At 60.7% G+C, this 115343-nt stretch carries 103 protein-coding genes, 2 pseudogenes and 1 riboswitch (1 of these 106 only partly in view); of the genes and pseudogenes, 18 read left to right on the top strand and 87 right to left on the bottom strand.

Annotation, left to right across the window (positions count from 1 at the left end; translation table 11 throughout):
* Positions 1–573: 573 nt before the first annotated feature.
* The 43 genes from ACFSR7_RS28215 to ACFSR7_RS28005 all read right to left on the bottom strand — a co-directional run bounded on the left by ACFSR7_RS28215 (position 574) and on the right by ACFSR7_RS28005 (position 48974).
* Positions 574–1821, bottom strand: coding sequence for a pyridoxal-phosphate-dependent aminotransferase family protein (locus ACFSR7_RS28215; RefSeq protein ID WP_378167427.1), 1248 nt, complete (start codon positions 1819–1821; stop codon positions 574–576).
* 6 nt (positions 1822–1827) lie between these two features.
* Positions 1828–3084: a Zn-dependent hydrolase gene (locus tag ACFSR7_RS28210; protein WP_378167425.1), complete on the bottom strand. Its 1257-nt coding sequence runs from the start codon at positions 3082–3084 to the stop codon at positions 1828–1830.
* Between the two features lie 2 nt (positions 3085–3086).
* Entirely contained in the window at positions 3087–4481 is a 1395-nt protein-coding gene (allB, locus tag ACFSR7_RS28205) for an allantoinase AllB (protein ID WP_378167423.1), read from the bottom strand.
* Positions 4482–4519: 38 nt separating this feature from the next.
* Entirely contained in the window at positions 4520–4870 is a 351-nt protein-coding gene (uraH, locus tag ACFSR7_RS28200; protein ID WP_378167421.1) for a hydroxyisourate hydrolase, read from the bottom strand.
* A 16-nt stretch (positions 4871–4886) separates the two neighbouring features.
* The gene (gene uraD, locus ACFSR7_RS28195; RefSeq protein WP_378167419.1) at positions 4887–5408 is read right to left on the bottom strand and encodes a 2-oxo-4-hydroxy-4-carboxy-5-ureidoimidazoline decarboxylase; all 522 of its coding nucleotides are present in this window, start codon (positions 5406–5408) and stop codon (positions 4887–4889) included.
* Positions 5405–5896 (bottom strand): nucleoside deaminase, encoded by a 492-nt coding sequence (locus tag ACFSR7_RS28190; RefSeq protein WP_378167417.1) that lies wholly within the window; start codon positions 5894–5896, stop codon positions 5405–5407. Before ACFSR7_RS28190 ends, uraD begins: the two co-directional genes overlap by 4 nt.
* On the bottom strand, positions 5893–6399 hold the full coding sequence (locus ACFSR7_RS28185; RefSeq protein WP_378167415.1) for a (2Fe-2S)-binding protein: 507 nt from the start codon (positions 6397–6399) through the stop codon (positions 5893–5895). Before ACFSR7_RS28185 ends, ACFSR7_RS28190 begins: the two co-directional genes overlap by 4 nt.
* A gap of 25 nt (positions 6400–6424) precedes the next feature.
* On the bottom strand, positions 6425–8695 hold the full coding sequence (pucD, locus tag ACFSR7_RS28180; RefSeq protein WP_378167413.1) for a xanthine dehydrogenase subunit D: 2271 nt from the start codon (positions 8693–8695) through the stop codon (positions 6425–6427).
* Positions 8686–9639: an FAD binding domain-containing protein gene (locus ACFSR7_RS28175; protein WP_378167411.1), complete on the bottom strand. Its 954-nt coding sequence runs from the start codon at positions 9637–9639 to the stop codon at positions 8686–8688. Before ACFSR7_RS28175 ends, pucD begins: the two co-directional genes overlap by 10 nt.
* A 24-nt stretch (positions 9640–9663) precedes the next feature.
* Positions 9664–10593, bottom strand: a complete 930-nt coding sequence (locus ACFSR7_RS28170) for an ABC transporter permease (RefSeq protein ID WP_378167409.1) — start codon at positions 10591–10593, stop codon at positions 9664–9666.
* A 17-nt stretch (positions 10594–10610) separates the two neighbouring features.
* A complete protein-coding gene (locus tag ACFSR7_RS28165; protein WP_378167407.1) occupies positions 10611–11726 on the bottom strand; it encodes an ABC transporter permease in 1116 nt (371 codons plus the stop codon).
* Positions 11723–13252, bottom strand: coding sequence for an ABC transporter ATP-binding protein (locus ACFSR7_RS28160; protein WP_378167405.1), 1530 nt, complete (start codon positions 13250–13252; stop codon positions 11723–11725). Before ACFSR7_RS28160 ends, ACFSR7_RS28165 begins: the two co-directional genes overlap by 4 nt.
* 136 nt (positions 13253–13388) lie before the next feature.
* Complete coding sequence (locus tag ACFSR7_RS28155) at positions 13389–14588, bottom strand: BMP family ABC transporter substrate-binding protein (RefSeq protein ID WP_378167403.1); 1200 nt, start codon at positions 14586–14588, stop codon at positions 13389–13391.
* Between the two features lie 194 nt (positions 14589–14782).
* Positions 14783–15358, bottom strand: a complete 576-nt coding sequence (locus ACFSR7_RS28150) for a nucleotidyltransferase family protein (protein ID WP_378168176.1) — start codon at positions 15356–15358, stop codon at positions 14783–14785.
* Complete coding sequence (locus ACFSR7_RS28145; RefSeq protein WP_378167401.1) at positions 15318–16364, bottom strand: XdhC family protein; 1047 nt, start codon at positions 16362–16364, stop codon at positions 15318–15320. Before ACFSR7_RS28145 ends, ACFSR7_RS28150 begins: the two co-directional genes overlap by 41 nt.
* 19 nt (positions 16365–16383) lie before the next feature.
* The gene (locus ACFSR7_RS28140; protein ID WP_378167399.1) at positions 16384–17727 is read right to left on the bottom strand and encodes a 5'-deoxyadenosine deaminase; all 1344 of its coding nucleotides are present in this window, start codon (positions 17725–17727) and stop codon (positions 16384–16386) included.
* Between the two features lie 98 nt (positions 17728–17825).
* A complete protein-coding gene (locus ACFSR7_RS28135; protein WP_378167397.1) occupies positions 17826–19439 on the bottom strand; it encodes a PucR family transcriptional regulator in 1614 nt (537 codons plus the stop codon).
* Positions 19440–19730: 291 nt separating this feature from the next.
* Positions 19731–20945: an amidohydrolase family protein gene (locus ACFSR7_RS28130; RefSeq protein ID WP_378167395.1), complete on the bottom strand. Its 1215-nt coding sequence runs from the start codon at positions 20943–20945 to the stop codon at positions 19731–19733.
* A gap of 26 nt (positions 20946–20971) precedes the next feature.
* Positions 20972–21739 carry a maleate cis-trans isomerase family protein gene (locus ACFSR7_RS28125; protein ID WP_378167393.1) on the bottom strand — a complete coding sequence of 256 codons (768 nt, stop codon included), beginning with the start codon at positions 21737–21739 and terminating at the stop codon, positions 20972–20974.
* Positions 21736–23094, bottom strand: coding sequence for a RidA family protein (locus ACFSR7_RS28120; RefSeq protein ID WP_378167391.1), 1359 nt, complete (start codon positions 23092–23094; stop codon positions 21736–21738). The genes ACFSR7_RS28125 and ACFSR7_RS28120 overlap by 4 nt, the downstream gene beginning before the upstream one ends.
* An 84-nt stretch (positions 23095–23178) precedes the next feature.
* The gene (locus ACFSR7_RS28115; RefSeq protein WP_378167389.1) at positions 23179–24009 is read right to left on the bottom strand and encodes an alpha/beta fold hydrolase; all 831 of its coding nucleotides are present in this window, start codon (positions 24007–24009) and stop codon (positions 23179–23181) included.
* Positions 24010–24023: 14 nt separating this feature from the next.
* Positions 24024–25229, bottom strand: a complete 1206-nt coding sequence (locus ACFSR7_RS28110) for an aromatic ring-hydroxylating oxygenase subunit alpha (protein WP_378167387.1) — start codon at positions 25227–25229, stop codon at positions 24024–24026.
* Positions 25230–25282: 53 nt separating this feature from the next.
* Complete coding sequence (locus ACFSR7_RS28105; protein WP_378167385.1) at positions 25283–26620, bottom strand: amidohydrolase family protein; 1338 nt, start codon at positions 26618–26620, stop codon at positions 25283–25285.
* 21 nt (positions 26621–26641) lie between these two features.
* Entirely contained in the window at positions 26642–27379 is a 738-nt protein-coding gene (locus ACFSR7_RS28100) for an SDR family NAD(P)-dependent oxidoreductase (protein WP_378167383.1), read from the bottom strand.
* Positions 27376–28239, bottom strand: a complete 864-nt coding sequence (locus ACFSR7_RS28095; protein ID WP_378167381.1) for a C45 family peptidase — start codon at positions 28237–28239, stop codon at positions 27376–27378. Before ACFSR7_RS28095 ends, ACFSR7_RS28100 begins: the two co-directional genes overlap by 4 nt.
* Before the next feature lie 29 nt (positions 28240–28268).
* Complete coding sequence (locus ACFSR7_RS28090) at positions 28269–29696, bottom strand: 8-oxoguanine deaminase (protein ID WP_378167380.1); 1428 nt, start codon at positions 29694–29696, stop codon at positions 28269–28271.
* Positions 29697–30074: 378 nt separating this feature from the next.
* Positions 30075–31712: a helix-turn-helix domain-containing protein gene (locus ACFSR7_RS28085; protein WP_378167378.1), complete on the bottom strand. Its 1638-nt coding sequence runs from the start codon at positions 31710–31712 to the stop codon at positions 30075–30077.
* Positions 31705–32718: an ABC transporter substrate-binding protein gene (locus ACFSR7_RS28080; protein WP_378167376.1), complete on the bottom strand. Its 1014-nt coding sequence runs from the start codon at positions 32716–32718 to the stop codon at positions 31705–31707. The genes ACFSR7_RS28085 and ACFSR7_RS28080 overlap by 8 nt, the downstream gene beginning before the upstream one ends.
* A gap of 204 nt (positions 32719–32922) precedes the next feature.
* Positions 32923–33786, bottom strand: a complete 864-nt coding sequence (locus ACFSR7_RS28075) for a hypothetical protein (protein WP_378167374.1) — start codon at positions 33784–33786, stop codon at positions 32923–32925.
* Positions 33787–34027: 241 nt separating this feature from the next.
* The gene (locus ACFSR7_RS28070) at positions 34028–35551 is read right to left on the bottom strand and encodes a DHA2 family efflux MFS transporter permease subunit (protein WP_378167372.1); all 1524 of its coding nucleotides are present in this window, start codon (positions 35549–35551) and stop codon (positions 34028–34030) included.
* Complete coding sequence (locus tag ACFSR7_RS28065) at positions 35544–35996, bottom strand: MarR family winged helix-turn-helix transcriptional regulator (protein WP_378167370.1); 453 nt, start codon at positions 35994–35996, stop codon at positions 35544–35546. Before ACFSR7_RS28065 ends, ACFSR7_RS28070 begins: the two co-directional genes overlap by 8 nt.
* A gap of 218 nt (positions 35997–36214) precedes the next feature.
* Positions 36215–37213 carry a signal recognition particle-docking protein FtsY gene (gene ftsY / locus ACFSR7_RS28060; protein WP_378167368.1) on the bottom strand — a complete coding sequence of 333 codons (999 nt, stop codon included), beginning with the start codon at positions 37211–37213 and terminating at the stop codon, positions 36215–36217.
* A gap of 110 nt (positions 37214–37323) precedes the next feature.
* On the bottom strand, positions 37324–40899 hold the full coding sequence (smc, locus tag ACFSR7_RS28055; protein WP_378167366.1) for a chromosome segregation protein SMC: 3576 nt from the start codon (positions 40897–40899) through the stop codon (positions 37324–37326).
* Positions 40880–41647 (bottom strand): ribonuclease III, encoded by a 768-nt coding sequence (gene rnc / locus ACFSR7_RS28050; RefSeq protein WP_378114932.1) that lies wholly within the window; start codon positions 41645–41647, stop codon positions 40880–40882. The genes smc and rnc overlap by 20 nt, the downstream gene beginning before the upstream one ends.
* 132 nt (positions 41648–41779) lie before the next feature.
* Positions 41780–43021, bottom strand: coding sequence for a beta-ketoacyl-ACP synthase II (gene fabF, locus ACFSR7_RS28045; protein ID WP_378167364.1), 1242 nt, complete (start codon positions 43019–43021; stop codon positions 41780–41782).
* A gap of 372 nt (positions 43022–43393) precedes the next feature.
* Positions 43394–43627: an acyl carrier protein gene (acpP, locus tag ACFSR7_RS28040; RefSeq protein WP_090117455.1), complete on the bottom strand. Its 234-nt coding sequence runs from the start codon at positions 43625–43627 to the stop codon at positions 43394–43396.
* Positions 43628–43759: 132 nt separating this feature from the next.
* Positions 43760–44512: a 3-oxoacyl-[acyl-carrier-protein] reductase gene (fabG, locus tag ACFSR7_RS28035; protein WP_378167362.1), complete on the bottom strand. Its 753-nt coding sequence runs from the start codon at positions 44510–44512 to the stop codon at positions 43760–43762.
* A 64-nt stretch (positions 44513–44576) separates the two neighbouring features.
* On the bottom strand, positions 44577–45506 hold the full coding sequence (gene fabD, locus ACFSR7_RS28030) for an ACP S-malonyltransferase (protein WP_378167360.1): 930 nt from the start codon (positions 45504–45506) through the stop codon (positions 44577–44579).
* A 26-nt stretch (positions 45507–45532) separates the two neighbouring features.
* Positions 45533–46519, bottom strand: coding sequence for a beta-ketoacyl-ACP synthase III (locus tag ACFSR7_RS28025; RefSeq protein WP_378167358.1), 987 nt, complete (start codon positions 46517–46519; stop codon positions 45533–45535).
* A gap of 11 nt (positions 46520–46530) precedes the next feature.
* The gene (gene plsX, locus ACFSR7_RS28020; protein ID WP_378167357.1) at positions 46531–47520 is read right to left on the bottom strand and encodes a phosphate acyltransferase PlsX; all 990 of its coding nucleotides are present in this window, start codon (positions 47518–47520) and stop codon (positions 46531–46533) included.
* Positions 47517–48110: a transcription factor FapR gene (gene fapR, locus ACFSR7_RS28015; RefSeq protein ID WP_378114944.1), complete on the bottom strand. Its 594-nt coding sequence runs from the start codon at positions 48108–48110 to the stop codon at positions 47517–47519. The genes plsX and fapR overlap by 4 nt, the downstream gene beginning before the upstream one ends.
* 99 nt (positions 48111–48209) lie before the next feature.
* On the bottom strand, positions 48210–48383 hold the full coding sequence (gene rpmF, locus ACFSR7_RS28010) for a 50S ribosomal protein L32 (protein WP_090117460.1): 174 nt from the start codon (positions 48381–48383) through the stop codon (positions 48210–48212).
* A 66-nt stretch (positions 48384–48449) separates the two neighbouring features.
* The gene (locus ACFSR7_RS28005) at positions 48450–48974 is read right to left on the bottom strand and encodes a YceD family protein (protein ID WP_378167355.1); all 525 of its coding nucleotides are present in this window, start codon (positions 48972–48974) and stop codon (positions 48450–48452) included.
* A 154-nt stretch (positions 48975–49128) separates the two neighbouring features.
* Here ACFSR7_RS28005 and ACFSR7_RS28000 point away from each other — a divergent pair, with 154 nt between their 5' ends.
* The gene (locus ACFSR7_RS28000; RefSeq protein ID WP_378167354.1) at positions 49129–50364 is read left to right on the top strand and encodes a nucleotidyltransferase; all 1236 of its coding nucleotides are present in this window, start codon (positions 49129–49131) and stop codon (positions 50362–50364) included.
* Positions 50365–50683: 319 nt separating this feature from the next.
* Here ACFSR7_RS28000 and ACFSR7_RS27995 read toward each other — a convergent pair whose 3' ends face one another.
* Complete coding sequence (locus ACFSR7_RS27995; protein ID WP_378167352.1) at positions 50684–51139, bottom strand: GNAT family N-acetyltransferase; 456 nt, start codon at positions 51137–51139, stop codon at positions 50684–50686.
* A gap of 192 nt (positions 51140–51331) precedes the next feature.
* Here ACFSR7_RS27995 and ACFSR7_RS27990 point away from each other — a divergent pair, with 192 nt between their 5' ends.
* Positions 51332–52606: a hypothetical protein gene (locus ACFSR7_RS27990; protein ID WP_378167350.1), complete on the top strand. Its 1275-nt coding sequence runs from the start codon at positions 51332–51334 to the stop codon at positions 52604–52606.
* 73 nt (positions 52607–52679) lie between these two features.
* Here the strand turns inward: ACFSR7_RS27990 and coaD are convergent, their stop codons facing one another.
* Both coaD and rsmD read right to left on the bottom strand, forming a co-directional pair.
* Positions 52680–53198 (bottom strand): pantetheine-phosphate adenylyltransferase, encoded by a 519-nt coding sequence (gene coaD, locus ACFSR7_RS27985; protein ID WP_378114954.1) that lies wholly within the window; start codon positions 53196–53198, stop codon positions 52680–52682.
* Positions 53199–53762, bottom strand: coding sequence for a 16S rRNA (guanine(966)-N(2))-methyltransferase RsmD (gene rsmD / locus ACFSR7_RS27980; protein WP_378167348.1), 564 nt, complete (start codon positions 53760–53762; stop codon positions 53199–53201). It lies immediately after the preceding gene.
* 436 nt (positions 53763–54198) lie between these two features.
* Between rsmD and ACFSR7_RS27975 the strand changes: the two genes are divergently transcribed.
* From ACFSR7_RS27975 to ACFSR7_RS27960, 4 genes are all read left to right on the top strand, one after another.
* Positions 54199–54816 (top strand): hypothetical protein, encoded by a 618-nt coding sequence (locus ACFSR7_RS27975; protein WP_378167346.1) that lies wholly within the window; start codon positions 54199–54201, stop codon positions 54814–54816.
* Between the two features lie 217 nt (positions 54817–55033).
* A complete protein-coding gene (locus ACFSR7_RS27970; protein WP_378167344.1) occupies positions 55034–55639 on the top strand; it encodes a pentapeptide repeat-containing protein in 606 nt (201 codons plus the stop codon).
* Positions 55640–56360: 721 nt separating this feature from the next.
* Positions 56361–56876, top strand: a complete 516-nt coding sequence (locus ACFSR7_RS27965) for a CcdC protein domain-containing protein (RefSeq protein WP_378167342.1) — start codon at positions 56361–56363, stop codon at positions 56874–56876.
* A 52-nt stretch (positions 56877–56928) separates the two neighbouring features.
* Positions 56929–57120 carry a hypothetical protein gene (locus ACFSR7_RS27960; RefSeq protein ID WP_378115067.1) on the top strand — a complete coding sequence of 64 codons (192 nt, stop codon included), beginning with the start codon at positions 56929–56931 and terminating at the stop codon, positions 57118–57120.
* A gap of 108 nt (positions 57121–57228) precedes the next feature.
* Here ACFSR7_RS27960 and ACFSR7_RS27955 read toward each other — a convergent pair whose 3' ends face one another.
* The 6 genes from ACFSR7_RS27955 to ACFSR7_RS27930 form a co-directional block, all read right to left on the bottom strand.
* Positions 57229–58020 carry a TatD family hydrolase gene (locus ACFSR7_RS27955; RefSeq protein ID WP_378167340.1) on the bottom strand — a complete coding sequence of 264 codons (792 nt, stop codon included), beginning with the start codon at positions 58018–58020 and terminating at the stop codon, positions 57229–57231.
* Positions 58010–58792, bottom strand: coding sequence for an ABC transporter ATP-binding protein (locus ACFSR7_RS27950; RefSeq protein ID WP_378167339.1), 783 nt, complete (start codon positions 58790–58792; stop codon positions 58010–58012). The genes ACFSR7_RS27955 and ACFSR7_RS27950 overlap by 11 nt, the downstream gene beginning before the upstream one ends.
* On the bottom strand, positions 58789–59562 hold the full coding sequence (locus ACFSR7_RS27945; protein WP_378167337.1) for an ABC transporter permease: 774 nt from the start codon (positions 59560–59562) through the stop codon (positions 58789–58791). The genes ACFSR7_RS27950 and ACFSR7_RS27945 overlap by 4 nt, the downstream gene beginning before the upstream one ends.
* On the bottom strand, positions 59552–59857 hold the full coding sequence (locus tag ACFSR7_RS27940; RefSeq protein ID WP_378167335.1) for a thiamine-binding protein: 306 nt from the start codon (positions 59855–59857) through the stop codon (positions 59552–59554). The genes ACFSR7_RS27945 and ACFSR7_RS27940 overlap by 11 nt, the downstream gene beginning before the upstream one ends.
* Positions 59858–59904: 47 nt before the next feature.
* Positions 59905–60987, bottom strand: coding sequence for an ABC transporter substrate-binding protein (locus ACFSR7_RS27935; RefSeq protein ID WP_378167333.1), 1083 nt, complete (start codon positions 60985–60987; stop codon positions 59905–59907).
* 102 nt (positions 60988–61089) lie between these two features.
* A riboswitch (TPP riboswitch) is annotated at positions 61090–61204 on the bottom strand.
* 103 nt (positions 61205–61307) lie between these two features.
* The gene (locus ACFSR7_RS27930) at positions 61308–62117 is read right to left on the bottom strand and encodes a phytanoyl-CoA dioxygenase family protein (protein WP_378167332.1); all 810 of its coding nucleotides are present in this window, start codon (positions 62115–62117) and stop codon (positions 61308–61310) included.
* Positions 62118–62302: 185 nt separating this feature from the next.
* Between ACFSR7_RS27930 and ACFSR7_RS27925 the strand changes: the two genes are divergently transcribed.
* On the top strand, positions 62303–63118 hold the full coding sequence (locus ACFSR7_RS27925; RefSeq protein WP_378167330.1) for a helix-turn-helix domain-containing protein: 816 nt from the start codon (positions 62303–62305) through the stop codon (positions 63116–63118).
* A 94-nt stretch (positions 63119–63212) separates the two neighbouring features.
* On the opposite strand, the gene ACFSR7_RS27920 is transcribed toward ACFSR7_RS27925, so the two are convergent.
* Positions 63213–66548: a DUF5107 domain-containing protein gene (locus ACFSR7_RS27920; RefSeq protein WP_378168174.1), complete on the bottom strand. Its 3336-nt coding sequence runs from the start codon at positions 66546–66548 to the stop codon at positions 63213–63215.
* Between the two features lie 152 nt (positions 66549–66700).
* On the opposite strand from ACFSR7_RS27920, the gene ACFSR7_RS27915 reads away from it, so the two are divergent.
* The 3 genes and pseudogenes from ACFSR7_RS27915 to ACFSR7_RS27905 all read left to right on the top strand — a co-directional run bounded on the left by ACFSR7_RS27915 (position 66701) and on the right by ACFSR7_RS27905 (position 68812).
* Positions 66701–67588, top strand: a complete 888-nt coding sequence (locus tag ACFSR7_RS27915) for a helix-turn-helix domain-containing protein (protein ID WP_378167328.1) — start codon at positions 66701–66703, stop codon at positions 67586–67588.
* A 309-nt stretch (positions 67589–67897) separates the two neighbouring features.
* A pseudogene (locus ACFSR7_RS27910) lies at positions 67898–68038 on the top strand (transposase); the annotation flags it as partial.
* A 36-nt stretch (positions 68039–68074) separates the two neighbouring features.
* Positions 68075–68812 (top strand): hypothetical protein, encoded by a 738-nt coding sequence (locus ACFSR7_RS27905; protein ID WP_378168223.1) that lies wholly within the window; start codon positions 68075–68077, stop codon positions 68810–68812.
* A 434-nt stretch (positions 68813–69246) separates the two neighbouring features.
* Here the strand turns inward: ACFSR7_RS27905 and ACFSR7_RS27900 are convergent, their stop codons facing one another.
* From ACFSR7_RS27900 to ACFSR7_RS27860, 9 genes are all read right to left on the bottom strand, one after another.
* On the bottom strand, positions 69247–72066 hold the full coding sequence (locus ACFSR7_RS27900) for a golvesin C-terminal-like domain-containing protein (RefSeq protein WP_378167326.1): 2820 nt from the start codon (positions 72064–72066) through the stop codon (positions 69247–69249).
* A 106-nt stretch (positions 72067–72172) separates the two neighbouring features.
* Positions 72173–72988, bottom strand: a complete 816-nt coding sequence (locus ACFSR7_RS27895; RefSeq protein WP_378167324.1) for a phytanoyl-CoA dioxygenase family protein — start codon at positions 72986–72988, stop codon at positions 72173–72175.
* 23 nt (positions 72989–73011) lie between these two features.
* A complete protein-coding gene (locus tag ACFSR7_RS27890) occupies positions 73012–74592 on the bottom strand; it encodes an extracellular solute-binding protein (protein ID WP_378167322.1) in 1581 nt (526 codons plus the stop codon).
* 71 nt (positions 74593–74663) lie between these two features.
* Positions 74664–75524: a carbohydrate ABC transporter permease gene (locus tag ACFSR7_RS27885; protein WP_378167320.1), complete on the bottom strand. Its 861-nt coding sequence runs from the start codon at positions 75522–75524 to the stop codon at positions 74664–74666.
* Positions 75518–76420 carry an ABC transporter permease gene (locus ACFSR7_RS27880; protein WP_378167318.1) on the bottom strand — a complete coding sequence of 301 codons (903 nt, stop codon included), beginning with the start codon at positions 76418–76420 and terminating at the stop codon, positions 75518–75520. Before ACFSR7_RS27880 ends, ACFSR7_RS27885 begins: the two co-directional genes overlap by 7 nt.
* 127 nt (positions 76421–76547) lie before the next feature.
* Positions 76548–78293, bottom strand: coding sequence for a cache domain-containing sensor histidine kinase (locus tag ACFSR7_RS27875; RefSeq protein ID WP_378167316.1), 1746 nt, complete (start codon positions 78291–78293; stop codon positions 76548–76550).
* On the bottom strand, positions 78290–79909 hold the full coding sequence (locus ACFSR7_RS27870) for a response regulator (protein WP_378167314.1): 1620 nt from the start codon (positions 79907–79909) through the stop codon (positions 78290–78292). Before ACFSR7_RS27870 ends, ACFSR7_RS27875 begins: the two co-directional genes overlap by 4 nt.
* Before the next feature lie 134 nt (positions 79910–80043).
* Entirely contained in the window at positions 80044–81738 is a 1695-nt protein-coding gene (locus tag ACFSR7_RS27865; RefSeq protein WP_378167312.1) for a beta-L-arabinofuranosidase domain-containing protein, read from the bottom strand.
* Positions 81704–81922: a hypothetical protein gene (locus ACFSR7_RS27860; RefSeq protein WP_378167310.1), complete on the bottom strand. Its 219-nt coding sequence runs from the start codon at positions 81920–81922 to the stop codon at positions 81704–81706. Before ACFSR7_RS27860 ends, ACFSR7_RS27865 begins: the two co-directional genes overlap by 35 nt.
* 213 nt (positions 81923–82135) lie before the next feature.
* Here ACFSR7_RS27860 and ACFSR7_RS27855 point away from each other — a divergent pair, with 213 nt between their 5' ends.
* Both ACFSR7_RS27855 and ACFSR7_RS27850 read left to right on the top strand, forming a co-directional pair.
* The gene (locus ACFSR7_RS27855) at positions 82136–82993 is read left to right on the top strand and encodes a helix-turn-helix transcriptional regulator (RefSeq protein WP_378167308.1); all 858 of its coding nucleotides are present in this window, start codon (positions 82136–82138) and stop codon (positions 82991–82993) included.
* Between the two features lie 309 nt (positions 82994–83302).
* Positions 83303–83467 carry a hypothetical protein gene (locus ACFSR7_RS27850; protein WP_378167306.1) on the top strand — a complete coding sequence of 55 codons (165 nt, stop codon included), beginning with the start codon at positions 83303–83305 and terminating at the stop codon, positions 83465–83467.
* A gap of 62 nt (positions 83468–83529) precedes the next feature.
* Here ACFSR7_RS27850 and ACFSR7_RS27845 read toward each other — a convergent pair whose 3' ends face one another.
* The 3 genes from ACFSR7_RS27845 to ACFSR7_RS27835 form a co-directional block, all read right to left on the bottom strand.
* Complete coding sequence (locus ACFSR7_RS27845; RefSeq protein ID WP_378167304.1) at positions 83530–84261, bottom strand: YheC/YheD family protein; 732 nt, start codon at positions 84259–84261, stop codon at positions 83530–83532.
* A gap of 139 nt (positions 84262–84400) precedes the next feature.
* Positions 84401–85096: a response regulator transcription factor gene (locus tag ACFSR7_RS27840; protein WP_378167303.1), complete on the bottom strand. Its 696-nt coding sequence runs from the start codon at positions 85094–85096 to the stop codon at positions 84401–84403.
* On the bottom strand, positions 85083–86555 hold the full coding sequence (locus ACFSR7_RS27835) for a sensor histidine kinase (RefSeq protein WP_378167301.1): 1473 nt from the start codon (positions 86553–86555) through the stop codon (positions 85083–85085). Before ACFSR7_RS27835 ends, ACFSR7_RS27840 begins: the two co-directional genes overlap by 14 nt.
* A 371-nt stretch (positions 86556–86926) precedes the next feature.
* Here ACFSR7_RS27835 and ACFSR7_RS27830 point away from each other — a divergent pair, with 371 nt between their 5' ends.
* Entirely contained in the window at positions 86927–87604 is a 678-nt protein-coding gene (locus ACFSR7_RS27830) for a helix-turn-helix domain-containing protein (RefSeq protein ID WP_378167299.1), read from the top strand.
* Positions 87605–87695: 91 nt separating this feature from the next.
* Here the strand turns inward: ACFSR7_RS27830 and ACFSR7_RS27825 are convergent, their stop codons facing one another.
* The 4 genes and pseudogenes from ACFSR7_RS27825 to ACFSR7_RS27810 all read right to left on the bottom strand — a co-directional run bounded on the left by ACFSR7_RS27825 (position 87696) and on the right by ACFSR7_RS27810 (position 90954).
* Positions 87696–88028: a DUF6176 family protein gene (locus ACFSR7_RS27825; RefSeq protein ID WP_378167297.1), complete on the bottom strand. Its 333-nt coding sequence runs from the start codon at positions 88026–88028 to the stop codon at positions 87696–87698.
* 406 nt (positions 88029–88434) lie between these two features.
* The gene (locus ACFSR7_RS27820) at positions 88435–89988 is read right to left on the bottom strand and encodes a hybrid sensor histidine kinase/response regulator (RefSeq protein WP_378167295.1); all 1554 of its coding nucleotides are present in this window, start codon (positions 89986–89988) and stop codon (positions 88435–88437) included.
* 457 nt (positions 89989–90445) lie between these two features.
* Positions 90446–90716 (bottom strand): annotated as a pseudogene (locus ACFSR7_RS27815) (sugar isomerase); the annotation flags it as partial.
* A gap of 43 nt (positions 90717–90759) precedes the next feature.
* The gene (locus ACFSR7_RS27810) at positions 90760–90954 is read right to left on the bottom strand and encodes a hypothetical protein (RefSeq protein WP_378167293.1); all 195 of its coding nucleotides are present in this window, start codon (positions 90952–90954) and stop codon (positions 90760–90762) included.
* A gap of 193 nt (positions 90955–91147) precedes the next feature.
* Between ACFSR7_RS27810 and ACFSR7_RS27805 the strand changes: the two genes are divergently transcribed.
* The 4 genes from ACFSR7_RS27805 (at position 91148) to ACFSR7_RS27790 (ending at position 94047) form a co-directional block, all read left to right on the top strand.
* The gene (locus ACFSR7_RS27805) at positions 91148–91354 is read left to right on the top strand and encodes a hypothetical protein (RefSeq protein ID WP_090117551.1); all 207 of its coding nucleotides are present in this window, start codon (positions 91148–91150) and stop codon (positions 91352–91354) included.
* Positions 91344–92603: a DNA polymerase IV gene (locus tag ACFSR7_RS27800; RefSeq protein WP_378167291.1), complete on the top strand. Its 1260-nt coding sequence runs from the start codon at positions 91344–91346 to the stop codon at positions 92601–92603. Before ACFSR7_RS27805 ends, ACFSR7_RS27800 begins: the two co-directional genes overlap by 11 nt.
* Complete coding sequence (locus ACFSR7_RS27795) at positions 92600–93133, top strand: YhjD family protein (protein ID WP_378167290.1); 534 nt, start codon at positions 92600–92602, stop codon at positions 93131–93133. The genes ACFSR7_RS27800 and ACFSR7_RS27795 overlap by 4 nt, the downstream gene beginning before the upstream one ends.
* Before the next feature lie 197 nt (positions 93134–93330).
* Entirely contained in the window at positions 93331–94047 is a 717-nt protein-coding gene (locus ACFSR7_RS27790) for an SOS response-associated peptidase (protein WP_378167288.1), read from the top strand.
* Positions 94048–94533: 486 nt separating this feature from the next.
* Here ACFSR7_RS27790 and ACFSR7_RS27785 read toward each other — a convergent pair whose 3' ends face one another.
* The 5 genes from ACFSR7_RS27785 to ACFSR7_RS27765 all read right to left on the bottom strand — a co-directional run bounded on the left by ACFSR7_RS27785 (position 94534) and on the right by ACFSR7_RS27765 (position 100207).
* The gene (locus tag ACFSR7_RS27785; RefSeq protein WP_378167286.1) at positions 94534–94821 is read right to left on the bottom strand and encodes a stage VI sporulation protein F; all 288 of its coding nucleotides are present in this window, start codon (positions 94819–94821) and stop codon (positions 94534–94536) included.
* 91 nt (positions 94822–94912) lie between these two features.
* Positions 94913–96982: an ATP-dependent DNA helicase RecG gene (gene recG / locus ACFSR7_RS27780; protein WP_378167284.1), complete on the bottom strand. Its 2070-nt coding sequence runs from the start codon at positions 96980–96982 to the stop codon at positions 94913–94915.
* Between the two features lie 42 nt (positions 96983–97024).
* The gene (locus ACFSR7_RS27775; protein ID WP_378167282.1) at positions 97025–97897 is read right to left on the bottom strand and encodes a DegV family protein; all 873 of its coding nucleotides are present in this window, start codon (positions 97895–97897) and stop codon (positions 97025–97027) included.
* Between the two features lie 18 nt (positions 97898–97915).
* Positions 97916–99739: a DAK2 domain-containing protein gene (locus ACFSR7_RS27770; RefSeq protein WP_378167281.1), complete on the bottom strand. Its 1824-nt coding sequence runs from the start codon at positions 99737–99739 to the stop codon at positions 97916–97918.
* Positions 99740–99847: 108 nt separating this feature from the next.
* On the bottom strand, positions 99848–100207 hold the full coding sequence (locus ACFSR7_RS27765; protein WP_090115427.1) for an Asp23/Gls24 family envelope stress response protein: 360 nt from the start codon (positions 100205–100207) through the stop codon (positions 99848–99850).
* Between the two features lie 183 nt (positions 100208–100390).
* Between ACFSR7_RS27765 and rpmB the strand changes: the two genes are divergently transcribed.
* The gene (gene rpmB / locus ACFSR7_RS27760; RefSeq protein WP_378167279.1) at positions 100391–100579 is read left to right on the top strand and encodes a 50S ribosomal protein L28; all 189 of its coding nucleotides are present in this window, start codon (positions 100391–100393) and stop codon (positions 100577–100579) included.
* A gap of 277 nt (positions 100580–100856) precedes the next feature.
* Here the strand turns inward: rpmB and spoVM are convergent, their stop codons facing one another.
* The 13 genes from spoVM to gmk form a co-directional block, all read right to left on the bottom strand.
* Positions 100857–100937, bottom strand: coding sequence for a stage V sporulation protein SpoVM (gene spoVM / locus ACFSR7_RS27755; protein ID WP_040711006.1), 81 nt, complete (start codon positions 100935–100937; stop codon positions 100857–100859).
* Between the two features lie 155 nt (positions 100938–101092).
* The gene (gene rpe, locus ACFSR7_RS27750; protein ID WP_378167277.1) at positions 101093–101740 is read right to left on the bottom strand and encodes a ribulose-phosphate 3-epimerase; all 648 of its coding nucleotides are present in this window, start codon (positions 101738–101740) and stop codon (positions 101093–101095) included.
* A 3-nt stretch (positions 101741–101743) separates the two neighbouring features.
* Positions 101744–102691, bottom strand: a complete 948-nt coding sequence (rsgA, locus tag ACFSR7_RS27745) for a ribosome small subunit-dependent GTPase A (protein ID WP_378167275.1) — start codon at positions 102689–102691, stop codon at positions 101744–101746.
* 3 nt (positions 102692–102694) lie between these two features.
* A complete protein-coding gene (gene pknB, locus ACFSR7_RS27740; RefSeq protein ID WP_378167273.1) occupies positions 102695–104929 on the bottom strand; it encodes a Stk1 family PASTA domain-containing Ser/Thr kinase in 2235 nt (744 codons plus the stop codon).
* Positions 104926–105693 carry a Stp1/IreP family PP2C-type Ser/Thr phosphatase gene (locus tag ACFSR7_RS27735; protein ID WP_378168172.1) on the bottom strand — a complete coding sequence of 256 codons (768 nt, stop codon included), beginning with the start codon at positions 105691–105693 and terminating at the stop codon, positions 104926–104928. Before ACFSR7_RS27735 ends, pknB begins: the two co-directional genes overlap by 4 nt.
* A gap of 5 nt (positions 105694–105698) precedes the next feature.
* Positions 105699–106784 carry a dual-specificity RNA methyltransferase RlmN gene (gene rlmN, locus ACFSR7_RS27730; protein ID WP_378167271.1) on the bottom strand — a complete coding sequence of 362 codons (1086 nt, stop codon included), beginning with the start codon at positions 106782–106784 and terminating at the stop codon, positions 105699–105701.
* 150 nt (positions 106785–106934) lie between these two features.
* Positions 106935–108965 carry a 16S rRNA (cytosine(967)-C(5))-methyltransferase RsmB gene (gene rsmB / locus ACFSR7_RS27725; protein WP_378167269.1) on the bottom strand — a complete coding sequence of 677 codons (2031 nt, stop codon included), beginning with the start codon at positions 108963–108965 and terminating at the stop codon, positions 106935–106937.
* A 460-nt stretch (positions 108966–109425) separates the two neighbouring features.
* Positions 109426–110385, bottom strand: a complete 960-nt coding sequence (gene fmt / locus ACFSR7_RS27720; RefSeq protein WP_378167267.1) for a methionyl-tRNA formyltransferase — start codon at positions 110383–110385, stop codon at positions 109426–109428.
* A 3-nt stretch (positions 110386–110388) separates the two neighbouring features.
* Positions 110389–110880, bottom strand: coding sequence for a peptide deformylase (gene def, locus ACFSR7_RS27715; RefSeq protein ID WP_378115204.1), 492 nt, complete (start codon positions 110878–110880; stop codon positions 110389–110391).
* 55 nt (positions 110881–110935) lie between these two features.
* The gene (gene priA / locus ACFSR7_RS27710) at positions 110936–113446 is read right to left on the bottom strand and encodes a primosomal protein N' (RefSeq protein WP_378167265.1); all 2511 of its coding nucleotides are present in this window, start codon (positions 113444–113446) and stop codon (positions 110936–110938) included.
* A complete protein-coding gene (gene coaBC / locus ACFSR7_RS27705; RefSeq protein WP_378167263.1) occupies positions 113443–114711 on the bottom strand; it encodes a bifunctional phosphopantothenoylcysteine decarboxylase/phosphopantothenate--cysteine ligase CoaBC in 1269 nt (422 codons plus the stop codon). The genes priA and coaBC overlap by 4 nt, the downstream gene beginning before the upstream one ends.
* Before the next feature lie 63 nt (positions 114712–114774).
* Positions 114775–115005, bottom strand: coding sequence for a DNA-directed RNA polymerase subunit omega (gene rpoZ / locus ACFSR7_RS27700; RefSeq protein ID WP_378167261.1), 231 nt, complete (start codon positions 115003–115005; stop codon positions 114775–114777).
* 4 nt (positions 115006–115009) lie between these two features.
* A protein-coding gene (gene gmk, locus ACFSR7_RS27695) for a guanylate kinase (RefSeq protein ID WP_378167259.1) crosses the window boundary here: on the bottom strand, positions 115010–115343 show its 3' portion. It continues 302 nt past the right edge of the window; 334 of the gene's 636 nt are visible here — the last part of the coding sequence; its start codon lies beyond the right edge, outside the window; the stop codon is at positions 115010–115012.

Raw genomic sequence — 115343 nt, 5'->3', positions numbered from 1 at the left:
ATAGATGTGAACGCGCGTTTATAAGATTTATTATAGCAAATTGCCTTCGCCTTTTAAACTCCCCCCTTCGCTTCAGGTGCGGTTCAAAACGCGATAGATTGGCGTTCAGACTTTCTCCCCCAAACCTCGCTGCGGGCACCGGTTGTACGGCAATACCGTATAACTCCGGCAAAACATCGGCTGCACAAGCCACGAGTGCGGTAGAACCGCGTAACTCCGGGCAAATCGCAAGCCCCAGGCGCCGGTTGTACGGTAAAAACCGGTAACGTGTACGATGAGCGCGATACGGCGCTAGCGCCGTATCGCGCCGCCGGAGGCTGTGCCGAACGCGCAAAAAGACATGATCGCGCTCCCGGATCGATCGGGAAGCTGGCAATAAGCCCAAAAGGCGTTAACGCCATCTCCGCGACACCTCGGACTGTGCCGATCAGCGAAAATGGGCGCTAACGCCTGTTGTAAAGTCTCGTTCGTTCCAAAAACGACCGGTGCTGCCGTTTTTCTCCGGAGCACGCGAGCTAACTCCGCACAAGAAGCTTAGGAGCGGCATCCTTGCGATGCGCTTCTGCGAATCTCTCACATTGCCTCGCCCGCCTCATACACGTCCAGCGCCGCCTGCAAAGCCGCACCGGCCTTGACCTGCGCGCCGTGCCGCAAGAGCGCCGCCTCGAAAGCGCCAAGCAGATGGAGCACGTTGTCCCGACGGCAGCTGTAGCCCATAGTCCCGATGCGCCAGATCCTGCCCTTAAGCGGGCCGAAGGAGCTGGCGATCTCGATGCCGAACATCGACAGCAGCATCGCGCGCACCGACTCGCCGTCAACTCCTTCGGGTATCTCCACGCAGGTCACCACCGCCATTTTGCAGGACGGGTCGCCGTACTGGCGCATGCCCATCGCCTCCAGCCCCGCGACGAGCGCGGCCTCGTGATGGCGGTGTCTCGCCCACCGCGCCTCCAGTCCTTCCTGCAGCACGAGGCGCAGCCCTTCGCGCAGCCCGTACAGCATGCTGGTCATCTCCGTATGATGGTTCAGCCGCGCGGCGCTCCAGTAATCCTGCAGTTGGGCCAGATCCAGATAATTGCTCTGGATGAAACGACGCCCTTCCTCCGGCTCGGCGCCCGACATGCCGGGGACGCGAAGGCCGCGCTCCACCCGCTTGCGGGCGAGCACCTTCGCTTCGGCGCGCGCGTTGTAGGTGATCGGCGCCATGCCCGACGGCACGGACAGACACTTCTGCGTGCCGCCGACGACGGCGTCGAGCAGCCAGGCGTCCGTTTCCACGGGCACGCCGCCGAGCGTCGCGACCGCGTCGACCACGAGCAGCGCGTCCGTCTCGCGGCAAGCGGCGCCCATGCCGTCCAGCGGCTGCACGCGGCCCGTCGACGTCTCGCCGTGCACGATTGCGACGAGCTGCGGCCGCTCGCGCCGGATCGCGTCCGCGATATCGGACGGATCGAACACCCGGCCCCATTCCTGCGCAAGCGTCACGACTTCGGCGCCGCAGCGCTCCGCAATCTCGTGCAGCAGATGGCCGAACCGTCCGTAGATCGGCACCAGCACCTTGTCGCCGGGTTCGATCAAGCTCGTAAGTACCGCCTCGATGCCGGAACGCGACGTGCCGTCCACCGGATACGCCCATCGATTGCCGGTCCGGAATACGTGCCGCAGCATTTCCATCGTATCGTTCATGAGCGCGGTGAACTCGGGATCGAACTGGCCGAGAATCGGATAGGACAGCGCCCGCAGCACGCGGGGGTCGACCTCGACCGGGCCGGGCGTCATGATCGTGCGGGGCGAAGGGGACAATTCAGCATAGTTTTTCATGAAAATCTACTCCTTATAGGCCAGATCGTACAAGACGGAAACAAGCACGGCCGCCCCTTCGGCGAGCTGCTCGGGCGACGTGTATTCATCCGGCGAATGGCTGATTCCCGCGCGGCTCGGCACAAAAATCATCGTCGTCGGACACAGCGGCGCCATCAGCTGCGCATCATGGCCGGCGCCGCTCACCATACGCTGGTAGGTGAGCGACAGTCCGGCGCATGCCGCCTCGACGCGAGCAGTCAGCCGTTCGCTCATCGGCACCGGCTTGGTCGCGAGCCAAGGCGTCACGGCAAGCCGCAGCCGGCGCCGGTCCGCGATCCGTTGAACTTCGCTGAGCACGAGGTCGGAAAAAGCCGACAAGCTCCATTCGTCCGAATGGCGGATATCGAGCGTCATCTCCACGAAACCGGGGATGACGTTCGGCGTATTGGGCCGCGCTTCGATCTTGCCGACCGTAGCGACGAGCGGCTCTCCCCACGACGAGGCGAGCGATTCCAGCTTGAGCGCGATCTCCGCCGCGCCCGCGAGCGCGTCCTGACGAAGCGTCATCGGCGTCGTGCCCGCATGATTGGCCGCTCCCTCGATCGACAGCGCATACCTGCGCTGCCCGACGATCGTCTCGACGATGCCGATCCGGCGGTTGCGATGCTCGAGCACGAGCCCCTGCTCGATATGCAGCTCCACAAAACCCGCGAGCGGCGCAAGCCGGCACTCCGGGCCGTCTGAACGGCCGAAGCCGGAAGCTTGCATCGCCTCCTCGAGGGATATGCCGTCCTCGTCCTTGTAGCCACCGGCCTGCTGCCAGTCATAGAGGCCCGTCGCGTTGCCGGAGCCCCAATAGGCGATCGGAAACCGGCTCCCCTCTTCTTCGCAAAAAGAAACGACTTCAAGCGGACGCAGGGGCTTCCCGTACGTCCGGCGCAAATATCCAAGCGCCGCGATGCCGGCGGCAATGCCGTAAACGCCGTCGAATGTGCCTCCATGCCGCACCGAATCGATGTGCGATCCGGTCAGGACGGCCGCTTCGCCGTCGCGTTTCCCGGAGAGCCGTCCGTAAAGATTGCCCACATTGTCGTACCGGACCGCAAGTCCCGCTTCCTCCATGCGGGCGGCGAGCGCCGACTGCGCGCTTAGCCAAGACACGCCATACAGCATCCTGGTGACGCCAGGCTTTTCAGGCTCGTCGGTATGGACGGCCATCTCGGCGAGCAGCGTTACGATCTCTTCATTTAACGCATGGACCGGAATGTCGGACAGACTCATCTTCAGCTCACCCTTTCCTTGAGCGGACTCAGCAGCTCGCCGCAGCCCGCTCGAACGATTCCGCCGTTTTTCAGCGAATAAACCAGTTGACCGCGCACGAACGTATTTACGACCCTGCAGGAAAATGTCCTTCCGATATAAGGGCTATGGCGATGGCGTTGGTAAAGGTCGTCGCGCTTCAACGTATAAGCGGCAGCAGGATCGACGATCGCCAGATCGGCATCAAAGCCGACCGCAATCCGTCCCTTGCGGCCGTCCAATCCGAACCGCCTCGCAGGTCCGTCGGCCGTCAGCCTCGCAATGACCGTCAGCGGAAGCCCGCGCTTCACCGCCCCTTCGTCCAGCATCAGCTCCAGACTGCTCTGCGCGCCGGCGATGCCGCCCCAGGCGCTCATGAAGGTGCGTCCCTCCATCGACTTCCAGGCCTCCGGCGAAGGCGAATGGTCCGAGGCGATCACGTCGATCAGGCCCGAGGCAACCTGCTGCCACAGCCGCTCGCGCCGCGTATCGTCGCGCATCGGAGGCGCGCATTTGGCGGCAGGACCGATCCGCCCCATGTCCAGATCGCTCAGCGCGAGATAATGCGGACAAGTCTCGGCCGTGACGTCGAGCCCTTCGATCTTCGCCTGCGCGATCAGCTCCACCGCCTCCGGGCTGCTCATGTGCACGAAGTGAAGACGGCAGCCCGTCTCGCGCGCGAACAGCAGCGCGCGGCTCACTGCCTCCAGCTCCGCGACGACCGGACGCGAGGCGATAAAAGCCGCCGCGTCCGTCCTGCCTTCGGCGGCCGCCTTAGCCGCGAGTCGGGAGGTGATCGCATCGCTCTCCGCGTGAAGGCCGAGCAGACCGCCGAACGAAGCGATCGTTCGCATGCCCTCCAGCAGCGTCAGATCGTCCACTTCGCGGAAGCGGTCCTCCGTTTCCCCGCCCGGATCGGACATAAACGCTTTAAAGGCTTTGACCCCGGACGCGTGAAGCGCCTGAAGGTCGTTCGCATTGCCCGGCACGAGCCCGCCCCAAAAAGCGTAGTCAATGCTCGATACGCCTGCGGCGCGATCGGCCTTCATCGCCAGCGCCTCCGTGTTCACGGTCGGGGGCAGGCCGTTGAGCGGCATGTCGACGAACGTCGTGCAGCCGCCGGCCGCCAGCGCAGCGGAACCTGACGCGAATCCCTCCCAGTGCCCCATGCCCGGCTCGTTCAGATGCACATGCGCGTCCACCATGCCCGGCAGCACCCATTTCCCGCACGCGTCGACGATCTCGGTATCCGGGCTTGCGCACAACTCTGCGCCGATCGCGGCAATTTTTCCGTCTCTGATGCCGATATCGAGAAAAACCGCTTGATCCGGCAGCGCGACATATCCGCCTTTTACGATCAGATCGTAGCTAATCCCCACCGTTCATCTCCCCCTTCCCCCTCCGGCAGCCCCGTCCTTCAACTCCCCCGGTACGTGCTGTAGCCGCCGGGCGAGACGAGCAGCGGGACATGATAATGGCTCGACGGCTCCGACACCTCGAAACGAATCGGCACCTGACTTAAGAAAAACGCATGCGCGTTCCCCCGAAAATAATCCCCGACGCCAAAAAGCAGCTCGTAAGTTCCCTCTGCAAGCAGGTCGCCCTCCAGAAGCGGAGCATCGAGCCTGCCATCCTCATTCGTGAAGGCTTCCTTAATAAGCGTCCGCGCCGAATCGCCGTCCCCGATGCCGTACAATTGCACCCGCATGCCGGCTGCCGGTCGTCCGATCGACGTATCGAGTACGTGCGTCGTCAGTTTGCCGCTCACGCAAGCCGCCTCCCATCTATTCGTCTGCCACCAGGTCCGCGAGCCGGAAGCCCGTAATACGCGTGATTTGCGCAACCGCCTCCGTCACCTCTTCCTCCGCGTCACGGTTCACGCGCGACCGCATCGTTTCCAGGATCTCTCCCTTGTCCTTGCCTTTCACCGCGAGAATAAACGGGAATCCGAAGCGGTCCACGTAAGTTTTGTTCAGTCTAGAAAAGGCGTCGTATTCCTCCGGCGTCAGGCGGTCGAGTCCCGCTCCGGATTGCTCCGATGCCGAATAAGGCGTGACGGCAAGCCGCGTACCGAGATCCGGGTGAGCCCGTAAAAAAGAGATTAGCCGATCCCTCGGCGAACCGCGGACGGCATCCATCATCGCTTCGTGAAGCGCAGCGACCGAACCATGCGGACGACCCGCCCAAGCCGCCTCCGCCACCCATGGCGAATGCTCGAACACGCTACCAAGCGCTTCGACGAACGCAGCCCGGTCAAGTCCGTTTACGTCCGACAGCGACAACTTGCCGTTCGCTGCGCCGCTCATTTCCAATATCCCTCGTGAACCGCTACGACTTCTTGTTCAATCTCGGAAAAAGGACCGACGACCTCGATCGGCTTGCGCCCGCTTGCCAAAATGTCCCTGCAGGGCATGTCGAGCGTCGGATTCTGCTCGTCGTCGCCCGTCAGCTCGGCCAGCCGCTGCTCGGAGATGCCATATACGACCCTTCCGACGTTGCCCCAATAAATGGCTCCCGCGCACATGGCGCAGGGCTCGGCCGTCGAATACAGCGTGCAGCGCCACAAAAAGGGTTTCGGATACGCGTGCGATGCGCGCTGCATGAGCGATGTCTCCGCATGACCGGTGCAGACGCGCCCGGTAATCTCGATATTGCCCTGCTCCATGAGCACTTCGCCCTCCGGCCCGACGAGCACGCAGCCGAACGGCGTATTGCCCGCCGACCGCGCCTGCCGCGACACCTCGACGCATTTGCGGATATAAAACAGATGAAGCTCCTTCTCCTTACCGTTCATCCCGTTTGCTCCTTTTTCAGCGCGATCGCTTTTTGAACGGCCCGCCGGATGCCGCCGTAGCCGGTACACCTGCACAGATTGCCGGACAAAGCCTCCTCGATATCCGCGTCGCTCGGCGACGGATGTTCCGCAAGCAGCGCCGTAACGGATACGACCATGCCCGGCGTGCAGTAGCCGCATTGATAGCCGCCCTCCTCGAGGAAGCACTGCTGCACCGGCGTCAAGCCATCTTCGGACAAGCCCTCGATCGTCGTGATCTTTTTGCCGGCGCATTGATAGGCCATCGCCAGACACGAATTGACCGGCTTGCCGTCGACGAGCACCATGCAAGCGCCGCAGCGACCCATCTCGCAGGACCGCTTTGTACCGGTGAGTCCGAGATCGTCCCGCAGCACATGCAGCAGCCGCTTCGCCTGCGGTATTTCCAGCGCCGCATCATTGCCGTTCACGTTGATGTTCAAACGGAGGACTGACGCCGCCGATACCGGCGCACTCTCGCTCATTCGGCTCGCCCCCTTTTGACATGGATCATTTGAAGCGGATCGGCTCCTGCAGCAGCGCGGGATCGATCGGCAGCCTGCTCACCCGCTTGCCCGTGGCCTGAAAGACTGCCTCCGCGATCGCCGGCGCCAAGCCTACAGAACCCAGCTCGCCAAGCCCCCTCGGACCGTGCTCGTCGCCTTCCGGCAGCTCCTCGATCGCGTCCACCGCCACGGTTCCGCTCTGCTCGACGATCGTCGGCACGAGGTAGGTGTCCAGGTTTTTCGTCAAATAATGACCGCTGCGCATAGCCGCCTCCTCCGTCAGTGCGAAGCCGAGCGCCATGCTGCTGCCACCTTCGATCTGACCGAGGTAGCCCTGCGGATTGACGACGGGACCGGCGGCGACCGCATGATATTGCTCGACGACATGCACGCGTCCGGTCAGCGTGTTCACTTCGACCTCCGCCGCGACGGCTGCGTAAGAGTACATGTAATGCGCGCCGACCCGTTCGACGGGTGACGTCGGATAGTTGAATTGCGTCTGCGCCGCGATCGGCTGCCCCGCAGCTTCGGCCAGCGCGGCCAGCTCGGCGTACGTGATGAGCAGCCGGTCGTCCTCCGCGCCGCGTATGCCGTCTTCTCCAAGGGCAAGCCGATCCGCGGGCAACTCGAGCGCGCGCGCAGCGGCTTCGAGCAGCTTGCCGGAAAAGGGACCGCGCAGCCGGCGAAGCGATTGCCACATCATGCTTGTCGCGCGCGAGGCGGTCGTGGAGCCGCTGTCAGGGACGACGTCGGTGTCCCCGATCGTGATGACAATGTCGCGCTCGGCGAAGCCGAACATCTCGATCAGCATTTGCATAAGAGATGCGATAAGACCCTGGCCGAATTCCTCGTAGCCGAAGATCGCCTCGATCCTCCCGTCGCCCCGCAGCTGCAGCCGCCCGCCCGCAGGATCGGGAATGCCGACGCCAAGACCTGCGGCGTGCATAACGTACGCAGCGCCGATGCCGCGCCTGAGCCACGGCGCGGACGGCGGCTGCGAAGACGTCTCGCTTTTTCTTCGCCAGAGCGCGCTTGCCGCAAGCGATTCCCACACCTGGGCGGCTCCGTCCGTCACCGAGATCGGCTGTCCGAGCGGTCCCGGGTCCTCCGCCCGCCGCAGATTGAGGCGCCGGAACGCCCACGGATCCATGCCGAGCAACGCGGCAAGCCGATCCATCTGTCCCTCCAGCGCGAAGATCGCCTGGTTGCCGCCGAAACCTCTGAACTCGCCGGACATCCCGTTGTTCGTGAATGCCGATACAGTGTCCACATCGACCGCCTCGAACCGATAGGGACCTACGACATGCTCCGTCGCGAAGTTCAATACCTCCGCGCCAAGCGTCGAATACGGCCCTTTGTCGGCGATGACATAGGCCCGATGCGCAACGAGCCGTCCGTCGGCGTCAACGCCCGTTTTCATCGTAATTTTCATCGGATGTCGCTTGAGCCCGGCGCGAACCGACTCCCATCTGGAGTTGTGAAGCTTCACCGGACGCCCGGTCGCCAGCGCCAGCAATGCGCCGTACGGCTGCACGTTCAGCTCGTCCTTGCCGCCGAACGAGCCGCCGATCGGGCTGGACACGATGCGAATGTCCGTCTCGGGCTTCGCCAGGATGCGGGCCAGCTGCATCCGGTCCATAAAGCCGTGCTGCGTCGGAGAGTAAGCCGTCAGCCTGCCGTCCTCGCCGGGCACGAACAGGCCGCCTTCGGTTTCCATATACGTATGCATCTGCCTGGGCGTAGAATAAGTCTCCTCGACGACATGCGCGGCTTCGGCGAAGCCGGCCTCGATATCGCCGAACTTGTATCCGTTGCGGTGGAACACGTTGCCCTCGGGGTACAGCAGCGGCGAGCCGTCCTCGATGGCGCGCTCCGGATCGTCGACGACCGGCAGCGGCTCATAGTCGACCTTGATCGCCGCAAGCGCGAGCTCCGCAAGCTCGGCGGACGCTGCGGCAACGGCCGCGACGGCATCGCCGATGAAGCGGACGCGATCCTCGCAGAAGACCGGATAGTCGGGGCGGGCGATGCCGAAGCGGTTGAGCCCCGGCACGTCCTTTGCCGTAAGCGCCGCGTGTACGCCGGGAATGGCCAGCGCCTTGGATACGTCAACGCTGCGGACGTATGCGTGCGGATGCGGGCTGCGGAGCACGCGGCCGATCAGCATATCGGGAAGCGACAGATCCGTCAGATATGCCAGCCTGCCCGTTACTTTGCCTTCGCCGTCTGGACGGATGCGCCAACGGCGGCCGCTCGCGGCGCGATTTAACAGCATGGCGTCCCCTCCTCACCCGGTGCGCGATCGGCGCGATCATCGAGGCTCGCCTTCCAGATCGCGGCCGCGGCGAGATTGGCCGCCGTCATCCGCCGATATGCCTCGCCGACGAACGGATCGGGCCTGGGCGCATATTCGTCCTTGACCGCCGCGTGCAGCGACTCGAGCAGTGCGGCGTCGGGCACTTGGCCCGCTATCAGCGCTTCAGAGGCTGCCAACCTGGCGGGAATCATCGTACCGCCGCCGGCCGAGATCGCGATGTCCGCTATCGAACCGCCTTTGCCGAACGAGACGTTGAGCGCGACGTTCACGACAGGCGGGATAAAGGCTTCGCGACGGCCGACTTTATGAAAAGCGCAAATACGCCTTGTCTTCGAACTCGTGGACATACGATAGACGGCCGGCAGCAGAATCGCCGTCAGCAAACCGGACGCGCCGCCCGAGCCTGCTCGCTCCCGGTCTAGCCAAGCCGACAGCGGTTCGGCATGCGTGCCCGCGCCATCCAGCCAGACGAGCGCCGCATCCAGCGCAAGCAGCGCGGTCGCCATGTCCCCCGTGCGGGAAAGCACATTGCCGCCGATCGTCGCCAGATGGCGGACGGACGGCGCAGCGATGACGCGCGCGGCTTCCTTCACAAGCGGATACGCCGCTGCAAGGCCTGGATGACTGCGGCATTCCGCGAGCGTCGCCAGCGCGCCGATCCGCCAGCCTCCGCACCCCTCGTCCGACGGTCTGACGCCGGTCATCTCCGCCACGCCCGACAGATCGATCAAATGAGCGGGATACGCGGCGAGCCCCGCTTCCCATTGCGTTCGCAGCAGCGTGCCTCCCGCGACGAATACCGCTCCCGCTCCGATGTCCCGCTTCAGCCGCCAAGCCTCGCCGGCGGTCGAAGGATGCCATACGCAGGGAGACTTTATCAGCTCTTCATGCGGATTTGCCATCGCGCGCTCCCCCTTTTGACGCTGCTAGAATCGCTGTTCGCGGATATATGGCAGCCCCAGCGATTGCGGTGTGCCGGACAGCTTGTTGCGGCTGCGCCAGCCGAGGTACATGAGCACGAGAATCGTGACGATATAAGGAATCATCTTGAGGAAGTAAGACGGGATCTCGCTGCCGATCAATTGAATCTTGAAGCCGATCGTGTCCATCGCGCCGAAGAAGTAGGCGCACAGCAGCGCGCGCACCGGGTTCCAGCGGGCGAAGATAATGAGCGCGACGGCGATCCAGCCGCGGCCGGCGGTCATCCCTTCGGTCCAAGTCGGCGAGTAGGCGAGCAGCATGTCGGCGCCGGCCAGGCCGATCAGGATGGTGCCGGCGATGACATAACCGTAGCGGAACGTCTGTACGCGGATGCCCATGACGTCCGCTGTCGCCGGATTGTCGCCGATGGCGCGCAGGTGCAAGCCCCAGGAGGTGCGGTGAATAAACAAGTGAAGGACGACGACCAGTACGAAGCTGAACCAGGTGAGCACGTTCAAGTGGCCGAATACGTCGCCCAGAAACGGTACGCCGTCTAAAAAGTTCAGATCGAGCTTCGGCACCGAGCCCGGTATCGGCGTACCGGCGACCGATTTGCCGATATAGGCGCTTAGGCCCGTGCCGAACAGCGTCATCGCAAGACCGCTCACCGTCTGGTTCGCCCTGAGCGTTACCGTCATGAAGGCATGGACCAGGCCAAGCGCGATACTGATACCTGCGACCGCGAGCAGCGCCAGAGGCAAGCTGCCCGTGCGGATGAACGTCATGCAGGAGATGACGGCGCCGAGCAGCATGATGCCTTCCGCGCCGAGTTGAATGATGCCGGAGCGTTCGATCAGGATACCGCCCAGCGCTGCGAACAGCAGCGGCGTGCCGGAAGAGATCGCGGCGATGACGATTTGCGTGAATGTGTCCATGGTCGATCTCTCCTCTACTAAGCGTTGCGCCGTAGCCTGAACTTGCCGACCATGCCGCCGGCGATCAGGAAGAACAAAATCGCGCCTTGAATCATGTTGGAGATGGATGACGGCAGGCCGATCGTCTGTACGCTGTAGCCGCCGACGATCAAGCCGCCGAACAGGACGGCGGAGACGACGAGCAAGGCCGGGTTCAGCTTGGCGAGCCATGCGACGATGATCGCCGTATACCCGTAGCCAGGCGAGATGCCGTACATCAGCCGGTGGGACACGCCGGATACCTCAGCCATGCCGGCGAGACCCGCCAGGCCTCCGCTGATCAGCATCACGAGCAAAAGGTGTCTTTTGATCGGAATGCCCGCATTTTTGGCCGCTTCGGGATTGGCGCCGATGAGCCGCAGCTCATAGCCCCACTTCGTGTATTTGACGAGCAGTCCGTACAAAACGACGGCGACAAGCGCGAATACGAGGCCAAGGTGAAGCCGCGTATCGCCTAGCGCAGGCAGCGTCTGCGCTTCGTTAAACATCGGGGTGCCGGGAAAATTGAAGCCCTTCGGATCCTTCCAGGGTCCGAATACGAAGTAGTCGAGCAGCAAAATCGCGACATAATTCAGCATCAGCGAAGTGACGAGCTCGTTGACCTGAAAATAGGTGCGGGGAATCGCCGTGAGCAGTCCCCATACGCCGCCGGCGGCGATCGCGAAGACGACCATAAGCGGAATCGTGCCGTAGATCGGCAGATTCGGGAACCAGATCGTGACGGCCGTCGCGGCGACGGCTCCGACGAGGAACTGACCTTCGGCGCCGATGTTCCAAACGGAGATACGGTAGGCGATCGCGACGCCGATGCCGCACAAGAGGAGCGGGATCGCCTTGACGAGCGTCTCGGTAATGCCGAACGAGGAGCCGAAGGCGCCTTTGATCATCTTGGCGTAAACGGTGATCGGATTCATGCCGTTGGCGGCGATAAATACGCCGCACAGCACGAGCGCGAGCAAGATGGAGAGCGGCGCGACCCACCACGGATTGCCGATGCCCGACGGATCGATCTCGATCCGATACGGAAAGCGCCTGCGGCGCGGCGCGTCGGCCGGTTCGAGCGGCAGCGCGGACGCGGCTTGGGTCTTGCTCATATCGCTTCCTCCTCCGCTCCGTGCAGACCGGCCATGAACATGCCGATCGCTTCCCTGTCCGCCTCGCCGCGGCGCAGCTCGGCGACGATTCGTCCGCCGAAAATGACGAGGATGCGGTCGGACAATTGCATGACTTCGTCGAGATCCTCCGAGATGAGAAGTACGCTCTTATCCTCGGCCCGCAGCTTGGCAAGCAGCCGGTGCACGCCCTCGGTGGCGCCGACGTCGAGCCCTTGCGTCGGGTGCACTGCGACCATCAGCTTCGGATCGTGATGAATCTCGCGCGCCAGCAGCAGCTTCTGTTGATTGCCGCCCGACAGCTGCTGCACCGGCGTGTCGATGCCGGGCGTCCGCACGTCGAACTCCTCGACCAGCCGCTGACCCCAAGCTTTGTTGCGGCCGATGCGCAGGAAGCCGAGCCTGGCCCGATCGGCGGACCGGTAGGATTTGAAAAGCAGATTGTCGACAAGTCCGAGGCTGCCGGCCAGGCCGCTTTTCATGCGATTTTCCGGCACATGGGAGATGCCAGCTTCGATCGCGCCGCGCACGGATGCGTTGCGAAGCGCCCTGCCGTCGAACGCGATCTGCCCGCGCCGCCAGGGAATCAGGCCGGTCAGCACCTCGGCGAGCTCCTTCTGGCCGTTGCCCGCGACGCCGGCGACGCCTACGATCTCACCGGCGCGAATGCTGAGCGACAAGCCGTCCAGCGCTTTGCGTCCGTGCTCCGCCACGACTTCCAGCCGGCTCACCTCGAGCAGCGTCCTGCCCGGCGTTCGGGCAGGCAGCTCCCGCTGCGCGGCGACTTCCTTGCCGACCATGAGCCTCGCCAGCTCTCTCTCGTTCGTATCCTTTTTGTCGATCGTATGAATCATTTTCCCTTTGCGCATCACCGAGATGCGGTCTGCGACGGCCATGACTTCCTTCAGCTTGTGCGTCGTCACGATGACGGTCTTGCCCTCCGCCTTCATCGCCCGCAGCGTCTCGAACAGCTGATCCGCTTCGCCTGGCGTCAGCACGGATGTCGGTTCGTCCAGAATGATGAACTGCGCGCCCCGATACAGCGTCTTGACGATCTCCACGCGCTGCTGCTCGCCCACCGACAGCTGCCAGATCGGCCGGTCGACCGGAAAAGCGAGTCCGAATTTCTCGGCCAGCGCCCCGATTTCCCGCTGTTTGTTTTTCATCCAGTTCGAACCGCGCCAGAAGGAAGAACGCTCGCCAAGCACGATATTTTCCGCGGCCGTAAGCGTCGCGACGAGTCTGAAATTCTGGAACACCATGCCGACGCCAAGCCTCGCTGCATCCTTGGGCGAGCGTATTCGGACTTGTTCGCCCCGGAGCAGGATCTCGCCGCTCGTCGGGCGGTAGACGCCGGACAGCATGCACATCATCGTGCTCTTTCCGGCGCCGTTTTCCCCGAGCAGCGCATGGATCTCTCCCGCTCCGGCCGCGAAGTCTACGCGGTCGTTGGCGACGACCGCACCGAACTGCTTGACGATCCGGCGCATCTCGATAGCGTGCATCATTGTTGTTCCTCCTTCGTTGCGGGGAAGGACCGCCCCTCCCGTCAGCCGATTGGTTTGCCGGCATGTGTGCGCATGCCGCTTTAAATCGGCAAATCCCTTTGCTCAAGGGATTTGCCCGGGCTCTGCATGCGGACTTTTACTGCGGTATCGTGCCTTCAACGCCTTTGACAAACCAGTTCATCTCGAGAATTTCCGCGTCCGTGAGCGACTTGCCGCTCGGGACTTTCTCCGCGCCGCTCTGATCGAGGATCGGGCCGCTATAAATATTGTCTTCGCCTGCGAGGAACTTTGCCTTCTGATCTTCGACCAGCTTTTTCACGTCGTCCGGAATGCTCTCGCCGAGCGGCGCGATATCGACCATGCCGTCCGTAAAGGAACCCAGGTATTGCTCGTTGGTCCAAGTGCCGTCCATCAGCGCTTTGACTTTCTTCACGTAGTACGGGCCCCAGTTCCAGATCGGATTCGTCAGGTAGGCCTTCGGCGCGTAACGCGTCATGTCGGAGTCGTTGCCGCCCGCCATCGCACCCTTCTCCGCAGCCGCCTGGAGCGATGCCGGCGAATCCTGATAAGCCATCAGCACGTCGGCGCCCTTGTCGAGCAGGCTCATCGCCGCATTGCGCTCGGTCGTCGGATCGAACCAGGTGTTCGTCCAGACGACGTCGACCTTGACGTCCTTGTTGACGGTTTGCGCGCCGAGCGTAAAGGCGTTGATGTTATAAATGAGTTCGGGGATCGGGAACGCCGCGACGTAACCGAGGTGATTTTTCTTCGTCATCTTGCCCGCTGCGATGCCGCTCAAATAGCTGGCTTCCCAGTTTTTGCCGAAGTAAGTTGCCATATTATCGTTCGTTTTATAGCCGCCCGCGTGCTCGAACTTGACGTTCGGGAACTTCTTGGCGACGTTCAGCGTGTAGTCCATGTAGCCGAAGCTGGTGGTGAAAATGATATCGTGGTTTTGCGCGAGCTCGGTGATAATCCGCTCCGCATCGGCGCTCTCCGGTACGTTTTCGACCGTGTCCGCCTTGATGCCAAGCTCTTTCTCCATGTATTTGACGCCTTGATCGTGCTGGTACGTCCAGCCGCCGTCTCCCGGAGGACCGATATAGACGAATGCGACGCGGGGATTCGGGATGACCGTGCCGGACGAAGCCGCCGACGGAGAAGCCGATGCGGCCGAAGATGCGACGGACGAAGCCGGCGAGCTTGCGGATTCGGATCCGGACGCCGACGGGCTCGCGTTGCCATTGTTGTTCGAATTGCCGCAGCCCGACAGGACGAGCACCATCATGACGACGAATGCAAGACTTGCGCTCCAAGTGCCTTTAATTTTTTTCATACCGTTCCTCCCCAACTCCCTGTTTGTTGGTCGATTTGGCATGCGCCAATGACGTAATCCCACTATAGAACCGCGTCATTTTAACGTCAACATAGATGACATGTCGTTGGAGAATCGTCTAATTCATGCCGATGCGAATTGTGCACGGCGCACTTCCGAATGATCGATGCGGGATTCGGGGGATTAAAGGCGTTTTAATACGAATATCCGAACGATTGAGAATATTCAAGCTGCGCAGCTTGCCAATCCGCCGGCGTATCCACATCAACGGCAAACCTGTCTTCTTTTACAGGCATACGTATACCGCGGTAAGTGCCGCCGTTCATCAGCTTTCTCGCCCCCTCGTCTCCCTCAAGCGCTTCTAAAGCATCGTACATGCGGGGAGAAAAGATCGCAGGAGGGGCAGAAAAACGGCCATAATCGCAGGCAACATAGTCAAGCGAGGGGGAATCTTCAAAAACGCGTATCAGACGCTCGAACAGCAGCGTCGTCAAAAACGGCTGATCCGCCAAGGCGACGATCACCGCGTCCGGCGAATGTCTTCGCGCGGCCCGTAGACCCGCCCGAATCGAATGAGAGATGCCGAGCTTCGACGCTGAACTGCGCACGATCACTGCGCCGGACGCATCATTCAGCCAATCCAGCGGATCCATCGGCCGGACGACGGCGATCAATCGCGACACCGCGCTGCATGCGCGCAGCGCCCGCCACCCCTTTTCGCCAAGACGCTCACCATCCGCAAACGCCAGGGACAGCTTGTGCCTGCCCATTCTGACGCTCTGCCCGGCCGCCAGGTAAATAACAACGATTTTCGACCCGTTCATCCACATCACCGCTTCCGTTTTTTCGTCTGATCGCGACCAATTCCGCGGCGATGCTGACCGCGATCTCCTCCGCCCCTTCTGCGCCGATCCGCAGGCCGACGGGCGCCCTGACAAACGACGGCGTCGGCAGCCCGTCGAACAGATGAGCGATTCGCCGGGCGGAGCCGATCACGCCGAGATACGCAGGCCTCGCGGGCAGCAGCGCCTCGATCAGCGCCCTGTCCTTTTGCAGCTGGTGACCCATCACGAGCGCATAATCGGCCGGACCCGCTCCCAGCTCGATCGCAACCTGGGCAGGCGAACCGCATATGAGCGCCGCGCCGGGAAATCGCGCTTCCGAGAGCAGTCCGGGCCGCCAATCGACCACGACCACGCCAAACCCGAGCGCGCCAGCGATTCTAGCGACAGGCTCCGCGTCGAAGCCTGCGCCGAACAGCAGCAGCCTCGGCCTCGGAGCCATCGTCTGCGCGAACAGCAGCAGCTCGGCCCGCCCGGTTGCCGGCACCGCCGGATCATCGTCCGTCCGCGCAGCACGAACCTCGTAGGCGATCCCGGTTCCGCGCCGATAGCGAAGGATCAAAGTTTTCTCCCCGGCCCCAAGCCAGGCCCCTACTTTGCGAAACGCATCGGCAGCCTCCCCGGTCAGCGGCTCGAGCAGCACTTCAACGATTCCGCCGCAGCCAACGGCTTCGCCCCATACGGCGTCCTCCTCGGGCTTCATATTGTACTTCACGATCTCGCAGCGCCTTTCCGCAAGCAATTGCTGCGCCCGTTCGAGCAGATCGCGCTCCAGGCAGCCGGGGCTGATCGTCCCGCACGTTCTGCCGTCTGCATACAACAGCATCATCGCGCCCGGCTTGCGGTAGGCGTGTCCTTCTACGCCAACAACTGTCGCAAGCACGGCGGGAGCGGCATCCGTCATCCAAGATCCCACGATTTCACAGGCTTCCATGCCGCCGCCCCCTTTTGGTTCAAACGCCGATCCGCGTCAGCAGCGCTTTGAGCGATCGGTCCGACTCCTTTAAAACGCGATGGCGATCGACCGTCAACACCTTCTTGCCCGACATCACGACTTGGCCGTCGATGAGCACCGTGTGAACGTCGCCGCGCGTCGCCGCGTACACGACGCGGGAGAAGATGTCGGCATCGAAGGATGGGTAAACATGAAAATCCTCCAGGTCGAGCAGCTGCAAATCCGCCTTTTTACCGATCTCGACGCTGCCGATCTCGCGCTCGAGCCCCAACACCTCGGCGCCGCCCATCGTCGCCATGCGCAGCACCTTCCGCGCGTCCATGACCGTCGGTCCGTGCTGCACCTTTTGAACAAACGCCGCAAGGCGCATCTCCTGAAACATGTCGAGGTTGTTATTGCAAGGCGCGCCGTCCGCACCCAGACCGACCGGTATATTCATCTCGAGCAGCGCAGGCACCTCGGCGATGCCGGAAGCCAGCTTCATGTTCGATCCGGGGCAATGCGTCACCTTCACGCCGCGCTTTTGAATGATCGCCTTTTCCGTTTCGTCGAGCCAAACGCTGTGCGCAAGGATCAGATTCGGACGGGCGAGACCGATATGATCCAGATAGACGACATTGCGCATGCCGCGTTCGGATTCGACCAGTGCGATCTCGTCCCGATTTTCCGAGGCATGGGTGTGCACGCGCACGCCGTATTCGGCAGCCAAATCCCGCACGCCGATCAACAATTCTTCGGTGCACGAGACGACGAAACGGGGGCAAAACGCGTATTGGATTCGCCCGTTTGCCGCACCATGCCACTTTTCCAGCAGGTCGACGCTCTCCTGAAGGGATCGCTCCGTCTTCTCCTGCAGAGCGAGCGGCACCTCTGTGCCATGATCCATCATGACCTTGCCGGAAAAGGCGCGAATCCCGCTTTCCTCGATCGCCCGAAATGCCGCGTCCGTATGATGAACCGTCTCCATGTCGAGAATCGTCGTCGTCCCGCTCCGGATCAACTCGCCGATCCCAAGCAGCGCGGAATAATAGACCGAATCTTCGCTGTGCGCGGCTTCGAGCGGCCAGATGCGCTCGCGCAGCCAATCGATCAAAGCCAGATCGTCGGCCCTGCCGCGGAACAGCGTTTGGCATAGATGGATGTGCGTCTGTACGAAACCCGGCAGAAGCACCTTGCCGTCCGCCTCGATTACCTCCGCATCAGGCGCGTCGATGCCCGAGCCGATCCCTACGATCCTGCCGCCCTCGACGAGCACGTCGCCGGAGATCACATCGTTGTCGCCGTTCATGGTCAAGATAAGGGCGTCCTTGATCCATATTTTAGACCCCGCTTCCGTTCTCATCGCAGTCAGCCCTCCTCTTCCTGCCAATACCCATCGGACGAAGACCTTATTTAGGAAAAAGACCTTATTTAATAGAAGCATTTCAACAGCAATCGCCTTTAACGCGCTTTGGCAGCCGTCCTGGACGCTTCGCCGGAGAGCATCTTCCGAAACTGAAATACGAGCTTGAGCCGCAGCAGGTCGTTGACCCGCTTGAAATCGACGTCAAGCAGCTCGCCCAGCTTTTCGATCCGGTAGGTCGCCGTATTGCGGTGTATGAACAGTTTTTTTGCCGTCTCATTAAGCTGGCCGTCGTTGTCCAGATACGTCTCGAGCGTTCGCATCATCTCCTGGACATAATCCGGATCCTTGCCCTCGAGACCGGCCAGCAGGCGTTCGCAATATGTCACCATTCGCTGGCGGGGCACTTGCTCGAAAATGTAGGCGAAATCCATCGTTTCATACCGCATCACCTCGCCTCCGAGCCCCCACTGCAAGGAGAGCCTGTGCGCTTCTCCGCATTCCCGATACGCTTCGGCCAGGTGGGCCGCTTTCTTTTTGCGGCTGCTGATCGCGGCCTTCGCGTTTCCCCGAAGCTCCCCCTTCATCCCCGCCAGACAGCTTGACAGCGCTTCGGACAGCCGGTCTTCTTCGCCGACCGCATCCCGTTCCGGAAATAGCGAAAGCACCCCCTCCTCCAGTACGACATGCGTGCCCGACAACCCCTGAATAAGCGCATGGCTTAAAAATTCGTTTTTCAGCGCATCCAGCCGCTCCTCCTGCCGCACGCCCGGGTTCAAGGACGAACAAACGGTCAGCACGCAGCGATACGCCCCTTCGAACAAGGTCAACTCCCACTTGGCCGCATAGGACTCCAGCGATTCGCAAGACATGCCGTTACGGAGATGGCGCTTGACCATCTGGCCGAAATCCCGCTGGATCGACAGCTCGAGATAATCCTCGTAATTGAAATTCAAGTGAAACGAGAGCAGCTCGGCAGCCTGGCTGTACAGACTTTCCTCGATCGCCGACAAATAGATGCGAGGCGTAAAAAACAGCACATGCCCCGTGCTTCGCGACGACTTCATCAGCGGTACGCCGAACGCCTGCCAGCCCTCGGTTTTGAGCCACTTGCCATGCGAGCTCCAGGGCCAGTCGGCCAACAACGCCGCATCCGCATTGTCCGACCCGTTGTATACCATCTGCCCACGCGAACCGATCACGGCGATCGGCTCGCCGATCACCTCCGCTACGGTCTCGAACAGCTCCCGGACATGATCCGAACGAAGCGCGAAACGCATGAGCCGCACCTGCTTATCGAGCACCTCCTGCAGCATGACGGTGTTCTTGCGCATCTCGGCGTTGAACAGCCCGTTCATCTGATCGGAAAAAGTGAATGCGTACGGCAGCTCGATCAGCGGGAATCCGAGTTCGTCGGCCTTGCTCACGAGCGCTTCCGGAATGGACGTCCAGAAGCGGCCAAGCTTGATGCCAAGCCCCGAAGCGCCACGCTGATGCAGCTTGTGCAGGAACGCCGCCGCCTCCTCCGGGTCGTCCTTGATCAAATACGCCGTCGTGAACAACATCTCGCCTTCCTTGATCCAGTCCGCGATATCCGGGGCGTCCATCACGTTAACCGACTTCACCACCCTGAACCGACCGTCCCCGCCGGCGATCAGCTTCCCTTCGGAGAGCGGGTATACCGCCAACGCCTGTTCAACCGTCAGATGCATATTTCTCACTCCTTGAATCATGATCGAAGCTGCGCGGCACTTATATGTTAATATATATTACATTTTAGTTCCGAATTCTTATTTTGACAATCAAATATGTAATGTTTATTAACATTTAATTATGGAAATGCTTGCTGCAGTCACAAAAGAAAAAGCCCTCTCGCCGTTAAGGACGTGGAGGACTTTACGCAATCATTTATCGGCAGATATAGCGCAGCGAGACGCTCCCAACAAGTCCATGCCGGCCCATGTCGTTCCGGCAAAGCAGGCGGCACATCGATGCCGCCCGCGTCAAGTCAGCCGTACGCCTCTCCGTATCGATACGCGCTCCCTCGGCCTGTCGTACACGAGGTCCTCAACGCTGTCTGCCCGAATAAGCGCAAAGTCCGCGGGCGCGCCGGGACGGAGCTTCCAGCCTTCGATGCCCAGCGCCTTCGCCGCACGGTCCGTGCACATGCCAAGTAGGCTGCGCGCATCCGCCGCAGTCCCCATATAAGCAGTCTGCGCGAGCAGAAGCGCGATATCCAGCGGGTCGCCCGTACCGAAGGGCGTAAAGGCATTGCGGACATTGTTGGTTCCGTAGCAGACGTTGACGCCGGCATCGAGGAGAATACGGACCGGCGCGATCCCTCTGCGAACGGCATGCGTATCTCCGCGTCCGTTCAAGTACAAATCGGTCGCCGGCAGCGCGAAAACGTGAATGCCCGCCTCGGCCATTCCGTCTGCGATTCTGCGCGCCCGATCCGGCGGCACCGATCCAAGCGAGGTTAGATGACCGACGCAGACGCGGCCCTCCAACCCGTATTCGCGCGTGCAGCGAATGACGTCCAAAATGGCGAGCTGCGCGGGATCGTCGGAGAAATCCAAATGAAGATCGACGGGCAAACCGGCTTCGGCCGCAAGCCGGAACACGAAAGCCAGGTGCTCGGCCGAATCGCGATCGTTGTACGGTATACCGCCTACGGCATCCGCGCCGCGGCGCACGGCCTCGCGCAGCAGCCCCTCCGTGCCCGCACGGTCGAAGATCCCTTCTTGCGGGAACGCGACGAGCTGCAGCCCCATCCGTCCGGCCATCTCCTCCTTGAGCGCCAGCGCCGATTCCAAGCTGAGCAGGCCGAGCACGGGATCGATCTCGACCTGCGCGCGCAGCAGCGACACGCCGTAAGACAGTGCACGGCCGAGTAAGCGGCGCGACCGCGCGGTCACGTCCTGCAGCGTATATTCCGGCTTGAGCGCCGCCGTCATCGCGATCGCTTCGCCCAGATTCGCTGCCGGCCGCTCGAGCCGTTCGGATAAAAAGGCTTTGTCGAGATGAACGTGCGTCTCCACTAAGCCGGGCGTAACCATAAATCCCGATGCATCCAATGCGTTTTTCCCCGTCTCACCGCCAGCCGGCCCGGCAGGTACAATCCGGAAGATCGCTCCATCGCGTATCTCGATGTCGATTTTATTGCCGCTCGACGGATCCAAGGCCCCGGCGATCCAATCGTAAGTTCGCGCAGTCACCGCACGTCCGCCTCCTCTTGCCGCATCTATCCGACTTTAAAAATGCCGCCCCATCGTTCAGCCAGCTCCGGCCGCGGTACGCCGGCCATGCGAAGCGCCTGCCAGGCGGTGACCGCGACCGAATCCAGCACCGGCTTCCCCAATTCCGCTTCGATCGCGGCCCCAAGCGCAGCCCCGTCCATATTCGTGCAGACGACGGCGACCGCGTCGACCTCGGGCTCATGCGCCGCTTGGCGTATGAGCGCCTCGACCGTGTCGGCAGCGACGCACGCGAATTGCTCGTTGACATGCAGGCCGCAGCCCTGCCGAACCGGACAAGCAAGCCCGAAGCCGGCGTATTGCGCGGCGATCGCTTCATTAACGTCATCCGTGTAAGGCGTGACGAGACCGACGCGCCGAATGCCGAGCGCTTCATAAGCTTCCATCAGCGCAAGCGAGGACGTCGTCGCAGGAATACCCGTCGCTTGCCTGATCGATGCGCAAATATCGCGGTCCCGCTCGAGGCCAAGCCAACTGCCCGACGTGCCGTTCCAGACGATTACGTCCACGAGCGCGTCCGCGAGCAGCCGGGCGGCAGCTAACATCGGCTCCGGCGCGAACTGCGCATCCGCATCTTCTTCCAGTGCGATTCGCGTGACGGGCAGCCTGGCAAAGTGGACGCTCGCGCCGGACACGCCGGCCATCAACGCCGACGTAACCGGCTCGAGCACCGTGTTGGAGGACGGCGTCAGCATGCCGATCCGCTTACCCCGCGGAGCCAGCCGGACGAAGGGCCGCGGCGCTTGCGGCCTCATGCTTCCTGCGGATCGTACAGGGTCAGATCCGCCATAATGCCGCAGCCGGGCACCCACAGCTCCCGATTAATCTCAACTGCCGTCACCGCCGGTTTGTGACCGTCCGCAAACGTCTCTGCCCAGGCTTCCATCGCGCCGGCGTAAAGACTCAAGTCCGTAAAATAAAGCGTGGCTTTGACGACCTGCTTCAGATCGACGCCCGCCGCATCCGCGATCCGTCTTGCCTTAAGCAGAATGTACCGCATCTGCAGCTTGCCGGGGATGCCGAAGTGCGGCAGTCCCGGCGGCGGCGAAGCTTCGGCCGCTAGCCCGACGCCCGGATCGGTCGCCATCAGGCCGCTGAAAAAAACAAGATCGTCCGCGCGTACCGCCGCCGGCTCCTTGCTCTTCGGCGCCCAGCCGCCGACGACCGGCCGCTTCAGATGCGCAGCCTCCGGCATAAGCAGGTCGAGGCCGATCTCGACGCGGCAGCCTCTAGCGCCGATCTCGACGTTCGGCACCAGGATGCGCGCGGGCGCTTGGGCCGGATCGGGGAACCACTTGGCCCAAGTGTCTTCGAATGCCGCGTAATCGGTCGGGTCGGCCAGATAGACATACGCCTTGACTGCAAGCGACAGACTCGTGCCCGCCTCCTCCGCCACACGGCTCAGCCGGTCGAGAATATAATCCGTCTGACGGGCGCACGGCTCGTCGCCCCAGAACAGCCCGCCCGTTCGCGCCTCAGGCGCCAGTCCGACAAGCTCGCCGCCGTCGTACGCTCCCGCGCCCCAATTCCCTTTCCAGTCCGATGCGAGGTCGCCCGACAGGAATACCCACTTTCCCATCCGCACACCCTCCGCGAACCCGGCCGCAGGCTTGGGCAAGCCCGGCGCGGATACTTTTTCCGGCATGTCGCCGTCAAGCCTCGCCGTAAAGTCCGCCTCCACCTTGGCGCCCGCTACGAGCGTGCCGCGAACGCCGATGCCCGTGCTCGGCGGGCTAAGCTTCGTGAAATATCGATTTTTCTCCTGCACATAACGCTTGTTGTTCACCGTAAGATCTTGCGTACGGTACCCGGGCGACACCATGTCGGCGACGTACCATTGATTGACACGCACGACCTGTTCGGGCCTGGCGCCCGCCGCTTCCACAATTGCGCCGACGCGGCCGTACAACACGGCCGCCTGTTTGCCCATCGCATTTTGATAATACGGAAAAGCTTCGGGCACGATCGCCTCCGGCGCGAGCCCTGTCACCAGATCGGAAGCGGATTGCCCCGAAACGAATAACCAGTCACCCGCCCGAATCGCCGGACTGTAGGGGACGCTCAGGCGGGGCATCCCCGCCGGCCATACTTCCTGAATTTGATGCGGCACGCCAGATCCGCCTCCTCGAATTGTTTTTTGTCCCTCTCGTTTTGTACGGATATCGGCGCGAACACCGACTCGGCCCATGCGCCTTCAAGACAACGAAGCCAAAAACGCCGTGAGCGATGCCAGCAGGCGCTCGGGGGCAAGCTTGTGCACCTCGTGGCCGACATACGCAAGCCGCTCCGTGCGGATACCCGGATTCATCGCCCGCAGCTCCTCTTCCGCCTCCTCCGATATGAACGGCGCGAGGCCTGCGGACAGGAGCAAGGCCGGCTGACGCAGCATGCGGTAATACGCATGGAAAGGCTCCTCGTTCATCGCCGCATAGGACTGCTCGATTGCCGCCGTCGCGCACGACTGCAGCTCCAGCGCCTTGCGTTCGTAGTCGAAGCCCGGCGTCGTGTAGTAAGCCTTAAAATCGTCGTACCGTCCTTCGTCGATCGCCCTTTTCGGCTCGAGGAACCGGGACAGCGGCAGCGGAAACGCCTGACGCCCCGGACCCGAGAGCGGCGGATCGACAAGCACGACGCCGTCCGTCACGGCAGGGTACGTCGCCGCGAATGCCGCGGCAATCCGTGCGCCCATCGAGTGTCCGACAAGCACGGGGCGCTCCGCGTAGCCGCTCAAGGCATTGCAGACAATCAGCAAATCCTCCATATAGTCCGACATCCGATAGCCCAAGTCGGGTTTGAACGATTGGCCCCTGCCCCGCAAGTCGAGCGCCATCGGCCTGAGATGGTCCGGCAGCTGACGCATGATCGGTTCGAAGGCCGATGCATTCTCGGTAATGCCGTGCAGGAACAGCACGGGCCGCCCCTGCGAATTGCCGCATTGCAGCAGGCGCAGCCGGACGTCCCCGCGCCCCCGCAAGATCGCGGTTTTCACGTCGTCCGTCCCGTTACTCAGAATCGGCAGCGTCATAGGCGCCCTCCTCCTTAGGCCCTTTCCAGCTCGACGGACAATCCCTGCGCCTCCAGGTAGTCGAGGTACCGCTTCGCGAGCCACTTGTTAAGCTGCGGCAGCGTGCGCTCGAGCGCAGCATAACGGCCGCGCCTCGACAGCTTGGAGTACAGCCCCTTCTGCAGCGAGGCGTTGGCCGCCAGGTCCTGGGCGTTGATCTCCTGGATGCTCTCGTTGGCACGTTCGTAGCGCTCCGCGAAATCGGGCAGCGCCACCGTTTCCGGCGGATACAGCAGTCCGGACCGGAACAAAATCTTACCGGGACCGTCCGGCAAAATGATATTCCAGAACACTTGATCCGGCATCAGGCCGAGCGTCAGCATCGGCGGCACCGTCGCGATCGTCATGCGCTGGCGCTGCTCGGCGGTGAGCCCTTCGATCGGCGGGAAGTTCGCGGTCATGTCCGGCGAAAATCCGGCATCCATATGCGTAAAGCCCGTCGGGTGCATGATCTGTCCGTCTCCGTCCTCGTAGTCGACGAAGCCGGCGAGCTGACTCGGCGCGAAATCGTGAGGACCTTTATGCAGGTAATTGGTGTGGTAAGGCTCGATCGACGACTCGATCATGATCTTCCAATTCCATTCGCCTTCGATATCGACGAACGGCATCGCCGACAGCTCATTCAGGCGATAGTTTGTCATCTCCTCGTCGAGCTTGGCGAGGGTTGGCGCGAGCGGGGGCGCATCCGGGTCGTAGTGGGCGAAAATGAACCCGTTCCATATTTCGACTTTGAGCGGCGGAAGGCTGTGGTCATGACGGAGTATGTCGAACGGCTCGATGCGAATCATTTCCGGCGCCGAGATCAGTTCGCCGTCCATCCCGTACGTCCACCAGTGCAGGGGACAGCGAAAGTTTTTGCAGTTGCCGGCGCCTTCCGCGACGAGATGGCCGCGATGCTGGCAGACCGCGGAGATGACATGGATGCTCATGTCCTTGGCGCGCGTCACGATGATCGGGTCGTCGTTCAGTTGCAGCGTATAATAATCGCCCGGATTCGGCACCTGCTCCTGCCGTCCCACGCACAGCCAGCTGCGACCGAACACCGCTTCCTTTTCGAACGCGAAGAAGGAAGCGCTCGTATAGCATTCGGCAGGCATGGACCGTGCCTCCTTGGTCTCGAGCAGCGAGGGTCCGAGCTCGGACAGCACTTCAAGGACGTCGTTCGTAACTCTATAAGCCATATTCGCTTCCTCCCGATTAAAAAAGTTGAAAGGTGGACGTGACAAACCGCCCATTATACCGGAACGAACGGTTCGCGAAGCGCGAACAATCGCTCAGCCGCGACCTGCGCGGACACGCGAATCTCTTCGGCATCCGCCGTCAGAAGCTTGCGGCCGCGCACGAGAGGCTTGCCGTCGACGAACACGTGGCTCACGTCTGCGCCGGACGCCGAATACACCAGATTGCTGACCGCGTTGTCGTATTTGCCCCGGATAACGGGCGTCAAGTGATGCTTGCGAAAATCGACGGCGATCAGGTCCGCCTTCTTGCCGATCTCGAGCGAGCCGATCTCGCCGTCCAGTCCGAGCGCCCGCGCGCCGTCGATCGTAGCCATCCGAAGCGCAGTCTCGGCCTTGATGACCGTCGCGTCCAAAAGGCGAGCCTTCTGCAGCAGCGGCACGAACTTTAACTCCTCGAGCATGTCGAGATTGTTGTTCTCCTTCACGCCGTCGGTGCCGATGCCGACCGTGACGCCGAGATCGAGCAGCTCCTTGATCGGCGCGATGCCGGATGCGAGCTTCAGATTGCTGACCGGACAGTGCGCCACCGCCGTTCCCGTACGGGCGAGCAGCTCCCGCTCCGTGTCCTGCAGCCAGACGCAGTGCGCAAGCACCGTCCGCGGCCCGAGAATGCCGCGATCGTAGAATAGCTCGACAGGCCAACGCCCCGTCTCGGCATGCAGCCGCCTGGCCATCTCGATCGATTCTTCGCCGTGGGTGTGGATGCCGGTATCGTACTTCTCGGCATAGGCGGCTGCTTTACGGTAAGCGTCCTCCGTGCAGTAGGTCAAATGCTCCAACGCGAACCACACCTGGATTCTGCCGTTAGCCGTCTTGTTGCGGTCCAGCACGAGCTGCACGTTTTTGTCGAGGGACTCGAAGTAATCCATGCCGGGCTTGTCGACGACGTAGGGCGCAAGCGTGGCGCGCAGCCCGAGCGATTCTGCCGCATCCGCGCATTTGTGCATGTATCGGTACATGTCCATCACGCAGGTCGTGCCGGACAGGAGCGCCTCGGTATAGCTGAGGCGCGCCGCGGCGAACGCGATATCCGCCGTCAAGGCGCGATGCTTCGGATCGACGTATTTGGTCAGCCATTCGAACACCGGCAGGTCCTCTGCGGTCCCCCGTATCAATCCCGAGTGCAGATGCAAGTTAACGAGTCCCGGCAGCAGGACGTGTCCCGTCGCATCCATCCGTTCCACGCCGGCGTATTTGCCCTCCAACGCGACCGACGGACCGATATCCGAGATCCGCCCTTTCTCGATCAGCAGCGCTCCGTCGTGGATCACCTCATCTTCCGGATTCACCGTAAGAATCGTGGCATTTGTAATCAGCAAGCCGTCGCTCATCGTATCCCTCCCCCGCTGTCGTTAATGAATCGTATATCCGCCGTCCGCCAGCATCGCGCTGCCTGTCACGAAGGACGCGAGCGGGCTGCTCAGAAATAGGATGCAGCTCGCAATCTCCTCGGGGCGCCCCAGTCTGCCGAGCGGATGCATCGCGATCAGATCGTCGATCGTGCCCTGCGGACCGCGTTTTCCTTCGAATTGCCTGCGCAGCAGCGGCGTATCGACCGCGCCAGGGCAGATGCAGTTGACGCGAACGCCGTCCGCCGCCGTCTCGAGCGCCAGACTGCGCGTGAAGTTGACGACCGCCGCCTTTGAGGCCGTGTAGGCCGTGAAGCTGCCGGCGCCGACAAAGGCGAGCTGGGACGCGGTATTGACGATGCAGCCGTGCGAAGCTCTAAGCATGGGCAGCGCCGCCTTGCAGCACAGGAACACGCTCTTGAGATTGACGCCCATGAGCCGGTCCCACGCCGCTTCCGTCGTGTCTTCCAAGCCGGCCACCAGCTCGATGCCGGCATTGTTAATCAGGACGTCAAGACCGCCCCAGTGCCGCCCCAGTCGATCGAACGCCGCCGCTACCGCATCGGAATCGGACAGATCGACCGGCAGCTCTATATCGCCGTCCGCCACCCTTGCCTTGTGAAAAGCGATATCGAAAACGGCCGTCTCTGCACCGGCATTTCTGAAGGCTTCAGCAGCAGCCTTGCCGATGCCGCTCGCGCCGCCGGCGATCAGCACCTTCTTGCCCGCCAGATCCATCATCTCTTTGCCCTCCTCGCCGTCAATCTCATGACTTGCCAAGGTGCCATGCCCGGGCGTCCCGCCGTATATTGCATCTCCAGCGATTGCGCGTTCCAGATCAGGCCGCTGAGCGTAACATGAGGCAGCGCCGCATTGGAGCGCCCATAAATGACGCCGTCGGCGCAAATATCGCCGGATGCCGGAGCACGCGCTCCGCCTTCCCTCCTGCTTGCGAGCATGGACGCCAGCGCCGACAGAGTCTCCTTTTGTCCACTGCCGGACCGCGCGAGCGTTTCGAGCGTATTCCGCGCCCGAACGAGGCGCAGCTCGCGATCGGACCGGATCGCTTCCGGGAGCGCCTCCTGTTCGGCTAACTTGATTCCAAGCGCCTGATTGCTTCGCGCAGTCCAGCCCTGCGCCGTATCGTCGTGCCAGGCCGTCTCCATGCCGTCGTGTTCGAATACAAACAGTGTGCCGTGACGGTCCGCGATAACGTGGCTACCGCCGACAGTCGGCTCGGCCGCGTCGCGGTACCGCTCCCGCATGAGCGCAAGCGCCTCCGCCGCCGTGCCGCAGCGCGCCAAAGCTTCCGCCTGCGCGGTCCCCCGCAGGTCGTTCATCCAGAAGCTCTCTGCCGGACGGCCGTCCGGCGCGGGCGTCTCGCAGCCGAAATAGCTGCTGATGAGCATGACGCCCCGTTCGTTCATGCCCGCATTGATGCCTTTCTGGGGCTGGATGCCGTAGGCGAGCGAGGCATATCCGCCCTCCGCGCCGGCGATGCCATGCCAGTAACCCACCGGCGGGGAATCCGAATTTTTAAATCCCAAGACCACCGCGCCGCCATCCGCGCTTCTGCATACGATCGCTCCGATCGTGCACATGCACTATCCTCCTTTGCTCGCTACCGCCTTCAGAAGTTCGGATAGCTCCGATTGGCACGCATGCGACGGTAATCGATCTTCGTCCTCAGCGATGCCTCATTAAGGAGTCGGCCGGAAGCCGTCTGCGCCTTCCGTGCCAGCTCCTCTTCCTCGACGCCGACGAGTCGGCCTTCCCTGACGACGACCTTGCCGCCGACGATCGTCGTATCGACGGTCTGCGACAAGCCCGCCAACACGGGCAGCGTCGCGTCGTTATGAAGCGCGCCGGCATAAGCGAGCTGCCGCGAATCGATCATAAACAAATCAGCAGCCTTGCCGACTTCGAGCGAGCCGATATCGTCCGCCCATCCGAGCACCCGCGCCGATCCGATCGTCGCGACACGCAGGCAATCTTCCGCGCCGACGTCCGTCGTGCCGTGCATCAGATTGTGAAGCAAGTGCGCGGCGCGCACTTCGCCGAGCATGTTCGAGCCGTCGTTCGACGCAGAACCGTCCACGCCGAGACCGACCTTGACGCCGGCCTGCAGCATCTTGACGATCGGCATGACGCCGGAGCCCATTTTCATATTGCTGCATGGACAGTGCGCGACGCCGCAGCCGTGATGCGCGAGCCGGCCGATCTCTTCGTCATTGAAGTAAATGCCGTGCGCGTACCAGACGTCCGGACCGACCCAGCCGTTCGTTTCCATGAATTCGAGCGGCCGCATGCCGAGCTTCTCCCGGCAAAAATCGTCTTCGTCCTTCGTCTCCGCCAGATGCGTATGCATCCGCACGCCGTAGCTGCGGGCGAGGCGCGCCGATTCGCGAAGCAGGTCCGACGTGATCGAAAAGGGCGAGCACGGCGCGACGCCGACACGCAGCATCGCGAATCGGCCCGGATCGTGATACGTCTCGATCAAGCGGCGCGAATCTCTCAAAATGATGTCCTCGCTCTGGCATACTTCGTCCGGCGGCAAGCCTCCTTTGGAGCGTCCGAGCGACATCGAGCCGCGCGTCGGAAAAAATCGGATCCCCAGCTCGGCGGCCGCCCGAATTTCTTCGTCGATCAGTTCTCCGGAGATACCGCTTGGAAAGCAATAGAAGTGATCCGCAGCCGTCGTACAGCCGCTCTTTAGCAGTTCGCCGAGACCGACCTTCGCGCTCAAATAGATGTCTTCCGGGCGCAGACAGCGCCAGATATCGTATAGCGTGATCAGCCAGTCGAACAGCTCGGTCTTTTGAACGAACGGAATGTTGCGCGTAAGGTTTTGATAAAGATGGTGATGCGTGTTGATGAGGCCCGGATACACGATTTTTCCCGTCGCGTCGATGACCGTATCCGCGGTTTCGTAGGGAATCTGATTTCCGATCGCCACGATCTGCTGATCTACCGCGTAAAGGCTTCCGCCGGGGTAGGCGCTGCCGTCCTTGTCCATCGTAATGATATTTCTCGCGTTTTTGATGAGGAGCGTTCGCATGTCCCGTCACTGTCCTCTCCGCCTCGATGAATTCATTTTAGGGGCGGAATCGGGATTCGGACAATTGCAAAAGCGAACGTTTGTCATATTTTATAACGCAAATGCTCGTTTTTGTTGATCCGCATGATTAATTCCCGCAATAACGTCAGGTAATGCTACATCATTATCAGATGGCATTGAAATTTCAGAGTCGTTGGCGCTACCATCAACGCATCATCCACGCTCGCTTTATTGAAGGCAAGGTCTTGCGCCTTTTAACCTGCCACAGAAACAAAAACGGGATGAAGCAGTAAACAAGCTGCTTCATCCCGTTTTGTTTAATTATACCTTTTGGCCGTTAACGATGCTCTATAGGAAAGACCATTGATCATTCGCCGCTTAAACGTTGCCGAACCACCCCGGCAGCTCGGCGAGCATGCGGCCAAGAGGCTCGGCGGCATACTCGTTCAACGGCGCCTCAAAATAATCGCTGTTCGACGTCCAGTTAATCCTGCCCGCCATGACGGCCGGCAAGCCCAGCCAGGCCTCGGACCTGGACAAGCGTTCCCATGCTTCGTCCGCACCGGGATCCCGGCTTTTGTGCACGAGTATCCGGTCTGCGCCGAGGCGCGCAAGCAGATCGGGATCGACCGATTTTGACCAGAAGATCTCCTGCTCGCTTAACCCTTCAGGCTCGCCGAAGCCTATATCGTCGTACAGCAGCGAAGCCGCCCGCCGCCCGCATATTTCCACGCCTCGTCCGCCGACAACAAGCACGAGCAAGTCATCCAGGCCGACGCTCTTCGTCAATCGGTCGCGCGTCGCGGCGACGTTGCGATCGTAGCGGGCAAGCCATTGCTCGCCCTCCGCAGCGCGATCCAAAAATGCCGCCACGCGCCGAAGATGGGTGCGCCAATTTTCTTCCCAATCAAGCAACAGCGTCGGCGCGATTTCCTTCAGCTTGTCCTGCTCGTCTCGCGGAATAAACGAACCGATGCCGACGATCTTGTCCGGCCGCGACTGTTCAAGCACGTTCCGATTAAATTCGTATTGATGACTAAGCCGCGCCTTCACCTCAAAGGCATACCGGTTCCGATAATAATCCGTCCAATATTGGTCTGTCGGCGCGGAGTAAGGGATCGTTCTGAGCGCCAGCAGCTGTCCGATGTTGACCCAGCTGTATGCGGCGACTCGCAGCTTCTGATTGCGCTGGTAGACGGCCGGCGCAATGCCGGTCTGTTTTTTGAACAAGCTGCTGAAGTAGCTCTCGCTCGTATATCCGATCCGCTCGGCAATCTCGCCGAGCGACGGACCGTCTCTTTCGTTCAACAGCCGCTTGGCGTCGCGCAGCCGAAGCTCCGTACGGTATTCCACGACGCCTTTCCCGTACCTTTCCTTGAACAACCTCATGAAGTGGAACCGGCTGAGACCCGCGACGGCTGCCAGCGCATCAATCGTTATGTCGCCGGTGTAACGATGCTCAAGCTCCGATCGAGCCGCCTCCAAGGCTCTATCCGTCTGCTGCTCGCGGCAGCTCAGCGCCAGACTGAGCAATTCCAGCAGCGCGGCTTCGCAGCGTAAGCGGTCCGACGGCAGTCCTGTTTTCCAGCCCGCGCTTATTAATCCGAACAGCCTGCCGGCATCCGCGGCCGAGGACAGCTGCACGTATGTCGGAAACGACAAACGCGATTGCAACGTCTTCTCGTCCCGCGGCATGGCATCAATGTCGGGAGGCATGAAGGCAAAAAACTCCAACATGAGCAGCTCGGTCGAAAATCCCGAATAGTTCGTCAGCTCGACCAGGCATCCGAGCAAGCAGACGAACAGCGTCCCGGGTCGCAGCGAATGCGACCGCCCGTCGATGACCAAGCGTCCCCCGTGCGCGTTGGACAACAGCAGCGAAGGCGACTTCGTCTCGATGAATCGCCTTTCCGCCGGCTCGCTTTGCGGCTTCTCGCAGATCGCGACGACGTCCAACAGCCGATAACAGAGCAGACCTGCAGCCTCGGGCTGCAGGTCGGAAATCTCGTTACGCATGGAGATTGTTAAGCACGTCATCCATAATTAAACCGCTCGCAACCGTGTTCAGATTAAACCAGTAACCCGAGTCCGCTTCAAATACTTGTCCGGCCTTCACGGCTTTCAGCGATTTCCAGAGCGGGTTATCCACCGGCGGCGCGGCCCGTCCGGGACCGGAGAGGACAAAGATGTAATCGACGTCCTCGAGCTCCGCCAGCTTCTCGATCGAATACGTCTCATAATTGCCGCTCACCACGGCCGGCTGCTTGAAGCCAAGCGCCTGATACAGCGTGACGCCGCCGTAAAAGTTCGGTCCGAACAGCTTGAAGCCCTTCTCGTCGACGCCCTGCAGCAGGACGGCGGTCTTTTCCTTGGGCAGATCGCCGAGACGCGCCTTGGTATCCGCCAGTTTGTCGTCGTACTGCTTGAGCGCCGCAGCGGCGGCATCTTCGTCGTTCAGCAGCTTACCGAGCTTCTCCAGATTGCCCCGCCAGTCCGAATCGTTGTCCGACAGTACGTACGTAGGCGCTATCTGCGCGAACTGCTCGTAGCTGCCTTCCGGCACATATACCGGCGACAGGAAGATGATAAGGTCAGGGTTATAGGAAAGCGTCTCTTCAGGTTTTAATCCATCGTCCATCTTAAGCGAGGGAACGTCGCCAAGCCTGTCCTGCAAATATTGCTGGGGAACGCCGCCTGCGCTCCACTGGGCGACCGGCTTGATGCCGAGGGCGCTGAGCGGATCCTCCAGAAACGGAGCAATGATGCGCTGCGGGTGAGCCGGCACCTTTACTTGGTGTCCGGCGGCGTCGGTGAGCAGGCGATAATCCGCCGCATCGCTCGATTGTGCGGAAGATGCCGCTGCGGATGCAGTTGCAGGTGCTTCGGCCGTCGCCGCTGACGTACCGGATGCCGACTGGGATTGGGAAGCGGAAGACCCGGCGTTCGTACTGCCGCAAGCGGCAAGCACGGAAATAAGAACAACGAGTGAAACGAATTGCGCAAAACGGATGAATCTGATCATGTTCGAGGACCCCTATGCAATTGATATTGATTATCATTCTTATGATAGTATAAAGGCTTTGCTCCCGGTTGTGAATCGCCAATTGTGCTGTCTTTTCGCAAGGCTCCGCATAATGACTGTTTGGAAGCTATCCGTTCGCATTTGCATGCAAAAAGCGCCCATGACCGTTTCAGGTCATGGACGCCCCCGGCGACCGCGTTATGTTTAATAGCGCTCCAAAATCTTCGTCGTTTTAAGGCCGTCCTGCGGCAAAAACCAGCCTTCTGCGATCAGCTTGTTTTTAAGCGAATCTCTTTTGGCGGATGCGGTCGCATAGTCGTCTTCCTTAAAGGAAGCTTCGACGAGATATTCGTAACCGCTGCCCGATGCCTTCTTGATTTCCCATACTTCGATATAGAGCTTTTCGTCGTCCCATTTGCCGATCGAACGCTTGGCGCTGACCGGTCCGTAGACATGGGCGTCATGGAGAATGTCTTCCGCCCAATCACCCGATTGCCAGTTCTCCAGCTTGCCGGGAATGAGATCCTCGGCGAGATTCCTCGAATCTCCCTTGCTTGGAAGCTCCATACCGGCATAACCGTCAAGCTCCGCGTCCTTTTTGTTGCTGAAGCTCAGCGTTTGCGACGCGTAACCCCAATCGATTTGCGCCTCGTAGTCGTCCTCGTCCGCATCGAAGCCGTCCGCAGCTGCTGCATTCAGCGCAGCTTGAATGTTGCCGCCGGCGATCGGGTAACGCATTTTATACGTAACTTCGAACTCCTCGTCGCTGTACGACTCCATTTTCCGGATCCGAACGTCCCAGCCCTCGGCGTGCAGATCGAGATCGTCGCTGTCCAAGTACTCGACGTTCATTTTTTCGACCGTGGACGGCATGTCGAATGCGTTCAAAACGGCGTTTTTCAGCTTATGGTCCGAGCCCAGCACGACGCCCGGATCCAGATACCATTTGACCTCGTAGTTCGGCGTCGCGACGCCTGCGGCATGAACCGTCTGTCCGCCGGACCATCCCGATAAGAGCGTGCTTGCGCCAAGCACGGCGCAAGCCAACAGCAGCGAACTTCTTCTCACTAACAATCCCTCCTTCGAATACCGTCCCTGCCAGCAGCAGCAAATGCCTGCGCGTCCCTGTCGGTCCGGCTCGCTTCAACTGTAACAAGCGATTATTCGAAAGGCGTATGTTTGGCATCAACGCCGGATCAAGCCATTTTCGGCATTTTCTTGCTTCCCATCGATTGTATCTATACGGTATTAAATAAAAAACGCCTCGCGGGCGGGAATGAATCCCGCGCGAGACGGTAGTCGTATGCGCTTAGCGCGACGATTGGGCTCTTGACTTGGCCGCTTCGGCCTTGACGTTGCCCTCGGACTTGAGCACTTCATGGTGCGGCTTGACTTTGCGAATAAAGAAGGCCAGCACCAGCGCCGCGGCCGTAATCCAGGTAGCCACGACAAATGCGTGCTGGATGCCGTATAGCGTTGCTTCCTTGCCGATATCCACCAGCTGCGCCGCGTTTGCCTTGTCCGTCGGATCGATCCCGGCAGCTTTGGTGAGCGCTGCACCTTCGTCTGCCGCTTTATTCGTCATGATCGTTACGAGCAAAGCGGTACCGAGCGCGCCGGCAACGTTACGCAGCGTCTGCGACATGGCCGAGCCGTGCGAGTTGAGCGTCTGCGGCAGTTGGTTCATGCCCGCCGTCTGAATCGGCATCATGAGCAGCGACATGCCGAACATCCGTGCGGAGTAAATCAGAATGATATGCATATAAGTCGAATCCAGTGCGATCCGGCTCAGCTCCCACGTCGTGAACGACGTGATGATAAGACCGATGACGGCCAACCAGCGCGCGCCGATCTTGTCGAAGATCATGCCCGTGATCGGCGACATGATCCCCATCAGAATCGCGCCCGGCAGCAGCAGCAAGCCGGATTCGAGCGGCGTGAAGCCGCGAATGTTCTGCAGATATATCGGCATAAGCACCATCGCGGAGAACATAGCCATCGTGATGATGACATTGATGACCGTCGTCAGGGAGTACATATCGAACTTGAACACGCGGAACTCGAGCAACGGCTTCTTCGCTGTCAGCTCCCGCCAGACGAACAGCACGAGCGCCACGGCGCCGACGGCCAAGCTGACGATGACGCGGGTGCTGTCCCAGCCGTCGTTGCCGGCGTCGCTGAAGCCGTACAGAATACCGCCGAAGCCGAGCGTCGAGAACACGACGCCTAGTATGTCCAGCTTAGGCTTGGAGGTCTGAGTGACGTTTTTCATCGATATGGAGCCGTAGATCAGCGAGAAAATCGCAAGCGGCAGCACGATATAGAACAGCACGCGCCAGGAATAGTGCTCGACCACCCAGCCGGAGAGCGTCGGACCGACGGCCGGCGCGAAGATCATCGCGAGCCCCATCATACCCATCGCTTTGCCGCGCTGCTCGATCGGGAAGATCGTCAGGAAGACAACGGACATAAGCGGCATCATGATGCCGGCGCCAACTGCCTGAATCAGGCGCCCTGTCAAAAGCGTACCGAAGTTCGGTGCGACCGCAGCCACGACGGTGCCTACCGTGAACAATCCCATGGCGACTATATATAATTGACGCGTTGAAAATTTTGAAATTAGATAGGCGGTAACCGGAATAACGACGCCGTTAACGAGCATATAACCCGTCACGAGCCACTGAATCGTATTGGACCCGATATTGAGATCCGCCATCATCTTCGGCAGCGCGACATTCAGCAGCGTTTGACTCAGCAGCGCGACGAAGGCGCCGATGAGGAGCGACGCGACGATCGGACCTCTTCTCAGTGTGGATGCTATGGCATTACTCATCTTTATGTTCCTCTCTCGCTTTGTGTAATATTTGCACGATACGGCCGTGAATGCGAAGCAGTTCGTTCAGATCCTGCTCGTCGAGCTCGTTAAGCGGCCCCAGCATTATTTTTCTCCGCTCGTCGATCTTTACCCACAAATCTTCGCCTTCCGGCGTCAACCGCAGCGAAATCGACCGACGGTCGTTCTCCGGACGTTCCCGCGAGACAAGCTTCGCCTTGACCATACGCTCGACGATACCGCTTGCTGTGCTCGGACCGACGAACAGGCAATCGGCCAGTTCCGACAAGCTCATCTGCGGCTTGCCTCTGAGCGACTTCATGACGAGCAGTTGAATCGGCGTGACGCCTAGATGCTGGCCCGCACGCTGCATCGAATGGTAGAACGACTGATTGACTTCTCTAAAAGATGCAAAAAGTTCAGATATCAGCGTTTGATCCTGCATCTCCCTCCCCCTTATCCGAAATATTAGAATCGGGCTTGCCCTTAGAACCATTTCCTTGCAAATGATTGTTCAACAAATAATTCGCATACGAAGTATATTAGTACTTTCGGCTTTCCGGGTCAAACCTTATTTTTGCCCAAAAACGAAGAAAATCCGCAGCAAGCCGCCCTGAGGGCGGCTGCTGCGGCCGGATAATCACGGTATTCCGCATTAACGCTTTATTGCTCTTCGGTATTCTGCTTATCTTCCGCCAGACCTGCAAAAAGCGCATGTACAAACTGCTCGGCGTCAAACTGCTCTAGATCGTCCATCTTCTCGCCGAGACCGACAAACTTGACCGGCAGCGACATCTCTCGGCGAATGGCGATAACGATGCCGCCCTTGGCCGTGCCGTCGAGCTTGGTCAGCACGAGGCCGGAGACGCCGCTCTTCTCACCGAAAAGCTTGGCTTGCTGGAGCGCATTTTGTCCCGTAGCCGCGTCCAGCACGAGCAATGTCTCGTGCGGCGCGCTCGGAATCTCCCGCTGAATGACGCGGTAAATTTTGGACAGTTCCTCCATCAGGTTCGCTTTGTTCTGCAGGCGCCCGGCCGTATCGCACAGCAAGACGTCGACGCCGCGCTGCTTGGCAGCTTGTACGGCATCGTACATGACCGCCGCAGGGTCGGAGCCGGCTTGCTGGCTAATGACCTCTACGCCGACCCGCTCGCCCCAAACTTGCAGCTGCTCGATGGCGCCTGCGCGGAACGTATCGCCTGCGGCGAGCAGCACCTTTTTGCCCTCTTGCTTGAAGCGGTACGCGAGCTTGCCAATCGTCGTCGTTTTGCCGACGCCGTTCACGCCGACGAACAGAATGACCGTGATGCCGCCCGGATTCATCTTAAGCTGGGACGATTCGCCGCTTTCCGTCAAAAGGCCTACCAGCTTTTCGGATAAAATCGGCTGAAGCTCCGCCGGCTGCTCGATGCGGCGCTTTTTCACCTCGTCTCGAAGGTCCTCGATCAGCTCCATGACCGTGTTGACGCCGACGTCGGCGCCGATCAGAATTTCCTCGAGTTCCTCAAAAAACGCTTCGTCGATTTTTTTGCGTCGGCTGAACAGGTCGGTCACTTGTCCGACAAAGGCGTCGCGCGTTTTCGCGAGGCCATCCTTGAACTTATTCGTTACGGCCTCGGTTTTCGAGGCGATGCTTTCCTTCAGTCGTTTAAAAAAACTCATCTACCGTTCCTCCTGCCGGGCGGCCCGCCGCTCCTCACGCTCGGCGTCCGTCCCGTCCTTCAATATGAATCATCGCCGCGAGCCTTGCATGTCGTCAGCTCACCAGGTCTTCACGCCGTCGCTTCTGCAGTAAATTCTTCGCTTTCTTCGAGCTTGACGGATACGAGCTTGGACACGCCGCCTTCTTCCATCGTGACGCCGTAAAGCATGTCCGCCTCCTCCATCGTGCCCTTGCGGTGCGTGACGACGATAAACTGCGTCAGCTCCGAGAAATCGCGCATATAACGCGCATACCGGGCGACGTTCGCCTCGTCCAGCGCGGCTTCGACCTCGTCGAGCACGCAGAACGGCACCGGCTTCACGTTCAGTATGGCAAACAGCAGCGCAATTGCCGTCAAAGCTCGTTCGCCGCCGGACAGCAGCTGCAGGTTTTGCAGCTTTTTGCCCGGAGGCTGGGCGACGATCTCGATGCCAGTGTCGAGCGGGCGGTCGGGCTCGCTCAAGATGAGATCCGCTCGGCCGCCGCCGAACAGCTTGGAGAAGACCACGACGAAGTGGCCGCGAATCTGGTCGAACGTCGTACGGAAACGTCTCGACATTTCCTCGTCCATCTCGTGAATGATCGCGTGAAGCTTGCTTTTGGCTTCCATGAGGTCGTTCTTCTGCGCATCCAGAAATTCATAGCGCTCGCTCACGCGTTTGAATTCCTCGATGGCACCCAGATTGACCTCACCAAGCATCGTAATCTTGCGCTTCAGCTCGCGCACGTCGTTCTGGGCGGCGGGCACGTCCTCGGGAACCGCATATTTTTCCTTGGCCCATTCGTAGCCGATCTCGTATTCCTCGCTAAGCTTGCGTAGGAGATTGTCGAGTTCGACGTCCATCCTGTTCGAGGAGATCTCCGCCTGCCGAAGCTGGTCCTCGACTTGACGCAGCTGGCTGCGCTGCTCGCGCGTCTCGTTTTCCTTGCGCTCGAGCTCGCGCTGGCGCTGCGACCGGTCCGCGCGCCGGAATTCGATCCCTTCGGTGTATTCCTTCTTGGCGAGACGCAGCTGGTTAAGCCGTTCGCGCTGCTGGTTCTGCTCGGCGGCGGTACGCTCGGTATCCGCCGTATTTTGCGCAAGCGTCTCCTTCAACTGACGCGATTCGGCGGACATCCGCAATTCGTCGCTGCGATGGCGGCTCGACTGCTCGACGATCGACGCACGCTCCTGCTCCATGCGCGCGATCTTCACTTTCATCTCGGTCAGCTGCGCCTGCAGCTCTTCCTTCGCGCTCGCGCTTCGCCGCTTGAACTCCTCCGCCTCGCGGATCGCGCGGGACAGGCGTTCTTCTTCGGCGGTATGCTTGACGAGCCTGGCTTCGGCTTCGGCACGGGCGGCCGCCAACTCCTTCTTCTCGCGGCCTAGCCCGCCTTCGTCGCCGCCGATCGCGGCGAGCTGCGCCTCGAGCAGCTCCCGCTCCTCGGCATGCCGCTGCCGCTGGGCCGACGCCTGCTGCTCTTCCATTCGGGCGCGTTCGCCGGATTCCCGGAGCTGCTCGATATTTTGCTGCGCCAACGCGAGCTCCTTTTTCAGGTCGTCGAATTCGGCGCGCAGCTTGATCCGGGCCTCCTCCGCCGCTTTGATCTCCTTGGCCAGCTCTTCAAGCTGACGCTGGCGGCCGAGCAGGTTGGACGATTTGCGCGCCATGCTGCCGCCCGTCATCGAGCCGCCTGCATTGACGACGTCGCCGTCGAGCGTTACGACCCGATAGCGGTACTGGAGACGCGATGCAATCCGGTTGGCATGCTCGAGCTTCTCCGCGATCATCACGTTGCCGAGCATGCTGCCGACGATGCCCGCATACCGAGACTCGAAGCTTACGAGCTCGGACGCCACGCCGACAAAGCCGTCCAGTTCCGATACGCTTCTGCGGTCGCCGTCCCCGACGTTGCGGGGCTTGATGACGTCCATCGGCAGAAACGTCGCGCGTCCCGATTGACGCTGCTTCAAGTAGCCGATCGCGGCACGCGAGGTCGCTTCGTTTTCCATGACGATATTTTGCAGCGCCGCGCCGAGCGCGGTCTCCACGGCCACCTCCAGATGCGCGGGCACGGTCACGAGCTCTGCGACCGCGCCGTGGACGCCGTGCAGATGCCCTCGCTTGGCGGCCTTCAGCACTTCCCGGACGCCGTGCTGGAAGCCGTCGTAATCGTTCGCGAGCTCCGCAATCGTATCGCGCCGCGACACGAGCGCTTCGCGCTTCTGATCCCAGCGGCGTCCCTCGCCCTGCGTCTCCTCGAGACGCCGCTGCAGATCGGCGACGCGAGTGCCTTCCGAGATATAGCGGTCTCGCGTCTGCGCGACCGCCTGTGCGCAGGCAACAACCCGCAGCTCAAGCTCCGCTCCGCGAAGCTTGAGCGCCTCGCGCTGCTCCTCGAGCTTGGCCCTCTCTCCGGCCGTACGGGCCGACTTGCGCGCGAGCTCCTCCCGCTGCTGCTCGCAGTAGCGGATATCGTTGCGCGCCTGGGCCATCGCATTCATCGTCTCGAACAGGTCCGTCTTCAGCCGCTCTTCGGCGTCCTCGCTGCCGTCCGCGATCGCGAGCTTCAACTCTTCCTCGATCAGCTTCGTCTGAAGCGCCTCGAGCTCGCCTTCGACCTGGACGCGGCGAGTCTCGATTTTCTCGCCTTCGGCCTTGGACACGGCGAGCCGCTCGGTCACCAGCGCCAGACTCTCTTCAAGCTGTGCGCGGCCGCGCGCCAGATTCGCCATCCGCTCGGTCAGCAGCTCGCCGTAGCCTTCGCTTTTTTCGGTCTCCTCCGTCGTCCGAAGAAGCTCGTCCTGCAACCGCTCGAGCGCTTCCTCGAGCCGCTGCAGCGCCTGGCGCTCTTCTTCGAGCTGAGCGTCGTGCGCCGACACGACCGTGGATAGCTCGAGCTGTTCCTTGCGGAGCTTCTCGAGCTTGCCGTTCGTCTCCGCCCAGGTTTTGTGCACGGTGTCGATCTGATGGACGTACAGGGCGATTTCTTTGTTTTTGAGCTCTTCCTTCAGCAGCTTGAACGACTCGGCCTTCGCCGCCTGCTTGCGCAGCGGCTCGACCTGGCTCTCGAGCTCCACGACAAGGTCGTTGATCCGCAGCAGATTGCCTTCGGTGTCCTCGAGCTTGCGCTGCGCTTCCTTTTTGCGCGACTTGTACTTGACGATGCCCGACGCTTCCTCGAATATGCCGCGACGGTCCTCGGAGCGCGTGCTTAAAATCTCCTCGATACGACCTTGTCCGATGATCGAGTAAGCTTCTTTGCCGATGCCGGTATCCATGAACAGCTCCGTAATGTCCTTCAGACGGCACGGCTGCTTGTTGATCAAATATTCGCTGTCCCCGCTCCGGTGCACGCGCCGCGTGACCGTTACTTCCGCGAATTCGAGCGGCAGCGCCTTGTCGCTGTTGTCGAGCGTGAGCGACACTTCGCCAAAGTTGACCGGCTTGCGGGCGTCGCTGCCGGCAAAAATAACATCCTGCATGTTGCCGCCCCGAAGGCTCTTGGCGCTCTGCTCGCCGAGCACCCACCGGATGCCGTCGGAGATATTGCTCTTGCCGCTGCCGTTCGGGCCGACGACGGCCGTAATGCCGCGGCCGAACTCGAGCTGCGTCCGGTCCGCGAACGATTTGAAGCCGGCAAGCTCAATGCCTTTCAGATACATGGGGATCCCTCACCTTTTGTCTCTCGCTGCCCGCGGCTTGTCCGCCACCCGTCTCTGCGTCGGCCCGCAATTGGCGAAGCGCCTGCGCGGCCGACTGCTGCTCCGCTTCCTTCTTGGAGCGCCCGGCCCCTTGGCCCAGCCGCCGCTCGCCGATTCGGACCTCGACGACGAACTCCCGGTCGTGCGCCGGACCCCGTTCCTCTAAAATCCGGTAGTCTAGCGTACCGAGACCCAGATGCTGCACGCGCTCCTGCAGCTCGGTCTTGTGGTCCTTGATCGGCGCCTGGCCTTCCTTGGGCAGATGAGCGAACAGGTGCTCGCCGAGGAAACGGTTCACTTCCACCAGCCCCTGATCCAAATACAACGCGCCCACAAACGCCTCGAAGGCGTCGGCCAGCAAGGACGGGCGGTTCCTGCCGCCCGTCTGCTCCTCCCCTTTGCCGAGCAGCACGACCTGCCCGAATTCGAGCGCCTCGGCAAAACGGACAAGCGACGGCTCGCAAACGATCGCAGCTCTAAGACGCGTCAGCTCGCCCTCGGGTCGGTCCGGATACATCCGGTACAATGCCTCCGACACGGTCAACTGAAGGACGGCGTCACCCAGAAATTCCAGGCGCTCGTTGTGTTCCACGCGCGAGCCTCGCTGCTCGTTCACGTATGACGTATGGGTAAAGGCCTGCCTTAGCAGCGATACGTTGCGGAACCTGACGCCCGCTCTCTCTTGCAGCCGGTTCATGACTTCGCTCATGTACGGCATCCTCCTTCTCTTTTCCTCCGCAATTCATGACGTTTTGTTCCCCGCCGTCATGCGGGCGCTTACGCCTTATTTTAGAAAAAACGCAGGCGGCACGCCGCCTGCGTCATGGCCGAGCGCTTATAATCAAGCCTCGTATTTGCGCAAAATAACCGTCGCATTGTGACCGCCGAAGCCGAACGAATTCGACAGCGCCACCTTCACGTCCGCTTGGCGCGGCTCGTTCGGCACGCAATCCAGGTCGCACTCCGGGTCCTGGTTGTCGAGATTGATCGTGGGCGGCAGCACGCCGTTCTGGAGCGCCAGACCGACGATGACGGCTTCGACCCCGCCTGCCGCGCCGAGCATATGGCCGGTCATCGACTTGGTCGAGCTGACGGCCAGCTTCTTGGCATGCTCGCCGAACGTGCGCTTGATCGCCTCGGTCTCGGACTTGTCGCCGACAGGCGTCGAAGTGCCGTGCGCATTGATGTAGCCGATCTCCTCGGGCGCGATGCCCGCGTCCTTGATCGCTCTGGCCATGCAGCGCGCCGCACCGTCAGGATCCGGCTCGGTCATGTGATGGGCGTCGCCGCTCATCCCGTAACCGATCACCTCGGCGTAAATATGCGCGCCGCGCGCGGTCGCGTGCTCGAGCGATTCCAGAATGAGCACGCCCGCGCCTTCGCCCATGACGAAGCCGTCGCGGTCCGTATCGAACGGACGGCTCGCCTTTTGCGGCTCTTCGTTGCGCGTGCTCATCGCGCGCATGTTGGAAAATCCGGCAACCGCAATCGGACGGATTGTCGCTTCGGCGCCGCCGCAGATCATGACGTCGGCGTCGCCGCGCTGGATCAGCTTGTACGAATCGCCGATCGAATGCGTGCCTGTGGCGCAAGCCGTGACGGCCGTCGTGTTGGGACCCTTGGCGCCCGTGACGATCGAGATCTGGCCGCTCGCCATGTTCGCGATCATCATCGGGATAAAGAACGGACTGACGCGGCGCGGTCCCTTTTCCATCAGGATCGTATGCTGATCCTCCCAGGTGCCGAGGCCGCCAATCCCCGAACCGACGCTTACGCCGACGCGATCGGCTTCGGCGTTGACGCCGATCTCAAGACCCGAATCCTTTACGGCGCTAAGCGATGCCGCCAGGCCAAACTGCACGAAGCGGTCCATGCGGCGCGCTTCTTTTTTGTCGATTCCGTGCGCTTCAGGCTCCCAGTTCTTCACTTCGGCCGCGATCTTCGTCGGATAGTCGGCCGTATCGAACGCCTCGATCATGCTCACGCCCGACTTGCCGGCGAGCAGGCTGTCCCAAAACGTATTCAAATCCGTGCCCAGGGAGGTAACGACTCCCATGCCGGTAACCACTACACGATTTGCCAAACTATGTTCACCTCTTCAGCCGATGCGTAAACGTTTGGCGCCGCCCATGACGGACGAGCCCGTTTCGCGTAGAAATCCGGGCGATCCGGATGCGAGAAGCGTCCGAATCCCCGGAACGGATGGTAAGCAAGACTGACGAACGGATCGGCGTCCGCATGGGACGGATCCCGTCATTTATTGCAGCGATTCGTCCCGGCGGGAAGAATCGTTCTAATAAATACGGCGTCCGCCGCGGCGGGGCGCATATCCGGCTCTGTGCAGGTAGCGACGGCCCGGGACCGTCCGTACACGGATGGCCGCCGGGCCGCAGACCCTAAAATCGTGCAGAATGTGGAGAAGTCCCGCTCTTCGAAGCGGGACCCGTCAGATCAGTTAGGCATGAGATTGTATGTAATTTACGACTTCTCCCACCGTAGTGATCTTCTCTGCATCCTCATCGGAGATCTCCAAGTCGAATTCGTCTTCGAGTTCCATTACCAGTTCGACGACATCAAGAGAGTCGGCGCCCAAGTCGTCCTTAAAGTTCGCTTCGTTGGTGACTTCGGCCTCTTCAACGCCCAGGCGTTCGACCACGATGCGTTTAACGCGATCATATACATCGGACATCCGGTTCACCTCCCTTTTGGTATTATACGAGATAGATGGACAAAAAGCCAGCGCGTAAACGGTTCCGCGAAAGCCCTTTATCCGTTGCGCCGCACGCCCGCGGACCCAAGTCCGCCGGGGTACGGCAGCGTTTTACATATACATGCCTCCGTCGACATGGATCGTCTGGCCGGTCATGTAAGATGCGCTGTCGGACGCAAGGTACAGCACGCTTGACGCGATCTCCTCCGGTGTGCCCATGCGGCCGAGCGGAATGTCCTTCAGCATGGCTTCGCGGAGATCGGCCGGCAGCTTGTCGGTCATATCCGTCTCGATAAAGCCCGGCGCGACCGCGTTGACGGTGATGCCGCGCGACGCAAGCTCTCTTGCCGCGGATTTCGTCAGGCCGATAACGCCGGCTTTGGCCGCGACGTAGTTCGCCTGTCCCGCGTTGCCGAGCACGCCGACGACCGAAGAGATGTTGATGATGCGGCCGTAACGCTGCTTCATCATCGGTCGGGTAACCGCCTTGATGCCGTTGAACACGCCCTTGAGGTTCGTCTCGATCACGGCGTCGAATTCTTCTTCCTTCATGCGCATAATCAGGTTGTCCCGTGTAATGCCGGCGTTGTTCACGAGAATGTCGAGCTTGCCGAACGCTTCGATCGCGCGCTGCACCATCGCGTCGAACTCCGCAGCTTTGCCGACGTTCGCCTGAACCAAAATCGCCTTGCGGCCGAGCGCTTCGATTGCGTCCGCCGTCTCTCGGGCGGCGGCTTCGCTGCCCGCGTAGTTCACGGCGACGTCGCAGCCCGCTTCGGCGAGCGCGATCGCGATCGCCCTGCCGATTCCGCGCGAAGCGCCGGTCACGAGCGCGGCTTTGCCGCTAAGATCAAACTCCGCCATATTATTACCCCTCTCGCGCTAGGCATAATCACTAAGTCCGCAGCCGTGCGGGGCGTGCCCCGTGTCAGCCGAGTTCCGCCTCGTTTACGCCGGCGGCGTTGCCCACGGATACGACCCGCACCGTTTTGTCGATCTTCTTGATCAGCCCCGCCAGTACGGTGCCCGAACCGATCTCCACGAACGTATCGACGCCTTCGCCGATCAAATAGCGGATGCTGTCCTCCCAAAGCACGGGGGAAACAACCTGCTCCACGAGCAGCTCCCGCAGCCGCGCGCCCTCGCCCACCGCAGTCGCCGTCACGTTGGCGATGACCTGCACTTCGGCATCGCGGAAGGCGACTTCGTCGAGCTTGGCCGCGAGCCGGTCGGCCGCGGGACGCATGAGCGACGAGTGGAACGGTCCGCTGACGTCCAGCGGGATCACCCGCTTGGCGCCGGCTTCCTTGCCGCGCTCGACGACGGCCGCAACGCCTGCCGCAGTGCCGGATACGACGATCTGCCCTGGGCAGTTGATGTTGGCGAGCTCGACTTGCGTGCCCGCAGCCGAGATGTCCCGGCAGAGCGCTTCAAGCGCTTCGCGCTCGGCGCCGAGCGTCGCCGCCATTGCGCCTTGGCCGCTGGGCACGGCCTCTTCCATGAACGTGCCGCGCGCGCGGACGAGACGGATCGCGTCGGCAAAGTCGAGGACGTTCGCCGCAACGAGCGCGCTGTATTCGCCGAGGCTATGTCCGGCAACGAAGTCCGGCTTTACGCCCCTCGCCTTAAAAGCTTCGAGCAGCGCAACGCTTGTCGCAAGCAACGCGGGCTGCGTGTTCGCCGTCTGGCGCAGCGAATCCTCCGGCCCCTCGAAGCAAAGCGCCGATACGGAAAATCCGAGCGCCCGGTCGGCAGCCTCGTACACGCGCCGCGCCGCTTCGAACGCTTCCGCGGCATCCTGGCCCATTCCGACCGCCTGCGCCCCTTGTCCGGGAAATACGAATGCGATTTTGCCCATGATCGTTCGTCAGCCTCCTCTATCCTTTACCAGACCAGTACCGAAGCGCCCCAGGTGAGGCCGCCGCCGAAGCCGACGAGCGCGATTGTGTCGCCCTCGCTTACTCGCCCTTCCTCCGCCGCTTCCGCCAGCGCTAGCGGGATCGAAGCCGCCGACATGTTGCCGTAGCGATCCACGTTGATCACGCACTTCTCCGGCGGCAGCTCGAGCCGCTCGAGCGAAGCCTGGATGATGCGGATATTCGCCTGATGCGGCACGAGCAAGTCGATCTCGGACTTGTCCACGCCCGCCTTGCGGAGCGCTTCCTCGGCCGCATTGCCCATGATGCGCGCCGCGAACTTGAACACCTCGCGGCCGTTCATCTCGATGAAGTGACGCTTGCCGGCCACCGTCTCTGCGGACGAAGGCTGGCGGGAGCCGCCGCCCTGGATGCGCAGATGCGGACCGCCGGAGCCGTCGGCCCCGAGCTCGAACGACTTGAAGCCGCGTCCTTCGGGCACTTCGCCGATGACGACAGCGCCCGCGCCGTCGCCGAACAGCACGCAGGTGTTGCGGTCGGTGTAGTCGGTAATCCGGGACAGCGTATCGGCGCCGATGACGAGCGCGTACTTGTACATGCCGAGCGCGATGAAGCCGGATGCGTTGGCGAGGCCGTAGATGAAGCCGGAGCAAGCGGCGGACAGGTCGAACGCGGCCGCTTTTTTCGCGCCAAGACGGTCCTGCAAAATGCAGGCGGTCGACGGGAAAAACATGTCCGGCGTAATCGTCGCGACGATGATCAGATCCAGCTGATCCGCCGTGATGTTCGCCGACGCCAGCGCCTTGACGGCCGCCTCGTACGCCAGATCGCTCGTCGCCTCATGCTCGGCCGCGATGCGGCGTTCGCGGATGCCGGTGCGGCTCACGATCCATTCGTCGTTCGTTTCGACCATTCGCTCCAGCTCTTGGTTCGTCAGACTGCGCTCCGGCGCGTACTTGCCGATGCCGAGGACGCCCACGGGAATTCCATTCATCGTCTTCTCTCTCACTTTCCGCCGAATTCTTCGGCCAATGCAGGGATGAGTCCGTTGTCGATCGCGGACACCGTATGGCGGATCGCGTGCATCGTCGCGGTGGCGTCCGAGGAGCCGTGGCTTTTGACGACCAGCCCGTTCACGCCGAGCAGCGGCGCGCCGTTATAAACCTTGTAATCCATCATTTTGCCGACGCGCCTGAAGTTCGGCCGCAGAACGGCCGCCGCCAGCTTGGAGCGCAGGCTGCTCGTCATCTCTTGCTTCAGCAGGCCGAACACCGTCTCGGCCGCGCCTTCGATCGCTTTGAGCAGAATGTTGCCCGAAAAGCCGTCGCAGACGAGCACGTCGCAGCTGCGGCTCAGCACGTCGCGCGCTTCGACGTTGCCGATGAAATGAATCGGCGCCGACTCGAGCAGCTCGAACGCGGCCTTGCTCAGCTCGTTGCCTTTGGCTGCCTCGGTGCCCACGTTCAGCAAGCCCACCTTGGGCCTTACGAGCCCGTGTACCTTCTGCCTGTACATGCTGCCCATCAGCGCATACTGCAGCAGATGCTCCGGCTTCGCGTCCATATTGGCCCCGAGATCGAGCGTCAGGACGCCCTTGCCGTCCGTCGTCGGGAATAAAGAGGTCAGGCCCGGCCGGTCGATTCCTTTGAGCCTGCCGAGCACGAGCAGTCCCGCAGCCATCAAGGCGCCGGTATTGCCTGCGGAGATCATCGCGTCTGCGGCGCCCTCCTTTACCATACGGGCCGCCACATTCATCGAAGCATCCGGCTTGCGGCGCACAGCGCGAACGGGTTCGTCGTCCGGCGCGATGATATCCGCCGCCGGCACGACCGTCACGTTCGAAGGCTTGCCCGCGCTCAGCAGCGGATTGAGCGCTTCCGGCCGTCCGACGAGCAGCAGCTCGGCCTTCGGCCACTGCGAGGCCGCCGCCAGCGCGCCTTCAACCGTCGAGCGGGGCGCATGGTCGCCGCCCATCGCGTCTATGGCGATTTTCATGCCTCTCCCGCCCCTTCCTCGTCCGCAGAGCCTGCGGAGCGATAGATCACAAAGTTTCCTTGAAATACCATTTCGTCGCCGACGTAAGTGAATACCTCCACCTTCGCCTTGCCTTTCTGAACGCCGCTGGATCTCACATACGCCTTTGCGATGCACTTTTCCCCATGCCTGGCAGGACGAATAAAGCGGATATCCGCCGATGCGGTCAGCGCGATCTCGTCGTTGATGACGGCTACCGCGAGCGAGTTGGCTTGCGCGAACACATGATGCCCCCGCGCAATGCCGCTTCGGGAGAGGACGTGCTCGTCCCGAATCTCGAACATCGAGATGCCGCTCTTGTCGAGCTGCAGATCGAGGACGTCCCCGATCACTTCGTGAAGCGGCAGCGATCGGACCGGGTCGTAGGAGCGCTCCGCCATCAGCTTGAGCCGCTCGCGCAGCTCGGGGATCGCCAGCTCCAGCCGGTCGAGCCGGATCGTCTGGATGCTGACCTTGAGCAAGCGGGTCAACTCCCGGTCGGTCAGGAACGGATTGTCTTCGATGAGGCGGGCGAGCTGCTGATGGCGTTGCTTTTTGGGCATGCGTTCCATGGGCGACACCGCCTTATATGTTCATACTGATACCTGGTGCCAATCGGATATAAAGAAAAACGCGCCTTGACGCTAGTCACGCCGGGACGCGTTATTTCATTATTGCTTGATGATTTCGCGGGATTTGTACGTGCCGCAAACCTTGCACACGCGGTGCGAGATTTTCAATTCTCCGCATTGTTCGCACTTGACCAAACCCGGAACGACCAATTTGAAGTGCGTCCGGCGCTTGTTTTTGCGGGCTTTGGATGTTTTGCCAAAAGGTACTGCCATGTTCCCACCTCCTTACCAGAGTCGAAAGCGAAAGCGGCCTCTATCGGCATTCCTATTTCGATGTCGTTATGAACGTTCGGAATCGAACCAGCCTTTGAGCGCCTCCAGCCTCGGATCGATCTTGATCGGCTGCGGCCGCTCGGGCTTGCCGTTCAGGTCTTCGCCGGTCTCCGGATCGAGTCCCTTGCAGTCTTCGCTGCAGGTCGGCGACAGCGGCAGATTCAACAGCAGTTCGTCCTGCAAATAAGGCCGAAGCTCCAGCCGATCGCCGTGGAACGGTACGAAGTCCTCGTCGTCCTGCTCTCCGAGATCCGCCACTTCCTGCGAGACTTGCTTAAAACTCTCGTTGTAAGGAATGTGAAGCGGCTCTTCGAACTTGGTCAAGCAGCGAACGCATGTCCATTCGAGATTGCAGTCCAGCTGGCCGTCTACATGGACGAACTCGCCGGAAGGCTCGGCCTTAACGTCCGCCTTGAGCGGACCGGCCGGACGCACGCCGGGTACCTGTGACAGCAGATCGGCGACGTCAATCGTCTCTTGCAGCGTTAGCCTAGCCTTGGCTGCCCTCAGTTCCTGTACATTGAGCAACATATTATCACTCCAAACAAACAAAAGTAATTATAGACGCGGGACGGCGCTTTTGTCAACATTTAACGCGGCGGACGGCCTTGGCGCCCCGATCGGGAATTCAAGCCTTCTTTCATGTTATCATATCCTTAATCCGCGCTTCAAAGGAGCGTTCGCCATGTCCACCGTCGGCCTCGTCGTCGAATACAATCCGCTGCATAACGGTCATCTCTATCATATACAACAATCGCGCAAAATAACGGAAGCCGAATCCGTAATCGCCGTCATGAGCGGCCATTTTCTGCAGCGCGGCGAGCCGGCGATCGCAGACAAATGGTCCCGTACGGAAATGGCGCTGCGCGCGGGCTGCGATCTCGTACTCGAATTGCCCGTCGCTTACAGCGCCCAACCGGCCCAGTGGTTCGCGTACGGCGCTGTCGCCGCGCTTGCCGCTACCGGCGTCTGCGACGCGCTCTGCTTCGGCAGCGAGAGCGGGGACGCAGACGCCCTGGCGCGCATCGCCGATCGGCTGTCGGCCGAGCCCGAGTCGATGCGGCTTCGGCTTGCCGCGCTGCTGAAGGAAGGCCTGCCTTATCCGAGCGCATACGCCGCGGCCGCCCGCGAGCATCTCGAGGCCGCAGGGGAATCGGACGCCGCGTTCGGGCTGGCGCAGCCAAACCATACGCTCGGGCTTCATTATTTGCTCGCGCTGCGCAAACTGGGCAGTCCGATGAAGGCGCTATCTATCCGGCGCGAGAAGTCGGACTACAATCAAACAGCGATCACCGACACGGCCATCGCGAGCGCGACGGCGCTGCGCAAGCTTATCGGCGAAGCGGGCGGCGTGCTGGACGGCCTTGCGCCTTATGTGCCCGGCTCGACGCTGGACGTACTGCGCAGGGAGGCGTCGGCGGGCAGGGCGCCCGTGACGTGGGAGGCTTTCGCGAGACCGCTGTTCCACCTGCTCGGCTCGATGCCTGCATCGGAGCTTGCAAGCTATGCCGAGGTGACCGAAGGACTCGAGCACCGCATCAAAGGCGCGCTGCGGGAGCTGCGCGCCTGGCGCGTGGACGAATTGCTGGATCTGCTCAAGACGAAGCGGTATACGCGCACGAAGCTGCAGCGGACGCTGGCGCGCATCCTGCTCGGCCACCGGGCGGAGGACCTGAACGCCGACCGGCTGGCGGCGGGCGTGCAGTACATTCGCGTGCTCGGCTTCACGGCGCGGGGGCAGGCGCTGCTGAAGCGCATGAAAAAGACGGCGGCCGTGCCGGTCGTCCAATCTGCCGCGGCCGGCGACTGGCCGTATCTGGCGATGGACGCGAGGGCCACCGCGGTATATGCCGCGGCGCTTGCCGCCTCGCGGCCCGCCGACGCCTGGCGGGACTATACGGAGCCGCCTGTAAGGGTATGAAGGCGGTTCGCGCACGCGGAGGATCCCCCACCGCATTTTCTCTCGATATCGCGATATCGAATGCGATGCGCGTTCGCGGATCGCGCTTGCGCACGGATAGCGAGTCTGCAGCCAAGCGCTCCAGCACGGATAAGGTGTTTTTGGCGCTAACTCGGCGCTGTCTTGCTGGTTTGAGCCCGAGATAAGGTGTTTTTGGCGATAACTCGGCACTGTCCTGCTAGTTTGAGCCCGAGATAAGGTGTTTTAGGCGATAACTGGCCCACACGCAATCGTTTGAGCTTTCCCTCGAACGATCGTTGAAAAGCGATCCGCAGCGCAGCTACAGATCCTGCGACATCCGGATCATGTCCCTGCACGGAATGCCGTTTTCGACGATCGGCTCCTCATAATGTCTCACGAAAAAATCGACGTCTACGCCGACGATCCGAAAGCCGCACTTTTGATAAAGCGCGAGCTGCCCGATGCCCGAATTGCCCGTACCGACCTCGATCGTACGATACCCTTCGCGGCTCGCGGTTTCGATAGCATGAAGGACGAGCGCTTTGCCGATGCCCTTCCCCTGATGACGTTCGTCGACAGCGACGTTAACAAGCTCCGCCGTGTCCGGTCGCGTAGGCAGCAGGACGTAAGTGCCTAAAGCATCTCCCTCCTCTGCTCTCGCGACGTAGCATACTCCGCGCCTCAAATATTGCGTTACCAGTTTTTCCGACGGATCGGCGAGCAATAGCAGAGCCATTGGCGGTTTTTCCCCCGGTCCTAGCGATTCGATTCGCATGCGGCCCCTCCTCCTGTTGTTCTCGGCGCCTGCCTGCATCGCCCTCCCGGACAAGGCTGGTCTATCGACGGACGAGCTTGCGTACATTGAAGCATGACCCATTGAGCGGCCATGGCCTTGTCTTGCGCGATCGCGGCGCTTCGCACCACCAGCCATCCGTTAGACCCGAATGGGCGTGAGGAGGCGGCTTTAATGCCGGAATCCGCGTCGCGCAAAAAATCGTTTCTCATCTCTATATTGCTAGGCGGCTGCGCCCTGGCGCTCGTCGTCGGCATCGTGAGATCGCCGGACGAGGCATTTCGCGCTTCGCTGGGCGGACTTGAAATCTGGTGGAGGACCGTATTCCCCGGCCTGCTCCCTCCGCTCATGCTCGCCGAACTGCTTGCCGCCTCGGGACTGCTTCACGGCATCGCTGCGCTCGGCAGTCCGCTCTTCCGCCGTCTGTTCAAGCTGCCGGCAGCTGCGGGTTGGGTCGCGGCGTTCGGCTGGACGGCGGGCATGCCCGCCGGCGCTCGCGAGACGGCGCGGCTGCGGGATCGCGGCATGATTCGCGGCCGCGAAGCCGAGTCGTTGCTCCTGCTCTCGCATATGCCCAATCCGTTTCTCGTTATCGTCGTGGTGGGCAGCGGCTTTCTGCAGGCGCCCGCATACGGCTGGGCGATCGCCGCCGGACTATGGATATCGGGCATCGCTGCCGGTATGCTTTGGCCACGGCTGTCCGGACGCGACCCAATGTCGCCGGCATTGGCGGATTCATCCGTCGAGCCGACGTCGGACGATGGAGGCGTCATCATTCAGCCGGCGGGCTCCGCCCTGCGCCGCGCCTTCCGGGCCATGCAGGAGGCGCGTATCGCCGATGCGCGCCCCTTCGGCAAGCAGACCGCCGATGCCGTCACGAGCGCAGTCGCCACGCTGTTCGCGATCGGCGGTCTTATGATGATGAGCGCCGTGCTGCTGCGCATTTTGCAGACCGCGCTGCCGGGCACCGACGCTTGGCTGACGGTCCCCAGTCTATACGAGATGCACCTTGGCGCCTATGCTTCCGGACGATCGGCGCTGTTCGAGTCCGCGCCGGCCAAAGCCGCCGCGCTCATCGCTGCAGCGCTAGCCTGGAGCGGTATCAGCGGCCTGCTCCAAGCCCGGGCCGCCTGGAGCGGCAGCCGTTTCCCTTGGTCGCGCTTTATCGCCGGCCGCCTGCTGCACGCGGCGCTCGCTCTTATTGCGACTTATCCGCTCGCCCTCGCGGCCGAGCGCGGCTGGTTCGCGCCGCTCGCCCCCGCATGGCGCGGCATCGCGGGTCCGATCGCGGCATCCGGGCAGGCTGCCGGTCCGCTTCCCTCCGGCTGGACGCTGCTGCCCGGCACGACGCTCGCCACGCTCGCATGCCTCGGCATTTTTGTATTGCTCGCCCTGCTCGCCGCCATCATCTCGCCCAGGCGCCGTGGCAGCGGCAAACGCCCGAAGTAATCGCCGCGGGCTCCGTAATCTTATAGGCCAAACAGGCACCTTCAGCGAAACGTCGCAGAAGGTGCCCGTTTTGTTAATCCCGCTTGCCGAACTTGCCCCGCAGCGCCGCCTCGACCGCCGGCGGCACAAGATCCTGCACCGCCCCGTCGAACTTGGCAATTTCCTTGACGATGCTCGAGCTGAGGTAGGAATACTTGGGATTGGTCATCATAAAAATCGTCTCGATGCCCTCGTCGAGCTGACGGTTCGTCGAGGCCATCTGCAGCTCGTACTCGAAATCCGTAACGGAACGAATGCCGCGGACGATCACCTGGGCTTGCTGAGACCGCATATACCTGACAAGCAGGTCCCTGAAGCTTCCGATTTCTACGTTCGGCAGGTCCTTCGTTACTTCGAGCAGCAGGCTCGTCCGCTCTTCGACAGTGAACAGCGGGCTCTTGCTCGTATTGTTCAGCACCGCGACGATCAGCCTGTCGTACTGCTTCGCCGAACGCCGTATAATGTCCAGATGTCCGAACGTGACCGGGTCGAAGCTGCCCGGGTACACCGCGATACGATGCTCGCTTTCCGGCCGATTCGATTTGACATTCATCTACGCTTCGCCTCCGTATCTATAGATGGATATCGCGGTTTCGCCATACAAGGCAAGCCTGCGCCGCTCGAAGATCCCGATACGTTCCCCGTATTCGAAGCCGGATTCATGCTCGATGACCGCCACCGTATCCTCGCCCGCGAGTCCGCGCGCCGTCAGTTCCAGCAGCAGTTCGTCGCCATTTTTCATTACATATGGCGGATCCAGGAACACCAGGCCAAACGGCTCGCTGCCCCGCTGCTCCAGCAGCCTGATCGCCTTGACGGCGTCCTGCCGGTAAATCTCGGCCTTGTCGGCAAGGCGCGTCGCTGCCAGATTGGCTCGGACGACCTCGATGCTGCGCATATTCGCGTCTACGAAAACGGCGCTTCCGGCGCCACGGCTGAGCGCCTCGATCCCGAGCCCGCCGGTGCCGGCGAACAGGTCGAGCACGCGCTCCCCGTCAAAGTACGGCCCGATCATGCTGAAGAGGGCTTCCTTGACCTTGTCCGTCGTCGGACGGGTCGTCTGGCCCGGCACCGCCTTGAGCGGCCGCCCTCTGGCCTCTCCGGATATGACTCTCATCTGTGATGTTCGACCCCCGCTTGCATGGTATGCCCCGATTTGACAGCAAGACAGCCGCGGGTCCGCCGCGGCTTAGATGAGGCTTATGTTACCATATCCCGAAGCTGGCGGGAAGCCCGTCCCGCACGCTCGGTCTTCATTCGCAATTTTTTGGCTCTATGGCGTATATTTTCCCGCCTTGCGGCGATACTGCTACTACCGGCGTCGAGAGATGCCGGGGATAACCGCGGAGAAGGCTTACGTTTCCCCATAAGTTCTTCGTCCGGTTTCTCCTCTCCCATGAGGCCCTCGTCGCGAGACGGGGGTCGTTTTTTTGCGCCGACAAGCCTCCGAAAATGTAACCTGGGTCACAGAATCAAAATAAATGTTCATGTTACGTTGAAGTGGGTAATACAAGACAGGAAATCTATACCAATAGCGATGGAGTGTTGCGTGGATGAAAAAGAAGATTCTTTTGCTGACCCTGATCGGCCTGCTGACCGTAGGCGGCGTTGTCAGCGCAGCGAATTTATGGGGAACGTACAAAGGTTATGCGAAGATGAGAATAACGCTAGGCGGGCAGCCTATTTTGACGACGGGCACGCCGGCCATCAATTTCCAGGGCTCGACGATGCTGCCTTTGGCAGCGTTGAAAAGCGCCGGCGTTTCTTACTCTTACGACGCAAAGAAACAGACGGTCGACCTCAAGCCGGCCGGTGCCAATTTGATCCAGGCGACCGAGGACGTCATATCGCTCGGCGGCGACGGAATTACGCTTACTAGCATCGCCAAGGAAGTGACCGCGGTCGTTTATTTCCCTGCCCTTTACGGCTTCGACGACGACTGGGCGGACATTGATCTGATCTTCAAAAAGCTGGTGCCGCTCGGCGCCGAATACATGCGCGTCGTGTATACCGACGACGACGAGGAGAACGTGATCGAGATTCTGACGTCCGATTACGACAAGTTCTTGAAGGGCACGATTACGGACGACCAGCTTCAGCAGTTGTGGAGTACAAGCGGTCCGCTGTTTGACTCCCCCGACGATGCGAGCGCTGAAGAAAACCTCGGTTAAGGCGGGGCGACAACTTGACGAGATCGGTACCTATTAAACGGTTCACGCTATCTTAAACCATAATTCGCAGCGCATGAGAGACCTCCGCCAGGAGGTCTTTTTCATTTGCCGCTCGGTTAAAAATATTCCGCTTGACTTTTGCGGCGGCGCGAACGGGCACTTGACAGCCGTATGCTATAGTAAAAAAGTAATTTTGTCCCCGAAAGGAGTCGTGCTCTTGTTTCAATATAGTCAACAAACGTACGAGGGCGTCAGCTTCGGCAGCCAGGATCTGCGATACGGCGAGCTGATCGGCTGTACGTTTGTACGCTGCTCGTTCGCCCATGGCTCCATGGAGGAGATCGCGTCCGTCAAATGCCGCTTCGTCGGCTGCGATTTTCGCGGCGCTTCGCTTAACGGCTCCATTCATACGGAATCCGCGTTTGAAAATTGCAACTTCGATGGTGCGGATTTGTTCGTTTCGAAGTTCGATCGCTGCAAAATGATGGGCTCTACATTTTCCAACACCGTCCTCGACGGTATCTCCATCCTGCAGGGCGATTGGTCCTATACGAATTTGAGGCATGCGAAGCTGGCCAAGCAGGATCTGCGCGGAATCAAATTTTACGAAGCCGACTTGGCCGGCGCGCAATTGACCAAGGCGGATCTCAGGGACTGCGACCTGTCGATGGCCTCCCTTGCCAAAGCGGACCTGCAGGGCGCCGACGCGAGAGGCGCCAAAATGGACGGCGTCGACTTCAAGCAATTCGCCGTTACCGGCCTGCGGATGGATCACGAGCAAGCTGTGCTTTTCTCCATCTCCTACGGTGCCAAGGTCGGTTGATTCACAATAAGGGTCCGATCCGCAGCGTTCGCCCAATCGTTCACAAACGCGTCATTTCATTTCCTCGGGCACCGTCCTGTATAATAGAAACATTAAGTACTGGGCGGTGAATCGACAGTGAACGGTCCTAAAGCGGTCGGGCTTGTGCTGGGCTATTGCCTGGCGGTATTTTTGTTTGTCTTGGTCATATATTTGACGATTCGTTTCTCTACATGACTTGACGCGCGCTGCGCGTACGGCCGGCCCTCTCACGCGGAGCCGGCTTTTTTGCGTTGCCGCCGGCACTCCGACGACGCCCGTCCGGAATTGCGTCTTTTCGTGTCGGATCCAGATTCAACCTGCAGCCTGAGGTGTAAGAAAATTATAACAATACCGTACGGAAGGAGGTGTGATGACGCATGAAGCAGCAACGTCTCTCGCTTAGGAATTACCTGGCGTTCTTGGTGACCGAGGTGTCGGAAACGATCAAGCAAGATCCGCAGACCACGCCGCGTTCACGTCGCTGATTCGTCATCACGCCCCCTCCACGCAGACCGAAGCCGCCGGCACCGGCGGCTTTTTAGCGCCCTCCTTTTCGTTCCTTCTATAAATAACGCCAAGGCGCCATGTCCGATGAGCGTCGATAAAACAACCGCCAATTCAGTCCAGGGAAGGATAGACGGATCCCCGGGTTCGTATGATAAACTAAGCGAATCAACTGATCCCGAAAGGACGATTTTTCATGAGCCAAGCCGCGCAATATGCGGTCCCTATCCTCTTGGTTGCGTTTATTTTGTACCGTCGCATCCGCCGGACGGTCGGCTTTCAGCTGCTTCGGCCGCGGCGGCTTCAGATCCGGATCGGCATCTTCTCCGTCATCGGCATCATCCTGATCGCGGCAGGATTCGTCCATCCGATCGTTTTCGCCGCGGATGCCGCGGGCCTCGCCTTGGGCGGACTGCTCGCCTGGTTCGCGATCCGGCACAGCATCGTGGAGAAGCGCAGCGACGGGCTCTACTACCGGACGCATGTCATTATCGAATCGCTTGTCATCGCGCTGTTCATCGGCCGTATTGCTTACCGGTTCCTGTTCGCGATGCAGGGCGCGCAGACGGCCGCGAACGCCGGCGGAGGCGCCGACTCTCTGGAGCAGTACGGCCGTGATCCCTGGACGGCTGCCATCTTCTTCATTCTGATCGCTTATTATGCAGGCTATTACATCTACGTGCTGCGCGCCGCTCCCAAGCGGGCCGCGTGATCGGCCGGTCGCATGCCCAAGAAGACCGCCGGGTGCAGAAAGGACGTTGAAATTGAGAACCGCAGACCAGGTTAAGCGAAAATATCACGAGTTAGCCTCGCGTAAGCAAGCGCTCGAAGCGCTATACGCAGAAGCGGGCGAGGAAGCCCGCCCCGAGCTGCAGGCGCAGGCCGAGCGGCTGGAGGAACAGCTGCTGCTGCTCGAATGGGTGCTGAACGCGCCGTCCGGCAGTTATCACGGCTGAGCTGGCCGGTTACGAAGCAGGCCTTCAAATGAAGCACAACAAGAAAATCGGGATGAAGCAGCGTCATTTCCTGCCTCATCCCGTTTGTGTTGTTGGTGCAGTTGTCGATCAAACGAAACCGTAAAAGACCGCCGTATTCAGGTCCAAAGTATGCTCGACCGCCTTAAGCGCCAAACCGCGCAGCACCGCGATCTCGCGCGCGACCGCAAGCGTCATGGCCGGCGTCGTCTCCATTCCTGCGAACGGACCTTCGAACGGCCAGGGGCCGTCCGTTTCCGCCATCAACTGTTCGAGCGGAAAAGTAGCCGCCAGTTCCCTGATATCCGGCTCGTACAGCACGTCTGGCGTGAGCGAGATGAAGTGGCCGCGCGCCGCAATCCGCGCCGTCGTCTCCGGCGATCCTTTATACCAGTGGAAATGCGCCCGGCGCACGCCGCAGCGATCCAATATGGCGAGCGCCTTGTCGGCATCCTCGTAGACCGCGTGCAGCGCGACCGGGCGGTCCAGCTCGGCGGCGAGGCTCGCGAAAACGTCGAGCTGCGCCAAGTACGGCGCTTCGTCGAACGCTTCGCCGCGCGCCTCGGCCTCCGTCCTCGTGTAGTACGGCAGGCCGACTTCGCCGATCGCGAACGCCTCGCCGGTCTCCGCGAGCCCTCGAATACGGCTGCACAGCCGCTCGAGCGCCTCCGTTCCGAGCGGCGGCTGCTCGGGGTGATGGCCGTAAGCGGGCATTATTTTGCCGGGCCACAAAGCGGCGAGCCGCCGCGTCTCCTCGCATGAATCCGGGTTCATCGAGACGGCGACGATGCCTCGCATTCCCGCTGCGAATGCCTCCGTCAGCAGCGCCTCCCGGCGCTCCGGCGGATACTGGTCGACGTGCAGATGCGCGTCATACGCCATGGCCGGCACCTCCCCGCGCCAGCAATGCGAGCACTTCTTCCTTGAGCGCGACGAATGCCGGCTCCTTCCAGACATCCGCCCGGCGAGGCCGCTCGAACGGCACCCGAATCTCCCGCAGCACCGTCGCCGGCGCCTTGGACAGCACGTAGATGCGGTCCGAAAGCGTCAGCGCCTCCTCGATGCTGTGCGTAACGAACAATACGGAGCGCCGTTCCTCCTCCCAGAGCCGCAGCAGCCACGTTTGCATCTCCGCCCTGGTGAGCGCGTCGAGCGCGGCGAACGGCTCGTCGAGGCACATCACGCCGCGCGGCATGAGCAGCGCCCGCAAAAACGACACGCGCTGCTGCATCCCGCCGGACAGTACCTGCGGGTATTCGCTTGCCACGTCGCCGAGCCCGATGCGACCAAGCCACTCCTCCGCCATCGCCGCGGCGCGCCGCCGCTCGATGCCTGCCGTCGTCAGCGCGGAGGCGATATTGGCGCCGACCGACAGCCAAGGAAACAGCGACGCCTGCTGCGGCATATAGCTGATCTGTCCGCGCCTGCCGGTCGTCTCCGCGCCGTCGATCAGAATGCGCCCCGCATCCGGACGCTCGACGCCGCCAATCAGGCGGAACAGCGTCGACTTGCCGCTGCCGGACGGCCCGAGCAGCGTGACGAACTCGCCGTCCGCGACCGTCAGCGAAATGCCGCCGAGCACGGGATGGGCCTTTTTGCCGCGCGAGTAGCTATGATGAATATCGATCAGTTCAAGCTTCGCTTGTCCGCTCATCGCGCTCCCCCCTCCCGTGCCGCCGGCCGCCAGCGAACGACAAGACGCTCGAGCAGCGCCGCGATGCCGTAAAAAGCGAGCGCCATGCCCACGATGCTTACGATCGCGGCGAATACGCTTGTCGTATCGTAGCCCTTGGACTTGAGCACCAGATAATAACCGATCCCCTCGCTTGCGCCGAGCCACTCCGCCACGATGGCTGCCGTGATGCTGTACGTAGCCGTGATTTTCAGGCCGGAGAAAAAGTACGGCAGCGAAGCCGGCAGCTCCAGCCGACGCAGCACCGTTAACCGGCTCGCGCCGATCATCGCGAGGTACTCGCGCAGATGCGCATCGGCTTGTCCGAGGCCGGCCAGCATCGACCAGGCGATCGGAAAGTAGCAGACGAGCGCCAGCAGCACGAGCTTCGGCGTCAGGCCGAAGCCGAACCAGATGATAAGCAGCGGCCCTAGCGCGATCAGCGGAATGTTTTGCGTGATGATGATAATCGGCGATAGTGCGGCCCGGACAAACGGGATGAGGTGAAACACGATGGCAGACAGCACGCCCAGCCCGATGCCGAGCCCGATGCCCTTCAGGGCCAGCTTCAACGTCGATCCGCTCTGCGCCAGCAGCCTGTCCCGCTGCTCCCAGATCCGTTCACCGATCGCCAGCGGCGACGGCAGCGTAAAGGGCTTGATGTTCCATAGCGCTACGCTTAGTTGCCAGAGCGCCAGCACGGCGACCAACGTGCCGACCGGCAGCAGAAAGCGGCTTAGCTTACTGTCCATCGGGATATTTGCGCAGCAGATGCGCCATGGAGGCGCCGTCCGATCCGTGAACGAGCAGCTTGATTTGCGACAGGACGGACGGGCTTCCTTTTTCGAACATCGCGCGGTTCATTTCCTTCACGATATCGAGCAGCTCATCGAGGTCCCCCTCCATTGTCGTCTCGAGCGGCCCGACCCGGTACGCGACGCCGGAAGTCTTGATGATCTCGATCGCCCGGTCGACGTACAGATGCGTATCGTCCTCGGGATTTGCGGCCTTCGGCAAAATCTGAATGCTGAGCAGCGCTTGCGACATGTCTGTTGTCCTCCTCGTTTAGATTCTCATTTAAGTTTTCGGCAAATTTAAGGCTGCGGCAAAAAGTCGTTCGTGAACATCGCGTCGTAGTCCAGATCCTTTGTCAGCAGCTCGTGCTCCTTCAGGAATTCGGCGTAGCCGGACCACACTTCCCGCTTTTGCTCGCCCCAGCGAGGCGCGTCGTCCTTGTATCTCGGGCTTAGCCAGGCCTGGCTTGCCTTGACGAGATCCGCGTTCAAGTCGGGATTGGCCTTGATCAAGATGTCCGCGGCTTCGGCCGGATGGTCGATCGCGTACTGATAGCCTTCCGACGCCCCTTCGACGAAGGCGCGGACGACGTCCGGTTTGTTCTTGATCATCTTCTCGTTCGTCGTCAGCACCGGCGTATAATAATCGAGGCGCTTGTCAAAATCCGAGAGATAGACCATGTTCAGCTGGATGCCGCGCTGCTCGGCTTCGATGCCGGTCCAGGCGTAGAAGATCCATTCGAAGTCGATATCCTTTTGCACGGCGGTGAAAAAGTCCGCAGTGCCCGCGTTGACGAACTTGACCTTGTTCACGTCGGCGCCCTGCTTCTGCATCATCGAGCCGATGACGGCCTGTTCCGCCGGCGAGCCCCATCCGCCGTAGCTATGGCCTTCGAAGTCTTTGGGCTCCTTAATGTTTTTATCCGCCGGAGAAGCGAAGCCCGACGTATTATGCTGAATGATGGCGGCCAGCGAGACGATCGGCATATCGTTCTCTCTTGCAAGGGTGAGCCCCTCCTGCGCGCCTACGCCAAAATCCGCCGCCCCCGTCGCGACCATCTGGTCCGCGCCGCTCTCCGGCGGCAGCACGATCTCGACGTCGAGTCCGCGTTTTTTCCAATAGCCTTGATCGGCCGCGGCATACAGGCCCGTGTGGTTCGTGTTCGGCGTCCAGTCGAGCACGACCTTCACCTTGCCGAGATCGGCGGCTTGATCGCTTGACGCGGAAGCGGATGCCGACGATGACGCGCTCGCGCCCGTTGATGACGCTTCCGAACCGCTGCCTCCCTCTCCGTTCCCGTTTCCCCCGCAGCCCGCCATAATCAGCAGTGCCGCGATTGCCGCCGCGCCCTTGCCGCGCCAGCTTTTTTTGACCATACGCATCTGTCTCTTCTCCCTCTCCATGCCTTCGCACGCAGACATTCAAAAAACGCCCCCCGTATACGGAGGGCGTCCTAAATAAGCATGGACAAAACGCGCGAATCCGATTCGCGCTTCCCGCCTCCCTACGCTGGTACTAACCAGATCAGGTTAAAGGGTCTGCATCATTGTAACGGGATGCACTCTCAGCCGGCCTATTCCAGCTCCCCCGGGGTTTGTTCGATTGTCGACGTACTTGGCCGTGATTGATAACGCTCCTCATTATAGCAGAAGATCGGATTCTGTCCAGCATTTGCCGCGGACTCCGCCAGAGCGCGCCGCCCTCAATGCGGGTACATCGTCTCGAACTCGACGCCGCAAGGTCCCCCGTCGGCATTCAGATCCAGCTCCACTTCCGTCCCGTCGGCATGATATAGCGGCCGGTAATATTGGCCGATTGCCGTAGCGGACGCGTTGGCATAATGACAGATGAACGCCCGGCGAAATCGATCCTTCGTCTTGTTGCGATACGATCCGTGAATCAGATTCCCGTTAAAAAACAGCACGTCCCCAGGCTCCATGACGACGGGCATCGCTTTTTGGTCCTTCGGCGGCTTCACGAAATGGGTCGTGAACGACTCCTTCGCGTCGGCGTGCTCGGGACAGACGATCTCGTAATCGTGCGTCTTCGGCACGACCAGCATGCCGCCGTTCTCCTCGTCCGCCTCGTCGATCGCGGTCCATGCGGCGATACAGTTGCCCGGCTCCACCTTCAAGTAAAAGTTATCCTGATGCAGCGCCTGGCCCTTGGCCCCTGGCGGCTTGTAGTAAAACATGCTTTGCGCGGCCAGCGGCGGCTCTTCGTACAAATCCTCCAATACGGCTAACACCGGCTGATGCAGCATATACCTTTTAGCCGTTTCGTTAAAGCGGTTCGGGTGCATGACTCGCGGGTACCTTTTTAGCGGTTCTTCTTCGCCTGCGGTCATATCCGGTTCGTAATAGCCTGGTACGCCCGTGCGGCCAATCTCTTGGAAGGTGTCCTTGATTTCCTGAAGCTGCTGCGGATTATATAGCCCTCTTACAATAAGAAAGCCTTCGTTTTCGAACTTGTTTTTTTGCTCCTCGGTCAAGCTCTGAAGCGCATAAGCCATGCCTTCTCCTCCTCCGAATCGGATATGCTTTTCTTCCGTTCCTACAGGTTCAGTATATTTTTTTCGCGCTCGGACGGGGAGTAGCAATCCTGCTTTTCACTCACACGATTCTGCTATCCGCTGGATATGAGCCTCGCTGCGCGGTATGCTGGGAGCAACAAGTTTGCTGCAGGGAGAGATAATAAGTGGAAGAGTTCGACAAGCCGTCCCATTACAGCGGGTTATCCTCCGGCATCATTTTGTCGGGGCATTTTCAGGTCGACGACAGCTACGTCACCAGCCGTCCCCATGGGATGGAAGATTGTCTGATCGCTTATACGATCGGCGGCAGCGGCTATTTCGAGGTGCCCGGCAATCGGAAAAATTGCGCGCCCGGCGACATCGTCCTGCTCGGTCCCGATACTCCGCATACGTACGGCACGACAAAGGGAGAGGAATGGAACTTCGTATGGGCGCATTTTGCCGCCAGGTCGATCGGGGACAAGCTGCTGCCGGCCGAGCCTTTATCCGTTCATTCGCTGGAACCGGGCTCCGTGCAAACAAGAATATACGAGGCCTTTCGGCGGATTCTCTCCGACGCCAGAGAAAGAAGCGAATACTGGCATGACCTGTGCCTGAATTCACTGCGCGAAATTCTAATGCTGCTGGCGCAAAGACAGAGCCGCAAGCTCGATCCGCGGGTTGTGGATGCCATCCATTTTTTGTCGGTTCATATGCGGAGTCCCGTTCAAATCGAGACGCTGTCGAAGGCGATCGGGCTGTCTTCCTCTCGCTTGTCTCATTTGTTCAAAGCCCAAACGGGCCTGTCCGTCATCGATGCGCTCAACCGGATGCGAATCCGTCAGGCAGCCCTGCTTCTGGAGCATACGGATCGCAGCGCCGCGGAGGTCGCCTACGATGTCGGTTTTCATAACTACAATCACTTTATGAATCAATTTCGAAAATGGGCCGGCACGAATCCGAGCGCATTCAGAAAGCAGGAGCGACCGGACAGCGTATGAGCGTTCTTCCTGCAGAAAAGGAAAAAGAGCGGATCGCTCCGCTCTTCTTGCCTTCCAAGCCTTTGGTGCGCCACGTGTACCTGGTCCGCGATAATCAACGGCCGACCAGCGCCAGGTGAACGCGCGCGCCCTGATGATTGACATCGAGAGCCGCCACCGCCTCTAGCTCCGCCTTCGCTTCTTCTTCGCGTCCGAGTCCGAGCATCCCGAGTCCTCTCATATACCGGCAATGAATCAGATTTCGTTTGCTCAGATCGTCCTCGAACACCAGAAAGTCCGGCAGCGACACGGCAAAGTAGTCGAACTTCACCTCATCGTTCAGATGCCGCTCGGCATAATCGATCAGCTTGTTGAAGCGCCTTTTCGCCTCGTTCTCGTTCCCGAGCTTGCGCCAGGCCAGCCCCTGGTAGAAAATCATATCCGGCGGCTGGTCGTTATAATACATCGCGCTCGCCGGCTCCTCGAGTCCTTGCGCAGCACCGCGGAAGCTTGCAGTTGCCTGAGCGGGCATGCCAAGGCCTTCATAGGCAAGTCCCAGATAATAGTTGATGTTATTCTCCTGCGCACCCTCGAGCTTGCCTTCCCCCAGATTTTCGGGATAAACGAGCGCTGCCTGCAAATGGGCTGCCGCGTCCTCGCAGCGCCCAGCCGCGAGATCGAGCTTCGCGGCCTCGACATGCGCCAGCACATGCTGTCCCGTCGCCTTGCCCTCTCCGCCCTCCCAGGGATGGAAGCGGCGCGCCTCGAGCGCCAGAAGCGCTTCGTCATGGCGGCCCATCCCATTGAGCAGCGCAACGAACTCCAGATACAGATCGTCGCGTCGGTCGACCTTGTCCTTGTGCGGCCGAAGCTTGGACAGGCGCCGCTCCGGGGCGAAACCCAACCTCTTATACAACTGGTCGAGTTCAAAAAGCACGCGTGCATCGTCCTGGTCAAGCGCATGCGCCCGCTCGAGCGAGGCGAGCGCGCGGTCGGCGTCGCCCAGCTTATTGAAGTAAGCGAGCGCCAGATTGCGATGGACGGTCGGAAAGCCGTCGTTCGACGCGCGCGACGATTCCCATGCCGCGATCGCGTCTTGGTGGCGCTTCTTGTCATACAGCCAGTTGCCCAAGTAATAGTTCGCCTTGTCATCGGCCGCGTCCGCGCGGATCGCGCTCTCCAGCACAAGCAAGTCGAACAGGCTGTTCGGGAAGCAGTACGCGGGGTTCGCCGTGCGTCCGGCCTTCCGATACGCCTCGGCAAGCCCCGCATCGCCGGACGCTTCGTGCAGATAGCCGAGCGTGTAGTGAATCATCGGATATGCCTCGGCCGCGGCATCGGGTGCGATGCGGTTCAGCACCTCGATCGCTTCCTCGTGCAGGCCTGCGGACGCATAATCGCCGGCCAGGCTGAGGCTATTGTGCGGGTCGCCGCGCATCAGCCGCATCAGCGCCTCGCGGGCCAAAGCCGCATCGTCCCGATTGCCTGCTGCGCGCAAGGCGAGAATCCGCTCGTTGGCCGCTCCGAAATCGGCGACGTCGATTGCCAGCGTCTCCGCCGCGTAGGCGGCCGCTTCTTCCAGTCGCCCTAGCCTGCGCAGCATCGCCGCCTTTAGGTGGCGCGCCTTATAATTGCGGGCGTTGCGCACGAGGGAGCGCTCGGCCAGCTCCAGCGCTTCGCCATAGACGCCCTTGGCGGCAGCAATCTGCGCAAGCGTGAAGTAGCCGGCATCCTGCCAGGCAGCCGACCAGGTTGACTTGTACAACGCCGCGAACGCTTCCGTGTCCTTGCCCTGCAGCTTCAGCGCCAAGCCGAGCTGGTAGAGCGCCTCGCCGTCGTACGGGTTCGGATTGCGCCACGAGAGCGATTTGACCGCCGTTCCGAAGTGCCGCTCCGCCTCTGCGAGCAGGCCGCGGCGCAGCAGCAGCGTCCCGTAAGCGACGTTGATCCGGATATCGGACGGATCCCGCTTCAAGCCCTCAAGGTAGTACGACTCGGCCTCGAACGTCGCATGGCGATACTGCTCGAGATGTAGGCCCGCCAAGTACAGCTGCTCGTTCGTGCGCAGCTCCTGCGGCTCGGGCAGCGGCTTCGCGGCGTCCGGCACGTCCTCGATGGACGGCGCTGCGGGACGGTACGATACCAACATGCGCCCTTCCGCGCTCACGACCGATACGGTCAAGTCATGCTGCCGATCGTCCTCATCCAACGACACGACGGTCTTAAACGTCGCCACCGGAGAAAGCGCCACAGTCTCTCTGAAATAGACGCGCTTCCTGCCGCGAAGCTCGACGACTGCGCCTTCGAATAGGGATGTTGCGTAAGCCGCCACCGTCGCCTCGCGCGCCGTCTCGTCGACTTCAAGATTAACGGCCGCGTCGACGGTGGCGTTTTTGACGATGCCGATATCCTTGTAGGGCATGAAGTATTGCGTGAACGACTTCTCTTCGTAGGGCGCGAGCCAGGTGAAGTCCGGCTGGTTATCCGTATAGACGCCCGTCATGAGCTCGATATACGGCCCGTCTTCATCCGTCAGGTTACGATCCCACGCTTGTCCGAACTCGCCGTTGCCCCAAGTCCACTGCTTTTTGCCCGGAGATACATGGCGGTTGGCGACGTGCAGCAGGCCCGCTCGAACGTCATGGTCGTAGCCGCCGACGAAATTATAATCCGACTTATACGCCATATAGGACGTCGGCACGGGGATGTTGCGGTAGCGCGAGATATCCACGCCGGCCGAATAGTCCATTTTGTAATACGTGCCGGTAGCGATCGGGAAACGGGATACGTCGCGCTTGCCGTGATCGAATACGGCCGTTACGTCGGGCGGAAATACGGATTGCGTATGGTCGTTAACCGCGACGGCGGGGTTGGCCCACCATAGAAACGTTTGCGGCTCAGGCGTGCGGTTGTACAGCTGCGCGGAGATCTCCAGATAAGCTTTGCCCGGGTACAGCGTAAAGCCGGCCGTCACCTTCGTGCCGTACATGCGATCGATCTCGCTCACCCATACAGTAGCCGCGCCGTCATCGCGCGCCTCAAGCTTGTATTCGACCGGGCCGTACGTGTTCGGACGATGGTGCTGGGGCCAGTTGAACTCGATGCCGCCGGAGATCCACGGACCGGCCAGTCCGACGAGCGCGGGCTTGATGACGCGGTTGTAATAGACGAAGTCGTAGTCGTTCGTTTTGTCGAGCGCGCGGTAAATGCGGCCGCCGAGCTCAGGCATGATCTCGATGCGCAAAAATTCGTTTTCCAGGATGGCGAGCCGGTAGGGCTGCGGCTTCTTGTCGTTCTCGATCTTGTCGACGACCGGATGCGGATAGACACGGCCGGAGCTTCCCTGGTACACGCGCTTCTCCAGGAACATGGGATTGCGGTCCGGCGCGCCGATGCCATAGGTCGGAATGGAGACAACCTCTTCCCAGATCCTTACGGCATGCTGCTCCATCGTTGCTGCTTGTTGTTTCAAAATAGTTCCCCCTCCCTCATGTTAGCTTCACTTTACGACAGACCGCACTTCTCGCAAATGAACGGAATTCGGTTTATGATGGAGAATATTCGGATTCGCGATTGCGAACGTCATGAAGTGGGGGTAATGCGATGGATGCCGTTCAGAAGCCCGAGGGCTTTCCCGAAGAAAAGCTGCTCGTGATACCTGACTACCTTGCCGCCGAGCTCGCAAGCTTCGAGCTGACCAGAAATTTCTACGTGAGCGATATCGGCTACTTCCCCCGCGCGCGCCATCATTATCGCGAACGTCCGGGGGGCTGCGATTCGCATATCGTCATTTATTGCGCGGAAGGGGCCGGCTGGATCGAGCAGGACGGTAAAACGGAAATGCTGACCGAACGTCAGCTGGCTGTCATCCCCGCCGGAGCGCCTCATCGCTATGGCGCCTCCGAGGAGGCACCATGGAGCATATACTGGTTTCACCTGCGAGGCGGGCAGGTCGGCGCTCATCTGGCGCTATACGGGCTGTCCGGACATCCGATCCCGATACCAGCCGCTCTTGAAACCCGCTTTGCGGAGAGCTTCGAGCGATGCTACGGCCTGCTGGCCGACAAGCCATATTCGCTGCCTGCACAAGTCCATGTCTCGCTGACGCTTGGACAGCTGCTCGGCGCGATCAGTCTAAGCGCGTCAGGCTCGCACCGCCATCGCAAGCGCGAGGAGGATCTGTCGCGGGCGATTCGCTTCATGAACGACCGTCTGCATGTCACCGTTACGCTGCCTGAGCTAGCCATGCATGCCGGCCTGTCCAAGCAGCATCTCATCCACCTGTTTAAGCAGGAGACGGGCTTTCCGCCGATCGATTATTATTTGCGGCTGAAAATGCAAAAAGCCAGCCAGCTGCTGAGCCTGACCGGTCTGTCCGTCAAAGAAATCGCCGCGGCCGTCGGATTCGGCGACCCCTATTACTTTTCGCGCATGTTCAAAAAGCTGATGGGCGTATCGCCAACCGATTATCGCAGCGTGCCGAAGGGCTGAGCGGTCCGGGCGCGCTTTTTCCGGCTAAAGACACCTGTCTTTCTGCCGTTTTAACGGTATCCCCTTCGGTAAGGATCGCAGAGGCCGCAAGGACCTCCGCCTCGCCTTGCGGGTGATCCGTTTCAGCGCTTACGCATGTTATCTGGATCGTCTCGGTTGACCCTGTCGCCTCCTCCCATCCGTGAGAGTTTTCACACGCCCCTTTAAAACACCTTTACATCATAGCCCTTCCTTCGGTATAATAAGAACAAATGTTCCCGCAAAAGGAGAGGCAGCCCTTTGCCAAGTCGTATTTCGATTCTGGATTCTATGCCGGTTTATCGTCAGGACGACTGCGAGGGCGCTCTTTTCGCCGCCAAGTGGCCCCATGGTTTTCGCTGCCCCCGCTGCGCGCATTCTCATTATTATGAAGTGTCGTCTCGCGGACGACAGCTTTTCAAATGCCGCTCTTGCCGCCATCAGACCTCTCTAACGGCCGGGACGGTGTTGGAGGGCTCCCGTACGCCGCTCACCAAGTGGTTCCATGCGATGTACCTGATGCAGCTCGGCATCAGCGCGAAGCTTCTGGCCGAGCTGATCCAGGTGACATACAAGACCGCGTGGCTGATCAATCATAAGCTTCGTCACGCCATCGGTCAGTGGGATCTTGACCGTCCGCTCGAAGGGGCCGTGCAGCTGCTTGGCGAATTTTACGGCTACGAATACCACCGTCATCTTGGCAGCCCCAATGCTCAAGAGGCATTAAAGCCCCAGCCGGTCGTGATTGGCGCCTCTCTGAATGAGGCGGAGCAGCTCGTTCATCTTAAAATGAAAGCCGTCGACGGGCCGGAAGGAAGCGATACGACTAGAGAAGGCGTGGCGGACGGCGAGGAGGCTGCGGTGCGATTTGTGCAAAAACATGTCTCCGCCGGGCTTCCTGCCGGACATGTAACAAGGCTCGAGCGCGGCCACCATGGACGGACGGCGCTCCATAACGCCTGGCGGGAAGCGGTGCGCTGGCTTTCCTGGACGTTCGGCGGAATCGGCCCGAAGCATCTTCAGGCTTATTTGAACGAGTTCTCTTTTCGCCTGACATGCCGAACTGCGGCGTTAGCCGAGCTGATCGGGTGCTGCGGCATGACAGGCAGGATTACTTACCGGGGCTTGGTTGGTCCTAGATCCGGCATTCGTCCGTTACAGTGGGCTTACAGACGCCCGGCACAACCTCATCGTCGTGCCCTGTAGGCGCAAAGCGTCGGGGTACGATCTCCACGCTTCTCGGCGCACCTTGTGGAACGGGATATTCTATCGCGAGCGGAAACGATATGGAGTGGATTGATTGGATTGTTTGCGGTGGATTGTTTGCGGTGGATTGTTTGCGGTGGATTGTTTGCGGTGGATTGTTTGCGGTGGATTGTTTGCGGTGGATTGTTTGCGGTGGATTGTTTGCAGTGAATTGGATTGATTGGATTGGATTGGTTTGGTTTGGATTTTTCGCCAATCCCTCTCCAACCTGACGCAAGGGGATATCGTTCAAACGCTGCAAAAGGCGATTGTACGCCCCAGCGTAAGCTCCGACAGTGCTCTCTCCCGCGGGGCATAATCGAGCGCCTGAAAGCGCGGACAGCCGGCCAGCGCTCGCGCCTGACCGGCTGTCCGTTGTGGACGTCGGTGAAATTTTAATCTGAAGCGAGCAGACTTAGCGTCTTCTCCGACGTCCTCCCGCTTCGGCTGGTCGCCGCTAGCTCAATTGTGTTGGTCCCTTCCGTCAGATTAAGCGGAACCTGGAATACGTTCACATAGCGCGTACTGTATGGCGTCGTCTGCGTTGCGCCGTTCAGCTTAACCTCCAGCTTGACACCCTCATTCGCTTGGCCCGTCAGCAGGTAGCTGCCGTTTTGAACATGGCTGCCGTCCGTATCGTCCAGAACAACGACGGGATCTATGGAGCCGTTCGAAGGGACGGGATTATGCGTCGCGCCGAACGGATCCGAGGAAGCTAACGAGAATTTCACGGCATCGGCAATCGTATACTCGTTCGTGGAAGTTGACGTTATTTTAACATATTGGTTTGTTCCTGCCTCAAACGGATAGGTGCCGATCCATACCCATTGATTGCCGTTCGTCTTCTGATTCACGGTTTTTGTCGTATCGGTACCGCCGTCGTATCCGATCTCCAGGCGGGCGGACGAGGCGCGGTCCGCGCTTGCATTCCACAGCATATAGACGTTGTATTCGCCTGGAATCGTCACGTAAGGCGTCCACGTCGCCTTCTTGTTGGCCAGCTTGTTGCTGTGAACATAGTCTGCGCCGAAGCGGGATGCCGAATAGCTGCTGGAAACCCAGCCCGTATCCGCGACGAATCCGCTGTCCTGGTTGTCTACGATGATGTCCAGCGGGACCTCCGGATCAGTTGGTTGTTCAGCGCCCTGGTGAACGGCTTCCAGGCCGGCATTGGTCGTTTTCATCATGTCGATCATATCGGTATAAGGCTGATCCTGCTGATTGACGAGTCCGATGTTGAAGTTTTCGCCGTCCTTCCGTCCGGTCACAGCTTGATCGTAGTAGGAGAACCACCCGGAACCGACAAAGAGCGGGTTCGTCAGTTGGCCTTCCGCTAAGGCCTTATAGCTGAGTCCCCGGTCCGCCACTGTCGGAACGCTCGTTGCCGCATTTACCGCGGACAGACCGTGCTGGGTCGTGCTGAACGTATGCTCCAGGTTTAGCAGCGGTTTGCCATAGTCCTGATAGCGTGCCATCCAATTCGGATCGTTCGTATAATTGTCGACCGAGAATGCGTCTACGTAAGCCATCGATGCCGAATCCCAATCGAGGCTGGTACGCCAAGTCGGAACGACCGACGAGCCCAGAAATAAATGGTTCGTATCGTAGCGGGCGATGATCGCTCTGACCGTAGCGTAATAGGTTCTGGACGCAAGCTTGATATAGGCCGATACGTCGGCGGAAGGAACCTTGGACAGCGTGATCGGAACCGCTTTCAAATCCTCGAACGATGCTGCATTCGTCCCCAATATCTGGTTGGTCTCCGCGAGATCCTGATTATGCCGTTCGGCGAACAGCTCGACGAACTTTGCCTTTGCGGGCGAATCCGCACCCATGCTCAGCACCTTTGCGACGATGTCGGCGTTCCACCCCGCCTCGTTATCGTACGTATAGCCGATAAGCCAGGGATCGCCGGCCGCCGCCTGGAGCTGCGGCTGAAGCGAAGCCTCGATCGTCGATTCGGCCTGCGGATCGAAGACGTCGTACGTCCAATCGATTCTCTTCAGCGTGGGCGGGTCCTGCAAAACCATCAGATAAGGAAACGTAAGCGTATTCGGCTTCGACCACTTGCTGAACGCGTTGAATCCCCAGTCGATCAGCCGCTTTTTCGTGATATCCTCCCACTTCGTTTCATAATCGGTGCCGTATTTTTTTATGATATTCGCCGTCAAAAGACTTACTCGTTCGCCGTTGGCGTCATTGGAGTAAGCATCCGCATAGAGGATCGGATCGGGGAGTTCCTCGAACACTTTTCGTGGCGTGCCGTCCGATTTTTTAAGAGGCGTCCCATATCCCCACTCCCAGATGCTGGCGGCATCGACGCCTTTCATAATAAACGGATACCCGTCCGGCGTAATAAACCACCAGATACCGTCGATTTGCTGAAGCCTGAAATAACCGCTCGCGGTCTGTCTTTCCAGCGCTTTAATTCCGCCGTACGAATCGTAAATATCCGGATCCAGCTCGACATCCGCAAGTGCGGCGGCTTCCGTCGCATATTCTTGCTGCAGTTGCGCGTCCGTCGTCACCTTGCCCGGCCAATTGTCGTAGATCCACTGCCCGTACCGGTCCGCCATCAGGCCGTCCTTTTTCATCTCGTCCTGCAGCTCCGTAAGCGTCAATGCCGGACCGGGATTTTGTCCTTCGTCTCCGACGCCCCGATAGATCTGCACCTCGCTCAGCGGAATGTGCTGGTATGCATGCGACCGCTTCATGTCGATGACGATAAACCGGGCGACGGCGTCGTGAAGCGGAAAGTTTACGGCGTAATTCAGCGCGGTTCCGGTTCTGACATGCTTTCCCGCCAGATAATAATAATCCGTATTCGCCTCCGGCCGGTATTTGACGACGATTTCCTTAAACCCCCAATAGCTGTTCGGAGAATTCATGACGACGTTGATGCGGTCCAGCGGATAGTCTTTTAGCAGATCGATGACGACCTGCACCGTTCCAGGCAAGCTCCCGTTGCCCATCCATCCCGCATAGGTCGTCGTCGATCCGTCGAGCAGCTTGCCCGTAGCGGCAGGGATGATCCCCGTTGCGTTGTAGTCCGGAGAATTCCCCGCATTCGGCGCGAGGCTGAAATAATAGTTGCCCGTCCGGAGCACGGCTCCGGGCTGTTCGCCATGAATGCTGGCGGTCGGAACAAGAAATGCGGCTACCCATACGAAAGCCAAAAGGAGCGGCCAAAAACGAAACGTATGCCGAGTTCCCATGATGTTCGCCTCCCCAAAATGACTTGCCCAAGCAAAGGATAAAAAAAGAAAGCACGGTAGACGGGATTCGTCTGCAGCGCTTTCTACGAATAAAACTGCGGGCTATTCAGACCTGGTATAGCGCCTTGAGCGGCACCATGGATTCTTGCGGGACATAATACTTGAACTTGTCGTCGCTGATGCTGCCGAGAAGTTGGCGGCGGATCGGGTCTGCGCCCTCGAGCAGCTTGCCTGAGGCTTGATGATAATCGATCGGTCGCATCCAAAGCGGACTGTAGCCCATGAACAGCTGGCGGCGGGTAAACGAAGACGTATTTGGGGCGCCGGCGTGCCATACGTTTTGTGCGAACAGGAACACGTCGCCGGGTTTGCCGCACAGCTGCAATTCATCCTCGAGCTCGAGGTTTACGTCTTTATGGTTCGGGTCAAAGGGCTTTCTGTGACTTCCCGGGATCAGCTTCGTATTGCCCCGGTTCGGCTCCGACATATCGCTCAGCACATAGCAGGCCTTAATATAGTACGTCGCGGTCAGTCCGCTTGTTTTCGGGAACTGGGGATGCGGACCGTCCTGATGCCAATCGATAAAGCTGTTCGTCGCCGTCTTCTTCAGCTCGGGATTCGGCTTTCTTACGGTCAGATGCGAGATATGGAGCTGGATGTTGTAGCCGAGCAGGTTGACGACCAGCGGCAGAATCGTCGGCTCGTCGATCAGCGACAGAAATTCCGGATGGCGCTCCACGCTGTTATAAATGTTGTAGGACAGACTCTCCTCTTCCTCCGCCAAGACGGCGTCCACCGCCTCGTTCAGCCGCCGGACCCGATCCGCGTTTAAAATGCCGGGCAGCAGCAGATAGCCTTGTTCTTCGAACTGCTTCTTCAGCGCCTGTATATCCGGCTTCTTGCGATCGATATCTTGATTCACTTCGCTTGCACCTCCATTCTGATTCATTTGTTTCCGTAGCCGAGCGCGGCGAGCTGCTCCTGGGCCGTATCCGTGAACAGCTTATATTTCATCGTCGTTTCGAGGGTTTTGAGGAATTTGTCGTATTCGCCCAGGTCACGCTGACCGTACGCGAACTTTGCCAGCTCTTCCTTGATATACCGATCCGCGTCGGAGGCGACATAACCCTCGGGCAGATCGACGAACCAGTTCAGCGTTTGAATGCGGGGCTGATCGCCCGCGAACTTGATAGATGCCGCCTGCGGCACGAATTTTGTCTGCAAGTATGCCATTTCGGGACGGCCTGTGAACTGGTACAGCCACGAGTAGCCGACTTCGCCCGCCTTATCCGTCATGACGACTTTGTCGCCGTCCTTCGTATAATGCGTCCCTTCGACGCCGAACTGCACGAGCATCGATCCGCCTGTCGGATCGGACACATAGTTCAGCAGATCGAAAACGCGTTGCAGTTTCTCCGGATCCTTCTCGAGCGCCTTCGGGATCGCGTACCGTCCCGGCGTATTGCCGATTTCCCAGGATCCGTCGAACTTTCCGGCCGGTCCGGCAGGCGGCTCGATCTGAATCCATTCCGCTTTCGGGTTAACGGCTTTGATCTGCTCGATCATGTTTTCCTTCGTCATGTTCGGCCAATCGATCCAGATGATGCCGGCCTGGCCCTTGAACGCCTTTTCCTGATGCTGCATCGCCGTATTGGCAAGCAGCTCCGGATCGACGGAGCCCGTCGCGATCATGTCCTTGATGAAGGCGAGCGCATCCTTCATGGCCGGATCGTACAGCGCATTTACGAGCTTGCCGTCCTTTTCATAGACCGAGCCTGGCGTGCCGACGCCAAAGGCGCCGAACACCGGCGCGAACGCCCCGTTCAACTCGGCTCCCGTGAGACCGAACGTATCCTTCTTGCCGTTCTTGTCCGGATCGTCGTTCGTAAAGCTGGCCGCGACGGCCTTCAGGTCTTCGATCGTCTTGGGCACTTCCAGTCCCAGGTTGTCGAGCCAATCCTTGCGGATGAAGTACGTGTTGTAGGGAATTTGCGAGCTTTTGGATATCGCGTAAACTTTGCCCCCGACTGCTCCTTTCTTGACGTTTTCCTCGCCGATGAAGTCGGTGACCTGCTTCAGCCGGTCCATATAGGGCGTCAAGTCCAGCAGCAAGCCCTGCTTGGAAAACTCGATCAGCTGCTGCCGGTCGAGCGCGAACATATCCGGGAAATTGCCGGAGGCCATCCGGACGTTCAGTTGATTTTTGTAGTCGTCGCCGGAGGCGTAAACGGTCAGGTTAAAATCGACGTTAAGCGCTTTGTCCAGTTCCTTCTTGATGATGTCCTGATCGGGCGGAGGCAGATTGTTGCCGGTCTCGATCACCTCCAGCTTGATCTTTTTATCGGGATTGGCGCTGGCCGTGGGCGATGCGGAATCCGTGCTTGCCGGATTCGATGCGGACGACGGGCTTGCAGGCGACGTGGAGGCTTTGCTTCCGCCTCCGTTGCCGCACCCTGAGACGACGGCGCCGAGCAACGCGAAGGACGTCAAGAGAGCGGACGCCCGTTTGATTGAATTCGAGGACATGGCGAACCCCTTTCATACGCTATATTGGAGCGGCCTCCATCCGTCTGGCCAGTAACCGGACGGCGACCGGGTCACCCTTTGATCGAGCCGAGCAGCATGCCTTTGGTGAAATACTTTTGTATAAACGGATACACGACGAGCACCGGCAGGCTGGCGATCATGACGGAAGCCATCTGCATGGTTTGCGTCGGCGTGATATTTTCGGCATTTTCAAGCGGCTGCTGGCTTTGCATTAAAATTTCGCGCACGATGACCTGAAGCGGGAACAGCGTCCGGTCGGTGACGTAGAAGATCGCCTGGAAAAACTCGTTCCAGTGGCCGACGAGGTAGAACAAGCCGACGGTCATAATGACGGGTATCGACAGCGGCGCGACGATCCGGCACAGGATGCGAAACTCCTTGGCCCCGTCGAGGCGCGCGGATTCGAACAGCTCCTCTGGCAGCCCCTCGAAAAAGCTTTTCATGATCAGGACGTTAAAGCTCCATATCGCATTCGGCAAAATCATCGCCCAGATCGAATCGATCAGGCCGACGTTTTTGACGATCAGGTAAGTCGGAATCAGGCCTCCGTTAAAAATCAGCGTGAAGACGATCATGAGCAGAACCAGCCGGCGGCCGGGCAGGGTTTTGCGGCTGAGCGGATACGCCATCAGGCCCGTCAACGCAAGATTGATGGCGGTGCCGACTACGGTGATCAGCACGGTGATTTTAAACGCCTGCGGCAGATTCGATTGCGTCAGCAGCGTTTTGTAAGCGGAAAACGTTACGTCCCTGGGGATAAGAATAAATCCGCCGTTGCGCAGCACCTCGCCGAAAGGCGTGATCGATACAGAGATGACATACAAGATCGGGAATATGGCCAGCAGGGCGCAAATCACGAGTACGGCGTAGACGAAGATGTTGAACAATCTGTCATCCAGGCCTTTTACCATATCCCTTCCCCCCATCTTTTGGCCACGTTGTTGGCGAACAGGACGAGCGCCATGCCGATCAGCGATTTGAACAGCCCGACGGCGGAGGCAAGACTGAAATTCAGCTGCTGCAGACCCGTGCGGTACACCCAAGTGTCCAGGATGTCGGCGACCGGGTACACCTGGATATTGTAGAGAATATAAATCTGGTCGAAGCCGGCGTCGAGCAGATGGCCGAGCTTTAAAATAAAGAGCAGGACGATGACGCTGCGTATGCCGGGGATCGTAATATGCCAGATCATCCGGAGCCGGCCCGCGCCGTCCACCCTTGCCGCCTCGTACAGCGTCGGATCGATGCCCGCCATCGCAGCCAGGTAGATAATCGCTCCCCAGCCTAGATTTTGCCAAACCTCCGATCCGACCAGCACGCTGCGAAACGTCTCGGTCGACGTCAGGAAAGGATAGGAGCTGCCGCCGGCCTCGACGAGCCAACGGTTCACGATGCCGCCGTTTTGCGAGAACAGCGCGATCAGGATGCCGAAAATGATCACCCAGGACAGAAAATGCGGCATATAGGTCAGCGTCTGAACGATAGACCGCAGCCAGCGGATCCGGCACTCGTTCAGCAGCAGCGCGAGCAGAATCGGCGGAATCGTGCCCCAGACGAGCTTGTATAGGCTGATCAGCAGCGTATTCCGCAGCAATTCCCCGAAGTAGGGCGACTGGTAGAACGTCTCGAAATGCTTGTACCAGGGATTCGTCCAGGGGCTGTGCAAAATGCCTTCCGTCATCGAGAAGTCCTTAAAGGCGATCACCATGCCGTACATCGGGAGGTACCGAAAGACGAGGTAAAATAATACGCCGGGCAGCAGCATGACATAAAAGGGCCAATATTTACGCAGGACAGTAAGGGCCATACGATCCTCCTTTCAGATGGCTCGGCTTGGATGTAAGCGTTATCTGAAATTAGTGTATGACAAACCCCGCCTCTCCCGTTATGCGCAAAACCCGTAAAAATGTTCGACTTTCCAACCTGTACGCTTTTTAGCTTTGGATAGACAGCGGAAGCTCGACGCGCACGACTGTGCCGACGCCCTTCCGTCCGCCGATGCGCAGACCGTACGGCTCGCCGAAGTGGATGCGGATCCGCTCATGGACGTTCGCGAGGCCGATGCCGGTAAAAGAATGACGGGAAGGCTCGGCCGCCTGCTTGCGGTAGACGGCCCGAATGTCGCTCCGGCCCATGCCGATGCCGTCGTCGCGGACGTACAGTCGCAGCCGCCCGTCATGAACATCCCCTTTTACGACGACGCTGCCTCCGCTCTTCGGCGCGAGACCGTGAAACAGCGCATTTTCGACGAGCGGCTGCAGGGTCAGCTTCAAAATGCGCAGCTGCAACAGCTGCGGCGCGATCTCGATCCGGCAGCCGTACTTGGCGCCGTAACGAACCTGCTGGATGTGCATATACATGCGGAGGCCTTCGAGCTCCTCTTCCAGAGCGACGAATTCGCTCTGCCTGTCAAAGCTGAAGGTGAGCAGGCCGACCAGCGAACGGATCGTCTGCCGGACATCGTCGATCTTCTGCTGCTTGGCCATGCTGCTGATGCAGGCCAGCGTATTGTACAAAAAATGGGGCGCGATCTGGCTGCGCAGCATCTTCAGCTCGTATTCCTTCTTCTTTTCCTCCGCGCGCCTGGTCTCAAGAAGCAGGTGCTGGATCCGCGCCAGCATCGCGTTCAGGCTTCTCGCGAGCTTGCCGATCTCGTCGCGGCGGTCCTCGGGCAGCCTGGAGACAACTTGGAAGTCATGCAGACGGTCCATTTTGTTCGCCAGTCCCCGGATCGGCCTCGTCAGCGTCCGCGACAGCATATAGGCGCTGAAGAGCAATATAACGACCCAGAGCATGGTCGCATTGCGGTAATTGCCGTAGAGCGGCTGCAAATCCTTGTAGAAGCTGTCTTCCGGAATAAAAGCGATCAGCGACCACCCCAGCCGGTTTTTCGCCGATTTCACGGCGATGAGCCGTTCCCCGTTTACGGTCATGTCGTCCGCTCCGGTTTTGAGGCCCGGCAGCTTGGCCGTAAATTCGGGGAGCAGCTCGGGCGGATAGGTCCCCGGCATGACAGGGAGCAGCCGCTCGCCCGCTTCCATCCGGTTGATGACGTTTCCGTTCGCGGTGACCAGCGTGAAGGCTTGATAGATCAGCGGCGAGATGCGGGATACGAGGAGATCGAGTCCCAGCTCGGCAATGATGACGCCCTGCACTTCATTGTTCCGGTCTTTGACCGGCATCATATAGGCGAGCGTGCGCCCGGACAGCGGAGATAGGTACGGTTCGCTTACTTGGATCGAGCCATAATTGTCAAGCGCCTGCGCGTACAGCGCCTCCAGGTGGGGATTACCGATAATATCATAATTGACCTGGGTATTGGAGAAAACTTTGCCGTCGCTCCGCACGAAGTAAAGCGTCCGGACGACCGAGCTGTTGTAATCGGCAAAGCTCTGCAGCGTACGGACCGCCTCCGTTTCGCTGCCGGACGCCAGCAGGTCCTGTCTCGTGGAGAGCAGCAGCAAAATGTTCTCGACGTTGTCCAGCGTCGCGTCGATGTATTGATTCGTCCTCGCCACGAGCAGCTCTGCATCCTTCGTGACCTGATCCTTGAGCAGCGTCTCTGCTTCGCTCAAGTTGCTCCAGGCCAGCGGCAGAAACAGCAGCAGCGTGACCAGAAACAAATAAAAAAACTGCTTCGTGGCGATCCCCATATGACTAAACCGGGCGATGAGCTTCATGTTCGGTTCTCCCTCCCGTCTCCTTCTCGTTCGGCCGGATAACCCAGACGCTTCACGTCGGTCGGCGCCGCTCCCGCCCAGTTGCGGAACGTGGACGTAAAGTAGCGGTAGTTGGGAATGCCTACGGCTTCCGCAACTTCATACACCTTCATGTCGGTCTCACGCAGCAACCTCAGCGCCTTCTCCATCCGGAGCCGAAGCACGAATTGATGCACCGATTCTCCGGTTTCTTCCTTGAACAGCCTGCCGAAATACTCGGGTCCGAGACCGATCTGTGCGGCGACGATCGGCAGCGACAGCGGCTGCCGCAAATGCGCCTGAATCCAGCTCCGCGCTTCGACGATCTCGCGGCGCGGTCCGAATACAGGGGATGCGCGCACGATGGCTTCCCACCGCCTCTCAAGCTCTCCCCAATCCGTGGCGCCGATGAGCTCGCCATGCGGATCGGGCTGGCCCGGACGCGACCGCGCCAGCCATTCGGTCGTCCAGCCGGCGAGCCACCGCTTGAGGGCGGCGGGACGAAAACGGCGACCGGCGCACCACGGCGCGACTTCGTCCCGCATCGTCCGCAACAGACGGTCGGCATTCATCCCGGCTTGGCCGAGCAAGCCGGACAAATGACGCCGATGCGCGTGCTCCAGCTCGGAGAGCGGCTTGGGCGAGCCGATTTTGACGCTTGGCGCGGGGGCGGCGTCGTAAAAATCGGCTTCCTGCCACCAGCAGACAGGCCCCAGGAGCGCCCAAACGTCCGCCCGGCTTGCAGCCAAGCCGCCCACCGTCGCGGAGAGGCCGATTCCTTTTGTGCCGGTCACCGGCGTCTCCTTGCTCTCCGCCTCGGCCTGCAGTCCGCCGAGAAGCCGTTCCAGGCGCGGCTCGACCTCCTCCGGTTCCTCGGCTTCCGAGAACCACAAGGCGTATTCGCCGCCTCTCAGCGGGAACCAGGTCTTGCAGGACGGCGTACGCCGTTCAAAATCGAGCAGCCCCTCCTGGACGGCTTCCTGCGCGATCCGGAGTTCGTCCTCCGGGACCGTCAAGCGAAGGAGCGCAAATCGCAAAGGCCGCCATTCTTCCGCGAAGCCGAGATGCGCCCAGTCTTCCGCGGAAATGTCCGCCTGCGCCGGCAGTCGTTCTCTGCCGTTTGCATGGCGATGCTCCGTTAACCGCATATCCAATCTTCTCGCCGCCTTCAGCCTGCGAAGCACGATCTCTCTGCCCAGATGGCCACGGTCCCGCAGCAGCGTCTCCCTTGCCTTCCGCAGCGCGCGCTTCAGCTCTTCTTCGTCCAGCGATACCTTCAGGATGTAATCCGACGCCCCGAGCGCGATCGCTTCCTTCGCATACGCAAAATCGCTGTGGCAGGTCAGCAGGATGATCTGCGCGACCGGATGGTTTTTGCGCAGCTCGCGGATAAAGGTCAAGCCGTCCATAATCGGCATCGTAATATCGGTCACGACGATGTCCGGCGAATGCTTCTCGCATAACGCGAGCGCCTCCTTGCCATTTTCCGCCTCTCCGATCAGGACGGCGTCGCAATCCGCCCACGGAAACGCGCGCAGCTCCTCGCGAATCGGATATTCATCGTCGACAATCAAAACGCCAATCGGTTTCATCGTCATATAGCGCGAAGCCCCCCGCCCTCTCTTCTGTTTTTATTTTTATGCTTGGCATCGCCATAAATGGCATTAGCGGCAAACGCAAACAGGACGAAGCGGCTTTTGTCCGCTTCGTCCTGCTTGCCTATTCGTATGCCTTACTTATGGCGTCTCGCTTCCAGCGGGTGGCCGATCACGGGAAATTCTCCGATTCTCAGCTTGGCGCCGCCGTACGGCACGAGCGCAAGATCCACAATCGGTTGACCGTCCGCGTTCGGGTGAAGCGGCGGCGTGCCCGCGCTGTTGCCCTCCATCTTCCAATTCCGGATCAGCTGCCCTTTCGTTTTAAGACGGACGGGCGATTTTTCTGCGCTGAACGGTTGATCGGCGACATCCGCCGTTTCGACCGCGAATTCGTTGTCCGCCAACAATCCGTATTTCCACGGAGATCCAGGGTAAATTTCCCAATCGTGAAACTTCTCCCGCCTCGTAAGCAGCTGCCAGTTTTCCCGGATCGGCAGCGCGTAGACGAGCGGCCCCCTTTCGACGCTTGCCGCGTATAAATTGCGCGTGATCGTCTTCACCGTCATCGGCAGGCTCAGCGTCAACCGGTCGCCGCTCTCCCAATGGCGCGTCACTGCGGCATAGCCGCTTTTAACCTCAAGTTCGATGCGCTCGCCGTTCACCGTCAGCGTCGGATTCCCGCACCACGCGGGTATGCGAAGCGAAATGCCGAAGGCAGCCGGATCGCTCAGCTTGAGCGAGATCTCGACCGATTCGCGGAACGGGTAGCTGCCGGCAACCTCGATTTCCGCGACTGCGCTGCGCCGTTCTCCCACTTCCGCTTTCACCGTGCAAGGCGCATAGGAGATCGCCGCCAGTCCGCCAGCGCGGTCAGTCATCCACAGATGCGAGACGAATTTCGGCCACCCTTGGTGCATATTCGCCGTGCAGCAGCCGAAATGCGGCTCCAGTCCGAATACGTTCGCGTCTGCGTCGTTGCTCCAAGCGCGCGGCGCGACGTTGCACATCATTTGGTTCACCTGCTGATCGTACTGGTGCGACGTCCAGTCTCCCGAGATCGCCGCGGGCAAGGCGTTAAACGCGACTTTCTCCAGAATGTCCCCGAACCGGCCTTCACCGAACACGCGAGCGAGCTGCTCCATGGAGAACATATATTCCACGACGGCGCACAACTCGACGCCTTGACTCGGATGCGTGCCGGACAGCCATTCGTCGCCCGAGAACATGCCATGAGCCTGCCCGTGGTAAGTCATCAGACTGTCGATGCCGCGGTGCACGGCTTCTTTTTCCCTCGCGTCTCCCGTAAGCTCGTAGCGCACGCCCGGCGCCTTGATGCCCATCGCGACATTGACCACATGCGTTTTCAAATCCCACTGCTCGACCTTCCGCCAGAACGGAAAGTTGCGGAACACATCGGTCCAGCCCGTCGTCTGACCGGCCACGATCGCAGCGAGCTCCAGCAGAAAGTCTTCCTGCGTCCTCCGATGCAGCCAATGGATACTCAGCAGCATCTCTATGCCGCGGGCTTCCGCCCACTCCAGCAAGGGCTGACCTTCGATCGTCTTGTACACGTAACGGAAAAACGACGTCATGAACGGAACGATTCGCGTGTCGCTGGACACCTCGGCGTATTGCGTCATGACCTTGAGCATGATCATGTATGGCCACCAGTCATGATTCTTGTCTACGCCGCTGGCCAATTCCTTCATCTGCGGACCGAACGAGCCGTCCTCCCGCTGACTGGCGAGCGACCATTCGATCCAGCGCTTCGCTTTGGCGATCAGTCTCTCGTCCTCAAGCAGGTAAGCTAGCGGCAGCAGTCCGTCCACATAGTATGGACCTCGTTCCCAGCTCTCCCCCGAGCCAGCCGTTGTCAGGCCCGACGTCCGCCCAATGTTCGTCCAGATGCCCGGTTAGTCCGTCCGCTTGAATGCGCAATTGATCGCGCAGCCATTCGCGGGGTTTGATGGCGCCGAGCGGCAACGCTTCGAATGCCGCATAGGTTTCTGTCAAAAGTCCTGCACCTCGCTCGTTTTGGGTTATCTCCCATCAAGTTTCGACGATTTGAATATAGCACGCTTGTTCCCTGCAAGCCGATAGCCTAACGCACACAAAAATGGTCCGATCGCAACCTCGATTGTGCGATTGCAGACTTGTCCTCCCCTTTTCTTTATACTGTTTAAAAGGCAAAATAGAAGAACGATCAACGTCACTGGAGGATACCGGATGTTCCAATTCATCTCTCCGCCCTTGCCGCACTTCATCTACTGCGGAGAAGACACGTATCCTGCGGGCGGGCGGCACTCCGACCGCTCGGGCATCGGCGTGTTCGATCTGCTGATCGTAACGGGCGGCTGTCTCTACATGGCCGAGGAATCGGCATTGCTCGAGATCCCTGCGGGCTCGTTCGCCCTTCTCCGGCCGGACCGCGCACATCGGTCGACGGGGCCTTGCCTGGAAGAAACCCATTTTTTCTGGGTCCACTTCCAGACGCTCGGCAGCTGGCACGAAACGGACCTGGAACTAGCGTCCGCCGATCTGCGCCCCGAAGACGCGCTTCACGAAATTCACCGGTTTGCGTATTATTTGCCGCGCTCCGGAAAGCTGGCGTCGCCGGATACCGCCTATGCCTGGATGCGACGCCTGCTGTCCTTGCAGGCGGACGCCTCGTCGCCTTCGCAATGGCGGCAGCAGCTCGTCTTCCAGGAGCTGCTGCTTCGCCTGCAAGAAGACACGACGATGCCCGAGCGCGACTCCTATCTGACTATCGCCGAAGAAGCCGCGGCTTATTTGCGCCGAAATTATCGGGATGCGTTGACGTACAATTCGATGTCCGAAGCGCTTCATTTCCATTCCAACTATGTTTCTCTCTGCATGAAGCGCGCCTTCGGTTATACGCCGCTCCAGTATTTGACGCACTATCGCATCGAAAAAGCCAAGCGGCTGTTGATCGATACGAACGAATCCGTCGGACGCATTGCAGAGGAGACCGGCTTCGGCTCGTTTCCTTACTTCGTACGCTGCTTCGGCAGACAGGTTGGCACGACGCCCAAGGCGTTCCGGATGCGATTTCGGCAAGGCTGAACCGGACGCAAAAAGCCTCGATCGAGACGCGCGGGGCTGATCGAGGCCGGCAAGCGAGGCGCGGGCGTTGCTGTGCCAATCCCTTTGCGCTTATGATGAGCGGAGAATTATGCTTTATCCTGTGCGCTGTCGATATGGTATAGCTAGATCAATTTGCGTCGGAAGTCACTTTGGGGGAGGCGCTGGACATGACGGCAAGCAGTGACCGCTCCAAGAGATCGGCGAGATCGCCGATCCTGAAGATGAGCCGCGGTCCGATCATCGGCTGGACTCGCCCTCGCCTTCGGCATCTTCTTCGACGCCTTTATCGTGCGGCTCTTGATCGTCCCGGCCGCCATGACGCTGCTCGGCAAGTCCGCCTGGTACTTCCCGAAGTGGCTCGACCGGATTCTGCCCAAGATCGACGTCGAAGGAGAGTCGCTGCGCAAAAACGAAGCCGAGCCGCAGGAGACGCTGCGGAAGGCCGTGCATTAAATCGTCAATAAGGTTTCTCGCATGCAAAAGCTCCGGAGAATAAATGCTCCGGAGCCAAACGCTTATCTCCCATAAAACTTCTGATATCGGCGGATCTTCCTGAAGACCGCCCGGTTGGGATGCTTGAGGAAAATATAAGGATCCGGGCTCGTATTGACCTCGAGGATCCATGGCTTCAGCGTTTTGTCCATTGCGATATCCAGCCCGATCTCCGAAATGCCCGGGAATGATTTTCTTAGCGAGCGTCCGGTCTGCACGCCCAGCCTGGCCAATGCCTTCAGCTTGGCGTCAACGTCTTTGATATGGGGTTTTAGCAGCGCCTCTGCGGAATGGATGGTTCCTCCGTTATGGTAGTTCGTCACGATTTTGCCTTTGGCGGCCGCTCTGCCGATGATGCCTGTCGTTTCCCACCGCTTCTGCGGCGAATATTGGGTCATCACGCGCAGATCGAACCGGTTTCCTTTATGCTTCAGCAGATGAATGCCCCGCTGGACCAGGTAGCCTTTTTTACGGGTTTCTTTGCACAGCGCACGGTAAAGGGCCTCGAAGCTGCCATAATGGGCTACCTTGCGGCCCGCTTGGTATTGGTAACCTTTCCTGTCCTTCTCTACACGCATTACGCCTTTTCCGTAAGAACCGTGTACAGGCTTCACATATACCATCCCGTAGCGATTTAGCATGCGCATTAAACTTCCGCCGGTCATTTTTGCCGTGGCTGGCAAAAAGCCCGATACTTGTTTATTTCTTTGAAGCGCGATCGTTTTCGCCCACTTGCTGGATATGCGACGGATCATCGTTTCGCCCCTCACCGTGTTAATTAATGATCTCCTCATCCTATTCAGACGTCCGAACGCCGTATTGGACCGATGTACCTGAATGTCATGAATGGGCCAGACACGCCAAACTTCCGAAAAGCGCCGGCCTGCCGAGCTATTACAGACGGAACCGGTAACCCGCTCCCCACACCGTTTCGATGTAAGCCGGCGCCGAGGCGTCCTTCTCGATTTTTTCCCGCAGCTTGCGAATGTGGACGGTGACCGTCTGGGTGTCGCCCATCGCATCGATGCCCCAGAGACGGTCGAACAGATGATCCTTGCTGAAAACCTGATTCGGGTGCTGCGCCAGGAAGTAGAGCAGGTCGAATTCCTTGGTCGTAAGCGCGACCTCTTCCTCCCGGATAAAGGCCTGTCTGGTATTCGCATTGATTCGCAGCTCGCCGATCTCCATATCGCCGGTTCTCGCATTACGTCCGGTCAGCCTGTCGTAGCGGGCAAGATGCGACTTGACGCGCGCCACCAGCTCGGCCGGCTTAAAGGGTTTGCCGATGTAGTCGTCCGCTCCGAGACCCAATCCGCGAATGACATCGATGTCTTCCCTGCGCGCAGTCACCATCAGAATCGGGACATCGGACACCGCTCTGAGCGCCTTGCACACCTCGAAACCGCTGAGCTTAGGCAGCATGACGTCCAGTACGATCAAGTCGAACTTTCCCGTCATTCCAAGCTGCAGCCCTTTTTCGCCGTTATCGGCCAACACCGTCCGATAGCCGCTCATTTCCAGATAATCTCTCTGCAGCTCGGCGATGCTCGGCTCGTCCTCCACGATGAGTATCGTCTTACTCAGCGCCATCCGCCGCACCTCCTTCGATCGGAACCGTCAGGATTACCCGCGTTCCTTCCCCTTCCACGCTCTCCGCCCGTATGTCTCCTTCATGCGCCAGCATGATCTGCTTGGCAATGGCAAGCCCTAATCCGCTGCCGCCCGTACGCGAATTCCGCGACCATTCGGCGCGATAGAATCGATCGAAGATGTGGGGCAGCGCGTCCGCCGGAATGCCGCTTCCATTGTCCTCGATGACGATCGTGGCTTGACCGTTTTCCGTATGGGCGGACAGCCGAATCGACGGTCTCTCTTTGTCCATGTACTTCAAACTGTTTTGGATGACGTTGCCAAGGACGCGCTTGAAGGAATCCGGATCGACCCGGGCGAGGACGGACGCCCGTACTTCGAAGTCTGTCAGAAGTTCGACGCCGATTTTTTCGAGCTCGAATCGAAGATCGTCCGACCAATCGTTCAGCAGGCTGCGGACAGACATTGGCTGCATGCGGAAGGGAACCTTTTGCATGTCCAGCTTGGAATACAAAAACAGCTCGTCAATGAGTTTATCCAGTTCATCCGCTTTGGAGGCGATCGTTTTCATATATCTGTCATGCTTTTCCCGGGTATCGGCAATCCCTTCCATAATGCCGTCGACATAGCCTTTAATGGCGGTAATGGGCGTTTTGAGATCATGCGATATATTCGTAATGAGTTCTTTGCGATTTTTCTCGTACTGCATTTGCACCAGGATCGACTCCTTCAACCTTACCCGCATGGTTTCAAAAGTGACCCCGAGTTGTCCGATCTCGTCTTTGCCTTTGACTTCGATCGGCACGTCGAGCTCCCCCTCCGAAAAACGTCCTGCGGCCTGGCGCAGCGCAAGGAGGGGCCGAATGATGCGGGTGGACATGTAATAGGTCAAAGCGATATTCGTCAATAGCAAGACGGCGATGGCCGCGATGAACAAAATCGGGAACCACCTCTTGGCAAAATGAACGAGCGGATCGATTTTCGTAAGCAGGAACAGACTGACCGTCTCGTCGTCAGCCCCCTTTAAATCGTACTGCACGATCTGAAACCAATCATTATTGTTTATTTTTACCGTCGACGCTTTGTGGAAACCGGCATGTTCATAGGGAGGCAAGCCTGACACTAAGGCGGGAATGCCTTCGATTTCTTTTGAAGCGAAGATCGCCCTAGTTTCCTCGCGGACATAAATGGATATTTGCCGCGAAGCGAGTTCGGCGGACAAATCTTGCAAATAAGAGGTGTCCGTCAGCAACTTCGGATCTTGCATTAACGTTTGCTTGACCAAGTGATGATAGTCGCCTTCCTCGATGCCCTCGATTTTAGATTCATAAAACGATTTGATACTTTGGGCGTCCCCCCTGAAAACGATAAGCAGCAGACCCGAGATCAGCACGAGAAACAGCAGCGGGATGATCAGCATCGCCGCGTAGGACCAGAGCAATTTCCAACGAATCGACATGAACGGTTCCTCCTTCAATCGGACGATCGGCAGTCCGTTCGATTCATGATCGTATTAAATGGATTGAACGGAAATCGAACCTCCCGCACCTGCGACAGCGGGCATCATGCCGATCATCAAGGACACGCATTCTATGAATATTACGCCGAACTTTCTCGTTGTCGATGCCCTTCGTCCGCAGATTCCTCTAACTGTAACCGCGAACGATAAACCCGCCATGAAGCGTTTATTAAGCGTTTCTTAACCTTTTTTGTGATAAAATAAAGAAATTGATGCGCAATGGAAACGGAGAAGACCGGGTTTATTCCGATCCGTACGGGGGTAATTACCCTATGCTTATTTTCCCTGGCAGGAGAAAGGAGGTGTTGGCCGTGAAGCGCAACGAAGAAGACGTGCTTCTTCTTCAGGCGATGAAGGATACGCAGGACAAACGAATGTTCCAACGCTATCAGGTCGTTTTTATGTACAAGAACGGGTATTCGGTCAAAGACATTCAAGGCGTCTCCCAGCTTAGCGAGAAGACGATCTACACGTATATCCGCTCGTACGAGCAATCCGGCCTGGCCGGACTGTCCATCGGAAGCTCGCCCGGGGCGCCTCGCAAACTGACGGCAGAGCAGGAGACCCGCTTGATCCAATTGATCACGTCCAAGCAGCCGAGCGAACTCGCGCTGGCCGAGCAAGACAAGTGGACGCTCAAGCTCGTATCGACTTTGATCGAGCGGGAGTTCAACCAAACCTATACGCCTAGAGGAACGTCAAGGCTGCTGCAGGATCTGGGGCTGGTCTATTCGGATCCCAGAACGGCGCAGGCGCTTGGCGATAAAAAGAAAAGCCGCCCCCACCGCACAATTCGCATCCCCACGATTTTCCTCGTGCACAAGCCCCAAACGGACAGCGACTCGCATCTGCGGTTCATCGAGAACACGCTGCAGCTGCATCCGACGGGACGAATCGCGCTTATGCTCGGTCCGGATGAACGGACGGAGCCGATCGGCGAGGAAGATCTGTATGAGCTTATGTATTATCATCCCGTAGGCAGGCCGTGAACCGGACTGCCCGGTACCCTGCCCTGTCACCAAGAGGTTGCCCCCGGTCGCTTCGCGACTGCGGGACAGCCTCTTTTGAATCGCCGGCCTTTTAGGGGAGCCGGCCTGCGTCAAACAGAACTTCGAGCGATTGGACGCTGTCCCACGTTTTCTGAAGCATTTCAATCGCTTCCGTATCGACGGGAATCGCGCTGCCGCCCTCCCGCTCCTCCGGCGCTTCTTCGGCAGAATTGCTCCTCGTATAGAAGATGATATGATCCGCGTCTTCGCCCTTCTCCAGGAAAATCGACTCGACCACAATATTTTCGCTTCTCATCGTCTCGTAGACGAATTCCATCTTGTTCACCTGCATATCTTTGACGAAATCTATGAATTCCTGGGTCATTCCCGGCTTGATTTTCACTTTCAGACATTGGACTTCCACGTGAATCCCACCTCTCATTATGAATGGCGAGCGCTTGAACGAGGTCAATCTGGTGTATTTAATTTTAGAATTAACCTTTCGATTGCGGGATGAAACCGATGGCTTACGGCCGGCGCCATGCGCCGATCGATCTCATCCTTTACGAATCAACCGGTGCCCGTCGCTGCCTGGCCCCGATATCCCGCTTTTATTTGAACCAATGAATTACTTATTTGCGCACATTTGATTTCTTATCGCGCGGCCTTTTCTCAACCTTATTACGGTCATTTCCTTGAAAGGGATTCGTTCATCAAGCGAAGATAGAACGAACCTCCCGCCGCGCTCGTCGCCCGGACGTCCACCTCCCGTCCGGGCACGCGGTCCACCCGCGCGCGTCAGGCCTTGCGGAAGCGTGGCGGTCGTTCCATCAATCAGGAGCAAATTCGGGTTTGCCGACACGCACCGAAAAAACGAAAACCGTGCCGGGTTCGCCGGACGGTTCTACGCGGATGCTTCCTTCCATGAGCTCGCACAAGGTTTTGCAGATCGAAAGCCCTAATCCGCTGCCGCCATACTTGCGGGGCGTCGAGCCCCTCGCTTGAGAGAAAGGCAAAAACAGCCGATCGATCTCATCGGCGGGAATGCCGATGCCGGTATCCTTCACTACAAATTCGAGCGCGAGCCGGTCGTCCGTCTCCTCGAGCAGGCGCACCTCGATATAAATGCCGCCCGTTTCCGTGAATTTTACCGCATTGCCGATCAGATTGATCAGAATCTGCTGAAGCCGAGACCGATCCCCCCGGAGAAGCTCGGGAATGTCGGGCTCGACGGCAATCGTATATGCAAGTCGTTTTTCCCGTATTTGGGCTGTGAACAGCTCCCCGACCTGGTCAAGACAGTCCCCCAGCACAAAGAGCTCCTGCTCCAGTTCCATACGGCCGGCCTCGATCCGGGACAAATCCAGTACGTCGTTGACGATTTGCATGAGCGTATTGCCGTTTTTAGCCATGAGCTCGGCCAGCTCGGCTTGCTCGGACGTCAGTCCCGATTCCCGCAGCAGGTCCAGCACGCCGATGAAGCCGTTCAACGGGGTGCGGACCTCGTGGCTCATAAACGTTAAAAATTCCATTCTCGCCTGGGAGGTGCGTTCCGCCGCTTCCTTCGCTTCAATCAACGCTCGCTCCGCTTTTTTGCGGCTCGCAATATCGCGCACGGTGCAAGTCAACAGTCCCGAATGGTCGGCGGCCATGCCCCAATGCACCTCGGAGGGAAAAGATGTTCCGTTCTTGCGGCGCGTCTCCATCTCGAGCAGTTTGCCGAACGGCGGGTTCAAAGGTTCGCCCGCGCCGACGGCGGACGGGAAGAGCAGCGATACATGCAGGCCGTTCAGTTCTCCCTTGTCGTACCCCGTCATGCGCACGGCAGCAAGATTCGTCTCCAGAATGACGCCCGACGCATCGAGAACCAGCATGGCATCGATCGAGGCGTCCATCACCGCGCGCGCCTGCGCTTCTGCTCTCGCGAGCTGCTCGCCGGAGCGCGCGAGCTGCCGGCTCAAGCCCTCCAGCTCCCGCGCCTGCAGACTCATTTTCTTCCGGGCATCCCGCAGACTTACAAGGCACTGAATCCTTGCTTTGAGCACATTCGGAACGATCGGCTTCGTTATATAATCGAAGGCGCCCAAGGCGCAGTCTGTCGCCAAATCCCCGGCATCCGCCTCGGAACCGGAGATGAAGACGACCGGAATATGTGCAAAGCTGCTATCGGACTTGATATTGTCCGCCGTCTCGCATTGATTCGTCACGGGAACGTCGATCAGGATGACGGCAATCTCCTCGCGCAGCAAAAAGCGTACCGCTTCGGTCCCTGAGCGTGCGGGGACGAAGCGGTATGGTTCTCCATGGAGAGCGGCTTCGATCGCAAGCGTATGCGCCGGGTTTTCGGAGACGACCAGGATGTTCGCGGAATAGTTCCTTTCCACCTTTTTCCCTCCCTTGCTGTGTATTGGATGTTCTATATATCTGGATGCAGCTCGCCTTCATTCTTGAAGCGGCATGCGGATCAACCGAACATGCTGGAGAAGCATGCCGGCTTATTGTAGAATTAATTCCCATTTTTATATTATACGGGGTTAAGAATGCAGGTTCAATGCGATATTTAATTAAGATCCAAAAGAATTGTGTAATTAACATTTACCTATCGCAAAGAAAAAAGAAAGGCAGTCGGGGTCATATTGCTGATAATCGCACATATGTGCCCGCTTCTGCGCCATTCGTCATATCGACCACAATTGACCACAATTGACCGGAATCGACCGCAATCGACCGCAATCGACCGCAAAAATCCCCGATCAGTGGTTCGATCGAGGATTTCGGTTACGGACGTTATGGCAAAGCTCAGAAATTCGCTATGTCTTAATGTACGATTTGTTGCTTCCGCTCGGCATAGTCCTCCATCCTGTCCCACGGGATGTGGATAGCCGCTGCGGGACACGCCCCTGTAAATTCGTGAACGACTGCCGCATCGTCGATCTTCTCGAACGGCGTTCGCGCCGCGATAGTGAAACGTCTTGATGCGCGTCCCCTGATCCGCATATCCCCGCGAAGGCGTCTCGATGACGAGCTTCTTAAGAGAAGACTTCACTTCATCAAGGTCAATGCCTCGGTCGCGTTGCTTTTCTTCAAACCAGGCATATGCCCGATCGCCCATTTTGAACGTTTCCCCATCCAACTAGCAGGGCCTTACAGGGGCGCTATGCAATGGCTTCCCTGAATGCCCGGGTCAGCCCAAGCAAGTCCGCGCCTGGCTTAAAAATGCTCGACGTTCCCGCCACGAAAATATCCGCGCCGGCCTGCCGCATTATTTTTGCGTTTTCCCAGAAGAGGCAGCTCTTAGTTTCTGTAATCGAAACCTGAGAGCCGGCCTCTCTGTTTTTTCTCTTGGACATATCCTCTATCCTTCACAAATTCGACATTAATCAGGACATTCTCGCAGCTTTGACGCCATCCGCTTGGGCCTCCCGCTTACGATCGGACAACCGGTATAATTTAGTCCTTGTAAGGGAACGCTAGTTCGTATTAATATAAGAACAAATGTTCTGTAATTAACCTCGTCTCTCCGAGGCTCAAGGAGGAATCGCCATGCCGGTCAACATCGAAAAGTACGTCGGGCAAAGCGTGGAAATCATTTACGAGGATAGCAAGGGACGCTTCACGCAGCGGGTCGTCGCCGTATTCTCGGTACGCGGGGGCAAGGTGCGCGTGCTCGATTGGGGGAAGCGCGCGTTCCGCACGCTGTCGGCGAGCCGCATCCTCGGCGCCAGGCCGGTGAAGCACCATGCCTCATGAGCGAACGATTTTCCTGATCGACGGCCAATCCTTTTACGCATCCATCGAAAAGGCGCGCCATCCCGGCCTGATGAACAAACCTGTCGCCGTCGGCGATCCCGCCCGGCGCTCCGGTATCATCCTCGCGGCCTGCCCGATCGCCAAGGCCAAGGGCGTCACGACGGCCGAGCGGGTCGGCGAGGCGCTCGCCAAGTGTCCGGATCTAATCGTCATCCGCCCGCGGATGCAGACCTACATCGGCATCTCGCTGTTCATGACGCAGATCTACGAAGCGTTCACGGATCAGGTCGAGCCGTACAGCATCGACGAGCAGTTCCTCGACGTCACGGGCTCGATCCCCGCTTACGGGCCGCCGGAGCTGATCGCCGAGCTAATCCAGAATCACGTGAAGCTCTCCACCAATATCAATGTCCGCGTCGGCGTCGGCCCGACGAAGATTCTCGCGAAGATGGCGCTGGACAATTATGCGAAAAAAACGCCCGAGGGCGTATCCACGCTGTCCTTCGACAAACTGGAGGACACCCTCTGGAAGCTCCCCGTCCACAACATGTTCATGGTCGGCTCCCGCATGACGCGTCACTTCGCCCGCATGGGCCTCGCCGAGATCGGAGACATCGCACGCCTCGAGCTCGGCGACTTCAAGCGGCGGATGCGCCGCGAGATGAAAAAGCAGAGCGACATCCAAGCGGAATATTACTGGCAGACCGCGCGAGGCATCGATCCGAGCCCGGTCGTAGCCGGCATCCGCCACAAGCTGAAGTCGATCAGCCACGGCAAGGCGCTGCGCAGCGGCCTGTACCGCAAGCTAGAAGATATCGAGGTCGTCCTGCTCGAGCTCGTCGTCGAGGTATGCCGACGCACGCGCCGGCACAAGTGCAGAGGCAGCGTCGTCTCGGTCGGGGCGGCGGAGACGGACGGGACGCGCTCGTCCTGGTTCGGACGCCAGACCAAGCTGCTGCAGCCGACCGCGCTCACGCACGAGGTGGCGGCCGCGGCGCTGAAGCTGCTCCGCGAGCACTGGGGCGGCATGCCGGTCAGCCGCCTGACCATCTCGCTTGGCGGTCTTTCGGACGAGGGCGTCGACCAGCTCGACCTGTTCGAGGACCGGCAGGCCATTTTGCGGATGGAACGGGCGACGGATTACATCAAGGACCGTTACGGGAGCGATGCCATCATGCGGGCCTCCTCGCTGCTGGAGGCCGGCGTCGCACGGGAACGGGCCGAGCAGATCGGGGGACACTACAAATGAGCAAACTCGACGGCAACGACCGCTGGAACGCCAAGCTGTTGCTCACCGAACATCACGAACAATACGAAGAAGAGCATGCCGTCTCCCCCAAGACAACCGGCCACCCGACCGCAGACGAGCTGCGGATGATCCGCGACGTCATCGTGCTGCCGCATATGCTCACGATGGTTCAGCGGGCGATGGAGGAGGGCGAGCGCTCGGGCAATCTGCTGAGCCGGGTGACCCTGACAGGCGCTCAAGTGGTGCTCAACCTGATTACGCGGGACCTCCACGAGCTCCGCCGGGAACTCAGCAGCCGGCGTATCCGGCTGCTGAACAGCGACGAGCAGGTCGACCTCGTCATTTACCATCGCTACATATGCCGGGGCTACGAGGAACGCTTCGGCATCGTCCGGGAGGTGCTCCGCTCCGAGATCAGCATGCAGCTCGCAAGGTACATGGGCGAGATCACGCGGCATCTGCGACAGCTCGACAGCAAGGAAGCACGGGAGGCCCGCCGCTCCCCCGTCGCCGCCAAAGGGACGACTTAAGGACGGCTCGCGCCTACGTTTGTAGTGGCGCGGCGCGGTGCCGTCTCGTCCGTGCATCGATGCGTCCGATCAATCGGGCTCGCGCCACGCATCGCAGTCGTCGCTTGATTGGCCCTCCGTCCTCGGCGCCTCTCGCTCCCTCCGCTTCGCATTGAGCAGCCGTTGCGGTATACTACTTCCCAAAGAGGACTTGTTTGGTGCGAAAAGAAAGAGGGTTGCACGCGATGTGCGGACGTTATACGATTACGATTTCGTTCGAGGAACTGCTCGCTTATTATGCGGCCGACGACTCCGCCGGCTCGCCCTACGGCCCCCGGTACAATATCGCGCCCGGGCAGATGGTGCCGGCAATCGTGAACGACAGCACTCGCAACCGGCTCGGCCTGCTCAAGTGGGGGCTTGTGCCGCCTTGGGCCGAGGACCCGAAGGTCGGCAGCAAGATGCTGAACGCCCGGGTCGAGACCGTCGCGGAGCGGCCGGCCTTCCGCGAGGCGCTGCGCCGCAAGCGCTGCCTCGTACCGGCCGACGGCTACTACGAATGGCGGCAGACCGCGGACGGCAAGCGACCGATGCGCATCCGCCGCAAGGACAGCGCGCTGTTCAGCATGGCCGCCATCTACGAATCGTGGACCGCCCCCGACGGATCGAGGCTGAGTACGTGCGCCATTTTAACCGCGCCGGCACGGGGGCATCTCGCGGACATCCACGATCGCGTGCCCATTATCCTTAATCGGCGAAACGAGGCGGCGTGGCTCGATCGGAGCATCCAGCGTTCCGACGAGGTGCTGCAGCTGGCGATTCCGTTGGATCCGGCGGAGCTGATCGCAGTGCCTGCCAACCGCCGGGTCGGCAACGTGGCCAACGACGATCCCGGCTGCCTCGAGGCGGAAGACGAGCAAGGCGAGCTGTTCTGACGCTCGCGCGAATGCCAAAAAGACCCTGATTCCCGCGTTCGTGTCGGGAGTCAGGGTCTTTTTTGGGCTGAGGGCGGGCCTCGCCTGCTATACAGAAGGCGATCGGACCTATTGGGCCGCGGTACCGCGCATCGCCTGCTATAAAGAAGGCGATCGGACCATTTGGGCCGCGGCATGACGCATCGCCTGCTATACAGAAGGCGATCGGACCTATTGGGCCGCGGTACCGCGCATCGCCTGCTATACAGAAGGCGATCGGACCCATTGGGCCGCGGCACGACGCATCGCCTGCTATACAGAAGGCGATCGGACCATTTAGGCCGCGGTACCGCGCATCGCCTGCTATACAGAAGGCGATCGGACCATTTGGGCCGCCGCACCGCGCATCGCCTGCCTTAGTACAGGCGATCGGACCTTTCGCGCCGCCACACGGCGCATCGCCTGCTATGCAGAAGGCGATCGGACCGGTCTGCCCTCCGCCACTCGCTACCGAAACATCGCCCACAGCTTGATCAGATGGAGCGTGCTCTTCGGATCGATCTTCTGCGCGATGACGAAGTTTACCAGCTGTTCCTCCTGCAGATCGGTCAGCGGCTCGCTGAGCACTTTGGCGGATGACTTGACGAGACGTTTTACTTTGGGCCGATCCTGCAGATCGCTTTTCGTCACCCCGTCCAGCAGCGCCTTGACTCTATCCTTCGTGGCTGGATTTTTCATCTTCACCTTGACGCGTTCCACCAGATCCGGCCGAATGCCGAACTTTTGCCAACTCACGGCTGCCCACTTCCCTTCGCGAGGCTTCTATATTGTATGCGGCGGCCTAAAGGAAATGTCCGCGCAAAATATCGGCCCCGCAAAGACAAGCCTAGTCCAGCGGCTCGCTGTAGTCCGGCGCCTCGCGCCGCAAGTAGTCGCGCAGCCCCGCGTACGCCTGCGCCGTCCAGAACGACGGCTCGGCCGTGAGCGCGGCCGCGTCGTCGCGGGCCTGCTCAAGCGTCTCGAAGTCGTTCATCAGGTTCGCGAGCCTGAACTCCGGCACCCCGCTCTGCTTCGTCCCGAAAAACTCGCCGGGCCCCCGCAGCTCCAGATCCCGCCGCGCGATCTCGAAGCCGTCGTCCGTATCCGTCATCGCCTGCATCCGCTCGAGCCCGTTTTCGGACTTCGGATCCGCGATCAGGACGCAGTACGACTGATGGTCGCTTCGCCCGACCCGGCCCCGCAGCTGGTGCAGCTGCGAGAGTCCGAAGCGGTCCGCGTCCATCACGATCATAAGCGTGGCGTTCGGCACATCGACGCCGACTTCGACGACGGTCGTCGAGACGAGCACCGTAGACTCGCCGGCCGCGAACTGCCCCATCGCCGCGTCCTTCTCCGCCGAAGTCATGCGCCCGTGGAGCAGGCCGATCGCAAGCTCCGGCATCGCCTGCCGCAGCTGCATGTGCAGATCGATCGCGTTTTGCACGTCCAGCTTTTCCGACTCCTCGATGAGCGGGCAGATGAAGAAGGTTTGCCGTCCGAGCTCCGCCTCCCGTCGAATGAAGCCGAGCACGCGGTCCATCTTGTCGTGCTTGACCCAGTACGTCAGAATCGGCTTGCGCCCCTTGGGCCGCTCCCCGATCGTCGACACGTCCATGTCGCCGAACACGGTGATGGCGAGCGTGCGCGGGATCGGGGTCGCCGTCATCATGAGCACGTCGGGATTCAGTCCCTTGCGTCTCAAAATACTGCGCTGATTGACGCCGAAACGGTGCTGCTCGTCCGTCACGACGAGCCCGAGCCGCCGGAAAAAGACGTCCTCCTGAATCAGCGCATGCGTGCCGATCACGATATCGATGAGTCCCATCTGCAGCGATGCCAGAAGGTCCCGCCGCTCCCGCGCCCCGCGACTCCCGGTGAGCAGCGCGACTTGAATCCCGTAGGGCTCGAACAGCTTCCCCAGCGACTTGGCATGCTGCTCCGCCAATATCTCCGTCGGCACCATGAGCGCGCCCTGGCAGCCGTCCTTGACCATTGCATATAGCGCCATCGCGGCCACGACCGTCTTGCCGGAACCGACGTCGCCCTGCAGCAGCCGGTTCATGGCGTACGGCCGCTTCATATCGCGCGTAATCTCGTTGACGACGGTCTTCTGCGCCTCGGTCAGCTCGAACGGCAGATTCGCCGCGAACGCGCGAATATCGTCGCTGCTGATCTTGTGCGCGATGCCGTCGGGCGCTTTGCGGTTCATCGCGCGGTAAGCCTGCAGCCGCAGCTCGAACAAAAATAGCTCCTCGTACACCATGCGGCGGCGGGCCTCCTGGCCCTCGCGCGTATTTTCCGGCTGATGAATCCGGCGAATCGCTTCGCGCCGGGGCATGAGGCTATGCTTGTCCAGCAGCTCCGGCGGCAGCAGCTCGGGGATCATCGCCCCGTACTGCGACAGCGCCAGCTCGATGCGCTGCCGCAACCATGCCTGCGTCAGGCTGCCGCCGATCGAATACACGGGCTGCAGCGTCCCCGTGCGGCCGGCCCCCTTGTCCGGGAACTCCGACTCCGCCACCGTGAGCTGCCTCCGCCGCTGATCCCATTTGCCAGTCAGGACGATATCCCGCCCGACCTCGATCTGATCCTTCAAAAACGCGCGGTTGAACCAGACGGCCGTCAGCAGCATGCCCTCCACCGTCACCCGGCAGAGCAGGCGCGACTTGCCCCCGAACCGCTGCAGCGACGGCGGCGTCTCGATGCGCCCTTGCACGGTAATCTTCTCTCCGTCCTTCACCTCGAGGAGCGGCCGCAGCCGATAGTCCTCGTAGCGGAACGGATAATACTCGATCAGCTCGCCGACCGTAGAAACACCCAAGGCGTGAAGCTCCCCCGCCTTGGGGGCGCTCACGCCTTTGATCTTCGTGACCGGTATGGCGAACAGATCCGTCTCTTCTGCCGATCGATCGGCCATCCTCCATCACTCCGAATCGCGCCGCCAGCCGGACGATCGTCCCTAGACGATATGGCCCGAGCCGGCGGGAAATACAAACAAGCCTGCGGTTCCGGGACCGGCGTGCGCCCCGACCACCGATCCGATCTCCGAGCGGTGGAAACCCGCGACGTTGAACCGGGTCCGAAGCACCTCGATGAGATCGTTGGCAGCTTCGATGTCGCCCGGCGTATCGACTACGGCGAGATCGATCGCCGCTCCCGCCCCGAAGTCGGACTCCAGCAGCTCGACGATCCGCGCGACGGCGCGCTTCTGTCCCCTGACCTTGTCGATCGGGAAAATAACGCCGTCGTCGCCGATCGTCAGGATCGGCTTGATGTTAAGCAGCGTGCCGAAGATCGCCGCCGCCTTGCCGATCCGGCCGCCTTTTTGCAAATACTCGAGCGTGTTCACGAGAAAATACAGCCGCATCTCCTTGCGCAACCGCAGTACCTCCGCGGCGACCTCCTCGGGGGAAGCGCCCTGCGCGGCCAGCTCGGCGGCAGATACGACCAGCGCGCCGTATCCGTAAGAGGCCGACCTCGAGTCGATTACGGTGACCTTGCTCTCGTCGTCCAGCATCGACCTCGCGATCGTGGCCGATTGATAGGTGCCGCTCATCGACGAGGACAGATGGACCGACACGACCGAGTTGCCCTCGGCAAGAAGTCGTTCGTACACCTCGAGAAACTGCGCCGGCGAGGGCTGCGAGGTCGTAGGCAGCGCGTTCGAATGCTTGAGCTTGTCGTAAAATTGGGCGGGCGAAAGCGTCACGTTGTCCAGGTAGCTCTCCTCGCCGAAGATGACGCGCAGCGGCACCATCTCGATGCCCAGCCGCTCCCGCGTCGCCTGCGGGATGTCCGACGTGCTGTCCGTTACCAAAACAACCTTGCTCATCGTAGCCACCTCCCGCGTCTAATCCGACTTTTCCACCATAATCAGGTACGGATACAAATTCTGTCCGCCCTCATGCCGCTCCACTTCCGCATCCGGATAAGCTTCGCCGAGCCAGGCCACAAGCCCTGCGGTATCGCCTTCCTCGGCCCCTTCGCCGGACAGCAGCATGACCGTCTCGTCGCCGCTCGCGAGCATCCGCTCCAGCAGGCCCTGGGTCGCGGCCAGCATCGTCGCCTCGGAGGCGACGATCTGTTTGTCCAAAATGCCGATATACTCGCCGCCGCGAATATCGATGCCGTCCATGACGGTATCCCGGACGGCTCGGGTGATAGAGCCCGTCAGCACGCGGTCGATCGCCCGCAGCATCCGGTCCTCGTTGACGGACGCCGGCTGCTCCTCTTGAAACGCGAGCATCGCGGCCAGTCCCTGCGGAATGCTGCGCGTCGGCACGACCGTCACGGGCCGATCCGCCAGCTCCTGCGCCTGCTTCGCGGCCAACAGAATGTTCGAGTTGTTGGGCAATACGAAAATATGGTCCGCCGCAAGCGACGAGATCGCCTGCACCAGGTCCTCCGTGCTCGGGTTCATGCTCTGTCCGCCCGAGATGATCGCGTCTACGCCGAGACTGCGGAACAGCTCGTCGTTGCCCGCGCCCACGCTGACCGCCACGACGCCGTAGTCGGCCATCTCGAAGGCGGCCGGATGCGCCGGCTCGATCGCCTGCGAAGCCGCCTCCGCGGCTCTCATCTCGGGCATGTCGGGAATGCCCGACGCCGCCTCAAGCCCCATCGGATCGGACGTCTCGCCAGCCGCCTCTGCCCCCGACACCGGATGCAGCAGCTCGCGATGCTGGTCGCGCATGTTCAGGATATGGAAATTCGTCAGTTCGCCGTATGCGACCGCGGCATTGAGCACGTCCCCCGGACGGCGGGAGTGCACGTGAACCTTGACGATATCGCCGTCCGCGATCAGGATGATCGAATCTCCGTCCCGCTCGAGCGCCCTGCGGAAGGACGCTTCGGAAAACGCGGTGCGTCCCTGCAGACGAATGAAAAACTCCATATCGTACGGAAACTGAATGGACTCGGTCGCAATCCTCGACTGTGCCGACGACGCCTGGGCCGCGGCCGCAACTTGCGCCGGCACGGGCGATGACGAGGCGGAGGCACCCGGCGCGTATGACGTCCAACTTCCCGCGTACGGGGCCGCTCCGGCGCCTTGCCGCTGCGCGTTCAGGTACTGCACGAAGCCTTCGTAAATGCATACAAGTCCCTGCCCGCCGGAATCGACGACGCCGACCTGCTTGAGCACCGGCAGCATATCCGGCGTGCGCGCCAGCGTCTCCGCCGCCTTGTCGAGCACTTCGCCCATCCACTCGGCGATATCCTCGGTGCGCCTCGCGATCGATTCGCCGTGCCTTGCCGCTTCCCGGGCGACGGTCAGAATCGTGCCCTCGACGGGCTTGACCACCGCCTTGTAAGCGGTATCAACTCCTTGCCTTAAGGCGGCTGCGAACGGCGGCACGGTGATCTCCCGCTGGCCGGCGACCGCACGGGCGAACCCGCGGAACAGCTGCGACAAAATAACGCCCGAGTTGCCGCGCGCGCCCATCAGAAGCCCTTTCGACAGCACTTCCGCAGCGCGGCCGATCTCGGTCGAAGGTTTATTTTTTAATTCGGCCACGCCGGCCGTCATCGTCAAGTTCATGTTGGTCCCCGTATCGCCGTCCGGGACGGGAAATACGTTCAGCGCGTTGATCAGCTCCGCCTGCTGCGAGAGCCGCTCCGCGCCGGCCAGTACCATGGCGGTCCAGTCGGTTCCGTTTAGAAGCTTCGTAGTCAATAAAATTCCCCTTTTCGAAGGCGCGACGCCGGCCTCTCCGGCAGGAGAGCCCGGCAAGCCAAGGTGAGATCGGATAATTCGCGCAAGTGGTTACGATCCGGTCTTCGCCTAGCGAATGACGCGCACGCCCTGAACGAAAATGTTCAGACGGTCCACGGCAATCCCGACGACTTCCTCCAGCACGTACTTTACTTTGGATTGGATATTGTGGGCGACCTCCGAGATCTTCGTGCCGTAGCTGACGATCACGTACAGATCCAGATGGAGCTCTTCCCCTTCGCGGCGCACTTCGACGCCCCGCGCGAGATTCTCGCGGCCGAGCAGCTCGGCGATCCCGTCCTTCAATTGCTTCCTGGAGGCCATACCGACGAGGCCGTAGCAGTCGAGCGCCGCCGAACCTGCGATGACGGCGATGACCTGATCGGCCACGTCGATTTTGCCATTTTCCGTCGATAGCTGCATAGGCATGGCCACACGCTCCTTTGGCGGTTCTCGAACGCCGTCCGCATAGACGGCTTCATGGGTGAACCTTTTCCCATTGTACTATAAAAAAGAATCGGTTTGAAGTCAGCCGATGACATTGCAAGCCGACTAGGCCTGTGTTATGATAGGAAAAGTGTGTGTAAGGTCTGGTCAGGGAGGTGGATTTACATGGCTCGCAAATGTTATATCACGGGGAAGAAGCCGGGTGCCGGCAACAACGTTTCCCACGCCAACAATCATAACAAACGCTCTTGGGGAGTCAACGTGCAGAAGGTTCGCATTTTGGTGAACGGCAAGCCGAAGCGCGTTTACGTCAGCACTCGCGCCCTGAAGTCCGGCAAAGTCACTCGCGTATAATTATCGGCCCGCCCCTTTCGGCGGACGACAGCCCATGGCAAAAGCACCTGGACATCCAGGTGCTTTTTGTTTTGCCCCGCCATATCCGCATGCGAGAATGCTCGCGATAATCATCCCTCATAACTTGCCGCCGGCGCGACGCACGCCCGGGCCGTCCGGCCGCAGCCGGCGCTGGCGCCGCGAGGCGTCCCGGATCGCCCGCTCATGGCGGGGTTGCCCGTTCCGGGGACGGGGACACGAGCCTTGCAAGGCCGCGGGATCCATCACCCGGGAGGCGTCAGCTTTTCTGAAACGTATTGAGGATCGCTTTGACGAATCCGCCCAAGAACTTCGGCAGCTTGATGGTGTAAAACTTCATCGTTCCCACCCCTCCTCCGGTCCGATGCGTTGCCCGCGGCCCTACGGGCCTTGCATGGGGCGGCGCAACGCCCGAAGGCGCGCGCTGTTGATAAATGTTATGCACGCGCGGAGTTGTCCTATTCCTTGGCGCAAAACGAAAGGGACCGACCGAAGTCAGTCCCTGAGCGATGCGATGGCAGCGGCGCGATCCGCGTGCCCGAATACGTAATTGCCGGCGACGAGCACGTCCGCGCCCGCTTCGCGCACAAGCTTGGAAGTCTCGGCGTTGATGCCCCCGTCCACTTGGATGTGGACGTCGCCCCGCCCGCGCGCGACAAGCGTCTGCCGAAGCTGGCGAATCTTGGACAGCATCCCGGAAATGAAGGATTGTCCGCCGAAACCGGGGTTAACCGTCATGATGAGAACGAGGTCGACATCGTCGAGAACGTAGTCGAGGACGGACAGCGGCGTATGCGGGTTGAGCGCGACGCCCGCTCCCTTCCCAAACTCTCGAATCGCGTGCACGGTCCGGTGCAAATGCGTGCTGGCTTCGGCATGAACCGTGATCCGGTCCGCGCCGGCCGCCGCGACGTCCGCGAGCAGCCGATCCGGGGTCTCCACCATGAGATGCGCGTCGAAGGTTAGTTCCGTATAGGAACGGATCGCCGCGACCACGGGCGGCCCGAAGGTCAGATTCGGTACGTACTGCCCGTCCATAATATCGATGTGAATCCAGTCCGCGCCGGCGGCTTCCGCGATACGAACCTCCTCGCCGAGCCGAGCAAAGTCGGCCGACAGGATCGATGGTGCGATAATTGCCATGTGCTAGTACCTCCGCGCTTTTTCTTTCCATTCGTTCATGAATTCCTTGTAGTGGCGGTATCGGGTCTCCGCGATGCCTCCGGCCTCCAGCTCCGCCAGCACGGCGCAGCCGGGCTCGTGAATGTGCGTGCAGCCCCTGAACTTGCACCCTTGCGCGAGCTCCCGAAACTCGCGGAAGCACGAGCCGATCTCGTCGATCCCAAGCTCTTGAAAATCCAGTTGGCTAAAACCCGGCGTATCCGCCACGAATCCCCCGTCCGGCAGCTCGACGAGCTCCACGTGACGCGTCGTGTGCTTGCCCCGGCCGAGCTTCTCGCTGATATCGTTCGTTTCCATCGTCAAGCCCGGCACGAGCGCGTTAAGTAGCGAGGACTTGCCGACGCCCGATTGGCCCGCGAAGACATTGACATGATCGGCCAGCAAGCCGCGCAGCTCTTCGAGGCCGGTGCCCTGGCGGGCGCTGACGGCGAGCACCCGGTACCCGATCCCTTCGTAGAGCGCCACCGCGTCGTCGATATCGCGGCCGATCCTTCCTGCGTCTTCGGACCGCTCGGCCGCGTCGAGCTTGGTCAGCACGATGAGCGCATCCATCCCCGCATGCTCAATATGCACGAGAAATTTGTCGAGCAGCTGCAAATTGAGCTCCGGCCGGATGACCGAAAACACGAGTACGGCCTGGTCCGCGTTTGCGACGGGCGGCCGGATCAGCGATGAGGATCTGGGCAAAATGCCATTGACCGTGCCTTCTCCGTTTTCCGTCTCTTCGTAGATGACTCTGTCCCCGACAAGCGGGGATTCGCCCCGTTTTTTGAAAATGCCGCGTGCCCTGCATTGAAGCGTGACTTCGCGCTCGTCGTCCCGCACGTAATAATAACCGCTGAGCGCCTTGACGATAATGCCATGACGCTCCGCCGCATTCGATCGCGCCGCGCCGCTGCCGCTTTTTTTCATCGGCTAGCCTCGACCGTTCGTTTTGCCGTTACCGTTGCCATTTCCATTTCCATTGCCATTTCCATTACCGTTTCCTTTGCCATTTCCGTTACCCCGTCCCACTGAAGCATTCTCGTTGCCCGCATCTGCGCTTCCGTCGTTCGTGCTTTCGCCGCCCGGATCGACCTGCGTCGTCGCGCCCTCCGAAGGCGACTCCGTCGGCGGCGGCGTGATCTCTTCGGACGGGGTTGGCGTAGGCTCCGGCGTAGGCGTCTCGTCCGCGTACGGCACCCGGATCCGGTCCAGGAACTGATCGTCGCGGTAAACCGTAATCTGGCCTTCCTTGTCCGGCGACACGACGAGCTTGATCGGGAACGTCTGCGTCGTCTTGATCTTCTTCGTGCCCCACTCGCTATCGCCGCGGGCATCTGTCAGCAGAATCTTGACCGTGCTCGTCTGCCCCTCGACCGCCGGCGACACCGTTACGTTCCAAGTTTTCTCCTTGGCGTCCGCCGGATATCCGCTGCTGATCCAGATCGTGACTTCCGTCCCCGGCGTCACCAGCTCGTTCTGCTCCGCCGGGAACTGCTTGAACACCTTGCCCTTGGTCGTGTAGCTCGGCTCCTGCAGCACCTTGTCGTTCGGCAAGGACAGATTGTTCTTGGTCAGCTCCGCCCGCGCCTCGGACAGCGACATGCCGATCAGATTCGGCATCGCGAACGATGCGGGACCTTTGCTGACGTTCAGCGTGATCGTATCCTTGTCCGGATCGTACGTACCGCCGGGCGCCGGCGACTGGCTGAGCACCGTGCCTGCAGGGACCTCGTTGTCGTTCTTCTCGACCTTTTCAATGTTGCTGGCCTTGGCCCCTTGCGCCTTCAGCGCTTCGACCGCGTCGTCGTAAAGCTTGCCGGTATAATCGTCGAGCGTCGGCAATTCCTTGCCCAGGCTCACCGTCAAGGTGATGAGCGATCCGGTCTTGACCGGCATGTCCTGTTTGCTCTGCCTGATGACAATATCCTTGTCCACCGTCTCGCTCGGCTCGTACATAATCGGATCCGCGACCTTGAGGCCCGCCTTTTCGAGGTCCGCGGTTGCGGCGTCGAGCTTCTCGCCTACGACCGTCGGCACCTGAACGTCCGGCGACACCAGTTGTCCCTTCAGCGCGAAGATGGCCCAGATGAGGATGGCGATCAGAATGACGGCGATGACGCCGAATACGGTGGGCAGCACCCACTTTTTGCGCTTTCGCTTATCGGCGGCGCCTCTTTGCGGCTGTTCGTCCTCCGACGATCCGTTCTTCCTGGCGCTTCCTTTGCCGGCCAGCGTCTCGTCCGCGGAAGAGCGCATCTCCGGACGGATCGCGGGAATGACCCGCGTCTGCTCCTCCTCGTCTGCATCGCTCGGGAAGCGTACTTTGGGCTCGTTCAACCGCTGCGGCTGCAGGCAGGTAGCCAGATCGTCGAGCATATCCTGCGCCGAGGAATACCGTTCCAACGGATTTTTGCGCATGGCGCGCAAAATGACGTTCTCCACGCTCTGCGGAATCGACGGATTGACGAGACGCGGGTCCTCGAACGGCTCCTGCAGATGCTTGAGCGCGACGCTGATCGGACTCTCCCCGAGAAAGGGAAGACGCCCCGTCAGCATCTGGTACAGCACGATGCCGAGCGAATAAATGTCCGATTTCTCGCCGGTGGCCACGCCTTTGGCATGCTCGGGGGAAAAGTAATGGACCGAGCCGACGACGGAGCCGGTCTGCGTGATCGTCGACGACGTGGCGGCGCGCGCGATGCCGAAGTCGGTCACCTTTACCCGGCCGTTCGTGCCGATCAGGATGTTGTGCGGCTTGATATCGCGATGAATGATCTGGCTCTGGTGCGCGTGATCGAGCGCGTCGCAGATCTGCGACGCGATGCGAACGGCCTCGTTAACCGGCAAAGGCGCCCGTTCACGGATAATCTCGTTCAGGTTCGCGCCGTCGATATACTCCATGACGATGTAATGGGTATCTTCTTCTTGGCCTACGTCGTAAATGCTGACGATATTCGGGTGGGAAAGCGCGGCCGCCGACTGGGCTTCGCGCCGGAAGCGGCGCACGAACTCGTCGTCGTGCATGAACTGCTGCCGGAGCACCTTGACCGCGACGAATCGGTTCAGCAAAATGTCGCGGGCCTTGTACACGAGCGCCATGCCTCCGCCGCCCACGCGGCTGAGCAGCTCGTACCTGCCGCCCAACAAATGTCCGATCGCAGTCATGACGTTCCTCCATCCCGCGTCCCGGTCCCCGTCTCGTATTCGATCAAGGCGACCGTCACGTTGTCGTCGCCGCCGGCGGTAAGCGCCAGCGCGATCAGACGGTCGGCGATCTGATCCAGGGTGACGCCTTCAGTATTCATCGTATCGAGTATAAGGGCTTTGTCTACCAGCGCGCTCAAGCCGTCGCTGCAGATCAGGAGGCGATCGCCGGGCAGCATATCGATGCGCTGCAGGTCGACGGATACTTCTGCGTCGGTGCCGAGCGCGCGCGTAAGTACGTTGCGCCGGGGGTGGTTCGCGGCTTCCTCCCGGCTGAGCTGGCCCGAACGGGTAAGCTCGTTGACGAGGGTATGATCGTCCGTCAGTTGCTCGATGGCGCCGCCTCTGATCCGATAGGCGCGGCTGTCACCGATATGGCCGATTAGACCCTCCTGCTCGTCAAGAAGGGCAACGACGACCGTCGTGCCCATGTTATGATATTGGGGATGCGTCGAAGCGGCTTCGAATACAGCGGCGTTCGCCGCAAGCACGATCGCCTTGAGCTTCTCTTCCGCCTCAAAAGCCGAAACGACGCCCTCCCATGCGGACAGCGACTTCGACAGGCTGTCGACCGCCAGCGTACTGGCGACGTCGCCTGCATTGTGTCCGCCCATGCCGTCCGCCACCGCAGCGGCCGTAAGACCGCCCGGCGTCGTGCCGACCCAAGCCCTGTCTTCGTTCAGTTGCCTGACTCGTCCGATATGACTGCGCACAGCCGTCTTCAACCCCGTCACCTCGCCTGCTTCTCCATGTGCTTCGCCCGCAGCTGGCCGCATGCCGCCGCGATATCGTGTCCCTGCTCCCTGCGGATGGTCGCATTGATGTTCCTGCGCTCGAGGATGCGGTGAAATTCGAAAATATCGTCGCGCGGCGTGCGGACGTAATCCCGCTCGGGAACGTAGTTGACGGGAATCAGATTCACGTGGCACAGCATGCCCTGCAGCACCTCGGCCAGTTGCTCCGCATGCTCGGGACGGTCGTTGACGCTGCCGATCAGCGCGTACTCGAACGTGATGCGGCGCCCCGTTTTCTCGATATAATATTTGCAGGCGTTCATCACTTCCTCGAACGGGTACCGCCTGTTGACCGGCATGAGCTTCGAGCGCAGCTCGTCGTTCGGCGCATGGATCGAGATCGCCAGGTTGATCTGCGTGTTCTCGTCCGCGAACTTCAACATGTTTGGGACGATGCCGCTCGTCGATACGGTAATATGACGCTGCCCGATGTTAAGCCCTTTGGGATGGGTCATCGTCCGCAGAAACGTCATCGTCGGCTCGTAATTCTCGAACGGCTCGCCCGAGCCCATAATGACGATGCTGGACACGCGCTCGTTCTCGGGATCCAGCAGCTGCTGCGCCTTGACCACCTGCGCGATGATCTCGCCGGCCGTCAGGTTGCGCTTGAGGCCGCCCAGCGTCGATGCGCAGAACGTGCAGCCGATCCGGCAGCCGACCTGTGTCGTCACGCAGACGCTGTTGCCGTAGTTATGCCGCATGATAACCGTCTCGATCGCGTGGCTATCGGCCAGGCCGAACAAAAATTTGACCGTCCCGTCCTTCGATTGAAGCTTCGTAATCTCGGTCAGCGTGACGAAGTTGAAGGCGTCCGCGAGCTTCTCGCGCAGCGCCTTCGACAGGTTCGTCATCTCCTCGAACGTGCTTACCCGCTTCACGTACAGCCAGTCGTAAATCTGGCCTGCGCGGAAAGCGGGCTCTCCCGAGGACTTCACCCAGTCCTGGAGCTGATCCAGCGTATAATCGTAAATAAAAGGCTTCCCGTCAGCGGGAACGTAATCTTTATTTTTTAATCCAATCAAGGATAGTCACCACCATTCGCTCTATTTTACCATAAACGCCGCCTTCGCAGTAGAAGGCGGCCGATCGCGCTTGATGAAGGCGCGGTGCTTGAACGAAATACGACTCGAAGCTTCCGCGCCGTTACTTCATCGTATAGAAAGCGCCGTCGGTCAATTCGCTCTGACGAGCCGGGCGATAAAAAAACCGTCGCTGCCGAAGTGCTGGGGCAGCAGCTGCGCCATGCCCGGGAAATCGCCCCCTGAGACGCCCGCGTCGCGGAGCGGCGCGAGCGTCTCTTCGGGCCAGGCCGGATCAAGCTTGAAGTCCGGGCGGGTTTTCAGGAAATCGCGCACCGCTTCTTCGTTTTCCTCCGGCGCAATCGTGCAGGTACTGTATACGAGCCGGCCGCCCGGCTTCACCATGCGCGAAGCCGACTCGAGCAGCCGGCGCTGCAGCGCCGCAAGGCTCGCGATATCGTCCGCCGACTTGTTCCACTTGATTTCCGGCTTGCGCCGGATGACGCCCAGTCCCGAACACGGCGCGTCTAGGAGCACGACGTCCATCGAGCCCGGCGCGAGACGCTCGGGCAGCGAGAGCGCGTCCGACACCGTCGTGACGACATTCGGCAGGCCGAGCCGGTCCGCCTGTTCACGGATGAGCGCTTCCTTGTGCGGATGCACGTCGTTGGCGGTTACCCTGCCATGGCCGCCCATCCGTTCGGCCAGGTGAGCGGCTTTGCCGCCGGGAGCGGCGCAGCAGTCCAGCACGTTCATGCCGGGCTGCGGATCGCAGACGGCGGCCACGAGCATCGAGCTCTCGTCCTGCACCGACAGGCGGCCGGACGCATACCACGGCGTCTGCGCGAGGCTGCCGGCGCGCGCCGCCACGATGCCGTCGGGCGACAGCTTCGACGGCTCAGCGTAGATGCCCGCGCCCGCGAGCTCCGCGAGCAGCGCGTCGCGCGTGCCGCGCAGCCGGTTCGCGCGCACGGACATGTGCGGCGGCTCGTTGCCCGCCGCCATGAGTGCCTCGGCGCCGGCTTCGCCGTAGGCGGCGATCCACCGCTCGGCCAGCCACAGCGGATAGCTGTGGGCGAGCGAGAGCCGCTCGGCCGCTGGCAGCCCCGCCGGCAGGGGCGGCGCCACGCCTTCGCGCAGCAGGGCGCGCAGCGTGCCGTTCACGAGGCCGGCGATGCCGCCGTGGCCGCGCTTTTTCGCGATGCGCACGGCTTCGTCGGTGACGGCGTGCGCCGGCACCCGGTCGAGCCAGCGCAGCTGGTAGTAGCTGAGGCGCAGCAGGCAGCGGACCCACGGCTCGACCTTGTTCGGCCAGCCCTTGACGCGGGCCGCCAGTACATGATCGATCGTCAGCCGGCGCTGGATCGTGCCATAGACAAGCTCGGTCGCGAGCGCCGCATCCGGACGGGATAGGCCGGCATCGGTCAGCACGCGGTTCAGCTCCAGGCCGCTGAAGGCGCCTTGCTCTTCGACGCGCAGCAGCACGCGAAGCGCGACCTCGCGCGCCGTCTGCGGCTTGCGGGCCGCGGGCGGCATCGAAGGCTTGGCGGCGACGGACGGACGGCGGCCTGGCTGCTGTCCGGGACGTTGGCCGCTACGTTGCGCAGATGCGGACCGTTGCGCGGATCCGGGCCTTGGCGGGAGCGAGGAGCGCTGCGCCGATGCCGGTTGCTGCCCGGGGTTAGTTCGCTGCGCCGAGGCCGGCTGTTGCGCGGAGGTCGACCGCTGTGCAGATGACGGTTGCTGCGCGGAACTCGACCGCTGTGCGGGTACGGACCGCTGCCCCGATGACGGTTGCTGCCCGGGGGTAGTCCGCTGCGCAGATGATGGCTGTTGCGCGGAGGTCGGCCGTTGCGCCGACGCGGGTCGCTGATGGGACCGCGGCGCGGACGCTTGACCGGCACTTTGCGATGGCCGCCCGTCGCGGTTCCGGGCAAACGGTTGGCCCGAACCTTGCGCAGGCCGCCCGCCGCGTCTATCGCCGGAGGAAGCTTGCCCGTAATTTTGACCGGCTCTCCCCTGAGCTGCTGCGCCTTGCGGACGGCCATAGCCGCCGCAATCGGACGCTCCCCCTCTCTCTCCACGTTCGCCCGACGGCTTGCCGCCCGAACCTGCTGGTCTGCCGTTTGCCCGGCTTGGGGAAGTCGTCTTTGAGGGTTGATTCGGATTTATGGGTTGACTCATTTTCACACCTCTTTGATCTGCTCCCTGCGGGAGCTCACACGAGCCGACGGACGCGCGTATGTGCCTGTTTCTAGCATGCCCGCTCGCATCGCTCTCATTTCATGCATTCAAATATAGCACAAAGTGCGCAAAGGTTCATAGGAATGACCATAATATTGCATTTAAGAGGTTAAGCGGAAAATTCGCAGTATCCACGAAGAGGCGTCGGAGCGCGGGGGTTAAGCGTCGCAAAAGGAAGTCTTAGCTCTAATAATGTCCATTTTGGGTTATTGACACAGTTGCCCGATGCCCGTCCAAAGCCGTAGTGTTCGATGCCCATATATGTTCGTCGCCCGCAACGTCCTACGTCCTTCGTGCCCGACTCTCGTTCCGCTATATCCGCCGCTATCGCGCCCTTTGTTTCCGTGCCTGCTGCTTCCGCGCCAATCCAAACCAAAGCCATAAAAAAAACGACGCCCGGTTAACCGAGCGTCGTTCCCGGGGCCAGCCTGGCCCCTCTCGCATAGTCCGCGGCCGACAGCCGCTTCTTGCCCGCCGGCTGCACCTCCGTCAGCACGACGCTGCCATCGCCGGAGCGCACGCGGATGCCGTAGGCGCCGCTACCCAGCACCGTGCCGGGCGCGGCCGTCTGCCAGTCCGCCGCAAGCTTTGCGTCCGCATCCTCAGGCAGGGCGATCCCCCACACCTTGAACACCTCGCCGCCGAGCAGCGTGAACGCACCCGCCATCGGGGACAAGCCCCGCACGCGGTCGAACAGCTGCCGCGACGAAGCGCCGAAGTCGAGCCGCTCGTCGTCGCGCGTCAGGTTCGGCGCATAGGTCGACAGCGCGTCGTCCTGCGGCTGCCGAGGCGCGTCTCCGGCGATCAGCCGCGGCAGCCACTCGCAGAGCAGCTCCGCCCCGGCCACGCTGAGCTTGTCGAACATCGTGCCCGATGTGTCGGCATCGGTGATCGGCAGCTCGACGCGGGCGATCATATCGCCCGTGTCGAGGCCTTCGGCCATGAACATCAGCGTGACGCCGGTAGACTTTTCCCCGTCGATGACCGAACGCTGGATCGGTGCCCCGCCGCGGTAGCGCGGCAGCAGCGAGCCGTGCACGTTCACGCAGCCGAGACGCGGAATGTCGAGCAGCGACTTGGGCAATATTTGCCCGTATGCCGCCGTCACGATCAGATCGGGCGCCAGCTCGCGCACCGCCTCGACGGCTTCAGGCGCGCGCATGCGCTCAGGCTGCAGCACCTTCAGTCCGTGCTCCAGCGCGAATGCCTTGACCGGCGGCGGCGTCAGCTCTCGCTTGCGACCCTTGGGCCGGTCCGGCTGGGAGACGACCGCGACCACCTGGACGTCATCGCGCTCGAGCAAGAGGCGCAGGGAAGGTACGGCGAAGTCCGGCGTTCCCATGAATACGATTCGGGCCATGCCTTACGCCTCGCCCTCTTCTGCCGGCTCAGGCGCGCGGCGCTCGTAGATCGATTCGGCGAGGTCGATGAACAGCACGCCATTCAGATGGTCGATTTCGTGCAGAAACGCTCTTGCGAGCAGCTCCGTGCCCTCGAATTCCACCGGGCTGCCGTTGCGGTCCTGCCCCTTCACTTTTACCTTAAGCGGGCGGCGCACGTCGCCTTGGAGCCCCGGTATGCTGAGGCAGCCTTCCGGTCCGAATTGCTCGCCCTCGGAGGAGACGACCTCCGGATTCACCAGCTCGATCAGGCCGTGCTCCTCGTCCGCGTCGACCACGATCACGCGCTTGGAAACGCCCACCTGCGGCGCCGCCAGACCGACGCCGTCGGCATCGTACATCGTGTCCGCCATATCGTCGAGCAGCTTGTGCAGATTGGCGTTGAACTTCGTTACTTCCTGCGCTCTCTCGCGCAGCACGTCATCAGGATGCTTCACGATCAATCGAATCGCCACGCCATCCCCACCTTTCAGTCTATATCTAATATAAAATGCCGATAATCATGCGCGCTTAAAGCATCATCTGCGGATCGACGTCTACGCCGAGCTGCACGCCATGGCGCTTCGCGCCTTCCTGAAGTTCCTTGAGCACCTCGGCCGTCCAGCCGGGCACGTCGGGATTTCCCTGATATTTTATCATACATTGGAAACGGTAGCGATCCTTGAGCCGCGCGATCGGCGACGGCACGGGGCCCAGCACCTCGACGGCGATCCCGCCCGGCCCCGGCCTGCCGTCCGCCTTCGCGCCGACCGCCGCAGCCTTCTCCCGCATCTTGGCTGCGAACGTCTGCCCCATGGACAGCAGCAGCGGCACCTGCTCATGCGTCAGCGTAAGCGTGAGCAGCCTGCCGTAGGGCGGATATCCGAGCGCACGGCGATGCCTGAGTTCCTGATGCGAGAATCCGCGAAAATCGTGCCGCTCGACGGAGGCGATCGATGCGTGCTCGGGCTCGTACGTCTGGACGATGACCTCTCCGGGGAGCTCGTGCCTGCCGGCGCGGCCCGCTACCTGCGTGAGCAGCTGGAACGTCCGCTCCGCCGCCCGAAAATCCGGCAGCCGAAGCGCGGAGTCGGCGGCAAGCACGCCGACCAGCGTCACGTATGGAAAATCGAGCCCCTTAGCGACCATTTGGGTGCCGAGAAGCACGTCCGCCCGGCGCTCGCGGAATTCCGTCAGCCAGCGCTCGTGCGAGCCCTTCTCCGTTGTCGTATCGACGTCCATGCGAATGACGCGGATGCCGGGAAACGTCGCGGCCAGCGCCTCTTCCACCTTTTGCGTGCCCGTTCCGAAAAAACGGATGTGCGGGCTTGCGCACGAAGGACAAGCTTCCGGTTCCCGCTCGGAGTAGCCGCAATAGTGGCAGCGCAAATTGCGCGAGCCCCGGTGGTAGGTCAGCGCGATGTCGCAGTGCGGACACGAAGCCGTGTAACCGCAGGAGCGGCACATGACGAACGTCGCATAGCCGCGGCGGTTGAGCAGCAGCACCGTCTGCTCGCCGCGCGCGAGCCGCTCGCGCAGCGCGTCCGCAAGCGCGCGGCTGAACATCGCGCGGTTGCCGAGCCGCAGTTCCTCTCGCATGTCGATAATGGTAACGCGCGGCAGCGGCCGGTCCGCGACCCGTTCGGGAAGCGGCACGTAGACGGGCACGACCTCTTCCCCGCGTCCGCCGATGCCCGGCGCGATCTCGATCGCCGCGCCGTACGTCTCGAGCGACGGCGTCGCCGAGCCGAGCACGACGGCCGCGCCGTGACGCTGCCCCCGCCTGACCGCGACGTCGCGCGCATGGTACTTCGGGCTCTCTTCCTGCTTGTAGGTCGTCTCGTGCTCTTCGTCGATGATGATCAGTCCGAGCCGGGAAAAAGGCGCAAAAATGGCGGACCGTGCGCCGACCGCCACCGTGGCTCTTCCCTCGCGGATTTTACGCCATTCGTCGTACCGCTCGCCGCTCGACAGCCGGCTGTGAAGCACGGCGACCCGCGCGCCGAACCGGCTCTTGAACCGCTCCACCATTTGCGGCGTAAGCGCGATCTCCGGCACGAGCACGATCGCTTCGCGTCCCTGCCGCAGCGCCTTCTCGATCGATTGCAGGTACAGCTCGGTCTTGCCGCTGCCGGTCACCCCGTGCAGCAAAAATACCCGGTGCGCCTCGCGGTCGACGGCATCGGCGATCGGCGCGAACGCCTGCTGCTGCGCCGGCGTCAACGCGAGCGGAACAGACGGCTCAAAATTGCGTCCGGCGTACGGATCGCGCTGCACGGTCACCGGCGCGAGCTCGATCAGCCCTTTGTCGGCCAGGCTGCGGATAACCGCCGTCGTCGTGCCGGCCGCTTCGGCCAGCGCCTGCTGGGCGATCGGCTCGCGGTTCGCGAGCAAATACGCGAGTACGTCGCGCTGCTTGGCCGCCCGGTTCGGCAGTTCGAGCAATGCGCTTCGCAGCTCACCCTCCGACGGCGGAACGACCGTCAGCACGGTCTTGACCGACAGGCGGTCCTCCACCTGCTGCCGTTCCTCCAGCTTGCCCTCCGTAAGCCAGCGCTTGACGGCCGCTACGCGTTCCGGATGCTGCTGGAGCAGCTGCGACAGCTTCAGCGTGCCATGCCGCTCCAGCGCCTCGAGCAGCTCGGGCTGCTCGAACCGGTCCAGGGGCGTCCACTCCGTGTTCGGCGCCGCCGAGATATACTTCTCGGTCTTGCCCTTAAGCGCGGCGGGCAGCATCGCCTGAAGCGCGACGGTGAGCGGGCACAGCCAGCGCTCGCTCATCCAGATCCCCAGCTCCACGAGCTCTGGCGACAAGGGCGGCACGGCGTCGAGCACGTCCGCGATCGGCTTCAGCCGCCGGCGGTCGACCTCCGAATCCTCCGGCAGCTCAAGCACGATGCCTTGGAGCGTCCGGCCGCCAAAGGGTACCGCAACCCGGCTGCCGACCTCGACCCAGCCTTCCAGATGCGCGGGTACCGAGTAGTCGAACGGCCGGTCCGCGTCGCGGGTCGGCACGTCTACGCTGATCCTGGCGACGTTCATGCCCGCGGGCCTCCGCCTTCGCCTTCGCCGGCGCGCAGACCGGGCGCGCGCGCAAGCACGACTCGCCAGATGCGGCCGGCCGCCTCTCGCTTGGACTGGAGCGGCAGCGTCTCGACGAGGCCATCGGACCCGTACAGGCTTACAATGTTCGTATCCGTTCCGAAGCCCGCGCCCGGCTGGGATACGTCGTTCGCGGCGATCAGGTCGCAGCGCTTGCGGCGCAGCTTGTCGAGCGCATAGCGTTCGACGTCGCCCGTCTCCGCGGCAAACCCGATAATATAAGGCTTGTCCTTGCCCGCGCCGCCGCCTTCATGCTTCCAGTCGCCGATCGCCTGCAAGATGTCCGGGTTGCGCACAAGCTCCAGCGTCAGCTTGTCCGGACCCTTTTTCATCTTGACCTTCTCGCGCTGCACCGGCCGGTAATCCGCGACGGCCGCAGCCTTGATGACGACGTCCATGGCCGGAAGCCGCGCCATGACGGCATCGTACATCTCCTGCGCCGATTCGACCCGTACGACTTCGGCGCCGGGCGGCGGCTCGAGCTCCGTACGCGCCCAGACGACGGTCACGTCCGCGCCGAGCGCGCGGGCCTCCTCGGCGAGCGCAAATCCCATTTTGCCGGACGAGTCGTTCGTAATGTAACGGACCGGATCGAGCCGCTCCAGCGTGCCGCCCGCCGTGATGAGCACCCGCTTGCCGGCAAGCGGTTTAGGACCCGCGAGCAGTTCGACCACGACCTGCGCGATCTCGTCGGGCTCGGCCAGCCTGCCCTTGCCGACGTAGCCGCAAGCGAGCTGGCCGGTGCCGGATTCGACAAATCGCACCCCGCGCCGCGCGAGCGTATCGAGATTGTCTTGCACGGCCGGATGTGCCAGCATGTGCACGTTCATGGCGGGCGCGATCAGCACCGGCGCCGTCGTCGCGAGCAGCGTCGTGCTCAGCATGTCGTCGGCGATCCCGTGCGCAAGCTTCGCGATGCTATTGGCGGTTGCCGGAGCGACCACAACCAGGTCGGCCGCGTCCGCCCAGTCGATATGCTGCACAACGGCCGCATCCCGCTCGTCGAATACGTCCGTCGCCACCGGATGCCGCGACAGCGTCTGGAGCGTCAGCGGCGCGATGAACTTCGTCGCCCCTTCTGTCATGATGACGCGCACGCTCGCGCCGAGCGAGACGAGACGGCTGCACAGGGTGGCCGCCTTGTAGGCCGCAATCCCGCCCGTGATGCCGAGTATGATGGTTTTTCCCGAGAGCGAATGGTTCATACCGAGCGCCCCTTCCTCACGATTCTGAAAAAAAAACAACCTCGAAGGGTTGTTTGCAGCCATTTATGCTTGTTCTTCTTCCTCGGCCAGTTCTTCTTCCGTGATCGCCTCGACCGTGATGTAGTCCTTAAAAATCTCTTCTAGTGCCACGCCTACGAACTTGTGGGACTTCGGTGCGTGCAGCTTGCTAGTCTGGCCTTCGCGCAGCGACCGCGCGCGCTTGGAAGCCGCGACGACCAATGTGTACTTGCTGTCTACCTTGCGGACGAGCTCGTCAATCGATGGGTATAGCATCTAATCACCTCTCCGGTATGTTCTGCTTTTCGCGCAGGCCTTCAAGCTCGACGAACAGCTCGTGCAGGAAGCGCTCGCGCTTGCAATGCTCGGCAACCATAATGCTCTCGATCCGGCGGCAAGCCGCGTCGATCTCGTCATTGACCACTGCGTAATGGTAATGCTCAAGCAGGTTCATCTCTTCGACCGCAACGGAAAGACGATGATCGATGGTCGCCTGCGTCTCCGTGCCGCGCCCCGTGAGCCGGTCCTTCAGCTGCTGAAGGGAAGGCGGAAGCAGGAAGACGAGGACGCCCTCGGGAAACTTCTCCCGAACCTTGACGGCGCCTTGAACCTCG

It is taken from the genome of Cohnella sp. GCM10020058 (assembly GCF_042683485.1).
Classification (GTDB): Bacteria; Bacillota; Bacilli; order Paenibacillales; family Paenibacillaceae; genus Cohnella.
The sequence above is the reverse complement of the archived record's forward strand: the minus strand, read 5'-3'. Positions and strand labels throughout refer to the sequence as shown.

Bases quoted from the DNA above. Each gene is read 5' to 3' on its own strand.
- rpmB (WP_378167279.1), top strand. From the start codon at position 100,391: ATGGCTCGCAAATGTTATATCACGGGGAAGAAGCCGGGTGCCGGCAAC.
- ACFSR7_RS28125 (WP_378167393.1), bottom strand. From the start codon at position 21,739: ATGAGGCCGCAAGCGCCGCGGCCCTTCGTCCGGCTGGCTCCGCGGGGT.
- ACFSR7_RS27880 (WP_378167318.1), bottom strand. From the start codon at position 76,420: ATGGCCCTTACTGTCCTGCGTAAATATTGGCCCTTTTATGTCATGCTG.
- rsmD (WP_378167348.1), bottom strand. From the start codon at position 53,762: ATGAGAGTCATATCCGGAGAGGCCAGAGGGCGGCCGCTCAAGGCGGTG.
- ACFSR7_RS28170 (WP_378167409.1), bottom strand. From the start codon at position 10,593: ATGGACACATTCACGCAAATCGTCATCGCCGCGATCTCTTCCGGCACG.
- ACFSR7_RS28005 (WP_378167355.1), bottom strand. From the start codon at position 48,974: ATGTTGCTCAATGTACAGGAACTGAGGGCAGCCAAGGCTAGGCTAACG.
- ACFSR7_RS28155 (WP_378167403.1), bottom strand. From the start codon at position 14,588: ATGAAAAAAATTAAAGGCACTTGGAGCGCAAGTCTTGCATTCGTCGTC.
- rsgA (WP_378167275.1), bottom strand. From the start codon at position 102,691: ATGAAAAAAAGCGGCAGCGGCGCGGCGCGATCGAATGCGGCGGAGCGT.
- ACFSR7_RS28210 (WP_378167425.1), bottom strand. From the start codon at position 3,084: ATGAGTCTGTCCGACATTCCGGTCCATGCGTTAAATGAAGAGATCGTA.
- ACFSR7_RS27875 (WP_378167316.1), bottom strand. From the start codon at position 78,293: ATGAAGCTCATCGCCCGGTTTAGTCATATGGGGATCGCCACGAAGCAG.
- ACFSR7_RS28065 (WP_378167370.1), bottom strand. From the start codon at position 35,996: ATGCAGGATCAAACGCTGATATCTGAACTTTTTGCATCTTTTAGAGAA.
- rsmB (WP_378167269.1), bottom strand. From the start codon at position 108,965: ATGAGTCAACCCATAAATCCGAATCAACCCTCAAAGACGACTTCCCCA.
- ACFSR7_RS27840 (WP_378167303.1), bottom strand. From the start codon at position 85,096: ATGGCGCTGAGTAAGACGATACTCATCGTGGAGGACGAGCCGAGCATC.
- ACFSR7_RS27945 (WP_378167337.1), bottom strand. From the start codon at position 59,562: ATGGACAGTAAGCTAAGCCGCTTTCTGCTGCCGGTCGGCACGTTGGTC.
- ACFSR7_RS28000 (WP_378167354.1), top strand. From the start codon at position 49,129: ATGTCCACCGTCGGCCTCGTCGTCGAATACAATCCGCTGCATAACGGT.
- ACFSR7_RS28090 (WP_378167380.1), bottom strand. From the start codon at position 29,696: ATGCGAACGCTCCTCATCAAAAACGCGAGAAATATCATTACGATGGAC.
- ACFSR7_RS27870 (WP_378167314.1), bottom strand. From the start codon at position 79,909: ATGACGATGAAACCGATTGGCGTTTTGATTGTCGACGATGAATATCCG.
- ACFSR7_RS28165 (WP_378167407.1), bottom strand. From the start codon at position 11,726: ATGAGCAAGACCCAAGCCGCGTCCGCGCTGCCGCTCGAACCGGCCGAC.
- ACFSR7_RS28160 (WP_378167405.1), bottom strand. From the start codon at position 13,252: ATGATGCACGCTATCGAGATGCGCCGGATCGTCAAGCAGTTCGGTGCG.
- ACFSR7_RS27890 (WP_378167322.1), bottom strand. From the start codon at position 74,592: ATGTCCTCGAATTCAATCAAACGGGCGTCCGCTCTCTTGACGTCCTTC.
- ACFSR7_RS27900 (WP_378167326.1), bottom strand. From the start codon at position 72,066: ATGGGAACTCGGCATACGTTTCGTTTTTGGCCGCTCCTTTTGGCTTTC.
- ACFSR7_RS27915 (WP_378167328.1), top strand. From the start codon at position 66,701: ATGGATGCCGTTCAGAAGCCCGAGGGCTTTCCCGAAGAAAAGCTGCTC.
- ACFSR7_RS28085 (WP_378167378.1), bottom strand. From the start codon at position 31,712: ATGCGTAACGAGATTTCCGACCTGCAGCCCGAGGCTGCAGGTCTGCTC.
- ACFSR7_RS27805 (WP_090117551.1), top strand. From the start codon at position 91,148: ATGCCGGTCAACATCGAAAAGTACGTCGGGCAAAGCGTGGAAATCATT.
- ACFSR7_RS27975 (WP_378167346.1), top strand. From the start codon at position 54,199: ATGAAAAAGAAGATTCTTTTGCTGACCCTGATCGGCCTGCTGACCGTA.
- ACFSR7_RS27935 (WP_378167333.1), bottom strand. From the start codon at position 60,987: ATGCGTATGGTCAAAAAAAGCTGGCGCGGCAAGGGCGCGGCGGCAATC.
- ACFSR7_RS28080 (WP_378167376.1), bottom strand. From the start codon at position 32,718: ATGATCAGATTCATCCGTTTTGCGCAATTCGTTTCACTCGTTGTTCTT.
- ACFSR7_RS27835 (WP_378167301.1), bottom strand. From the start codon at position 86,555: ATGTCGATTCGTTGGAAATTGCTCTGGTCCTACGCGGCGATGCTGATC.
- ACFSR7_RS28140 (WP_378167399.1), bottom strand. From the start codon at position 17,727: ATGAGAACGGAAGCGGGGTCTAAAATATGGATCAAGGACGCCCTTATC.
- ACFSR7_RS27885 (WP_378167320.1), bottom strand. From the start codon at position 75,524: ATGGTAAAAGGCCTGGATGACAGATTGTTCAACATCTTCGTCTACGCC.
- ACFSR7_RS28115 (WP_378167389.1), bottom strand. From the start codon at position 24,009: ATGACGCTGCCGATTCTGAGTAACGGGACGGACGACGTGAAAACCGCG.
- acpP (WP_090117455.1), bottom strand. From the start codon at position 43,627: ATGTCCGATGTATATGATCGCGTTAAACGCATCGTGGTCGAACGCCTG.
- priA (WP_378167265.1), bottom strand. From the start codon at position 113,446: ATGAACGTCGCCAGGATCAGCGTAGACGTGCCGACCCGCGACGCGGAC.
- ACFSR7_RS28110 (WP_378167387.1), bottom strand. From the start codon at position 25,229: ATGGCTTATAGAGTTACGAACGACGTCCTTGAAGTGCTGTCCGAGCTC.
- pucD (WP_378167413.1), bottom strand. From the start codon at position 8,695: ATGCTGTTAAATCGCGCCGCGAGCGGCCGCCGTTGGCGCATCCGTCCA.
- ACFSR7_RS28100 (WP_378167383.1), bottom strand. From the start codon at position 27,379: ATGATGGATCTGGCGGGCAAGAAGGTGCTGATCGCCGGCGGCGCGAGC.
- ACFSR7_RS27955 (WP_378167340.1), bottom strand. From the start codon at position 58,020: ATGGCGTATGACGCGCATCTGCACGTCGACCAGTATCCGCCGGAGCGC.
- ACFSR7_RS28025 (WP_378167358.1), bottom strand. From the start codon at position 46,519: ATGAATGGAATTCCCGTGGGCGTCCTCGGCATCGGCAAGTACGCGCCG.
- ACFSR7_RS28070 (WP_378167372.1), bottom strand. From the start codon at position 35,551: ATGAGTAATGCCATAGCATCCACACTGAGAAGAGGTCCGATCGTCGCG.
- ACFSR7_RS27995 (WP_378167352.1), bottom strand. From the start codon at position 51,139: ATGCGAATCGAATCGCTAGGACCGGGGGAAAAACCGCCAATGGCTCTG.
- ACFSR7_RS27845 (WP_378167304.1), bottom strand. From the start codon at position 84,261: ATGATCCGTCGCATATCCAGCAAGTGGGCGAAAACGATCGCGCTTCAA.
- uraD (WP_378167419.1), bottom strand. From the start codon at position 5,408: ATGAGCGGCGCAGCGAACGGCAAGTTGTCGCTGTCGGACGTAAACGGA.
- ACFSR7_RS28185 (WP_378167415.1), bottom strand. From the start codon at position 6,399: ATGAGCGAGAGTGCGCCGGTATCGGCGGCGTCAGTCCTCCGTTTGAAC.
- ACFSR7_RS27965 (WP_378167342.1), top strand. From the start codon at position 56,361: ATGAGCCAAGCCGCGCAATATGCGGTCCCTATCCTCTTGGTTGCGTTT.
- recG (WP_378167284.1), bottom strand. From the start codon at position 96,982: ATGGCCGATCGATCGGCAGAAGAGACGGATCTGTTCGCCATACCGGTC.
- rpmF (WP_090117460.1), bottom strand. From the start codon at position 48,383: ATGGCAGTACCTTTTGGCAAAACATCCAAAGCCCGCAAAAACAAGCGC.
- ACFSR7_RS27920 (WP_378168174.1), bottom strand. From the start codon at position 66,548: ATGGAGCAGCATGCCGTAAGGATCTGGGAAGAGGTTGTCTCCATTCCG.
- fmt (WP_378167267.1), bottom strand. From the start codon at position 110,385: ATGGCCCGAATCGTATTCATGGGAACGCCGGACTTCGCCGTACCTTCC.
- ACFSR7_RS27930 (WP_378167332.1), bottom strand. From the start codon at position 62,117: ATGGCTTATGCGCTTCAGAGCTTGACCGAGGAGCAAAAAAACAAGTTC.
- plsX (WP_378167357.1), bottom strand. From the start codon at position 47,520: ATGAAAATCGCCATAGACGCGATGGGCGGCGACCATGCGCCCCGCTCG.
- ACFSR7_RS27810 (WP_378167293.1), bottom strand. From the start codon at position 90,954: ATGTCCAAGAGAAAAAACAGAGAGGCCGGCTCTCAGGTTTCGATTACA.
- ACFSR7_RS28190 (WP_378167417.1), bottom strand. From the start codon at position 5,896: ATGAACGGTAAGGAGAAGGAGCTTCATCTGTTTTATATCCGCAAATGC.
- ftsY (WP_378167368.1), bottom strand. From the start codon at position 37,213: ATGAGTTTTTTTAAACGACTGAAGGAAAGCATCGCCTCGAAAACCGAG.
- ACFSR7_RS27990 (WP_378167350.1), top strand. From the start codon at position 51,332: ATGCCGGAATCCGCGTCGCGCAAAAAATCGTTTCTCATCTCTATATTG.
- rnc (WP_378114932.1), bottom strand. From the start codon at position 41,647: ATGAGCGAAGTCATGAACCGGCTGCAAGAGAGAGCGGGCGTCAGGTTC.
- ACFSR7_RS28105 (WP_378167385.1), bottom strand. From the start codon at position 26,620: ATGAGCGACGGCTTGCTGATTACAAATGCCACGATTCTTACGGTGAAT.
- ACFSR7_RS27950 (WP_378167339.1), bottom strand. From the start codon at position 58,792: ATGAGCGGACAAGCGAAGCTTGAACTGATCGATATTCATCATAGCTAC.
- ACFSR7_RS27855 (WP_378167308.1), top strand. From the start codon at position 82,136: ATGTTCCAATTCATCTCTCCGCCCTTGCCGCACTTCATCTACTGCGGA.
- ACFSR7_RS27940 (WP_378167335.1), bottom strand. From the start codon at position 59,857: ATGTCGCAAGCGCTGCTCAGCATTCAGATTTTGCCGAAGGCCGCAAAT.
- ACFSR7_RS28215 (WP_378167427.1), bottom strand. From the start codon at position 1,821: ATGAAAAACTATGCTGAATTGTCCCCTTCGCCCCGCACGATCATGACG.
- fapR (WP_378114944.1), bottom strand. From the start codon at position 48,110: ATGGAACGCATGCCCAAAAAGCAACGCCATCAGCAGCTCGCCCGCCTC.
- coaD (WP_378114954.1), bottom strand. From the start codon at position 53,198: ATGAATGTCAAATCGAATCGGCCGGAAAGCGAGCATCGTATCGCGGTG.
- coaBC (WP_378167263.1), bottom strand. From the start codon at position 114,711: ATGAACCATTCGCTCTCGGGAAAAACCATCATACTCGGCATCACGGGC.
- ACFSR7_RS27775 (WP_378167282.1), bottom strand. From the start codon at position 97,897: ATGAGCAAGGTTGTTTTGGTAACGGACAGCACGTCGGACATCCCGCAG.
- ACFSR7_RS28135 (WP_378167397.1), bottom strand. From the start codon at position 19,439: ATGCATCTGACGGTTGAACAGGCGTTGGCGGTATACCCGCTCTCCGAA.
- rpe (WP_378167277.1), bottom strand. From the start codon at position 101,740: ATGGCAATTATCGCACCATCGATCCTGTCGGCCGACTTTGCTCGGCTC.
- ACFSR7_RS28175 (WP_378167411.1), bottom strand. From the start codon at position 9,639: ATGGCAAATCCGCATGAAGAGCTGATAAAGTCTCCCTGCGTATGGCAT.
- spoVM (WP_040711006.1), bottom strand. From the start codon at position 100,937: ATGAAGTTTTACACCATCAAGCTGCCGAAGTTCTTGGGCGGATTCGTC.
- ACFSR7_RS28145 (WP_378167401.1), bottom strand. From the start codon at position 16,364: ATGGAAGCCTGTGAAATCGTGGGATCTTGGATGACGGATGCCGCTCCC.
- ACFSR7_RS28095 (WP_378167381.1), bottom strand. From the start codon at position 28,239: ATGTGCACGATCGGAGCGATCGTATGCAGAAGCGCGGATGGCGGCGCG.
- ACFSR7_RS27800 (WP_378167291.1), top strand. From the start codon at position 91,344: ATGCCTCATGAGCGAACGATTTTCCTGATCGACGGCCAATCCTTTTAC.
- fabG (WP_378167362.1), bottom strand. From the start codon at position 44,512: ATGGCGGAGTTTGATCTTAGCGGCAAAGCCGCGCTCGTGACCGGCGCT.
- ACFSR7_RS27765 (WP_090115427.1), bottom strand. From the start codon at position 100,207: ATGCCTATGCAGCTATCGACGGAAAATGGCAAAATCGACGTGGCCGAT.
- ACFSR7_RS27795 (WP_378167290.1), top strand. From the start codon at position 92,600: ATGAGCAAACTCGACGGCAACGACCGCTGGAACGCCAAGCTGTTGCTC.
- smc (WP_378167366.1), bottom strand. From the start codon at position 40,899: ATGTATCTGAAAGGCATTGAGCTTGCCGGCTTCAAATCGTTCGCGGAC.
- pknB (WP_378167273.1), bottom strand. From the start codon at position 104,929: ATGACTGCGATCGGACATTTGTTGGGCGGCAGGTACGAGCTGCTCAGC.
- fabD (WP_378167360.1), bottom strand. From the start codon at position 45,506: ATGGGCAAAATCGCATTCGTATTTCCCGGACAAGGGGCGCAGGCGGTC.
- ACFSR7_RS28150 (WP_378168176.1), bottom strand. From the start codon at position 15,358: ATGGGCAGGCACAAGCTGTCCCTGGCGTTTGCGGATGGTGAGCGTCTT.
- rpoZ (WP_378167261.1), bottom strand. From the start codon at position 115,005: ATGCTATACCCATCGATTGACGAGCTCGTCCGCAAGGTAGACAGCAAG.